The organism is Pseudomonas sp. Nvir (assembly GCF_963778085.1).
GTDB classification, from domain to species: Bacteria; Pseudomonadota; Gammaproteobacteria; order Pseudomonadales; family Pseudomonadaceae; genus Aquipseudomonas; species Aquipseudomonas juntendi.
Window position 1 is genome coordinate 4,324,222 of the sequence record NZ_OY970405.1, and the last position, 112,761, is coordinate 4,436,982.

The 112,761-nt window shown below is 58.5% G+C and carries 119 protein-coding genes, 1 tRNA gene and 7 pseudogenes (1 of these 127 only partly in view); 97 read left to right on the forward strand and 30 right to left on the reverse strand.

Going from position 1 to position 112,761, the window contains the following annotated elements; all coding sequences use genetic code 11:
• The first annotated feature begins 248 nt into the window (after positions 1–248).
• Entirely contained in the window at positions 249–947 is a 699-nt protein-coding gene (locus AACG97_RS20805) for a CatB-related O-acetyltransferase (RefSeq protein WP_009684076.1), read from the forward strand.
• A gap of 53 nt (positions 948–1,000) precedes the next feature.
• Here the strand turns inward: AACG97_RS20805 and AACG97_RS20810 are convergent, their stop codons facing one another.
• Positions 1,001–2,278 (reverse strand): DUF2254 domain-containing protein, encoded by a 1,278-nt coding sequence (locus AACG97_RS20810; protein WP_009684075.1) that lies wholly within the window; start codon positions 2,276–2,278, stop codon positions 1,001–1,003.
• A 53-nt stretch (positions 2,279–2,331) separates the two neighbouring features.
• Positions 2,332–2,511, reverse strand: a complete 180-nt coding sequence (locus AACG97_RS28135; RefSeq protein ID WP_047149756.1) for a helix-turn-helix domain-containing protein — start codon at positions 2,509–2,511, stop codon at positions 2,332–2,334.
• A gap of 150 nt (positions 2,512–2,661) precedes the next feature.
• On the opposite strand from AACG97_RS28135, the pseudogene AACG97_RS20815 reads away from it, so the two are divergent.
• From AACG97_RS20815 to AACG97_RS20835, 5 genes and pseudogenes are all read left to right on the forward strand, one after another.
• Positions 2,662–3,078: pseudogene (locus tag AACG97_RS20815) on the forward strand (TonB-dependent receptor domain-containing protein); the annotation flags it as partial.
• Positions 3,066–3,206, forward strand: coding sequence for a hypothetical protein (locus tag AACG97_RS20820; protein ID WP_155273755.1), 141 nt, complete (start codon positions 3,066–3,068; stop codon positions 3,204–3,206). The pseudogene AACG97_RS20815 and the gene AACG97_RS20820, both read left to right, overlap by 13 nt.
• Before the next feature lie 330 nt (positions 3,207–3,536).
• Positions 3,537–3,704 carry a methylated-DNA--[protein]-cysteine S-methyltransferase gene (locus AACG97_RS28140; RefSeq protein WP_009684073.1) on the forward strand — a complete coding sequence of 56 codons (168 nt, stop codon included), beginning with the start codon at positions 3,537–3,539 and terminating at the stop codon, positions 3,702–3,704.
• 77 nt (positions 3,705–3,781) lie between these two features.
• Positions 3,782–4,708 carry a hypothetical protein gene (locus AACG97_RS20830; protein WP_220465812.1) on the forward strand — a complete coding sequence of 309 codons (927 nt, stop codon included), beginning with the start codon at positions 3,782–3,784 and terminating at the stop codon, positions 4,706–4,708.
• Positions 4,705–5,070, forward strand: a complete 366-nt coding sequence (locus tag AACG97_RS20835; RefSeq protein WP_054881227.1) for a hypothetical protein — start codon at positions 4,705–4,707, stop codon at positions 5,068–5,070. Before AACG97_RS20830 ends, AACG97_RS20835 begins: the two co-directional genes overlap by 4 nt.
• Before the next feature lie 302 nt (positions 5,071–5,372).
• On the opposite strand, the pseudogene AACG97_RS20840 reads toward AACG97_RS20835, so the two are convergent.
• Positions 5,373–5,519 (reverse strand): annotated as a pseudogene (locus AACG97_RS20840) (DNA-binding response regulator); the annotation flags it as partial.
• 353 nt (positions 5,520–5,872) lie between these two features.
• Between AACG97_RS20840 and AACG97_RS20845 the strand changes: the two are divergent.
• The 4 genes and pseudogenes from AACG97_RS20845 to AACG97_RS20860 form a co-directional block, all read left to right on the forward strand.
• Positions 5,873–7,609 carry a copper resistance system multicopper oxidase gene (locus AACG97_RS20845; RefSeq protein ID WP_009684070.1) on the forward strand — a complete coding sequence of 579 codons (1,737 nt, stop codon included), beginning with the start codon at positions 5,873–5,875 and terminating at the stop codon, positions 7,607–7,609.
• A 14-nt stretch (positions 7,610–7,623) separates the two neighbouring features.
• Entirely contained in the window at positions 7,624–7,884 is a 261-nt protein-coding gene (locus tag AACG97_RS20850) for a hypothetical protein (protein ID WP_009684069.1), read from the forward strand.
• Positions 7,874–8,989, forward strand: coding sequence for a copper resistance protein B (locus tag AACG97_RS20855; protein WP_225786108.1), 1,116 nt, complete (start codon positions 7,874–7,876; stop codon positions 8,987–8,989). Before AACG97_RS20850 ends, AACG97_RS20855 begins: the two co-directional genes overlap by 11 nt.
• A 9-nt stretch (positions 8,990–8,998) precedes the next feature.
• A pseudogene (locus AACG97_RS20860) lies at positions 8,999–9,412 on the forward strand (c-type cytochrome); the annotation flags it as partial.
• 67 nt (positions 9,413–9,479) lie between these two features.
• Here the strand turns inward: AACG97_RS20860 and AACG97_RS20865 are convergent.
• The 5 genes from AACG97_RS20865 to AACG97_RS20885 form a co-directional block, all read right to left on the reverse strand.
• A complete protein-coding gene (locus AACG97_RS20865; protein ID WP_047149755.1) occupies positions 9,480–10,943 on the reverse strand; it encodes an amidase in 1,464 nt (487 codons plus the stop codon).
• A gap of 61 nt (positions 10,944–11,004) precedes the next feature.
• The gene (locus AACG97_RS20870) at positions 11,005–12,051 is read right to left on the reverse strand and encodes an ABC transporter substrate-binding protein (RefSeq protein ID WP_009684066.1); all 1,047 of its coding nucleotides are present in this window, start codon (positions 12,049–12,051) and stop codon (positions 11,005–11,007) included.
• A 27-nt stretch (positions 12,052–12,078) separates the two neighbouring features.
• On the reverse strand, positions 12,079–12,885 hold the full coding sequence (locus AACG97_RS20875) for an ABC transporter permease (protein WP_009684065.1): 807 nt from the start codon (positions 12,883–12,885) through the stop codon (positions 12,079–12,081).
• Complete coding sequence (locus tag AACG97_RS20880) at positions 12,885–13,805, reverse strand: ABC transporter permease (RefSeq protein WP_009684064.1); 921 nt, start codon at positions 13,803–13,805, stop codon at positions 12,885–12,887. Before AACG97_RS20880 ends, AACG97_RS20875 begins: the two co-directional genes overlap by 1 nt.
• A gap of 15 nt (positions 13,806–13,820) precedes the next feature.
• Entirely contained in the window at positions 13,821–14,939 is a 1,119-nt protein-coding gene (locus tag AACG97_RS20885) for an ABC transporter ATP-binding protein (RefSeq protein ID WP_009684063.1), read from the reverse strand.
• Positions 14,940–15,160: 221 nt separating this feature from the next.
• Here AACG97_RS20885 and AACG97_RS20890 point away from each other — a divergent pair, with 221 nt between their 5' ends.
• The 22 genes from AACG97_RS20890 to AACG97_RS20995 all read left to right on the forward strand — a co-directional run bounded on the left by AACG97_RS20890 (position 15,161) and on the right by AACG97_RS20995 (position 35,279).
• Entirely contained in the window at positions 15,161–16,051 is an 891-nt protein-coding gene (locus AACG97_RS20890; RefSeq protein WP_009684062.1) for a LysR substrate-binding domain-containing protein, read from the forward strand.
• 457 nt (positions 16,052–16,508) lie between these two features.
• Positions 16,509–17,396, forward strand: a complete 888-nt coding sequence (locus tag AACG97_RS20895) for a ParA family protein (RefSeq protein WP_055985452.1) — start codon at positions 16,509–16,511, stop codon at positions 17,394–17,396.
• Positions 17,389–18,141, forward strand: coding sequence for a hypothetical protein (locus AACG97_RS20900; RefSeq protein WP_023660690.1), 753 nt, complete (start codon positions 17,389–17,391; stop codon positions 18,139–18,141). Before AACG97_RS20895 ends, AACG97_RS20900 begins: the two co-directional genes overlap by 8 nt.
• Positions 18,138–18,380: a hypothetical protein gene (locus tag AACG97_RS20905; protein WP_023660691.1), complete on the forward strand. Its 243-nt coding sequence runs from the start codon at positions 18,138–18,140 to the stop codon at positions 18,378–18,380. Before AACG97_RS20900 ends, AACG97_RS20905 begins: the two co-directional genes overlap by 4 nt.
• Entirely contained in the window at positions 18,380–19,078 is a 699-nt protein-coding gene (locus tag AACG97_RS20910; protein ID WP_031324260.1) for a DUF2786 domain-containing protein, read from the forward strand. Before AACG97_RS20905 ends, AACG97_RS20910 begins: the two co-directional genes overlap by 1 nt.
• The gene (gene dnaB / locus AACG97_RS20915) at positions 19,075–20,421 is read left to right on the forward strand and encodes a replicative DNA helicase (protein WP_023660693.1); all 1,347 of its coding nucleotides are present in this window, start codon (positions 19,075–19,077) and stop codon (positions 20,419–20,421) included. The genes AACG97_RS20910 and dnaB overlap by 4 nt, the downstream gene beginning before the upstream one ends.
• Before the next feature lie 174 nt (positions 20,422–20,595).
• Positions 20,596–21,123: a hypothetical protein gene (locus AACG97_RS20920; protein WP_023660694.1), complete on the forward strand. Its 528-nt coding sequence runs from the start codon at positions 20,596–20,598 to the stop codon at positions 21,121–21,123.
• The gene (locus AACG97_RS20925) at positions 21,116–21,349 is read left to right on the forward strand and encodes a hypothetical protein (RefSeq protein ID WP_023660695.1); all 234 of its coding nucleotides are present in this window, start codon (positions 21,116–21,118) and stop codon (positions 21,347–21,349) included. The genes AACG97_RS20920 and AACG97_RS20925 overlap by 8 nt, the downstream gene beginning before the upstream one ends.
• Positions 21,349–22,353: a nucleoid-associated protein YejK gene (gene yejK / locus AACG97_RS20930; RefSeq protein ID WP_023660696.1), complete on the forward strand. Its 1,005-nt coding sequence runs from the start codon at positions 21,349–21,351 to the stop codon at positions 22,351–22,353. The genes AACG97_RS20925 and yejK overlap by 1 nt, the downstream gene beginning before the upstream one ends.
• 10 nt (positions 22,354–22,363) lie before the next feature.
• Complete coding sequence (locus AACG97_RS20935; protein WP_023660697.1) at positions 22,364–22,708, forward strand: Arc family DNA-binding protein; 345 nt, start codon at positions 22,364–22,366, stop codon at positions 22,706–22,708.
• Position 22,709: 1 nt separating this feature from the next.
• Positions 22,710–24,416, forward strand: a complete 1,707-nt coding sequence (locus AACG97_RS20940) for a ParB family protein (RefSeq protein ID WP_023660698.1) — start codon at positions 22,710–22,712, stop codon at positions 24,414–24,416.
• Between the two features lie 32 nt (positions 24,417–24,448).
• On the forward strand, positions 24,449–25,144 hold the full coding sequence (locus tag AACG97_RS20945; RefSeq protein WP_023660699.1) for a DUF2857 domain-containing protein: 696 nt from the start codon (positions 24,449–24,451) through the stop codon (positions 25,142–25,144).
• The gene (locus tag AACG97_RS20950; protein ID WP_023660700.1) at positions 25,141–26,442 is read left to right on the forward strand and encodes an STY4528 family pathogenicity island replication protein; all 1,302 of its coding nucleotides are present in this window, start codon (positions 25,141–25,143) and stop codon (positions 26,440–26,442) included. Before AACG97_RS20945 ends, AACG97_RS20950 begins: the two co-directional genes overlap by 4 nt.
• A complete protein-coding gene (locus AACG97_RS20955; RefSeq protein WP_055985449.1) occupies positions 26,435–27,157 on the forward strand; it encodes a prepilin peptidase in 723 nt (240 codons plus the stop codon). Before AACG97_RS20950 ends, AACG97_RS20955 begins: the two co-directional genes overlap by 8 nt.
• 692 nt (positions 27,158–27,849) lie before the next feature.
• Positions 27,850–28,575 (forward strand): PFL_4669 family integrating conjugative element protein, encoded by a 726-nt coding sequence (locus AACG97_RS20960; protein ID WP_023660701.1) that lies wholly within the window; start codon positions 27,850–27,852, stop codon positions 28,573–28,575.
• A 26-nt stretch (positions 28,576–28,601) separates the two neighbouring features.
• A complete protein-coding gene (locus AACG97_RS20965; RefSeq protein WP_370691251.1) occupies positions 28,602–29,117 on the forward strand; it encodes a DUF3158 family protein in 516 nt (171 codons plus the stop codon).
• Between the two features lie 14 nt (positions 29,118–29,131).
• Positions 29,132–29,644 carry a single-stranded DNA-binding protein gene (locus AACG97_RS20970; RefSeq protein WP_103463304.1) on the forward strand — a complete coding sequence of 171 codons (513 nt, stop codon included), beginning with the start codon at positions 29,132–29,134 and terminating at the stop codon, positions 29,642–29,644.
• A 198-nt stretch (positions 29,645–29,842) separates the two neighbouring features.
• Positions 29,843–30,229, forward strand: a complete 387-nt coding sequence (locus AACG97_RS20975; RefSeq protein WP_103463305.1) for a hypothetical protein — start codon at positions 29,843–29,845, stop codon at positions 30,227–30,229.
• A 417-nt stretch (positions 30,230–30,646) separates the two neighbouring features.
• Positions 30,647–30,844 carry a CrpP family ICE-associated protein gene (locus AACG97_RS20980; protein ID WP_023660706.1) on the forward strand — a complete coding sequence of 66 codons (198 nt, stop codon included), beginning with the start codon at positions 30,647–30,649 and terminating at the stop codon, positions 30,842–30,844.
• A gap of 120 nt (positions 30,845–30,964) precedes the next feature.
• Complete coding sequence (locus AACG97_RS20985) at positions 30,965–32,875, forward strand: DNA topoisomerase (protein WP_103463306.1); 1,911 nt, start codon at positions 30,965–30,967, stop codon at positions 32,873–32,875.
• Between the two features lie 137 nt (positions 32,876–33,012).
• Positions 33,013–33,315 carry a hypothetical protein gene (locus AACG97_RS20990; RefSeq protein WP_232555043.1) on the forward strand — a complete coding sequence of 101 codons (303 nt, stop codon included), beginning with the start codon at positions 33,013–33,015 and terminating at the stop codon, positions 33,313–33,315.
• Positions 33,312–35,279 (forward strand): DEAD/DEAH box helicase, encoded by a 1,968-nt coding sequence (locus AACG97_RS20995; RefSeq protein ID WP_103463308.1) that lies wholly within the window; start codon positions 33,312–33,314, stop codon positions 35,277–35,279. The genes AACG97_RS20990 and AACG97_RS20995 overlap by 4 nt, the downstream gene beginning before the upstream one ends.
• Here the strand turns inward: AACG97_RS20995 and AACG97_RS21000 are convergent.
• Positions 35,269–36,021 (reverse strand): DUF6710 family protein, encoded by a 753-nt coding sequence (locus tag AACG97_RS21000; RefSeq protein WP_103463309.1) that lies wholly within the window; start codon positions 36,019–36,021, stop codon positions 35,269–35,271. The genes AACG97_RS20995 and AACG97_RS21000 overlap by 11 nt on opposite strands.
• Before the next feature lie 98 nt (positions 36,022–36,119).
• Between AACG97_RS21000 and pilL2 the strand changes: the two genes are divergently transcribed.
• From pilL2 to AACG97_RS21125, 25 genes are all read left to right on the forward strand, one after another.
• Positions 36,120–37,253, forward strand: a complete 1,134-nt coding sequence (gene pilL2 / locus AACG97_RS21005; protein ID WP_031324267.1) for a PFGI-1 class ICE element type IV pilus protein PilL2 — start codon at positions 36,120–36,122, stop codon at positions 37,251–37,253.
• Positions 37,250–39,070, forward strand: a complete 1,821-nt coding sequence (gene pilN / locus AACG97_RS21010; protein WP_023660712.1) for a PilN family type IVB pilus formation outer membrane protein — start codon at positions 37,250–37,252, stop codon at positions 39,068–39,070. The genes pilL2 and pilN overlap by 4 nt, the downstream gene beginning before the upstream one ends.
• A 10-nt stretch (positions 39,071–39,080) precedes the next feature.
• On the forward strand, positions 39,081–40,409 hold the full coding sequence (pilO2, locus tag AACG97_RS21015; protein WP_031324269.1) for a type 4b pilus protein PilO2: 1,329 nt from the start codon (positions 39,081–39,083) through the stop codon (positions 40,407–40,409).
• Positions 40,410–40,413: 4 nt separating this feature from the next.
• Positions 40,414–40,956 (forward strand): type IV pilus biogenesis protein PilP, encoded by a 543-nt coding sequence (gene pilP, locus AACG97_RS21020; protein ID WP_232895061.1) that lies wholly within the window; start codon positions 40,414–40,416, stop codon positions 40,954–40,956.
• Between the two features lie 47 nt (positions 40,957–41,003).
• Positions 41,004–42,521: a GspE/PulE family protein gene (locus AACG97_RS21025; protein WP_371264250.1), complete on the forward strand. Its 1,518-nt coding sequence runs from the start codon at positions 41,004–41,006 to the stop codon at positions 42,519–42,521.
• Complete coding sequence (locus tag AACG97_RS21030; RefSeq protein WP_023660716.1) at positions 42,514–43,680, forward strand: type II secretion system F family protein; 1,167 nt, start codon at positions 42,514–42,516, stop codon at positions 43,678–43,680. The genes AACG97_RS21025 and AACG97_RS21030 overlap by 8 nt, the downstream gene beginning before the upstream one ends.
• A gap of 23 nt (positions 43,681–43,703) precedes the next feature.
• Positions 43,704–44,219 carry a type 4 pilus major pilin gene (locus tag AACG97_RS21035; RefSeq protein WP_023660717.1) on the forward strand — a complete coding sequence of 172 codons (516 nt, stop codon included), beginning with the start codon at positions 43,704–43,706 and terminating at the stop codon, positions 44,217–44,219.
• An 11-nt stretch (positions 44,220–44,230) separates the two neighbouring features.
• The gene (locus AACG97_RS21040; protein WP_023660718.1) at positions 44,231–45,172 is read left to right on the forward strand and encodes an ATPase, T2SS/T4P/T4SS family; all 942 of its coding nucleotides are present in this window, start codon (positions 44,231–44,233) and stop codon (positions 45,170–45,172) included.
• Positions 45,162–46,448: a shufflon system plasmid conjugative transfer pilus tip adhesin PilV gene (gene pilV / locus AACG97_RS21045; protein WP_055985445.1), complete on the forward strand. Its 1,287-nt coding sequence runs from the start codon at positions 45,162–45,164 to the stop codon at positions 46,446–46,448. Before AACG97_RS21040 ends, pilV begins: the two co-directional genes overlap by 11 nt.
• Before the next feature lie 128 nt (positions 46,449–46,576).
• On the forward strand, positions 46,577–47,230 hold the full coding sequence (locus AACG97_RS21050; protein WP_023660720.1) for a hypothetical protein: 654 nt from the start codon (positions 46,577–46,579) through the stop codon (positions 47,228–47,230).
• A 98-nt stretch (positions 47,231–47,328) separates the two neighbouring features.
• Positions 47,329–47,769, forward strand: coding sequence for a type IV pilus biogenesis protein PilM (pilM, locus tag AACG97_RS21055; protein WP_023660721.1), 441 nt, complete (start codon positions 47,329–47,331; stop codon positions 47,767–47,769).
• 888 nt (positions 47,770–48,657) lie between these two features.
• A complete protein-coding gene (locus tag AACG97_RS21060; RefSeq protein ID WP_103463310.1) occupies positions 48,658–49,014 on the forward strand; it encodes a hypothetical protein in 357 nt (118 codons plus the stop codon).
• A 106-nt stretch (positions 49,015–49,120) separates the two neighbouring features.
• Complete coding sequence (locus tag AACG97_RS21065) at positions 49,121–49,471, forward strand: hypothetical protein (RefSeq protein WP_181005341.1); 351 nt, start codon at positions 49,121–49,123, stop codon at positions 49,469–49,471.
• Between the two features lie 71 nt (positions 49,472–49,542).
• Entirely contained in the window at positions 49,543–49,719 is a 177-nt protein-coding gene (locus AACG97_RS21070) for a hypothetical protein (RefSeq protein WP_009399113.1), read from the forward strand.
• A 451-nt stretch (positions 49,720–50,170) separates the two neighbouring features.
• On the forward strand, positions 50,171–50,743 hold the full coding sequence (locus AACG97_RS21075; protein WP_103463311.1) for an STY4534 family ICE replication protein: 573 nt from the start codon (positions 50,171–50,173) through the stop codon (positions 50,741–50,743).
• 53 nt (positions 50,744–50,796) lie between these two features.
• A complete protein-coding gene (locus tag AACG97_RS21080; protein WP_181005342.1) occupies positions 50,797–50,955 on the forward strand; it encodes a hypothetical protein in 159 nt (52 codons plus the stop codon).
• 77 nt (positions 50,956–51,032) lie between these two features.
• A complete protein-coding gene (locus tag AACG97_RS21085; protein WP_103463312.1) occupies positions 51,033–51,458 on the forward strand; it encodes a hypothetical protein in 426 nt (141 codons plus the stop codon).
• 76 nt (positions 51,459–51,534) lie between these two features.
• A complete protein-coding gene (locus AACG97_RS21090) occupies positions 51,535–51,885 on the forward strand; it encodes a hypothetical protein (RefSeq protein WP_103463313.1) in 351 nt (116 codons plus the stop codon).
• A gap of 309 nt (positions 51,886–52,194) precedes the next feature.
• Complete coding sequence (locus tag AACG97_RS21095; RefSeq protein WP_103463314.1) at positions 52,195–52,515, forward strand: hypothetical protein; 321 nt, start codon at positions 52,195–52,197, stop codon at positions 52,513–52,515.
• A 68-nt stretch (positions 52,516–52,583) separates the two neighbouring features.
• Positions 52,584–52,994: a DUF5983 family protein gene (locus tag AACG97_RS21100; RefSeq protein WP_103463315.1), complete on the forward strand. Its 411-nt coding sequence runs from the start codon at positions 52,584–52,586 to the stop codon at positions 52,992–52,994.
• 62 nt (positions 52,995–53,056) lie between these two features.
• Positions 53,057–53,662 (forward strand): DUF3275 family protein, encoded by a 606-nt coding sequence (locus AACG97_RS21105; protein WP_103463316.1) that lies wholly within the window; start codon positions 53,057–53,059, stop codon positions 53,660–53,662.
• Between the two features lie 92 nt (positions 53,663–53,754).
• Entirely contained in the window at positions 53,755–54,009 is a 255-nt protein-coding gene (locus tag AACG97_RS21110; protein ID WP_023660733.1) for a hypothetical protein, read from the forward strand.
• A 65-nt stretch (positions 54,010–54,074) separates the two neighbouring features.
• Positions 54,075–54,677, forward strand: a complete 603-nt coding sequence (locus AACG97_RS21115; protein ID WP_269805902.1) for a hypothetical protein — start codon at positions 54,075–54,077, stop codon at positions 54,675–54,677.
• Positions 54,678–54,705: 28 nt separating this feature from the next.
• Positions 54,706–56,145, forward strand: a complete 1,440-nt coding sequence (locus AACG97_RS21120) for a DUF6094 domain-containing protein (protein ID WP_103463317.1) — start codon at positions 54,706–54,708, stop codon at positions 56,143–56,145.
• Positions 56,146–56,242: 97 nt separating this feature from the next.
• Positions 56,243–58,492: a DEAD/DEAH box helicase gene (locus AACG97_RS21125; RefSeq protein WP_103463318.1), complete on the forward strand. Its 2,250-nt coding sequence runs from the start codon at positions 56,243–56,245 to the stop codon at positions 58,490–58,492.
• 322 nt (positions 58,493–58,814) lie between these two features.
• On the opposite strand, the gene AACG97_RS21130 is transcribed toward AACG97_RS21125, so the two are convergent.
• The 7 genes from AACG97_RS21130 to phnC all read right to left on the reverse strand — a co-directional run bounded on the left by AACG97_RS21130 (position 58,815) and on the right by phnC (position 64,985).
• Positions 58,815–59,270, reverse strand: a complete 456-nt coding sequence (locus AACG97_RS21130) for a glyoxalase superfamily protein (RefSeq protein WP_023660738.1) — start codon at positions 59,268–59,270, stop codon at positions 58,815–58,817.
• Positions 59,271–59,491: 221 nt separating this feature from the next.
• Positions 59,492–60,472: an IS5-like element IS1384 family transposase gene (locus AACG97_RS21135; RefSeq protein ID WP_010466230.1), complete on the reverse strand. Its 981-nt coding sequence runs from the start codon at positions 60,470–60,472 to the stop codon at positions 59,492–59,494.
• A 107-nt stretch (positions 60,473–60,579) separates the two neighbouring features.
• Entirely contained in the window at positions 60,580–61,449 is an 870-nt protein-coding gene (locus AACG97_RS21140) for a LysR family transcriptional regulator (protein WP_010466239.1), read from the reverse strand.
• Positions 61,443–62,453 carry a phosphonate dehydrogenase PtxD gene (ptxD, locus tag AACG97_RS21145; protein ID WP_003127732.1) on the reverse strand — a complete coding sequence of 337 codons (1,011 nt, stop codon included), beginning with the start codon at positions 62,451–62,453 and terminating at the stop codon, positions 61,443–61,445. Before ptxD ends, AACG97_RS21140 begins: the two co-directional genes overlap by 7 nt.
• Before the next feature lie 8 nt (positions 62,454–62,461).
• A complete protein-coding gene (phnE, locus tag AACG97_RS21150; RefSeq protein WP_010466252.1) occupies positions 62,462–63,289 on the reverse strand; it encodes a phosphonate ABC transporter, permease protein PhnE in 828 nt (275 codons plus the stop codon).
• 8 nt (positions 63,290–63,297) lie between these two features.
• Positions 63,298–64,161, reverse strand: coding sequence for a phosphate/phosphite/phosphonate ABC transporter substrate-binding protein (gene phnD, locus AACG97_RS21155; RefSeq protein WP_010562501.1), 864 nt, complete (start codon positions 64,159–64,161; stop codon positions 63,298–63,300).
• Positions 64,158–64,985: a phosphonate ABC transporter ATP-binding protein gene (phnC, locus tag AACG97_RS21160; protein ID WP_003118432.1), complete on the reverse strand. Its 828-nt coding sequence runs from the start codon at positions 64,983–64,985 to the stop codon at positions 64,158–64,160. The genes phnD and phnC overlap by 4 nt, the downstream gene beginning before the upstream one ends.
• Positions 64,986–65,446: 461 nt before the next feature.
• On the opposite strand from phnC, the pseudogene AACG97_RS21165 reads away from it, so the two are divergent.
• The 17 genes and pseudogenes from AACG97_RS21165 to AACG97_RS21245 all read left to right on the forward strand — a co-directional run.
• Positions 65,447–65,959 (forward strand): annotated as a pseudogene (locus AACG97_RS21165) (IS5-like element ISPre1 family transposase); the annotation flags it as partial.
• A gap of 519 nt (positions 65,960–66,478) precedes the next feature.
• Complete coding sequence (gene ltrA, locus AACG97_RS21170; protein ID WP_010466266.1) at positions 66,479–67,747, forward strand: group II intron reverse transcriptase/maturase; 1,269 nt, start codon at positions 66,479–66,481, stop codon at positions 67,745–67,747.
• A gap of 59 nt (positions 67,748–67,806) precedes the next feature.
• Positions 67,807–68,277 (forward strand): annotated as a pseudogene (locus tag AACG97_RS21175) (IS5 family transposase); the annotation flags it as partial.
• 328 nt (positions 68,278–68,605) lie between these two features.
• Positions 68,606–68,830, forward strand: a pseudogene (locus AACG97_RS21180) (DUF4113 domain-containing protein); the annotation flags it as partial.
• A gap of 936 nt (positions 68,831–69,766) precedes the next feature.
• Positions 69,767–70,465 carry a hypothetical protein gene (locus AACG97_RS21185; protein WP_031324277.1) on the forward strand — a complete coding sequence of 233 codons (699 nt, stop codon included), beginning with the start codon at positions 69,767–69,769 and terminating at the stop codon, positions 70,463–70,465.
• A 10-nt stretch (positions 70,466–70,475) separates the two neighbouring features.
• On the forward strand, positions 70,476–71,234 hold the full coding sequence (locus AACG97_RS21190; protein WP_055985437.1) for a TIGR03759 family integrating conjugative element protein: 759 nt from the start codon (positions 70,476–70,478) through the stop codon (positions 71,232–71,234).
• Positions 71,219–71,779 carry a lytic transglycosylase gene (locus AACG97_RS21195; protein WP_031324278.1) on the forward strand — a complete coding sequence of 187 codons (561 nt, stop codon included), beginning with the start codon at positions 71,219–71,221 and terminating at the stop codon, positions 71,777–71,779. The genes AACG97_RS21190 and AACG97_RS21195 overlap by 16 nt, the downstream gene beginning before the upstream one ends.
• A gap of 50 nt (positions 71,780–71,829) precedes the next feature.
• A complete protein-coding gene (locus AACG97_RS21200; RefSeq protein ID WP_031324279.1) occupies positions 71,830–72,306 on the forward strand; it encodes an integrating conjugative element protein in 477 nt (158 codons plus the stop codon).
• A gap of 8 nt (positions 72,307–72,314) precedes the next feature.
• On the forward strand, positions 72,315–72,563 hold the full coding sequence (locus tag AACG97_RS21205; RefSeq protein WP_060500124.1) for a hypothetical protein: 249 nt from the start codon (positions 72,315–72,317) through the stop codon (positions 72,561–72,563).
• 1 nt (position 72,564) lies between these two features.
• Entirely contained in the window at positions 72,565–74,781 is a 2,217-nt protein-coding gene (traD, locus tag AACG97_RS21210; protein WP_023660741.1) for a type IV conjugative transfer system coupling protein TraD, read from the forward strand.
• 10 nt (positions 74,782–74,791) lie between these two features.
• Complete coding sequence (locus AACG97_RS21215) at positions 74,792–75,541, forward strand: TIGR03747 family integrating conjugative element membrane protein (RefSeq protein WP_023660742.1); 750 nt, start codon at positions 74,792–74,794, stop codon at positions 75,539–75,541.
• 11 nt (positions 75,542–75,552) lie between these two features.
• Positions 75,553–77,022 (forward strand): UvrD-helicase domain-containing protein, encoded by a 1,470-nt coding sequence (locus tag AACG97_RS21220; protein ID WP_232555191.1) that lies wholly within the window; start codon positions 75,553–75,555, stop codon positions 77,020–77,022.
• Positions 77,023–77,040: 18 nt separating this feature from the next.
• The gene (locus AACG97_RS21225) at positions 77,041–77,364 is read left to right on the forward strand and encodes a hypothetical protein (RefSeq protein WP_023660744.1); all 324 of its coding nucleotides are present in this window, start codon (positions 77,041–77,043) and stop codon (positions 77,362–77,364) included.
• 570 nt (positions 77,365–77,934) lie between these two features.
• The gene (locus AACG97_RS21230; protein WP_021018595.1) at positions 77,935–79,413 is read left to right on the forward strand and encodes a benzaldehyde dehydrogenase; all 1,479 of its coding nucleotides are present in this window, start codon (positions 77,935–77,937) and stop codon (positions 79,411–79,413) included.
• Positions 79,414–79,433: 20 nt separating this feature from the next.
• Positions 79,434–80,558, forward strand: coding sequence for an NAD(P)-dependent alcohol dehydrogenase (locus AACG97_RS21235; RefSeq protein WP_232555190.1), 1,125 nt, complete (start codon positions 79,434–79,436; stop codon positions 80,556–80,558).
• Positions 80,559–80,625: 67 nt separating this feature from the next.
• Positions 80,626–81,516 (forward strand): transporter, encoded by an 891-nt coding sequence (locus AACG97_RS21240; RefSeq protein ID WP_021018597.1) that lies wholly within the window; start codon positions 80,626–80,628, stop codon positions 81,514–81,516.
• Positions 81,517–81,612: 96 nt separating this feature from the next.
• Complete coding sequence (locus tag AACG97_RS21245; RefSeq protein WP_021018598.1) at positions 81,613–83,442, forward strand: sigma-54-dependent Fis family transcriptional regulator; 1,830 nt, start codon at positions 81,613–81,615, stop codon at positions 83,440–83,442.
• Between the two features lie 18 nt (positions 83,443–83,460).
• On the opposite strand, the gene AACG97_RS21250 is transcribed toward AACG97_RS21245, so the two are convergent.
• From AACG97_RS21250 to AACG97_RS21255, 3 genes are all read right to left on the reverse strand, one after another.
• Positions 83,461–83,661 (reverse strand): aminotransferase class I/II-fold pyridoxal phosphate-dependent enzyme, encoded by a 201-nt coding sequence (locus AACG97_RS21250; RefSeq protein WP_038405178.1) that lies wholly within the window; start codon positions 83,659–83,661, stop codon positions 83,461–83,463.
• A gap of 195 nt (positions 83,662–83,856) precedes the next feature.
• The gene (locus AACG97_RS28145; protein WP_079386422.1) at positions 83,857–84,072 is read right to left on the reverse strand and encodes a transposase; all 216 of its coding nucleotides are present in this window, start codon (positions 84,070–84,072) and stop codon (positions 83,857–83,859) included.
• A complete protein-coding gene (locus AACG97_RS21255) occupies positions 84,021–84,263 on the reverse strand; it encodes a transposase (protein ID WP_079386423.1) in 243 nt (80 codons plus the stop codon). Before AACG97_RS21255 ends, AACG97_RS28145 begins: the two co-directional genes overlap by 52 nt.
• Positions 84,264–84,396: 133 nt before the next feature.
• On the opposite strand from AACG97_RS21255, the pseudogene AACG97_RS21260 reads away from it, so the two are divergent.
• The 13 genes and pseudogenes from AACG97_RS21260 to AACG97_RS21320 form a co-directional block, all read left to right on the forward strand.
• Positions 84,397–85,017: pseudogene (locus tag AACG97_RS21260) on the forward strand (Tn3 family transposase); the annotation flags it as partial.
• Positions 85,018–85,541: 524 nt separating this feature from the next.
• On the forward strand, positions 85,542–85,859 hold the full coding sequence (locus tag AACG97_RS21265; RefSeq protein ID WP_028690570.1) for an integrative conjugative element protein, RAQPRD family: 318 nt from the start codon (positions 85,542–85,544) through the stop codon (positions 85,857–85,859).
• Between the two features lie 2 nt (positions 85,860–85,861).
• On the forward strand, positions 85,862–86,095 hold the full coding sequence (locus tag AACG97_RS21270) for a TIGR03758 family integrating conjugative element protein (protein WP_023660746.1): 234 nt from the start codon (positions 85,862–85,864) through the stop codon (positions 86,093–86,095).
• 60 nt (positions 86,096–86,155) lie between these two features.
• A complete protein-coding gene (locus AACG97_RS21275; protein ID WP_225624753.1) occupies positions 86,156–86,461 on the forward strand; it encodes a TIGR03745 family integrating conjugative element membrane protein in 306 nt (101 codons plus the stop codon).
• A 13-nt stretch (positions 86,462–86,474) separates the two neighbouring features.
• A complete protein-coding gene (locus tag AACG97_RS21280) occupies positions 86,475–86,858 on the forward strand; it encodes a TIGR03750 family conjugal transfer protein (RefSeq protein ID WP_023660748.1) in 384 nt (127 codons plus the stop codon).
• Positions 86,859–86,866: 8 nt separating this feature from the next.
• Positions 86,867–87,517 carry a PFL_4703 family integrating conjugative element protein gene (locus AACG97_RS21285; protein WP_023660749.1) on the forward strand — a complete coding sequence of 217 codons (651 nt, stop codon included), beginning with the start codon at positions 86,867–86,869 and terminating at the stop codon, positions 87,515–87,517.
• Complete coding sequence (locus tag AACG97_RS21290; RefSeq protein ID WP_023660750.1) at positions 87,514–88,407, forward strand: TIGR03749 family integrating conjugative element protein; 894 nt, start codon at positions 87,514–87,516, stop codon at positions 88,405–88,407. The genes AACG97_RS21285 and AACG97_RS21290 overlap by 4 nt, the downstream gene beginning before the upstream one ends.
• Positions 88,388–89,887, forward strand: a complete 1,500-nt coding sequence (locus AACG97_RS21295) for a TIGR03752 family integrating conjugative element protein (RefSeq protein ID WP_103463344.1) — start codon at positions 88,388–88,390, stop codon at positions 89,885–89,887. Before AACG97_RS21290 ends, AACG97_RS21295 begins: the two co-directional genes overlap by 20 nt.
• A complete protein-coding gene (locus tag AACG97_RS21300; protein ID WP_023660752.1) occupies positions 89,865–90,314 on the forward strand; it encodes a TIGR03751 family conjugal transfer lipoprotein in 450 nt (149 codons plus the stop codon). The genes AACG97_RS21295 and AACG97_RS21300 overlap by 23 nt, the downstream gene beginning before the upstream one ends.
• A complete protein-coding gene (locus tag AACG97_RS21305) occupies positions 90,314–93,307 on the forward strand; it encodes a conjugative transfer ATPase (protein WP_232555189.1) in 2,994 nt (997 codons plus the stop codon). The genes AACG97_RS21300 and AACG97_RS21305 overlap by 1 nt, the downstream gene beginning before the upstream one ends.
• On the forward strand, positions 93,304–93,609 hold the full coding sequence (locus AACG97_RS21310; protein ID WP_103463345.1) for a hypothetical protein: 306 nt from the start codon (positions 93,304–93,306) through the stop codon (positions 93,607–93,609). Before AACG97_RS21305 ends, AACG97_RS21310 begins: the two co-directional genes overlap by 4 nt.
• Complete coding sequence (locus AACG97_RS21315) at positions 93,602–94,246, forward strand: DsbA family protein (protein ID WP_103463346.1); 645 nt, start codon at positions 93,602–93,604, stop codon at positions 94,244–94,246. Before AACG97_RS21310 ends, AACG97_RS21315 begins: the two co-directional genes overlap by 8 nt.
• Positions 94,247–94,254: 8 nt before the next feature.
• A complete protein-coding gene (locus tag AACG97_RS21320) occupies positions 94,255–94,590 on the forward strand; it encodes a hypothetical protein (RefSeq protein WP_103463347.1) in 336 nt (111 codons plus the stop codon).
• Positions 94,591–94,906: 316 nt separating this feature from the next.
• Here AACG97_RS21320 and AACG97_RS21325 read toward each other — a convergent pair whose 3' ends face one another.
• The gene (locus AACG97_RS21325) at positions 94,907–95,128 is read right to left on the reverse strand and encodes a hypothetical protein (RefSeq protein ID WP_060495291.1); all 222 of its coding nucleotides are present in this window, start codon (positions 95,126–95,128) and stop codon (positions 94,907–94,909) included.
• 546 nt (positions 95,129–95,674) lie between these two features.
• Between AACG97_RS21325 and AACG97_RS21330 the strand changes: the two genes are divergently transcribed.
• The 5 genes from AACG97_RS21330 to AACG97_RS21350 are packed head-to-tail and all read left to right on the forward strand — an operon-like array spanning position 95,675 to position 100,292.
• Entirely contained in the window at positions 95,675–96,094 is a 420-nt protein-coding gene (locus AACG97_RS21330) for a TIGR03757 family integrating conjugative element protein (RefSeq protein WP_181005345.1), read from the forward strand.
• Positions 96,094–97,029 (forward strand): TIGR03756 family integrating conjugative element protein, encoded by a 936-nt coding sequence (locus AACG97_RS21335; RefSeq protein WP_023662956.1) that lies wholly within the window; start codon positions 96,094–96,096, stop codon positions 97,027–97,029. Before AACG97_RS21330 ends, AACG97_RS21335 begins: the two co-directional genes overlap by 1 nt.
• A 19-nt stretch (positions 97,030–97,048) precedes the next feature.
• The gene (locus AACG97_RS21340) at positions 97,049–98,410 is read left to right on the forward strand and encodes an integrating conjugative element protein (RefSeq protein WP_023662955.1); all 1,362 of its coding nucleotides are present in this window, start codon (positions 97,049–97,051) and stop codon (positions 98,408–98,410) included.
• A gap of 2 nt (positions 98,411–98,412) precedes the next feature.
• Positions 98,413–98,769, forward strand: a complete 357-nt coding sequence (locus AACG97_RS21345; RefSeq protein WP_103463348.1) for a hypothetical protein — start codon at positions 98,413–98,415, stop codon at positions 98,767–98,769.
• On the forward strand, positions 98,766–100,292 hold the full coding sequence (locus AACG97_RS21350) for a conjugal transfer protein TraG N-terminal domain-containing protein (RefSeq protein ID WP_103463349.1): 1,527 nt from the start codon (positions 98,766–98,768) through the stop codon (positions 100,290–100,292). Before AACG97_RS21345 ends, AACG97_RS21350 begins: the two co-directional genes overlap by 4 nt.
• Positions 100,293–100,332: 40 nt before the next feature.
• Here the strand turns inward: AACG97_RS21350 and AACG97_RS21355 are convergent, their stop codons facing one another.
• The gene (locus AACG97_RS21355) at positions 100,333–100,686 is read right to left on the reverse strand and encodes a hypothetical protein (protein WP_103463350.1); all 354 of its coding nucleotides are present in this window, start codon (positions 100,684–100,686) and stop codon (positions 100,333–100,335) included.
• A gap of 112 nt (positions 100,687–100,798) precedes the next feature.
• On the opposite strand from AACG97_RS21355, the gene AACG97_RS21360 reads away from it, so the two are divergent.
• The 3 genes from AACG97_RS21360 (at position 100,799) to AACG97_RS21370 (ending at position 102,337) form a co-directional block, all read left to right on the forward strand.
• Positions 100,799–101,077 carry a type II toxin-antitoxin system ParD family antitoxin gene (locus AACG97_RS21360; RefSeq protein ID WP_009402065.1) on the forward strand — a complete coding sequence of 93 codons (279 nt, stop codon included), beginning with the start codon at positions 100,799–100,801 and terminating at the stop codon, positions 101,075–101,077.
• An 8-nt stretch (positions 101,078–101,085) separates the two neighbouring features.
• Positions 101,086–101,439: a type II toxin-antitoxin system RelE/ParE family toxin gene (locus tag AACG97_RS21365; protein ID WP_103463351.1), complete on the forward strand. Its 354-nt coding sequence runs from the start codon at positions 101,086–101,088 to the stop codon at positions 101,437–101,439.
• Between the two features lie 118 nt (positions 101,440–101,557).
• The gene (locus tag AACG97_RS21370; protein WP_338464045.1) at positions 101,558–102,337 is read left to right on the forward strand and encodes a hypothetical protein; all 780 of its coding nucleotides are present in this window, start codon (positions 101,558–101,560) and stop codon (positions 102,335–102,337) included.
• On the opposite strand, the gene istB is transcribed toward AACG97_RS21370, so the two are convergent.
• On the reverse strand, positions 102,276–103,031 hold the full coding sequence (istB, locus tag AACG97_RS21375) for an IS21-like element ISPpu23 family helper ATPase IstB (RefSeq protein WP_046622600.1): 756 nt from the start codon (positions 103,029–103,031) through the stop codon (positions 102,276–102,278). The genes AACG97_RS21370 and istB overlap by 62 nt on opposite strands.
• 17 nt (positions 103,032–103,048) lie before the next feature.
• Positions 103,049–104,563, reverse strand: coding sequence for an IS21-like element ISPpu23 family transposase (istA, locus tag AACG97_RS21380; protein ID WP_058167704.1), 1,515 nt, complete (start codon positions 104,561–104,563; stop codon positions 103,049–103,051).
• A 335-nt stretch (positions 104,564–104,898) separates the two neighbouring features.
• Here istA and mobH point away from each other — a divergent pair, with 335 nt between their 5' ends.
• Complete coding sequence (gene mobH / locus AACG97_RS21385) at positions 104,899–106,782, forward strand: MobH family relaxase (protein WP_232555120.1); 1,884 nt, start codon at positions 104,899–104,901, stop codon at positions 106,780–106,782.
• Positions 106,779–108,032 carry a site-specific integrase gene (locus tag AACG97_RS21390; RefSeq protein WP_103463353.1) on the forward strand — a complete coding sequence of 418 codons (1,254 nt, stop codon included), beginning with the start codon at positions 106,779–106,781 and terminating at the stop codon, positions 108,030–108,032. The genes mobH and AACG97_RS21390 overlap by 4 nt, the downstream gene beginning before the upstream one ends.
• A gap of 338 nt (positions 108,033–108,370) precedes the next feature.
• Here the strand turns inward: AACG97_RS21390 and AACG97_RS21395 are convergent.
• From AACG97_RS21395 to tolA, 7 genes are all read right to left on the reverse strand, one after another.
• Positions 108,371–108,446 (reverse strand) — tRNA-Lys (locus AACG97_RS21395).
• A 57-nt stretch (positions 108,447–108,503) separates the two neighbouring features.
• On the reverse strand, positions 108,504–109,178 hold the full coding sequence (queC, locus tag AACG97_RS21400; protein ID WP_009684061.1) for a 7-cyano-7-deazaguanine synthase QueC: 675 nt from the start codon (positions 109,176–109,178) through the stop codon (positions 108,504–108,506).
• A 17-nt stretch (positions 109,179–109,195) separates the two neighbouring features.
• The gene (gene queE / locus AACG97_RS21405) at positions 109,196–109,843 is read right to left on the reverse strand and encodes a 7-carboxy-7-deazaguanine synthase QueE (RefSeq protein ID WP_009684060.1); all 648 of its coding nucleotides are present in this window, start codon (positions 109,841–109,843) and stop codon (positions 109,196–109,198) included.
• A 168-nt stretch (positions 109,844–110,011) separates the two neighbouring features.
• Positions 110,012–110,815 carry a tol-pal system protein YbgF gene (gene ybgF, locus AACG97_RS21410; RefSeq protein ID WP_029887417.1) on the reverse strand — a complete coding sequence of 268 codons (804 nt, stop codon included), beginning with the start codon at positions 110,813–110,815 and terminating at the stop codon, positions 110,012–110,014.
• A 6-nt stretch (positions 110,816–110,821) separates the two neighbouring features.
• Entirely contained in the window at positions 110,822–111,322 is a 501-nt protein-coding gene (pal, locus tag AACG97_RS21415) for a peptidoglycan-associated lipoprotein Pal (RefSeq protein WP_029887416.1), read from the reverse strand.
• A 54-nt stretch (positions 111,323–111,376) separates the two neighbouring features.
• Entirely contained in the window at positions 111,377–112,678 is a 1,302-nt protein-coding gene (tolB, locus tag AACG97_RS21420) for a Tol-Pal system beta propeller repeat protein TolB (RefSeq protein WP_009684057.1), read from the reverse strand.
• Positions 112,675–112,761: the 3' portion of a cell envelope integrity protein TolA gene (gene tolA / locus AACG97_RS21425; protein WP_047149754.1), read on the reverse strand. Its footprint extends 1,023 nt past the window's final position; only the last 87 of its 1,110 coding nucleotides appear in the window; its start codon lies off the right edge, out of view; its stop codon occupies positions 112,675–112,677. Before tolA ends, tolB begins: the two co-directional genes overlap by 4 nt.

Consider the following 112,761-nt stretch of genomic DNA (forward strand, 5'->3'; position numbering starts at 1 on the left):
TCATGCCGACCTGGCTGACTGGCCTCTTCATGGATTCCCCACTCCCAGAATCAACGCCTCGATAAATACAGGCGAAACTGGCTAATCTTATGAGGCACCCTAAAGGGCTACAAGCAGAGGGCTGCAGAGATGCGTTCTAATTAATAGAGCGCGGCGGGCAAATCGGCAGTCGGTCCCGGGCGAAGCCTTTTTTGATCGGAGGGTGCTTGCTACCATCCACGCTCAACAGTCGTGGTGCGATCGGAAAGATGCTCAGAATCCTCAGAGAACAACAATTCAAGAAAGCGTTCCGAAAACTGGGCGGCAAAGTCGCCGGAGGTTCTGGTTCCTTCAGCGCCCGTGCCTGCGCAACCATTGAGCAAGGTGTAAGCCTTGGACACGTCAGGGTAGAGTCGCCATCGGTAACCATCGGAGCCCACACCTACATCAGGAGTGGCAGCACGTTATCCGTGATTTCTGCGATCGGCCGTTTTTGCTCGATCGGATCCGACTGCACACTGGGCCAGGAAAAGCATACCCACCCTACCGATTGGGTAAGCACGCACCCCTTCCAGTATGAAACGGGAGGCTTGTCCTATTCTCCAGCGCTTTCCTGGGTCACCATGGGACACGATGTCTGGGTCGGGCATGGCGCGACCATTTTGGAAGGTGTAGAGGTTGGCACGGGGGCAATCATTGCCACACGGGCAGTAGTGACAAAAAACGTGCCCCCCTATGCGATCGTTGGCGGAAACCCAGCCAAGTTCATCAAGTACCGGCATAGCCCTGAAATCATTGAGCGGCTGCTTGCAAGCCAATGGTGGAACCTGGATGTCGAGTACCTCAAACGCTTGCCCATGAACGACGCCGAGGCATTTCTCAAGGCGATTGAAAATGGTGCACCCGCCGCCCCAGTACACTACTCGAAACTCTCCATCGCCAAGCGTAGGGTGCAAGAAGCGCCGTAGTGGGTTCAGCTTTATCAAACTTTGTCGATGGCCTTTGCGTTTGCGCCTCGAAGCTACTGACCAAGCAACGGCGCGGCTACATCCCGGAGCCGCTGCTTTTCTTCATCCAGGTGCAACGATGTCTGCGCACGTTTGACCAGTAAAGCGGCATGGTGTCGGCAATGCTTGCCATACCGCTGTGGATCGAGTTCAGCCAGACTGATCAATGCCTTGATCAGCCGGATATCGATTTCCAACAGCCCTGCCCCGTCCCGTGCGATCAATGTAAAGAAGTCATCGAATAAATCGTGCACTTCGATGCACCGAACATGAACGCGCAGACACTTCTCATCGACGTCATCAGAGGCCGGGGATTGCATCGACCACTTGGAAAAACACCTGACTCCACGGCCGATCACATCGATCACGGTCCCGGAATCATTGGTCGCCGGAGACAAGGCGCGCGAGGCGATTTCGGTTAGAACCGCAAGGCCGAAGCGTGGATCCTGGTCAAATGAGCGGCGTACACCCACCGTGACCGCGCGCAGGATTTCAGCCGCCAGCGCCGAGCCCTGTGGAGGGGGCGAAGCTGTGGGTAGCAGCCGCGCTATGGGCGCGCCAATGTGAACAAAGGTGCCTGGCAGTACTTCCAGGTAGATCTTGAGCTGGTGCTTCTCGGCCACTGCCGCCAGGCCGCTGATATCGATGTGCTGCACGTAGCCGGTGTCGGTACTGGCAATCGTGAGCGCGCTAGAGGGCAGCACGAAGGATTCGGGGTAAGGGGCACCACCCAGATAGGGCCAGCGGGCGCGATGCTCCAGGGCAGCCAGTGTCGCGGCCTCGACCCGATCAATTGTCTCGCCGACTCTTCCAAGCGTGGATAGGTGACCGATCCAGCGCAACAGCGTGTACACGATCAGGACGATCATCAACAGGGTCACTGCAAAAAGCACCACCCGCCCCTGAGCCCCATAAGCACCGGTACTCAGCGCGATGATGCCGACCAGGCTGAACAGAAACGAGCCAATGAACGTGGCCAGTGCATTCTGCGTTGTCGAATCTTCCATCACCAAGGTGGTCGCCCTGGGTGTCACGCCATTACTGGCAGCACCGTAGGCAGAAACGATGATACTCAAGGAAAACGTGGTCACCGCCAGCATGCTGGAGGCGATGATGCCGAGTATCTTGTCGACCGAGTCTGCACCGATCTTCGCAGGCAGCGATGGCGGTACGAAGTCGCGCAAGGCGATGGCGAGCAAGGCCGTGACAACGCCAGCAAGCGAAAACAGCGTTGTCCGAAACCACAGGCGTTTTGTCACTTGACGCAGGACCCAGCTCAACCGAGTGATCATTGTTTCTATCCTTATGGTGGTCAACGCTTCCCGGGCCGAATGCTGTGCCCGAACTAACGATTCACGCGAGGCCGCTTTCGATACGACAACGGCGTCTCACCCGTCCATCGCTTGAAGGCTTTGATGAAACTGGTCGGATCAATGTACCCAAGGCGGGCAGAAATCTGTTCCACCGATAGCACATATTCGCGCAAGAACTCCCTGGCCAGCGCATATCGCACCTCATCGCGCATAGCGATCCAGCATGGCCCGGCACTGATTTTCCGCTGCTTTCAATGTCAGTTCATTGGCCTGTGCGAGCGGTTCCATGAGCGCTTGCGTATTCAGGATGGCCAGATGGGACGGTGCATTGAATTGCGCCCGCACGCGACAGAATCCCTCGTACCACTACCAAAGGCGCTGAGTTCACCCTGGACGGAGAGCTGGCAGAAGGCTGGCAGGCATCTGCCGGTTATGCCTATGCGGTCAGCACCGATGCTGACAACCAGCGTATCGTTACCAACCTGCCTCGTCACAGTCTCAAGACCTTCACCAGCTATTGCCTGCCGGGGATTCTGGACAAGCTCACCGTTGGCGGCGGTGTGAACTGGCAGAGCAAAACCGGTGCCGACCTGCACACCTTCACCCAAAGTAGCTATGCCGTCACCAACCTCCTGGCTCGCTACGACTTCAACCAGCATCTGAGTGCGTCAGTCAATCTAAACAACGTGTTCGACCGTGAATACCTGAGCTATGCCGGCGACCACGGTATGTACAGCGCTCCAAGAAATATCATGACGGGGTTCAAGTGCAACGTCTGACGCTCGCGCACTTCGTGCTGATCCCGCGCTATCGGTTTCAATCCAGTATTGACGCCCGCAAATCCAAGGGCAATCGGCTCTGCTGGGAATCGGTGGCTCGGGAGCGCGCCTCTGTGGCGCTCGACTAATGGTTTCTCGGCGGTTTGATCCAGACAGAGGGGGCGATTATGCAGCTACCGATCGACAGCTATTGGTCAATAGCTCTCGTGGTGAAGGACCACCTATCAACTGCCGAACGAGCGTGAACGCTGGAAAGTTGGCCTCGGAGCTATCATCCAAAAGTTGCTTGAGTACCTCGGCGGGGCCCGTCGTGATTTCTCGCTAAACCTGGCACCTCGTGGCAGCCACTTTCTCGAGCAGGCATGGGCAATGCTTGCCATGGTTCGCTACGGCACCGTCACCAGCTACGGTCAACTGGCCAAGAGCATGGGCAAACTGACGCTGCCAGAGCCATCGGCATGGCCAATGCGGTCAACCCGATTTCGATCATCGTGCCCTGCCACCGCGTGATCGCCGCCAACGGAAAGCTAAGCGGCTACAGCGGCGGTTTGGACAAGAAACGGGACCTGCTGCCCCTCGAAGCCGAGCATACCCGCGTGGACCTTCTTCAGGCCGCATTTAGCTGAGGCGCTTTCCGGGAGACCTAACTGGCCGCAGCATAGCAGGCAATTTTGCAGGCGCCGCTCGTGGGTCCTACCAGTCTTTGAAAGCCAGCACTCCGCTATCTGGGCACACCCTAGGCAAATTCGATATCCTGAATGCGCACATTGTCAACAGCGTTGTCCTGGGCGGTGAGCTGGTGATCGTGGGCGATTCCAACACACCCTCATGTACCAGCCACGAAGCGTCTCTGATGGCCCAGGCTGCTCAGATCCACGCTGGACTACTTACCAGTGGGGTGGATGCGGATGATTTCTTCCTGGAACACTTCGACTTACTGCAAAGTGTGCTTGCCAGCGCTTCAATGGGAGTTGGTGCAGTCGGTGACGGCTGGAGCAGGCATCTGCAAAATATCAAGGACACACTTGAGGAGATCGAAAAACTCCATCGCGATTACCTCGGCTCTGGCACCTTGAGTGCCCGCGACGCGTTTTATGCCAAGCGCACCGCTTTGTTCATGAAGCTCGAAAAGCATTTGGGGAGCCTGGCCGCGTACGGTTCAGGGTTACGTAATCAGGGAAAGATCAAACAAGCATTAAATATCTCGACCCGCAGCTATCTCCACACAGGTGAGATTGCCGGCTATGCCGATAAGGTATCTGGCGTTGCCACAGCCTCCAACCTAGTTAAGAAAGGCACGTACATCGGCACTGCGCTGGATGTGGCCGCCACAGGCTTGTCGATTCATAAAGCCTGCACAATGGGCCGGGAAGAGCAGTGCCGCCGCGCCAAATATGTTGAAAGCTCGGCGTTGATAGGTGGCCTGGGAGGCGGCAGCATCGGGGGGGCTGCGGGAGGTATGGTAGGAACTGGTGCTTGTGTAGTCGTTCTGGGGGTTAGTACAGGCGGCCCAGGAGCGCTGGCTTGTGCTGTAATAGGCGGTGCAGTAGGCGGTAAAATCGCCGGTGACTTCGGGAGCGATAGAGGCGAAAAGGTAGGTGAATTTTTATATCGTGAGGTATCGGAGTGAATGCAGTAGACCCTGGATTGATTGCGCTGTTTATCCTTGCACCCATAATTCTGTTTATGATCGTGCTGTGTTACATCGCACATAAGTACACTGAGTACTTTGAGTCGTTTCTTCCGAACTGTACGTACGTGACCGGCAATAAAAAAACATTCCAGCATGCAGGCTTACTTGGCAAAGTCATGCGCACGGGATCGATCGCTCTGGTGCTGGCGATACCGACAATCTTTTTGCGCAGAGGCTTAATTGACTTAAATGAAGTTAAACGTTTCCCGCCCAAAATGAAACGATTATTGGTGAGCATGTTAGCCATCCAAATCGTGCTGGTCATTGCGCTTACCATTTCCCATTATGCAGATCGCTGAAAATAATTGACTGGCATTACCGGGACGATGGCCAGATAGATGGCCTCGTCCCAGCTGGCCAACTCCAATCATTTTCAGTCCTAGTTAGAAGCGTAAAAATTCCTTTTAGATGAGCTGTCTACACTTTTAAGGCATCGCTCGTGATACCTCTGGTGGTAAGGACTGAGCTTCGCCGCCATCTCACCTGCCCCTCCCATCTGTCTAGTGTCCACACAAACAACCGGCAAAAATTGCCGCGCGCTTCTTGGAGCTCCTTGACTACTAAAATCAAGGCTCCTGTTAGCTATGGTTCGGGACGCGGTGATCATCAGGTCATATGCCTTGCTCAGCGCGTGCTGCAAGGCATCGCTCCCAGTGACCACACGATGGACTGTAAAGCCTGCCTCTGTCAGCCCTTGCTGCAGGTATGCCCCGTTTTTTGGCCTATCTTCGGCCGCGAGTAACTTCATCAGTTGCGCCCCCTCGGATGCCCTTCGTCTACAGCAAAAGCGGCACCCAACTCGAAGCTGACGGGAAAGTAATCTCGGGCTCAGCTTGCTGACAGTCCGGGTGGCTAGCTTTAGCACTGTGAAAGGCCGGTTGCCGCCCAAAGCGCAAAGCACCCCGGCCATGAGAGCTGCTGAGCTGAGCTTACAGAACTGTAATCACCCCGGAATCTGAACTGTGGCAGCTTGCGGGTATGTCCTCCCTCAATTCTGGTGCTTTGTCGAAAGCTGCGAAGTTTGGGAGAGCTCAATTCATCAGATGGTTGCGGATCTCGCAGCTTGGATATCAGCGATCTACCTGACTGGAACGCAACGGCATGCAAAGCAAAACCACTCGACGTTCATTCGTCAAAGGCCTGGCTGCTACCGGACTACTGGGTGGGATAGGTATGTGGCGCGCGCCGGTCTGGGCCGTAACTAGCCCTGGCCAGCCTAACATAGTGACCGGCACCGACTTCGATCTCTACATCGGGGAGCTCCCGGTGAACATTACCGGTGCAGCTCGAACGGCAATGGCTATCAACGGGTCGCTACCCGGACCGGTACTCCGTTGGCGAGAAGGCGACACAGTCACGCTGCGGGTGCGTAATCGCTTGAAGCAAGATACGTCTATCCACTGGCACGGCATCATTCTACCGGCAAACATGGACGGCGTGCCGGGCTTGAGCTTCCATGGCATCGCACCGGACGGCATGTACGAGTACAAGTTCAAGGTCCATCAGAACGGCACCTACTGGTACCACAGCCATTCGGGCTTCCAAGAGCAGGTTGGTGTTTACGGTGCCCTGATAATCGATGCGATGGATCCCGAGCCTTTCACCTACGACCGTGACTATGTCGTCATGCTGAGTGACTGGACTGACGAAGACCCGGCACGGGTTATGTCCAAGCTAAAAAAGCAGTCGGATTACTACAACTTTCACAAGCGTACCGTTGGCGACTTCGTCGACGACGTGAGCGAAAAAGGTTGGTCTGCCACCTTAGCCGATCGAAAGATATGGGCTGAGATGAAGATGAGCCCAACCGACCTCGCTGATGTGAGCGGGTACACCTATCTCATGAATGGCCAAGCGCCAGACGGAAACTGGACGGGCCTCTTTAAACCAGGCGAGAAAATCCGGCTTCGCTTTATCAACGGCTCGGCGATGACGTATTTCGATGTGCGAATTCCCGGTTTGAAGATGACCGTTGTCGCAGCGGACGGACAGTACGTACAGCCTGTGTCGATCGATGAATTCCGGATTGCCGTTGCCGAAACCTACGATGTCATTGTCGAGCCTGAAAACGAGCAGGCTTACACCATCTTTGCTCAGTCCATGGATCGCACCGGCTATTCAAGGGGTACTTTGGCTGTCCGTGAGGGCCTGCAGGCCCCGGTACCGACGGTAGACCCACGTCCCCTGATCTCCATGGGCGACATGGGGATGGATCATGGCAGCATGGGCGGCATGGACCACGGCAGCATGGCCGGAATGGACCATGGCAAGATGGCTGGTATGGACCACGCCAATAGGGCCGCTAGCGGTGCCATGCAAAGCCATCCCGCCTCCGAATCAAACAACCCCCTGGTCGATATGCAGACCATGACGCCAACGCCGAAGCTGAACGATCCGGGAATCGGGCTTCGCAATAACGGGCGTCGGGTTCTCACGTATTTGGATTTGCGTAGCACCTTCATTGATCCTGACGGCCGTGAACCGGGCCGGACCATCGAGCTGCACCTTACCGGCCATATGGAGAAGTTCGCTTGGTCTTTCGATGGCATCAAGTTCTCTGACGCAGAACCGCTGCGGCTCAAGTATGGGGAGCGTCTGCGAATTACCTTGGTGAATGACACCATGATGACTCACCCCATCCACCTGCACGGAATGTGGAGTGACTTGGAGGATAAAGAAGGCAACTTCATGGTCCGAAAGCATACGATCGATATGCCGCCTGGCTCGAAACGAAGCTATCGCGTTACTGCAGATGCGCTCGGGCGCTGGGCCTATCACTGCCACCTCATGTACCACATGGAGATGGGCATGTTCCGAGAAGTCCGCGTGGACGAATGAACTGGAGATACGAGATGAGCAAACCAATGAAACGAAGCGCCTTTTTCCTGTCTACTGCGATGGTTGGCCTGCTGGCAGCCTACGCCCCGGCTTCCTGGGCCAATGAAAACCATGACCAGCACTCTCAAAAGTCGTCCGACGCAACACAATCGCACGGTTCGAAGAGCAAGCAAGCTCAGGGCATGGACCATGACTCCATGGAAGGCATGGATCACGGCAAAATGATGGAAGCGCATGGCAGCGAAAAAGCTGAGGCAGGAAAAAATGGCCAATAGCGTTCCACGACCATCGCTGCTGGTATTGGCCGCTTCGCTAGGCGTGCTGGGCGTTTCGCCCAGCTTCGCCGCTGAAATGAATCATTCTGGGATAGATCACTCGGCAATGGAGCACGGTGCGATGCAGATGGACGACGTCTCATCACAAAATACCCTGCCAGGCATGGACCACAGCCAGATGGACGCGAGCAAGCAACCTACGCAGCCCGCCTCCGCTGATCACAGCAAAATGGGCCATGCGCAGCCCAAAACGAATGCGGCCTCGATGATTCACGGCAACATGGACCATGGAAGCATGAACGGCATGGACCACGGGTCCATGAAAGGCATGGATCATGGCGCGATGGATCATTCCAAGATGGGACACGGCAAGGTTGATTCACCGAGCACAACCAGCCGTACGCCAATCCCGGTACTCACTGATGCCGACCGCCAGGCTGCCTTCCCCCCGCTTGAGGGGCACAAAATGGATGACAGCGGTACCAACAGCTTTTTCTTGGTTGACCAGCTGGAATACCAGGATGCTGACGCCGGTAGCACGCTTGCCTGGGACGCATCCGGTTGGGTGGGCGGTGACATCAACAGGCTCTGGATTCGCTCGGAGGGCGAGCGTACCAATGGGGTTACTGAAGATGCCGAGCTACAGCTCCTCTATGGCCGCTCCATAAGCCCTTGGTGGGATGTTGTCACCGGCGTCCGACAGGACTTCAAACCGGAAGATCCCCAGACCTGGGCCGCGTTCGGTATTCAGGGTATGGCGCTGTATGACTTCGAAGCGCAAGTCACGGCGTTTATCGGTGAGAACGGTCAAACCGCTGCCCGCCTGGAAGGTGAGTACGACATCCTGCTGACTAATCGTTTGATCCTTCAGCCAACCGCTGAGGCCAATTTCTATGGCAAGAACGATCCGGAACGCGGCTTCGGCTCTGGCCTGGCAAATACGGAAGTTGGGCTACGGTTGCGGTACGAAATTGTCCGCCAGTTCGCACCGTACATAGGCGTCACCTGGAGCCGTTCCTACGGCAAAACCGCCGACTTCATCCGGGATGAAGGTGGGGATGTGGACGAAGCTCGGTTTGTTGCCGGTATTCGGATGTGGTTTTGAGAACTCACTATGAAAAGGACAATTACAACACGGGTGACGGCGGATGCTGTAGGTAGCGCTGCAATGCTTGGCGCTGCTTGCTTCGGTCTCGTGAACGTTGGTGCGGATGTCCCGCGCGTCCCCCGCTGTACAAGCGTTTTTGGCCATGGCGCGTGATCGCTCATTTGAAGTCCGTGCACGCGACATAGACGTCCCAGATCTTGAAGGCCCTACTCATATCCAAGCAGGGGCAGGCAATAACAACGCCATGTGTATCGGATGCCACCTCGCTCCTGGGGTGCAGAAAACAGAACTCAGCCAAGCCCTCTACCCCTCTCCACCAAACCTCACCGAGATCGGCGTAAATGGCGATCCTGCAGCTGCATTCTGGACCATCAAGCGCGGTATCGAAGCCACAGGATGACTGCTTGGGGCAACAGCATGGCAGCTCGCAGTCAGCGTCCGGCGAACTCACCTTCCGAACACCAGCATCAAGGGCGATGGGTCTGAATCAACGCTGAACATCCTGAAGCAATGGAGAAGGATGACGCTTGTACCAATCGCTAGCCCGCTCATAAGCGTGTGCGAGTTGCAGGACCGAAAGGTCGGCCTGATACCGGCCGATAATTTGCAGGCCCATTGGAAGCCCGCTTTCACTGAAACCTGCTTGTACATTTGCTACCGGGCAGCCAGACAATGTGCCAGGGATGACGACCTCCATCCAGCGATGATAGGTGTCCATGGTGATGTCGTTGATAGCCGTCGGCCATGGCAGCGTTTTGTCAAACGGGAAAACCTGGGCACTGGGTAATAGCAAGTAGTCGTACTGCTCGAAAAGCCGCGAGATGGACCGATACCAGTCGCTGCGCGCTACCGATGCGGCGAACACTTCACTGGCTGACAGTTTCAGGCCATTTTCTACCTCCCAGCAGGCTTCCGGCTTGAGCTGAGCGCGCTTTTGCGGGTCGGCATAGGCCGCGCCCAACGAGCCGGCCACCATCCAGTGGCGCAACGTGCGCCAACTGCCCCAAAGCTTCTGGGGGGCGAAGTCTGGTTGTACGGCTTCGATATGGCAGCCTAAACCTTCAAAGTCAGCAAAGGTTTTCTCGCACAGCTCAAGAATGCCCCGTTCCATCGGCAGGTAACCGTTGAAGTCGCCAAGCCAGCCAATGCGCGTACCTTTGAATTCGCGCTCTAGAGGCATGGCGAAGACTGTACCGGATTCGCTGATCGACAACGGTGCTCGCGCATCCCCACCGGCCTGCACCGATAGCAGCAACGCCGCATCCTTCACACTGCGCGCCATCGGGCCTTCGTAACCAAGCTGGTCGAAAAACAGATCCGCACTGTCATCGAACGGCACACGCCCCTGGGAAGGTCTGAACCCGAAGATGTTATTGAACGCCGCCGGGTTACGCAGCGAACCCATCATATCGCTGCCATCGGCCACGGGTACCAGATGCATCGCCAGTGCTGCCGCCGCGCCGCCGCTGCTGCCTCCCGCCGTTTTGCTCAGGTCATACGCGCAAGCGGTAGGGCCGAACAACGGGTTATAGCTTTGCGAACCAAGCCCGAACTCCGGGGTGTTGGTTTTGCCAATTATGATCGCGCCAGCAGCCTTGATCCGCTCGACCATGATGCCGTCGCGCTCGGGCAGGTAATCCTTGAACAACGGTGAACCGAAGGTGGTACGTATCCCTTGCGTCAGTGACAAGTCCTTGATCGCATGAGGCAGGCCATGCATCCAGCCGCGGTATGCACCACGGGCCAGTTCGGCGTCGCGCGCATCGGCTTGAGCCAACAGGCTTTCAGGTGATTGCAGGCTGATCAGCGCATTCACCAGTGGGTTGAAACGTTCGATATGGGCGAGGTAAGTCTGCATGACTTCTCGGCAAGACACCTGGCGCAGGCGAATACGTTCGGCGAGCTCATGGGCCTGCAGCAGGACCAGTTCGCTGATGTGATTGGAATTCATGACTACGGCGCCTTTCAGACGGCTGGAGAAACACCCCGGCCTCGTGCCGGGGCGGCAGTGATCAACGCATCAGGCTGGTCCAGAGACGATCGGCCAGACGGATCGCGCCCTCGCCACAGGTCTTGCTGAACACCACGTGGGTGCCCTCGGGAATGTGCAATTCCGGTGCTTCCTTAAGCGACGCATCGAGAAACGGTTCAACGCCTTTGATCGGGCTTTGGTGCTTGAGGAAACGCTGCGTCATCGCCGAGTTTTCCGGCTGGCTGAGGAAAGCGATGAATGCCTTGGCATTCTCCGGGTGCTTGGCACCGGCGGGGATGACCATATTGTCGACCCATGCCAGTACGCCTTCTTTCGGGTAGAGATACTTCAGCGTCGGCTTCATCTCCCGCGCACGCATGGATGAGCCCCCCCAGAACATCGACATATCGATTTCACCCGAGGCAAGGTTTTCACGAATCGACCCCGCCTTTGAACTGTACGTCTTCACGAACGGCTTTTGTGCCTTGAGCAAGCTCAGAACCTGCTGCATCTGCTTCGAGTCTTCGCTGCACAACGGAATGTTCAGGTACAGGCTGGCCATGTCGACCATGTCACTGACCGAATCGAACATGTTGATCCGCCCCTGCAACTCGGCGGGCGGCTCATATAGAACCTTGTAGCTGTCGGCAGGGCCTTTATAACGTGCGGTGTCCAGCACGATGCTGGTAGTGCCCCAGATGAACGGCATCGAATATGCACCGTCCGGGTCCCAACCCGGATTTTTCAGGTTATCCACTACGCTGGCGTAATAGGGCTGTTTCACCGGGTCGAAGCGCTCCAGCAGGTTTTCCTTGATCAAGATCGGGATGAACTGGTGCGACGGAATCGCCACGTCATACCCCGCACCGCCTTGCTTCAACTTTGCCAGCAGGGTTTCGTTGGAGTCATAGGAATCGACCGTGACCTCAATCCCAGTCTGCTTCTGGAATTTGGCGAGAATCTCTGGCGAGAAATAACCGCTCCAGCTGACCACGTTGAGTTTTTCCGCGGCCTGCACACTGCCGGCCATGACCAGCGGCACACTAACGAACAAATAAGTACCAACGCTTTTTATCCACTTGTTCATGCTATTTCCCCACAGCTCCTAAAAAGTTCAGACGTTCTTTTTGCCCAGCAGGTAAGAGAGGCAGACAAACAGCACCGAGACCCCCAGGATCAGGGTCGACACGGCATTGACGTCGGGTGTCACGCCCATGCGCAACAGGCCGAAGATGAAAATCGGCAAGGTGGTCGTGCCCGCCTGCGAGACCATCATCGAGATCACGAAGTTATCGAGCGAGACGATGAAGGCCAGCATCAGCCCGGAGAAAATCCCCGGCATCAGCAGCGGTAAGGTGACCTTGCGGAAGGTTCGCCACGGCCCGGCGTAGAGGTCCCCGGCAGCCTGTTCCAGGGACAGGTCCATGTCGTTGAGCCGCGCACGAATGGGCAGGTAGGCGAAAGGAATGCAGAACACCGTATGGGCGATGATCAAGTTGCCGTAGCCGAGCGACAGGCCGATGGTGGAAAACAGCGCCAGCGTTGCCACCCCCACGACAATTTCCGGAAGTACCAACGGCAGCATGATCGCGCCCATCGACAGTTGCAGCCCTTTGAACTTGGCGCCCCGTGAAGTACCAAGGGCGGCAAGGGTGGCAAGCGCCGTGGCGATCATGCTCGCGCACACGGCGATCAGCAAACTGTTGCCGGCAGCCTGGCGCAAGGCCTGGTTGGCGAAAGCAGCGCGATACCAGTCAAGGCTGAAACCGGTCCAGACAGTCGCCGACTGATTAGCGTTGAACGAGAACACCACAAGCACCACGATCGGTGCATAAAGGTACAGGTAGAACAGGAGACTGAAGCCACCAAACCCGGGAAAGTCTCGTATGCACAACCCTTGGCGATTGAACAGAGCAAGCATTACGCACCTCCTTTGGCGATGCGCTGGCGCTCGGCGCGCAGGGCATAGATGGTCAGTACCAGCATCACGGCAGCCATCAACACCAGCGAGAGTGCGGCGCCAAACGGCCAGTTACGCGCATCACTGAATTGCCGGAATATCAAGTTGCCGAGCATCATCCGCGTACCACCGCCGAGCAGTTCCGGGGCGATCATCGCACCTAGGCAAGGCACGAAAGTAAGGATGGCCCCAGCGAGAATGCCCGGTTTGGCGATTGGCAAAACCACTTTGCGCAGGGTGCGTACGCGCCCTGCGTACAGGTCTTGAGCAGCTTCGAGCAAGCGAACATCCATCTTTTCCAGCGTCGCGTAGATCGGCAACACCACGAACGGTGCATAGGTGTAGACCAGCCCCAGCAGCACGGCACCGTCGGTGTACAGCAACTGCAACGGCTCATGGATAACGCCCATTCCCATCAAACTGTTATTCACCACCCCGGTGTTGCGCAGCAGCAGAATCCACGCATACGTGCGAATCAACAGGTTGGCCCAGAACGGTACGGTGATCAGGAAGATCAGCAGGCCACGCCGATGGGCCGGCTGCATAGCCAGCCACACCGCCACCGGAAAACCGATCAATAGCGTGATGACCGTGGTCAGGCCGGCGATGCCGACCGAGCGCAGGGCAATGACCAGGTAGGAGTCGGCGAAGACCAGGCTGTCGTCCATTTGCCGTTCAAACAGCAGCGAAATGTAAGCATCGACGCTGAATGCCTTGTTCACCCCGCCGTAGGGGTTGGCTTCCATCAGGGAATAGCCGACGACGATCAGAATCGGCACGATCAGAAACAGGCCGATGGCGAGCAGTGCCGGGCTGACCCCGAGTAAACTGTGCAAACGCTTGCGGCGTTCCAGCGTGTTGGCAATCGGTAAGGCGTGCATGACAACTCCTCGGGCTCAATCGTGCAGGACGCTGGCGCTTCCCTGATCGAACAGCAGACCGGCCTGACTGCCGACGACAAAGCGCAGGCTCTGGTCGACGCTGTTGGGGGTGCGTACGGTGAGGCGCGCCCCGTCGCTGAGGCTGACCTGATATTGCAGGTCGGTACCCAGATAAATCTGCGCTTCGATCCGGCACGGCAGTGCCGCTTCAGTATCGGCAGGCACCAGGTGGAGCCGCTCAGGGCGCACCGAGAGGGTCACCCGGGCCCCGACGGTTACGTCTGCGCACGCTTGCGCCGGTAACGGATGACCGGCTGGGCCGGTAAACCATGCCTGGCCCGCCTGTGCATGGGTGACAGTGCCTTCGATGAAGTTGGTTTCACCAATGAAGTCGGCGACAAAGCGATTGCGCGGCCGCTCGTAGATGTCCTCCGGTCTGCCAACCTGCTGGACTTCGCCTTCGGACAATACGGCGATACGGTCGGACATGGTCAGCGCCTCCTCTTGGTCGTGCGTGACGAAGATGAAGGTGATACCGGTCTTGGCCTGAATGCTTTTAAGCTCTTCGCGCATGGCTTGGCGCAGCTTTAGGTCGAGTGCCGACAGCGGCTCATCGAGCAGCAGAACTTTTGGATGCGGTGCCAGTGCACGGGCCAGCGCCACACGTTGCTGCTGACCGCCAGACAACTGAGCAGGCTTGCGATTGGCAAAGCGTTGCATCTGCACCAGCGCGAGCATCTCGTCAACCCGGTCGGCGACCTGTGCTTTATTGAACATTTTGCCCATGGGGTGTGATTCAAGGCCGAACGCCAGGTTCTCGGCGATGGTCATGTGCGGGAACAGTGCATAATGCTGGAACACTGTGTTGACCGGGCGCTGGAACGGCGGAAGATCGGCGATGTTCTCGCCGTAAAGCATGATCTGGCCTTCGGTAGGGAACTCGAAGCCAGCGATCATCCGCAGCAGGGTGGTTTTGCCGCAGCCAGAAGGGCCGAGCAGGGTAAAGAATTCGTTATCGTGAATGTCCAACTCGACGTTTTTCAATGCCACCGGGCCGGTGTTCGGATCACCGTAGACCTTGCGGACCGAGCGGATCGACACCGCCAGCGTTTGCAGCGAATGCAGGGCATTCATGCGTAACCTCCGATTCCCCCATCGCCTACGGTTGCGCTGCGGATCAGGCAATCAGTCGGGCCATGGATGTTATTTTTTTGGCAGGATCGAAAATGCGAACGGGGTGAAAACAGTTTTTTTGTTCTGCTGTGGCTCGATTATCAGTTAGGGCTTGCGCGGGGCGATACTTCAATTTAAACATGGCGGCTGTTAGTTAATTTAATAGCAAAGGTGCCAGTAACATGTCAGCCCACCGCCTGCCGCCGCTCAATGCGGTGCGTGCATTTGATGCAGCCGCCCGTCTGGGCAGTTATGTGGAGGCCTCCAAAGCTCTGCACGTGACCCAGCCGGCGATTGGCCGACACGTAAAGTTGCTTGAAGACTGGCTAGGCATTCAACTGTTTGAGCGTACCTCTCGCGGTGTCAACCTTACCCCGGCTGGGGAGAAGTACCACCGCAAGATCGCTGCCGCCCTGCAGTTGATCATGGAAGCCGGCAAGGAAGCGCAACCCAAAGAGGCCGAACGCTGGCTGCGGATCATGGTGGTACCGGGGTTTGCCAAGCGCTGGCTGATGCCTCGTATTGAACGCATGCGCCAGTTACGGCCGGGTTTGAAGTTCGCAATTGAACCCAATTCGACATTCACCGAGGTAGACAAAAAAACGACCGACCTTGGTATTGTCTATGGCATGGAGAACGAGTATGCGAACTGCCGCGCCACCCTGGTCTGCCCGAGGGTTTTCCCAATCTGCACCCCGGCCTACCTCGCCAGTGTCGGGCCTCTTTCAGCGCCAGTGGACCTTGTGAAACATAACCTTATCCACGTCGATAACGGTGAGTGGTGGAATCTCTGGTTTACCGCTCACGGTTTAGAGTTTCACCTCGATTCAGATATTCTCTACGTCAACAATGACCATGCCTTATCCGTGGCTGAAAGCGGTCAGGGTATTGCGCTGGCTAACGAAGTACTGGTGAGAAACGAGCTCGATGCAGGCAGGCTGGTAAAGGCGGTGAATACTGAAGTGAGGCTCGAGAGTTACAGGGTACTGACGCCATCTGGCGAGCTTTCCGAGGACGCCAACTGGTTCATAGACTGGCTCCAGACGGAACTGAACAATGAATTTGGAAGCTAGGTGAATTCAGCCTGGCGAGCGTACGTTTGGGCAATACGTGATATGCCTGGGCGAAAAACCATGATCTGCCTCCGCTAAGAGCCTGTCTTACATGATTTTTCTTTGAGCACTGGGTGCAGGTTGGTCAGGCGTGAAGGCAGGTACTTACGCTGAATGAACCAAAGAAAAAGCCCGCGAACCTGTGCAGGCTGCGGGCTAATTCATATTGATGTCACACTGAAGCGCCTCGAGGTTCGCTCCAGACGGCTGCAAGACTAGAAACTGGCTGGCAAGCCCCCTCTCAAGCACTCACGAACCGCTGTGAATATGGTGGGTCGTGTAGGATTCGAACCTACGACCAATTGGTTAAAAGACAATTGGGATCTAGGCCGAAATTTCCACCTAGGGAGGGGTTTTAAGCACCATTCCAGCGCCTAGCTAAGCAGCCTCTAATGAAATCCACATTAGAGGCATGGCAATGACACATCCGAAGAAAGCAAGACGAGCAGGTAAGGTTTCCACCAAAGGCGGCACCGGTAAATCCACTGGATCCACCAATCTGGGGGCATTCACTGCAGACGCCGGGCTGCGCACCCTCCTCATCGATCTGGACCCCGTCCAGCCTTCCGCATCCTCCTATTTCCCCCTGGAGTACACCGCCCCGGGCGGCATTTTCGAGCTGCTGTCGTACAACGAGACCGACCCGGCCAAGATCATCTCCCGCACGTCGATCAAGAATCTCGACGTCATCATCTCGAACGACGCCAACAACCAGCTCAACAACCTCATACTGCAGGCGCCTGATGGCAGACTGCGACTAGCCAACCTGATGTCGGCTTTCGATGCCAATTACGACCTCATCCTCTTTGATACCCAGGGCGCCCGCTCTGCGATGTTGGAGATGGTCGTTCTTGCATCCGACATCATCCTCTCCCCCCTCCCCCCGAACATGTTGGCCGCGCGCGAATTCAGCCGTGGGACCATCCATATGATGGATGGCTTGCGCAGTTACGCACGCCTCGGCCTCACCATTCCCCACATCAACATCATCATCAACGGCCTGGATGAAACTGCTGACGCACGCGAGATCCACCGTACCGTCCGTGAAATTTTCGACGGGAACCCTGACTACACCGTCCTGCAATCGATCATCCCAGATGCCGTCATCTTCAAGAAAGCCGCGAGCCAAGGCGTGCCAGCGCATCGGCTTGAATATCGTCAACCGTCGAACCGTAAGTCGCCGTCGGCGCTGAACGTCATCCGCAACCTGGCTATCGAGGCGTTCCCAGAATGGAAAGACCGCTTCGAGGCAATGACCGAAGAGCGTGTTGCCGAGATCGCCAAGGAGGCCCGCCGCGATGAGTAAGCACGCGATAACCGAGGCTGCCGGGATCACGGCCGATGAAGTCCTCAGGATTGGGAAACTCTACAGCTCCAATGAGTTACGCGGCATCCAGAAAAAGCTGACATCCGCGTCTGGAGACCTGCACAAGCTAGCCAACGGTTGGAAGATGGGTGCCGGCTTGCTCGGATCGCTCGGTGACCTTCTGAGCATTGAACAGCGCGATCTACTGCGTAGTGCCGCACAACTCGTTGATTCGATCGGTCACAACGTGACCCATGCGAAGGAAAAGCGCGTTCGTTCCGAGAAAGAAACGAAACGCCGGCAAGATGCGCGTGATGCTCAGTCGAAACAGCTGGTAGCCCGTACGTTCCCCTTGCCTACCGAAACTCACGAAGAACTGCTGGAGACGATCAAAGCCGCACTCATTCTGAATCGTGCACGGCAGTTAAACACCTCCTACAACCCTTCTGAATTCAACGTTTACATCAGAAACGAGCTGAAGACACCTGCTCGGCTCCATGGGCATTCAGTGGAGCAACACCGAGCAGGTAATGTCAGATCACTCCGCTACTTCATGATCAGCGACCTGACCAGCCACCTTGCTTATGACGATGGTTCATCGGTTGAGGAACGCCTGCGGCTCCTGCAGGAGAAAGTGGCCGAAGCTGTAGGCTTGGCTGCCTTGACAGCAGACGAACGCGAGACCCTTCGCCTCTGGCAAGAGGCCTTGGTGCCTGCAGCGGACAGGCAGGAGGGCCAAGCATGAGCTTTGCCCTCATATCTCAATTCGCGGGCTCGCTTTGCCTGTATCTCATGAACTGCTCTGTGGCACTGGCCACTGCCTATGGCTTGGGCTCGATCTTCAAAGCCCCCCATGTCGAGCTCGCGTTGCAGGGAGCGGTCTACTCAGCCTATGCGCTCTGTGTCTTCGGCGTACTGAACTCCCTGGCCTTGATCGCATCCGCGCTGCGCAGCCGACCTCGCCGCGCCGGGGAGAGTTCATGATGGACAAGCAGAAGATCCTCGACAAGGTCACCAAGCTGATGTCCTTGGCCAATAGTCCGGGGGCAAACACGAACGAGGCCGCAACCGCATTGCGCCAGGCCCGCTCGCTCATGGCCAAGTACAACATCGAGTCCGACGAACTTCGAGCCAGCCAGGTTCTAGAAACAAGCGTCCCCACTGGCACTCGCCGCTCCCCCGCTGATTGGCTGCACTCCCTGGCCGCAACGTGCGCAGCCGCTTTCGACTGCAGCCACCTCTCCTACTACCACCCATTGAAAGGGTACTGCTTCAAGTTCCTGGGCAAGGGTATCGGCCCGGATCTGGCTGCTTATGCCTACAGCAGCCTCGTCCTGCAACTGCAGAAAGCACGTCGCGAGCATGTCTCGCAGCAGAAACGGTGTCAGCTGAAGACCAAACGACGTCGCGGCCAACTCTTTGCTGAGGGCTGGATCGGGGCAGTGGCCTACAAAGTTCGAGAATTCGCTGGTGACCTAGCCCCAGATATCCAGGCTGATATCAGTGCCTACTTGACCTTACATCACCCTGAGTTGAAGCGCTTCGACATCACGCCAAGCGAAGCCAAGGGCCACGATCGTAGCTCGCTGTACGAAGGAATTAAGCAGGGTCAGCGTGCTCAGCTCCACCGGGGAGTAGGCCGCAGTGAACAGCCAGGAATTGCCCAGGGAGGTGCCAGATGACCGATCTGATCCTTTCCCCTCCTCATTCCGTCGAGGCTGAACAAGGCGTTCTGGGCGGGCTGATGCTGGACAACGAAGCCTGGGATCTGGTCGGTGATCTACTGCAGGCCGACGACTTTTTTCTATCCCAACACAGGCTGATCTTCACTGCCATCCAGGAGCTGTCAGAGAAAAACAGCCCATTCGATATAGTGACGATTTTTGAGGCGATGGCCATCCCTGAGGAGGTTGGAGGCCTCTCCTACCTGGCAGAGCTGGCCAAGAACACTCCGTCTGTAGCGAATATCCGGTCGTATGCTGAGATCGTGCGCAACCGCGCCCATCTCCGCCGCATCATGTCCCTGTGTTTTCAGGGGACTCGGGACGCTGCTGAACTCGCCGCTGACGCGGCTGAGGTCCAGGACACGCTAGAGCAGAAGCTGTTTAAGCTGGGCGAAGGTCGTGTGGTTAGCGAATTCACCGACATGAATGAGGCATTGCTCTCTGTCGTCGACAAGATCGACGCCAATTTCAATGGCCATGTGACCGTGACCGGTGTGCCGACCGGGATCACCGATCTTGACGAGATGACCCGTGGTTTGCAGCCAGCCGATCTGATCATCGTAGGCGCGCGCCCCTCCATGGGCAAAACCTCGTTCTGCTTGAGCACCGTCGATGCTGCGCTGACCAATTCGCCTGACAAGATCGTGCTGGTTTTCAGCATGGAGATGCCTACCGAGGCCCTGATTTATCGAATGCTGGCCATTCTGGGCCACATCGATCTGAGCAGGCTACTTTCGGGTCAGCTGCAGGATGAGGACTGGCCCAAACTATCAGCCGCCGTCCATCGCATGAACGCCTATGGCAACCGACTGGTCATCGATGACAGCGCGAACCTGACCCCTGCCGCTATGCGAGCCAAGGTTCGACGTGCTAGCCGGCGTTTCGGGAAGCCTTGCTTGATCATGGCGGACTACCTGCAGCTCATGCGGAGTCCTGGTCAAGAAAACAGGGTCAACGAAATCAGCGAAATATCCCGATCACTGAAGGGGATCGCCAAGGAATTCAACTGCCCGTTCATGGCCCTCTCCCAGCTCAATCGGGACCTCGAGCGCCGTCCCAATAAGCGCCCTGTGAATGCTGATCTACGGGACAGCGGGGCTATCGAGCAGGACGCGGACCTCATCCTCTTTGTCTATCGGGACGAGGTGTACAACGAGGACACCGAACTCAAAGGCGTTGCCGAACTGATCATTGGTAAACACCGCAATGGCCCCGTCGGCTATGTCCGGGCTGCCTTCATCGCCAACCAAACCCGATTCGCAAACCTCACTGCCGATCATTGGCAAGGAGCTGCCGCATGACGTCCATGCAACCCCATCCGATTACGCATGCCTGCCATAGCTGTGGCCGGCACTTCGCACTGCATCAAGTACGGCAGGTGCATCCCGCCGAGCACACCCCTGAAGGTGAGGCAGAGGTCCTGGTATGCCCGGTCTGCGGCAGCTACGACCTCAATCCTCTTTCGGAGGTGCCCAATGCAAGTTGAGCAGATCTACCCTTCGATCCCTGCGATCGCAAACACCGACCAGTCGGCCTTGGCCTTTGCGCACCACTCTGGCGTCAACGCGGTTTGGCTGGATGCTCTCGGCCAGGTTATCTCACGGCTCACCCAGTTCGGTGAAACCACGGTGCCTGTTGAGCTGAATGAGGCTATGCAAGAGCTTGCCCGGCTGCAGTACATCGAGCTGGAAAGCCATGATGCTGGAACGCTGGCAGCGACCCTTCTTGGCCAACCAGCCCTGCTGACCAACTATTTCTGGTCCGTATGGGTACCAAGACATCTCCTGAGCTGCGGTCTGAAGGTGGCAGTAACCCCCTATCTGACCAGCTCCGATGACGAGGCTCATCATTGCACCGTGGTCTTCCGCATTCCTGGATCGCGCGAAACAGCACGTGAGTTCCTCACCGACCTGGCCACTCAATACCCCGGCTGCACTCCGGAAATCGTGGCCATCCAAGCCGGTGATGCGCTTTGCCAGAAGGAGGCCGGATCCAATGCGTAACCTCCTTCGCGGCGCGCACGACAGTGTTCGCCGGCTTGCCGAATTCGCCCTCTCCGAAGGCTGGACTCTCTCCCGCTCCAACAGCGGGCATCTGAAATTCAGCAAGTCCGGCTTTACACCGATCTTCACGTCTTGCACGCCCAGCGACCGCCGTACCGAGCGCAATACTCGAGCGCTGCTCCGCCGTGCCGAGGCCCAAAACAACATGTCCCGGGGGATTCAATAATGCCAATCCGACATGCAATCGTTCACCAGCTCGATAAGCAGCCCGACGGCAACCCGGCCGTACTTCACGCTCGTGACACAGAGCTACCGGCTACGGATGCCGTCGAGAACCTCCAGGCCGACCTGAACGACAGCTACAACGCCAAGCAAGGCAAAGCGTGGGGCTTCTTCCATGGGGAGTCGGGTGCGTACCCATTCAGCGGTTGGCTGAAACAGTACCTGGAGGAGCAGCAAGACTTCACCAGCTTCAGCCGTGTGTCTGTCGAACACCTGCAGAAATTGATTGAAGAGGTCAACCTGTCTACCGGCGGCCACGTGCTCTTCAGCCATTACCAACAAGGCCTGACTGAATACCTGATGATCGCTGTCCTCCAGCAGGTCGAAACCGTCGGCCTCGACGGTGATCTTAATGTTGTCGCCTCTCGCTACCTGGACACCAGCAACTTCTCCTGCGCGGCCCGGATCAACCTGAGCGAGTGGCGCAACAACCCAAACTCGAAGCAGTACATTTCTTTCGTTAAAGGCAAAAACGGCAGGAAGAGTTCGGACTACTTCCGCGACTTCATCGGGTGCCAAGAAGGCGTCGACGGGCCAGGTGAAACCCGCACGCTTCTCAAAGCATTCACCGATTACGTCGAGAAAGAAGATCTCCCAGAAGAAAGCGCCCGGGAGAAAACCCACGCGCTGCTCGACTATGCCACCACCCAAACGAAGCTGGGGCAGCCCCTCTCTCTTCAAGAGCTGTCCCAGACCCTCGATGAAGACCGCCCTCAGGCGTTTTATGACCACATCCGCAATAGCGACTACGGCCTATCCCCGGAGATCCCGGCCGATAAGCGCACTCTCAACCAGTTCCGCCGTTTCACCGGCCGCGCCGAAGGTCTGTCGATCAGCTTTGAGGCGCACCTACTCGGTTCCAACGTCACCTACGACGCCGACACCGGCTCGCTGACGATCAAGAACCTGCCCACTCAGCTCACCGACCAACTCAAGCGCCGCCAGTAAGGAGAACACCATGAACGCAACCAATTCCCGCACCGCTGACAAATTTGTGGTTCGCCTGCCTGATGGCATGCGTGAACGTGTCGCTCAAGTCGCCCGCGACAACCATCGCTCTATGAACAGCGAGATTATTGAGCGTCTTGAGCAATCGCTGCTCAATGACCAACACAATACTGCTCAGGTCCAGGCCGGTTCAGCAGACGACAATCTCAAGTCAGAGCTGGTTCGCGCTTACAAGATCATCGATCGCCTGCTGCAAAACGCCGTTCCTACACAGGCCGACATCCAGGAGGTGTTGCACCTGGTCCGCAAGCAAACTCCACTGGGTCTGTCCCACATTGCTGCGGTAGGAGCTTGATATGGCCGCTACAGACCTCAAAGCCAAGCTCCTGGCTCCAGGCTTCAGCCCTACAGGCTCCACCGCCGCCATGAGCGACCCTATCGCTGATACCCCACTCGTGCTGAGCATCGACGAGGTCCTCCCTTGGGAGGACAACCCTCGTACCACCCGTAACCCTCGGTACGATGAACTCAAGGAGTCGATACGCAACCGCGGCCTCGACACCCCCCCGCCTGTAACTCGCCGGCCAGGGGAAGAGAAGTACCGTATTCGCAACGGTGGCAATACTCGCATCTCGATCTTGAAGGAGCTGTTCCAAGAGACCAACGACCCGCTGTACCAGCGCCTCCACGTGCTGTTCCGCCCTTGGGACCAAGCCCGCGGTGAGATCATCATGCTCACCGGCCACTTAGCTGAGGATCTCAAGGGTGAACTCAAGTTCATCGAGCGCGCCGTGGGTGTGGGGAACGCAAAAGCGCTGTATGAATCCGAGAGTGGGGAGGTGATTGGGATTCGAGAACTCTCTCGCCGTCTGACGAAGGACGGATACCCAATCTCTCCTTCTCATATCAGCAGGATGCTAGACACGGTTCAGCACCTGCTCCCTGCCGTACCTGCTCTCCTCTACAATGGTCTCGGCAAGCCACAGATCGAGAAAATACTGTCGTTAAGGAAGTCAGCACTGGCCTGCTGGGACAAGCACTACAGCAATGAAGGCGTCGACTTCGAGATGTTGTTCCAGGACGTCCTTGCCCAGTTCGAAGGCGAGGCAGAAGAGTTCCTGTTCCAGCGTTTCCAGGACGAGCTCATCGGCACGATGAAAAAATCGCTGCTGTTGGGCTATGAGGACATCTTGCTGGAGATCACTCAACAGCAGGACAAGCTTCGTCGCTCGACGCCGGTGGTTGAATTGCCGATCACCAGTTCGACGTCCACTCCACCCGCGCCTGCGCCAGGCACTGGGGCAGGCCCTACCCTTCCGCCATCGCAACAACCATCTGAAGGTACTGGTCGCTCGCAGCGGTCTCCGCATACACCACCCCAGCCAGCAGCCCCAGCGCCGGGAGCCTTGCTCACACCAGAGGAGCAGCAGGAGCGAGTTGCAGGGCACATTGCGTCCCCAGCGAATCTCAGCCAGCGAGTGATCGAGACCAAAGCGAAGGTTGCCGCCCTCAGTGGGGAAACCCTACCCGATTTCAACGCGAACTGTCTGGTCGCCATTCCCGTACAGGCCGGGGGACTGCACCCCATCACAGACCTTTGGTACATCGAGCGGCAGATTGACCAAGCTGCAGAATTGCGCAACCAGGTAGCCCAGCTGGCAGTTGAGATTCTCGAGTCCGTCAACGGCCCAGGCGATATCCAGGCAATCGATGGCGGGATCGGTTTCAAATACAAACAGCCCGACACCGATGTCGAAATCACTGCAACAGCTCAACATACCGTGACGCTGCTTCAGTCATTGAGCGGAGCCATGGCTATCGCTCTGAAAATGCTGAACGAGCAACCAGATCCTGCCAGCGCATTAGGTGAGTTTGAATTTGCAGCCGGGTTAGGACAACTGCTGCTGGGCCAGCCCTTGAGTACTGAACAGTCTCCAGGAGACGACGGCCGTTTGAGCGACGGCGCGCTGGTCAAACTGTTCCGCATCATTCGACTGGCTCGCCGGTTGATCGACTTGGAAATCGAAGAGTTCAAACGGTCCTCGGAAGCCCAGGGCATCTGAACACTCGATGAGATGAATGGGAGGGAGTCTCAATGTCCAAGTCAACACTTAACGAAGCAGTTCTGTCGCAGCTTCTTGACCTGATGCGCAATGGCCAACTCCAGCGCTGTGTGGAGATGGGGGTTGAACCCGAGGTGCTGGGCCAGATCCAGCATCCAACAGTACTCAGCCTGCTCCGCAACACACCGGTCAGTTGGGTCAACGTGTCTATCAACAGCTCGATGATCCTCAAGCTTCTGACCGGGGCTGCTCGCTCAGAAGAGGAAACCCGCCTTATTGAGCGGGCAATCCGCTTGGGTGCCACTACAAGCTTGCTCAACAAGTTCTTCGGGCTCACACCTCAGGAGATCGCCCTTCAGCGTACCGTCATTGGGGTTCGAGCCCCGCGCGGACGTTGGCCCGAGCTTTCCGAGGATCAAGATCATCATATTTGGCACCGCTGGACCAAGTTGATGGGTGAAAACCGAGTGGAGCTCGAGGACAGCCTGGCCATGCTCGACGTTGCCATGCTGGTTGCAGAAGAACTGAGCACAGATGGCTTAACGCTTGCGCAGATCTGGTCTCGTATCACTCAGTGGATCGAACAAGGCCTGTATCCCAGCAGCAAGGAAAAGTCCCGAGTATCTGAACGTCGACAACTCACTCTGCTGGACGAGGGTGGCATACGCCGTGTCGAGGACTGCTGCCCCGCCTCCGCTCACTTTGGAGAAGGCGAACATAGAAAATGAAGCTCGCACGGTTCCCGATTTCCACGCTCCTAGATTCGGCCTCGGGGCAACTCGAGGCCCATGTACAGAAGAAGAGAGCTGAGGACACCGCCCCTACTGCTGCACCTGCTACCCCCTACTCCGGGATCATATTCAGCGGTAATCCGCATGAAACGGTCCCGCGTAAGCTCCTGCTCGACAATCGGCTCACCCCCTTGGAACGTAATTGTTGGCAAGTATTCCGATTACTTGTCAACGAAGATGGCATCACTGCCTTCCCCACCTATGACCAGCTACGGCCATACTTGGGCATGAACCCAGGGAAACATGCCTCTCGAGAAACCGTGGCAAAGGCCCTCACCGTGCTCCGTCTAACTCGTTGGTTGAGCTTGGGTAGGACCGTCCGCAATGAGATCAACGGACAGGTTCAGGGGAATGTCTATCTGCTCCACGACGAGCCAGTAACACCGGCAGAGGCCCTGGAGTTCGACAAGGACTACATGACCTTGCTGATGCAATCCATGGAGCATCAGAACAAAGCGATCAAGGACATCGCAGCGATCACCTGGCGCGAATTCACCAGCGATCCCGACGTGGGCCGACGCCTTCCCTCGCGCATTGACACGATTAGCGATCGGCTGAATGCCCAGACTTGGGCTGTAGAGACCAAGCATAACGCGCTGCCCGCACCTGAGTTCGGAATCCGAACTCAGCAAGATTTAGCCCCGGAAGGACTGAGTTCGGAATCCGAACTCAGTGAGAACTCAGCGAAACAGGGAGATCTTCCCCTCAGTTCGGAATCCGAACTCAGCCTAAAACCGCTGAGTACACCCTCAGTTCGGAATCCGAACTCTGACAGTACGTATACAAATACAGACAAGTCTGTATCTAAAAGCTTTGTACAACCGCGCGAGAGTGCAGGTGTGAATTGGTTGCTTGCCCTGGATCTTCTCAAGCCAGAGGACCGTGTGAAAGCACGAGAGATTATGGGACCTGTACCGGAGCATGTCCGAGAGGCGGTGATCAACCAGTGGAAACATCGATGCACAACTGGGAGCGTGGCCAAGCCACTTGCATACCTGACGACCCTTGCTGGCAAGGCCATCCGGGGCGACTTCAACGCTGAGTGGAATCCTTCAGCGCCCGCCGCAACTCCGACGCCAACGCCTCCACCGGCACGGACGGTTGCACGCCCTGCCCAGTCCCCCGCCCAAAAGCCGGCACCGACAGCAACCTCGATGCAGACAGCGAACTCCGCCCTGACTTCGCTCCAAGCCCTGCTTGACCCACGTCGCCGCGAGGAGTCCACCGATGAGTGAGTGGATGGGGCTTGAGATCACCCTAGGGCTTGGCTCCATCGTTTTGGGCATGCTGGCCGGTCGCCTCAGTACTTGGGTTGCCTGCTGGTTGCCTGCTTTCCTCGAGCAACAATGGCAGCGGGATGCTCGGGAACTACTCGGGCTGGATCTCGATAATCCTTGCGAGCTTCAAACGACCGGATCTCCGGTGCGTGGAACCTGGGCCGCGCAAATCGGCTGCGCTGTCTTGTCGTTAGTGGTGACGGTGCATTATGGGCCAACCATGCAGGCATTCTTTGCCCTGGTGTTCACTTGGTGTCTTCTGGCTTTGAGCTTGATCGACAGTGAACACCATATGCTGCCGGATGCGCTGGTAATACCCATCCTCTGGATCGGTCTCGCACTCAACTCCTTTGGAGTTTTCACGACACTGCACGAGGCACTTTGGGGCTGTGCCATGGGCTATTTGAGCCTTTGGTCAGTTTTCCACCTGGTCAAATTCATTACCGGCATAGAAAGCCTGGGCGCTGGCGACTTCAAGATGCTGGCCCTAATTGGGGCATGGACTGGCTGGCAGGCACTTCCCTGGACAGCAGGTTGTACCCTAGTACTTGCAGCCCTGGCATGTGGATACCTCAAGCTGCAAAAAGCTCTGTCCAGCACCTCAAGAATTCCTTTGGGTCCGTTCCTGGCGATGGCTGGCTGGGCAGGCATGCTGCTGCCACATCAATGGTAGGGCGTGTTGCCACTGGCAACACCATCCACCGATGCCGCCCATCTGAGCGGTGCTCCCGCGGGAAAACAGCCCGCCACTCATCGGCCCGAACAACTTCTCCACTGTTGCCACTGGCAACACTACGCACAGCCAACCAGACACACGGTCTTCACCCGCGTCGACAGTGACCGGCTGTTGCCACTGGCAACACTATGCACAGTCCAACCAACACACGGTCTTCACCGGGGGGGCGACGGTGGCCGACTGTTGCCACTGGCAACACCAAGCAGCGCCGACTGCCAGGCGGTCTTCACCGGCGCCGACGGTTTGCCCACTGTTGCCACTGGCAACACTATGCACAGTCCAACCAACACACGGTCTTCACCGGGGGGGCGACGGTGGCCGACTGTTGCCACTGGCAACACCAAGCAGCGCCGACTGCCAGGCGGTCTTCACCGGCGCCGACGGCTTACCCACTGTTGCCACTGGCAACACTACGCACAGCCCAACCAACACACGGTCTTCTCCCGGGGGCGACGGTGACCGGCTGTTGCCACTGGCAACACCTCATAGTGGTGCAGGCCACATCTCCAAGGCACCGTTAAACCAATGACAAATCCAGCACACCGGGTTCTTCATTTATTACTGCGCCACAAACGGCCCGACAGCAGCATGGACATCGTTCACCCACCTTATATAAGGAAACCATGTCCATGGCTGACAACTATCAGCTCAACATCGGCTCCCTCAGGAGCCAGGTCCAGCTGACTCTCCACACTCACCATGCCGCCCGAATCTGGCTGGGTCGCCAGAAGACCGACGACAAACACAGCATTCTTGGGCTGGCTGGCTTCTGCCTCAAGATCAACCAGATCGATCGCGCCGCAGCGCAAGACGACCCGTACTCCGACTGGTGGATGATCAGGATCGAGGAGAAAATCCAGGAGGTAGATGATGCCCTCAAGGCCATCGACAGCCGCCTTGATGGAGTGATGGCCCAACTCCCCAAAGCACTCGAAATCGGCGAGAACCTCTCCATCCAGCCGCTGAAGCTGCCGCTCTTCATCTCCAACCCGCTGGGCTTCAAGGGCGTCCATCTACTGACTCAGTACGACGAAGTCGTCCGCCGCATCCTGCTGGCTCAGCACGTCGCCATGATCGGTCGCCGCGATGGCGAGATCTGGATCGATGAAGGTGCTCACCTGCTGCGCAGTCTTTTTGGGCTGGCCCAGCTCCATCGCTTCTCCGGCGCATCGCGTGACGACTTCGCCGCCAACAATGCCCGGGCTGAAAACGCGCGCGAAATGTACAAGCGCTACGGCGATATCCCCCAGGACATCCTGGAAGGCACCCGCCGCTCGAACTTCGCCCCGCCCATCCGCCGTGGCTCCGCAGGCCCGGTCGAGGATGTGGATGACGAATTCGAAGGCGAGGCATGACGCTCATGCGATCGGACACCCGACCAATGGAGGCACTGCAACAGAGTGCCTTCAAACCGCTGCAACAGGGTGCCTATCAGGGGCTGCAACAGAGTGCCTCACTAAAAGGCCTTTTAAAGCCCTTTAAAGGTAAGGGGGAGCTGGTCCAGTTGGCGGAGCAGTGCGCATCGCTGGAGGCGGGGCTGCGCACCCTTACCCAGGAAGTACTGGCCCAGGTTCGCCAACATCCATTCGCTCTGCTGCCCGTCAGGCTCATCGAGCAAAACACAGCAGCTGGCACAACCTTTCTTCGCTGGCAAAGCGTGCAAGAGCGGCGCATGGGTGTCGGCGTATGGGCTCAGATGGTTCACGCCCCCAAAACACCAATCCACTTGCTGCAGGACCTGTTTGCCCTGGAGCAACACCGAATCACCCTGAACATGCAGATCAGCCTCATCCACTCCATCGGCAAACAGGCCGCCGAATGCGCAGAAAAGATGGGGCAGGCCGAAGCCGAATATCAGGCTCGACTGCAGCAGGTCATGAACCCACCTCAACACTGAACGGGAGATACACCATGGGTACACCAGTAGTTTGGGAAGGCAACGTTGGTAACGCCGCTGAGCACCGGTCGTTTGCCAACGGCAACAAAGATCCGCGGCACATGCTGCGACTCAATGTGATGTTCGACAACTCGATCCCTGATGGCCAGGGTGGCTACAAGGATCGTGGGGGGTTCTGGTGCAACGTTGAGTGGTGGCATCAGGATGCCGAGCGCTTTGCTGAACTGTTCCAGAAAGGTATGCGGGTCTTGGTCATTGGCCGGGCGATCATGGACACCTGGAAAGACAAGCAAACGGGTGAAGACGTTTCGGCGCTGAAGGTCGAGGCAAGCCGCATCGCGATCCTCCCGCATCGTATCGAACAGATCACCCTGGCATCGAACGGCAATGGTCAGCGTCCGGCCAATCACCAGCAAGGTCAGGGGCGCAGTCAGACCAGCGGCGGCCACGCTCAAAACGTTCCTCAGCCGAGCCCCGACGACATGCGCCACTACAGCGATGGCTTTGACGACGACATCCCCCTGTAGCCCCCCCTTAATTTGGCGCGCCACATCGCGAAGCTCCTGGTGACAAGGACGTCACTTCGAGTTTCCCCTCCCTTCGATGGGGTATCTCCACGGCATTCTAGCCACAGCCTGGCAGGCGATTTTTCAGGCGCCTCTCGTGAAGTCACTGGGGGCAAGGACGGATCGTCGCCACCTCATTCCGCTTCGAGGTATCGCCCCATGCACCACGACTACCCGGAATATCCATCCGTCAAAGCGACTGTAGACCCCTCGCGCTACATGGATGCCGTTCGAGCTCTCAATGGCGTCCGCCAGGTCTTTTGCGACGGCGAATCCATCATGCTGCCGGAGGCCGAAGTGGAGGCCATCGAAATGCTTCGCCTCCGGTTCAATGCCACCTTTGAGTATGGGCAGGCCGAGGAGTATGAGTTTGCGACCAAAGCCCGGGATGCAGGGGTGAAAGCTGAGCTCCTTCGACTTGGGCAGGCAGTTTGCGACATCACAGGTCAACACGCTGAGGTGATGGTTCGTGCCGCACTGGAGGACCCCAGCGCTACGCTGCTGGCATGGTCGGCGCTCTACCGCTCAAGCATGATTCCCCACTAGCTGTGGCACACGGGCATTGGCGTGAGAGCTATTTTCAGGCGCGCCACTCGTGAAGTTTCCGGAGACAAGGACGGATCGTCGCTGTCCCTTCCTCTGAACCTGGCGTCTGATGCTTCACATTACCGGCGACAAGGACCTTCTGTTGCGGCCGCAGCTCGTGAAGCTCCTTCGACGAGGACGCGAACTCGTAGCCGAAGGGGCGCTGCAGGCAGCGCTTGCCCAGGTCAGGGGGAATTTGAAATGCCAGCGCTGGCAAATTACCATTGCCTGAAGGTATCTCCGCTCTACGGCTGCTAACTTGTATCGAAGTGAGCCACGGGGTCGTAAAAAACGCCCTTGTCGGGGAGTTGCTGGTGGCCAGGTCGTTTGAGGCGTGACTCGCCCGGCGTGAACAGTGGCGCTGATGAGGAACAATCGATGCAGAACGAAGATGCGCAGGAGCGAAAAGCGGACAGGCGCCAGTTCAATAACCCCCATCCTGCGGTGGAGGCTGCTGGGGTTGAAGCCGCCGAGAAAGGGCTGCCCATATATGCCTGCCCCTACAAGCACCCTGCCATGCTTGCCTCCTGGCTGAAAGGGTACAAGCGCGCCCAGCAGCTCACCCTCAATTTTTGACCCTTCCTCCGTGGGCCTGAGCCCTACCGAATTCCCTCCCTTCCAGTTGACCATTTCGCGTTGTGCCCTCCCCGGTCGGCGGCAAGAGTGCTCCCTGATTTATCTGTGCAGGGACACCCTATGAAACTCATGATCATCGAGGCACCGGGCAAGCTGAAGAAGCTTGGGCCCATGATGAAGAAGATCCGCCCTGGCGAGCACTGGGTGGTGGTGGCATCTGGTGGCCACATCCGTGATCTCCCCCAATCGGGTCAGGACCACACGATGATCACAACCGGCGTCTTGAAGACCCTTCGTCCGGTCTACGAGATCCTGCCCAAGAGTGCCCGCAACGTCAGCACCATTCGCAAAGCGCTCAAGGACGCCACGGAGGTGTACATCGCCACCGACCCGGACCGGGAGGGGGAAAGTATCGCCTGGCACATACAGCAGACGCTGGGGATCCGCGAGTACAAGCGAGTCACGTTCAATGAGATCACCCAAGCCAGAGTACGGGAGGGCCTGGCCAATGCACGGAGAATCGATGGGCAACTCGTTGCCTCACAAGAGTGCCGGCGAGTGCTGGACCGCCTGGTGGGATACCTGGTCACGCAGGAGCTTCGCAGAGTCCTGGGCCAACCTACCTCCGCTGGTCGAGTTCAATCACCTGCCCTCTACCTGGTGGTGTTGCGCGAGCGTGAAATCAGGAACTTCAAGGTGGTCCACCACTTCGGGGTAGAGCTGACCTTCAAGGACGAAACCACCGGTATGGACTGGACTGCCGTATGGCAACCGATCCCCGACTTCGCGAGCAAAGAAAACCCCTATATTCAAGACGGCACACTCGCGGCAAGAGTTGCCGCAACACGCGCGGTAATTGTCGAGTCATGTGAAGACGGAAAGAAGCGGCGCCCGCCACCCCCACCGTTCATTTCATCCACCCTGCAGCAGGCAGCCAGCGTAGCGCTGAAATGGGACCCGGACAAAACCATGCAGATCGCGCAGCGCCTGTACGAACAGGGCGTGATCACCTATCACCGGACGGATAACCCCAACTTGGCCGATGAAGCCATGCCAGATATCCAGGCAGCGGCTCGCAGACAAGGCCTCGACGTTGTTGACGAGCGCCGGACGTTCAAGGCTGCGGATAGCGCCCAGGAAGGTCACCCCGCAATTGCGCCAACCGCCTGGGAGGATGAAGTTGCAGGCGAGTCTGCTGATGAGCAAGCGCTGTACAAGCTCATCCGGGTCAGGGCGCTGGCCAGCCAGCTCGCAGACGCCATCTACGACGTGCGCATGGCCAAACTGCTGGCCAGGGGACCGGATCAGAGGCCTCTGCGCTTCGCCGCGACTGGCAGCACTGTCGCCTATCTCGGCTGGATGAAGCTTTTGCAGAAGGACGAGACGGATGAAGAGTCGACCGACATCCCCAAGAATCCGGTGCCGGTGCTCGAACCCAAACAGATCCTCAGCGTGCTTCAGGGTGAGGTGCTCAACCAGAAGACGAAGGCGCCGGCACGCTTCACCAAGGCAAGCCTGATCAAGGAGCTGGAGCGACTGGGGATCGGACGCCCCAGCACGTTTGCATCGATCATCAAGAACATCACCGGCAAAGGCCTGGTCGTTGAGGAGAAGCGCAAATTGGTCCCTGGCCCGTTAGGGGTGAGCACCATCGACCAGTTGGAGGGCCGCTTCAGCTTCGTCGAACTGGCGTTCACCAGTACGCTGGAGAAGGACCTGGACCGAATCGCACGGGGGGATGAGCAGTACGGCTCGGTGGTTGCCAAGTTCTTTCAACATCTCCAGACGGAGCTCGCAGCCCTCCGCCAGGCGCCCACAGTGGCGATGAAGGCGCGTTCGCCTGAAGCTTCATCAGACACCCAGGGCGGCCATTCCTGCGGCAAGTGCGGGATGCCACTGGCGCGCCGCCAGAAGCGCGGTGATGGGGGTTACGACTTCTGGGGATGCACCGGGTACAAGGTGAACAACTGCCGTGTGAGCTACCCCTCGGTGAGCGGCAAGCCGGATATGTCCAAGCCCAGGGGCATGTAGCCGAAATGCTTCGGGGGCGGTAATCCATTTCTCCTGTAGCCGCTCTCCCCCAGCTGCCAATCTGCTCGCTCTTACGGGTGCGGGCAGGCGCACCTTGAATGATGACGTGTTGACTACTCATCCTCCCGGAGGTGCTTGTGGCTCGTTCCAAGAAAGTCATTGATCGGCTGAAGGCCGAGCAGGCGAACAATCCGAAGATCCCCCATTATGAGTCCCGGCCAGGTGAGTCATGCTGGCCGCTACAACCTGACGACATCAAGACCGCCGGGTACTGGAAGCAGGAACGCAGACGTGTGCCGAAGGGAGCAGAACCAGCTGCGTATGTAATCAGTGGCCAGGGAGGATCACTCCACGGCTCAGTGCTCTTAACCCGTTGGGGCGCGGCCTACCACCACGACCAAACGGTGCCGATGAAGCCCAAGGGCGAGGACGCCAATTGAAACGACCACGCCTCCTCAACAGCCAGCCAGTGTTGCTCGAAGCCGCCGTGTTCGACGGCTACGACATGGGCATCCTCATGCCGTACATTGAGGGCGCAAACAAGGTCATGTTCGCCCGTAGCGGGTTCTTCATTCGCCGCGGCGATCACCCACTCTGCCGTTATTGGCGCGTGCCCAAGGCCAAGTTCATCGACGAGCTGGACCTGGTGTACCACCAACTGATCGAGCTGGCCGGTGGCAAGGTCACTGAATCATGGCAGGCATTCCGCCAGAAGATCGAGAGCGCACTGGCCAACCCACGCCGAGACGCTTTCATCTCCGGAATGCTGCTGCGAATTGCTCCGCTAGCCGACGGCGGTGTGCTGCTGTCCGGAGATTATCATCCTGGAGTCGTTGCAGTGGCCCGCCGGATGCGGGGAGTGTTCCTGGGCAAATCCAGCTCGTGGCGAGTCAACGCCACCGCCGAGATCCTGCGCAGCAACCTGGTCCTGGAGCTCGGTCTTGTAGAGGATCAGTTCGAGATCCTGGACGTTGTACAGGAGCTCCTGAGCGATGGCTCTGTGACTCCAGCAGCAGACATTCCGCGCATCAGCCTGGGCGGTACTCCTCAGGAACCCTCGACAGCCGCCAGCGGTGAGGAGAGCTCCAACGACATCTACCTCGCTGCCGTCTCGCCGATCGAACGCACCGAGTTCTCAGATGCCACGATCGCCCAGGCCCTGGTCGGCTATTCCCTGCTCGATCACCAGCCTGCTGGCATCGCTCACCTGCTCCAGCGCACCAGCGCACTGCTGGCTGATGATATGGGCCTCGGCAAGACGCGCCAGGCCATCATCGCGGCGCATATCAGTGCAGCCGGTCGCCCGATCCTGGTGGTGACCCTTTCCTCGTTGCTGATCAACTGGCAGCGCGAAATCCTGGCGGTCTACCCCGACGCGACAGTCGCTGTGCAGAAGCACGACCCGCTGGTCCAATGGATGCTGATCAACTACGAGCGTCTCGGCGACTACGTGCTGCTGGCTGAGCATTACCACGTTCTAGTGGTCGACGAGGCGCACCAATTGAAGGAGCCGACTGCCGAGCGTACACGCCATGGCTTCGATATCGCAGCCAAGGTGCCGAATCGCTATCTGCTGACAGGAACGCCTGTCCTCAATCGCGAGACGGAGCTGCACACCCTGCTACGTCTATCGGGGCACCCGGTCGGCCAGTTGCCCCTCAGCGATTTCTGCGAACGCTTCGCCGGCAGCCCAGAGTTCCGGCAAAACCTCCGGGCAGAACTGGGCGACTGGATGCTTCGCCGGCGCAAAGACGTTCTGCCCGGGCTCAAGGGTAAGCACCGGCAGTTGCTGCCCGTGGCGATGGGGGTGGAGGAGCGGAAAAAGTACGACAGCATTCGCCTCGAGGACAGGCCCATCTTTGCCAGGCTCGGCGCGCTTCGCCATTACCTGGAACAGGTGAAGGTCAGAGTCGCTATGGACCTGCTGGGCGAGCTGGACCCCGAAGACAAGGTTATCCTGTTCTGCGAGTTCAAACCCACCGTCGCGCACCTCAAGGAGCTGTGCGATGCAGCCGGTATCGGGAACGTCACCCTGGTCGGCAGTGACACACTCACCAAACGACAGAAGGCGATCGACAAGTTCCAGGGCGCCCCCGACTGCAGGGCTTTCATCTGCACCACCCAAGCCGCCGGTACCGGCAACAACCTCACGGCCGCCAACTACGTCTTCTTCCTGGGTCTGCCCTGGACACCCGGACAACAGGATCAGGCCGAGGACCGGGCGTACCGGAATGGTCAGCTCAGGACGGTGATCGTGAAGATCCCCCTCGTGGAGAACAGCATCGATCAGCAGCTCTGGCAGATGCTCTTAGCGAAGCGCCAAGTCAGCTTGGAGCTCATTGAACCGGAAGAGCAGCAGGACGCCTTGGCCAAGGCTATGCTCGCCGCGACCATCAGCCAGTAGATCCGCGTGGGAGGTCGATCAGCAAGCGTGCGATCTCCCAGGCCCATCCAAACTCAACGTAGATTGGTGAACCATATTTGTCGCCGGTCTTCCGACAGACCCAGCATTCGCCATCAAAACGCACTCCCCTGATGATCTCGGTAACGTCATAAACATCATCAGGTAAGAGCACCCCTTCCCCGCCCAGAATGCCTTGGGCGATCGAATGGTTACCGCCGTTGACCCAAGCTATGTTCAATGGCTGCATCAGGGTCACGCTATGGTTTGGATCCTGCACGAACGCGCCGAGCTCACGCCCCTCCCCGATCATGCCGAGGCTGTTGAGTATGCTGCTTTCCGACCACAGAGTCGGGATTACCATGTCACTGGCCAACCGGATACTTGAGCTCTGATCCACTGGCCGACGGCAATTCTTCAGCAGAAATGCAGCCCAAGTGCCGTTATCGGCGTAACCATCCCACAGCCCACCAAGTGAGCTCATCCAGTGCAGCGACTGAGGGCCCGCATGCCGAGGTCGAAGCAGTGCGTCTCGTAAGTGGATGGCCTGAACGGGCCTGAGCACAATTTTTATGAGGTCTTCCAGGCCGCGCCGATTGTGTTCAGCGCTGAGACTGTTCGCCCAGTCCATCAGGTGTTCGAAAGCGGCAATTCGACTGTCGAGCATTATCACCTCCGTTGATCTTTTCCAGTTCGAGGTCAGGCCAACCTCGGCGCCCAAAGCGGCAACTTGCTTGCGTTCCATCAAGCGCGCCGGAAATTCTAACTCTGTGTGATATTGATTTCCTGCTGCATGAGAATCTGCTGGCTGTCACCGTGCCCTCAATGACTACAGGGGGCCTCATGATCAGGCAGTTGACCACTCTCTCGCTCGCCGCACTCGTTGCTGGTTGTGCGATTCAGAAGGCTGAGCAGCCGCCGAAGCCGGCGTTCGATAGCAGCCGTAATCCCGAATGGCTGTCTCCGGACATCTACCCGAACGGTGCAAGTCCGGAGAAGGAACCGGTCGTTCGGTATGGCCGCTACACCTTGGTGAGCACCCAACCCGATGCGAGCCAGCGCGACCTGATGGCACAGATCATCGACGTAACCATCCCGTCCAGCATGAACCCAAGCGTTAGGGATGCCATGCTCTACGTGGTCGACCGGTCAGGGTACGCCCTCTGCCCGCCCAGTTCGCAGCACGTCAACATCCTGTACACCCGACCTCTGCCGGCAGCCCAGTACAAACTTGGCCCGATGACGCTGCGTAATACCCTCCAGGTCCTCGCCGGCCCAGCCTGGCAGGTGAAGATCGATGAAGTGAACCGTCAGGTGTGCTTCGTGCTTCGCCCCGGTTACCAATTGCCAACCCCGTCGACGCCGGCAGGCGAGCTCTACGCCGACAAAGCGCGGACTCCTGAAACCAGCTCCGCCACACCGGGCTCGACGCCGGGCGTAGTCGTCGCCGCAGTGCCTAGTCCCCCTCCCATCTCCACCACTACGCCCGCTGTCGCATCCCCAGCGCCAGTGGCTCCCGCGCTCCCCCCAGTGGCACCCGCCAAGGATGGCTCTATCCCGGCTGCGACCGTAACCGCCGCGGCTAAACCTTCGACGCCTGCGTTCCCAGCACCGACAGTGCCGAACAAACAGGCAGCTTCCAAGCCAGCGGTTGCGGTCTCTAGTACCGCAGTCGGCGCCCCGCCCATCGAGGTCAAACCCGCTCCCCGGCCGCTGCCACAGGTATGGACGGCCGCAGTTGGATCAACGTTGCGCGAGACCGTTGAGGAATGGGCCAAAAAAGCCAACTGGCGAGTGATCTGGGCACAGGAGGACCTCAACTACCCCATTGAGGCCCCGCTGCGTTTCGAAGGGTCTTTCCAGGAAGCCATCAAGCAGCTGTTCCCACTTTACGACAACGCCCCTCGCCCCTTCGTGGTCGACGGCAGCGAGGGGGCGCAGAGCGTCCTGCACGTAGCTGAGAGGAAAAAGAAATGACCAAGTCCGCTTGGGCACGCTGGGCCCTGACGCCGATCGCCATGGCAATGTTGACCAGCTGCGCGCTGCAGCGCGTGAACGAGTCATTTGACCGCTCGGAGTATGAAGGGCGAACTGCAGGGCAATACAGCAAGTACCTCCAGAATCAGCAGCCTCAACAGGCGCGTGAAACCGTGGTGTTTAGCAACAAGCCGTGGGTGTCGACGCAGCCGCTGGTGAGCAAGCGTGGGCTGCCCTTCGCGCTCGATGCCGACATCGCGTATCGCCCGGCAGGGGCTGTCTCGATTTCGCAGCTGGCCCAGTACATCACCAAGGAAACAGGCCTGCCGGTAATCGTGGCACCTGATGCAATCAACCCGGCAATTCTGTCGTCTGGGAAGTCGGACAAAACGGCCCAGCCAAAGCCTCCTGTAGCAAACCCCGATAGCTTGGCCGGCCTCCTGCCAAGCTCAGTGATGGGTGGCTATGGTGATACGAGCACCTTCGACCTCGGCATTGGCTCCAGCAGCTTGATTTCGGGCCTCAAGTACTCAGGGAAAGTATCCGGTCTGCTCAACCAGGCGACCTCTCAGCTCGGCCTGTCCTGGCACTTTGACCAGGAACTACGAGGCGTGCGGATCACCTACTTTGACACGCGCACCTTCGATGTGTGGACCTTCGGCGATGTCCTGGAAATCGAGAGTACGGTGAAGTCCGGCCTGCTGACCTCGACAGGCAGCGGAGATACCGGCTCGTCCAGCTCTTCGGGCGCCACAGGGGAGTCTGGGAGCAACCAGAGCACCAAGTCGACCTATAAGACATCGTTGATGACCGACATCGAGAACGATGTGCGGGCAATGCTAAGCGTACAACCGCCCGGGCGCCTGTCGCTTTCCCGCTCCACCGGTTCGCTCACCGTCAGCGATCGCCCTGACGTACTGAACCGTATCGCGGCCTACCTCAAGGACACCAATCGCAGTATCACGCGGCAGGTACTTTTCAACGTCAAGGTCTATGAGGTGAACTTTACCGACAGCGATCAGACAGCCATCAACTGGAGCGCCGTCTACAAGTCGATATCAGGCAAATGGGGCTTTGGACTCAGCAACACCGTTGCCGGCATTAGCTCAGAGGCAATCTCTGCAACCGGTAGCATTCTGGACACGTCCAGCTCGCCGTGGGCTGGCTCGAAAGCCGTCCTCCAAGCTCTGTCGGAGCAAGGCCGGGTGTCGGAGGTCCGCTCGCCTTCGGTCACTACACTCAACTTGCAACCCGCGCCCATCCAGATCGGTAACGTTCAGAGCTACGTCGCCTCGAGCTCGACCACCACCACTGCCTCGGTAGGTTCAAGCACTGCCCTGACGCCGGCAACCATCACCAGTGGCTTCAACATGATGCTGCTGCCGAAGCTCCTGGACAAAGAAAACATGCTGCTGATGATCACGCTGAGCATCAGCAGCAAGCCCACCTTCAAGGACTTCGAAAGCAATGAATCGAAGATCCAGACCACAGACTATGACACCAAGAACGTTGCCCCCAAGGTACGCCTGCGGAGCGGTGAAACACTCGTCCTGACCGGGTTCGATGAGAACAGTGAAAACGCCGACAAGAGTGGTGTAGGGAGTGCAAGCTTCTTTGGCCTGGGCGGCGGTCGCAAGCGCGCTACCACCCACAGTTCCCTGGTCGTTCTGGTAACGCCGATCGTTCTACCCGACAGCCTGTCCAGCAGCTGGAGCATTCCTTACCCCCTCAGCAGCCATCAGTTCAGCTTGAACGGAACCGCTCCTGCCTCCCGCACCCACTGCAGGCCGCCACTCAGCGTCTGCCAGGTTCTTTGAGATGCCGACAATGAGCACTGAAACTCAGTCGCCACGCATCTCTCGGGTGCAGATTCTGCACCACCGAGGCCGAGCGTTCGTCACCGGATTGCGATGGCACCCGCTGGGCAGCGTGACTGGCCACATGAAGGAAGCTCGCCAGTTCGGTAAGGAGAACAAGCTCGATATCGTCACGATTCGACGTAACCCGCGAATTATCCAGGCCGGCTTCGTTGCTCGTACCGATGGTGTGACCAAAGGGATGTACTCCCTGGCCTCGACCCTGGCAGGCCAGCTCGGTGAGTCCTGGATCGCCGCGTGGCGAGTGAGCCCGGACGAGGATCGATACGCGCTTGTCGCTGTTTACAAGGGCGGCATCATCCCTGGCTGTGACGTCATTGGCTCGGAAGTCGAAATCCGCCGGCGAGTGGCGCAACAGCGCAGCCGCGGGATTGAGTTTGAAGAGTGGTATTTGCCCACCGAATTCGACATGGGGGGCAAACCACTCGATGTCGATGAGCTGCTCCAGCCGTCGAAGCTCAAGCGCGAGTATCGACTACGCCCATTGGTGTTCGGGCTATCCAGAGCAGAGCTGTCCCAGCTAGCAATCGCAGGCATCGTTGTTACAGCAGGGCTGATCGGTTGGTCGCAGTGGAGCGCCTACCAGGACCAGGTTGAGCTGGAGAAACGCTTGGCGGCCGAGCAGAAGCGGCTCGAAGAACTCGCCAGGCTGGAGCGGGAGAGTGGCAGCACTCAGCCTGCACAAGCCTTGGAGCACCCTTGGGCAAAACGTCCCTCAGTCGGAGACTTTGTGGACGGTTGCAGCAAGGTCATTTACTGGCTGCCCCCCAGCATCGATGGCTGGCTTTATGCCGACGCTGTGTGCGACGGCTCCCAGGTTCTGACCACCTACAACCGCACAGGCAACAGCACGGCAGCTGACCTCATATCCGCCACGAACGGCGTCTTTTCGGGTCCCCCTGCATTCTTCAACCAGGGTAATTCCGCGACGCTGCCTTACGCGATATCTCTGCCTGCAGCAGGTGACGAGCCACTGCTGAACGTAGCCGAAGCAACTGCCAATTTGACGTCGTCGCTTCATCGTTTTTCTCAAGAACCGACGCTCACTGAAGTGCCTGTTGCTGTTCCCCAAGAGCCCGCCCTGCCAGGACAACCCGCTCCTCCACCGCCTCCGCCCCCTGAGTGGAGGCAGTTTGAATTGAAGTACAGCACGGGTGTGCTACCGCACGACTCGCTCACGGACGCACCCGTCCAGGGGCTGAGGCTGCGCGAAATCAAGGCTGAGTATCAGGCCAACCATTTGATGTGGACTGTGACAGGTGATCTGTATGCGAAATAACGCCGTGGGCCTCTTGATCGTCGCGGCGTTCGCTACGAATGCCTTTGCGACCCCTTCGGAATTGTCTGGCATCAGCATTGGCGAACTGGGGAAGGTACAGAGCGAGACGATTCTGTTGAAGGCCAAGGCCGAACGAGCCAAGGCCGAGCGAGAAATGAAGGGCGAACCCACGCCATCGGTCCAACCGGTAAGCACTGGGATGAGTAATCCCTTCCCTGCGCCTCAGCCTATGCAGTACCTGCCCTCTGAAAGCAAAGCAGCCGCCAAGTCAGACCTCCCAGTGGTCAAGGCCGTCACGGGTTCAGCTCGCAGGATGCAGGCGACCCTGCTCTACAGCAGCGGTATCGAGGTTGATGCCCTGATTGGCCGCGAGCTGCCTGGTGGCTACCGCGTTGCTCAGATCACCCTGGACGGCGTAACGCTCGAGCGTAAGGGCAAGCGATTCCCGTTGGGGTTTTCTGACCAGGCCCCATCGGTAGCCATCCAGCCCCCTGCGCTCACCCAGCCAGCCAACGCCTTGCCCGGCATGTTCCAAACCAAGCCCTGAGGTAGCGCCCAGTGACCGTCCTTACAGCTCCAAACCCTGCCGATAGTCTGTCGGCAGATGCCGGCACAGCAGCTCTGTTCTCCCCTGCCTGTACCGTCTTGACGGCCCCAGGGGGCAGATTCGAGGTAAAGCCCGAGTTGCGTCTTTACTGCGCGCTAACCGAAGACGGCACACTTCATGTGTCGACCCAGCACCAGACTGATCCTTGGGTGATGGCTTTCATGGATCAGCTCGACCACGCAGGGTTCGACTACACGATCTCGACGTGCTCGATGACAGACATCAAGGCGCTTTACCAAACCTCCGCCCAGGCCGGCGTGGGTCTCGCGCAAGTCGATACCGACCGTCAGGCCCATGCCCTGCAGATACTGGGTGATGCCCATCGACGCGGGGCCAGTGACGTACACATCGTTGTTGGCCACGACATTTCCAAGATCTTCTACCGCCTACATGGACTGCTCTGGGAGGCACGCCAGGAGTCAAGCCTGGTCGGTCTGGAGCTGTGTTCAGCGCTCTACAACAGCATGTGTGACGTCACCAAAGATCACTACCAACCGCAGATCGCGCAAGACGCGCGCGTTGGTCGGGAATTCGTGCAACAGCTTGGGTTGTTCGGTGCCAGGGTAGCTACGCGCCCTCTCGTGGACGGTCCGCTGATGGTCATGCGGCTTCTTTACGACGATCAAAAAAAGATGACGCTCGAACACTTGGGCTTCTTGCCGGCGCAAATCGAACAGTTCGCGCGCCTTCGGAGTCTGCCGTATGGGGTGAACTTGATCACCGGTCCGACTGGCTCCGGAAAGTCAAAATCGCTGCAGGTGAACCTGAACTTACTCCACGACGAGACGCAGGGTACGAAGCACCTTCTGACTCTCGAGGATCCACCCGAGTATCCGCTAAAAGCCAATCAATCCCCATTGAGTAGCGGTGAGACTTGGAATCACGGCATCAAAAACTCAGTCCGCCTGGATCCTGACATTTTGATGTACGGAGAACTGCGGGACGTTGAGTCGGCCCAGGCCGCTTACAGCGGAGGGATGACAGGTCACCAGGTTTGGTCGACGTTGCACACGAATAACGCTGTCGCTTCCCTTCAGCGCCTGATCGACATGGGGGTACCCAAGTACCTGGTGACGGATCCTGCCCTCACCACCGGCATCATCAACCAGTCCCTGCTTCCAGTTCTCTGCCCTTCATGTCGCGTTCCATTGTCTAGGAACCTCGGGACGATCACTCCCGGCCTACTTTCTCGCCTTGAAAAACTGAGGATCGTCGACCAGGTCAATCTGCGCGGCGAAGGCTGCTCATGCTGTAGAAATCTCGGTGTCGTCGATCGAACCGTAGTAGGTGAGGTGTTGCTCACCGACATGCAGTTCATGGGTGTCTTCTCAGAGAGAGGTGCCAGCGCTGCGCGTAGGCATTGGGTTAAGGAGATGGGGGGCATTACCAAGATCGCTCATGCCATTACAAAGATCGAAATGGGAAGTATCGATCCTCGGCACGCAGAGACCATTATTGGTCCGCTCGATTTTGACCGCCAGTTAGTCGAGCTCTCCCATGTTTGATGCGCTCCAAGACTTCCGAGCTGGTTTGAAAGAGGCGTCCCGAGGTTGGGTCGAGACCTTCTATGCCAAGCAATTCGGGAAGAAGGAGCGCGTCCAATTCTACGAGAGCCTCATGGGCGTGCTCGAGGACGGGATCCCGATCGAGGTTGCTCTGGAGACGGTTGAAAAAGCCTTCAGCAACAACGGCAAGGAGCTGCATCCGGTATCGATAATCTGCGGCGAGATCGCAATGACAGTACGTGGGGGGAAGTCCCTGGCGCACTCCTGCAGGGCTCACGTTCCTTACGATGAAGCGTCACTGATCGAGACGGGAGAAGAAACCGGGAACCTGGTGCAGGCGTTTCGTGATTGCGTGCGGATCATCGAGATCCGCCAGCGCATTGGCCGGCTGGTCCGATCAGTAGTTGCGCTTCCATCGCTGACCTGGAGCCTGATGTGGGCGCTCTTGTATGTGATCGCCCTATGGATGGTCCCTTCAATGACAAGGCGATCGGACCCAGAATCCTGGACAGGTATTCCGGCGCTGCTTTACCACCTGTCCAACCTCGTCACCCATTACGGTTTGGCAATACTGATCGGCCTGCTGGCGGTGATCGCCATTGCTGTAACCACGCTACCCGTATTTTGCGGGCTCAAGATCAAACCTGACAGCCCGACCTGGCAGGTACAGGTGAGCAGGGTTCTGCAAGTCGCGCGCCTTCGCGTTGAGTCGTTCCCACCTTGGTCTCTGTACAAGGTTCTGCACGGCTCAATTTTCCTGTTGAACATGTCGGTGATGTTGCGCACCGGCATCAACCAGCTGGATGCCTTAGCCATCCTCAACAGGAGCGCTCCACCTTGGCTCAGCGAAAGGCTCGACGCGATTCACTACGGCGTGAGCTCAGGCAAAAACTTCGGCGAAGCGCTGAAGCTCGCCGGACACCAATTTCCCGATGCGATGGCCATCCACTATCTGGAGGTCCTGGCGACCCGCAAGGGATTCGCGGAGTCCATGGAGCGCTTTGCCAATCGCTGGCTAGAGCAAACCCTTCTTCGCGTTGATGCGACTTCCAAATTCCTGATCGCCATGTCCTCGGTGTGCATGGGCGTCCTGATGATCCTCGTGGTCATCGGGATCTTCCAGATGGCCGGAAGCGTAATGGACTCAACCAGCTTTTAAACAGTAACCAAGGAGTAACAAGCATGGTAACTCGTGCAAAACGTACACAAGCCGGCTTCCTGTCGATTGACGGTGTTTTCTGGCTGATGCTGATCGCGGTTGCGATCGGTTTCATCGTCTGGATGAGCTGGAGAATGATCGGCAACTCCGATGTCGCGATCGAACAGAGCAACATCAGCACCCTGATCGCAAACACCAAAAAGCTTAAAGGCTCCACTGGCTACGGGACGTCCGGGCAGAGCCTGGTAACGTCCCTGATCAACATCGAAGGCACCGGCTCGATGGGGATTTCCGGCACCACCCTGGTGAACCAGTGGAATGGTGCCGTGACGGTCGTCAGCAACGGTATGACCTTCACTATCTCCGAAGCCAACGTTCCGAAAAGCGCCTGTATCACTTTGGCAACCAAGGTGGCCAAAGACAAGCAGACCACTACCGCAATCAATGGCGGCACGGCGACCACGGGTGAAGTACTAGCGACTGCAGCAACCACCAGCTGCTCGAACAACGCCAACACCATGACCTGGACCACCTACTGAAGGAGCTTGGTGTGAGCGCCATCTCCGAAGCAAACTTCGTCGACCTCTACCTCGGCGACGGTTTCGCGGACGTGAAGGGGCTGCCTGGGCAGCCCACTCGTGTTCCTGCCCCTCAGGAATGGGGAGTCGAAATTGATCAACTGCGCGAGCGCTGCCAAGAGCACTTCAACAAAACGCAGGAACCTGAGTTCTCGCTGATTTTCGATGGTGCCGTTTACCGGGTTACCCAGCTCCAGGATCTCCACGCACAATCGCTCTTCGTACTGAGCAGGTCGGTGGTTCGGATTCTCCCGCTGGACGATCTCGGGCTGCCTGATGAACTCCATCGGAGCCTGTTCGACCCTGGCATACGAGGGTTGATATTCATCTGCGGTGAGATGGGCTCCGGCAAGACCTCAAGTGCGGCCTCGATGGTTGCGGCAAGGCTTGAGGAGCTTGGGGGAATGGGACTGACCGTCGAGGATCCACCCGAACCTCTGCTGCATGGCGAGCATGGACTTGGGCGCTGTATCCAGATCCCAGTCTCCCGTCGCCAGGGTGGATATGAGGAGGCGTTGATCCGGGCGCTGAGAACGCGCGCGGAGATCCTGATGGTGGGCGAAGTACGCGACACACCGACAGCCGCCCAAGTAGTCCAGGCCTCGATCAATGGTCATTTCATCATCTGCACCGGGCATGCCGGCAGCGCCACCAAAGGCATTGAGCGCTTGGCTTCGCTGGCACAGCCACTGATCCCGAATGCGAAAGACCTGCTGGCTCAAGGACTCATTGCCGTCATCCACCAGGTCCTGATCCCTGACGCATCTGGCTTCAAGCGGCTGAAACTTCAATGCCTGTCTCTGGTTGGAACCGACGCACCTGGTATCCGCGAAAAGATCCGTGCCGGCCAACTGCAGATGCTCGAGCAAGACATCGCCAACCAGTCCTCTAGGAGCCTCTGGAATGATCAATAAACGCAACCAGGCGGGGATGCTCGGCGTGGACGCCGTCATGGCATTGCTCGTGCTCTCTGTGCTCATCACCCTGGGCTCGGTGTGGATCATCAAGCAGATGGACGCCCAGGACTTCAGGATCGCTGCAGACAAGCAGAAGGCGGTCGCTGACGCGGTCAGCAAGTACCTCAAAGACAACTTCAGTACTGTGCTGGCGAGCGCCACCGCTACGAATCCGGTACAGATCACAGTACCGATGCTTCGCAACACGAACTTCCTGCCGGCCGGGTTCACGGACACCAATGGGTTTGGCCAGACGATCGTCGGGCTGGCTCGCAAGCCGAATGCCAACCAGTTGGAAGCTGTCGTCCTCACCACCGGTGGCCAGGCCATATCGGAGCTGGGCATTCGAACAATTGCAGAAAACCTCGGCGGCCCGGGCGGCTTCATTTCTTCGAGCAACACCAATGTGATTCAGGGCGTACGCGGTGGCTGGCAAGTGACCCTGAGCAACTACGCCATCAACCCCGGCGCCGGCCATACCGCAAGCGCACTGTTCCTGATGGATGGCCAACTCGCCAACGACTACCTGTATCGCAACGCGGTGCCGGGCCACCCCGAGCTGAACAGCATGAACACCGACCTCAGCATCGGGGGGCACAATATCAACAACGCAGCAGCCATCACTGCGTCTGGCAATGTGACAACCAGTGCGGACCTCAATGCTCGGAACGTGACGGCGACAAATACGGTGACTGCAGCAACCGCCAACATCACAGGGGAGACCTATACGGGCGGCTGGTTCAGATCGCGCGGTGATACTGGCTGGTACAACGAAAAATGGGGCGGCGGCATCTACCAGTCGGATCCGGACTGGGTGCGCATCTACAACAACAAAGGCCTCGCTACGGGTGGTGCCGTCGTCGCCGGTCAGGTCCAGTCCTACGGCAGCATCAGCGCGTCTGGGCGACTTACGACGGGGGAGTATCTCTCGATCGGTGGCCAGGCTGCTGAGGGTGCTGCCTGCAGCGACAACAGCCTGATCGCCAAAAACGCTGCCGGCCAAACCCTTTCCTGCCAATCAGGGGTATGGCGCTCCGCATCCAGTACAGCCCCCAAGTGCGCGGCTTACACCATCCCCGGGTACGCCGCGAACGACGTGACCACATACGCCTGCCCCGCGGGCTACACCAAGATCGGGTGGGACACCTACGGCCAGGGTTGGCGCTCGAGCACGACGCCCGGAATCATCATCGGCTCCAACGATTACTCGACCATTTTCTGCTGCCAGTTCTGACCCAGCGCCGCCGTGCCGGCGGCTCCAACTGCTCGATAAGCAATGATGGCTTTGTGACACACCCTCTAGCGGGTATCATGGCTTACCGCCTTACCGAGCTTCCAAGCAGCACTTACAAGGATTGAGAAGTGAGCAGTATCCATTTTGATGTAGATGCAGTGTATTGCATCTCTTTAGACACTCGCGAAGATCGCCGCCAGCTCTTCAGAGAAAGCATCGGCGAAGTAATCGATAACCCTGTCAACTTCCACATCGTTCAAAAACATCACGATCCCAAACAAGGTTGTTACGAGTCTCATCAGCAGCTGGCTCGCCTTGCCCTGGATCAGGGACTTGAGCGCATTCTTGTGTTTGAAGATGATGTGAAGCCTTATGAACTCAAAGCCTCACGCATTCAATGGATCAACCGGTTCATGCGTCGGCACCGATTCGAGGCGCTACACCTGGGCTACTCCATGGGCCGAACATGGCTGACGTGGTTTCCATTTATCGCTCGTGGACGCGTCGTAGCGCTGCATGCCTACGTGCTTTCGCGAGAAGGCTGCCAGATCCTGGCAAACACCCAATATGACGGCACACCTGTCGACGTCGTTTTCAAAAACACTATCCGCCAGCACTGCGTTTTCCCGATGATGTTCCGGCAGCACGCTGCCTGCGTAACTGGGAGCGACCTGGAGCAAGTGGTTAAAAATGAAGATGATTGGTGGGAGCGCAACTGGCGCAAGCATTGGCGGTCGCCGCTCAAGAACATGTGGAAAACGTTGCTGCGTTGGAATTTCTAACACGCTCATGATGCGGCTGGGGCGATCTCAGGAACTATTGGTCTTGACAAAGCCCCACAGGGCTGAACTTCACCCTCTGCACTCCAGGAGGCCAGGCAATGTCTTTCAACTGGATCGTCATAACCATACTTCTGATTGCCGTGGGGATAGTTTCCCTGCAGGAGGAACAGTCTCTCCAGCTCTCGGACTACGCCACGGTTGATTCGGTCAGCCGTAACTTCCTCGTTTACCGATCAGCTGCAGCGCAGTATGCCGCTGCGAACCCATCCTACACTGGCACGCCTGCAGATGCCGCCTTGTCGCTTCCCTCCTGGTTTTCCAAACCATCGGGCTTGGCCGCCTATGTGACGGCGGGACAGAGCTACACCTACTTCACCGGTGCCGTACCAGCGGGGCTACCTGCTGCCCTAGTGGAAAGAACCCAATCGATGTCCGTTGGGGTCAAGCGTTCCGGACTGCTGTACTCGCCAGTTGCTGGCGTGACGAACGTCACTATTCCTCCGCTTGTACCCGAAGGCGCGGTCGTAGCGCTCAACTAAAGAATTCAGGCTGCAAGGGCGTATCGGCTTGCATCTGTACGGTGCCGACAACATAATGCCATCAGCAATGGTTCAACCCCGCTGGCTACTGACGGTCATCAGTAGCGCCCAGGTGTTGTGGTTCGCCTCAACGCCAAACCGTAAGCACGCTATAGCTCCGGGAAGGGCGTGCGGATCTGGTTGAAAGCTCTCCCTGTGTCTCCCTGCTCTCTCTAGTCGCGCAGCCGTCTAACTCGTGATGATCGAGTTCAAAGGCACATAGAGTTTCAAGAGGTTCGGTGCTTCTTTGATCCAAGGGCCACATTGGTAATGTGGCCCCTCCTCTTTTCTTCCCTTTGGGTAGCCTGATGGACTTGTCGAAGGTCCATCAGGCTACCCAATGGGTACTCTCCCCCCTGCCGGTGGCCCGCCGGCGATAAGCCGGGCTCCTTTTGTGCGCGGATGCGTGCCTCACGTTTGCTGGCCAAAGCCACGAGAATGGCCAGGTGATGAGAATCGAGACGATCAATGCCCAGGGATCGACGATTCCGACACAGGTGGCTCCTTCAACTTTTTTTCAATTCACGGCTGGGTCACCTTTCGAGGTCTGATCCAGCCGGCCTTCTCCCTCCCCCTCTCGCCCTTCCCATCCCCTCCCGCTTGACACAACCCCTCCCCACTCCGATTATTAAGCCGTGATCTGCTGACGTCGTCAGCAACATGCCCCATGCAGCTCGGATCCGTAATGCTGCAGCACGTCAATCGTGTGATCCTCCCCAAGGTCGTTCAGCTTCTGGTAGCACGACCGATCGACATCCGTCGATAGAAGCTCCTTCCGCAAACCCAGTGGGGAATCACTTCCCTGCAGGGCAAAGTGTTTCTCTGCAATTCTCTACGCAGGAAACACTCATGACCCAACATTCTGAACTTGATCTTGAAGAAGGCGCGCCTGTTTACCAAGGCACAGCCTCATCGGAAGCTATTGAAGACTCCGTCGGCAAGCTGTACGGCGAGGCGGTTCAACGCTATCCAACTTATGAGGCAGTAGTTCGCTCGCACTTTTGCAAAAGGATGCGAGAAACCTTCGGCAACGAAGAAAACCTCAATGCTGAGGTCCAGTATGCGTTCGCTTTTGCCAGGCATGCATACGACTATGTTTCTGAGGCTGAGCTGCTCGAGATTGAAGCCGCAGACCGTGACAACGGTATCTGCGCCCACGGTCTCACTTGGCTGACCTGTCCTTGTGGCTGCTTTGAGGTCGACTGAAGGCGCCCTCGATTAACCCAGTGTTCCACACGCAGTAAACCCAACGGGGAAACCACTCCCCCTGGGGTCAGTGTTTCTCCGCATTCCAAACCGCAGGAGAACCATCATGACCGCAGTATCCGTACCATCGACCAGCTTCCGTTTTGGCTACGCGCTCGGCACCCTCACCCGTGAGTTCGTGCGCTCCATGAAACGGACAACTCCAGCTATCCCAACCCAGGCCCAGCCTGTTGCTCATCTCACGAGCATAACGCCCACCCGAAACGACTGGGATGAGCTCTGCCGCATTCCGACCCTCGCACGCCGCGGCGTTGACCTGAACCAGTGGTTCGATGCCAACACCAAAGCGGTACCACCGACCAAGCGCCGCACCCGCCAGCGCAAGCCGAGCAAAGCCAAAGCTCCAGAGCTGCGTATGGGCCCGCTGGACGATCTCATAACTCCAGTTGCGATCTAACTTTCTCCCACCTCACCCAGTGCCAGGCACCCCACCTGGCAAGGTGAGGGCCTGGCGATCAAAGGAACGCCATGGCATCAAAAAAACGCGCAGCTGTAGCAGACGACCTTCGCAAGATCGGTACGACTGCCGTCGCCGCCGCCCTTGTGGGTATCTTCCTCAGCACTAGCCGACTGCTTACCGCTTTCGCCCTCGTGGTGGGTGTTGTAATCTGGATCACAGGCATCTACCTCACCCCGGAGGAATGATATGAGCCACACTACATTCGGTATCCTCATGTTCACCGCCCTGCTCTTCATCTGCATCGGCATGGCAGTGTGGGCTGATTGGCCTAACATCAAACGGCGGTGCCAGAAGATTCTTCGGGCACATTGAACGTCGATTTCCCCCTCTTAACCCTCCATCTGGAGGGTTTTTTTCTTTCAGGGCTTGACAATGTGTTTCTCCGTTTCCATCCTTGTGACCGTGAGCTGCTGACGTCGTCAGTAACCCAAGCCCGAGCAGTCATGATCTGAAAGACTGCTACACCCATTGCGGTGTTGATCGCCCCAAAATCGCCAAGCTTCCGGAAGCGCGATTGATCAATCTCTCGATTGATGGAAGCCTACCCAACTTGCTACATCCCAACCCACGCGGGGAATACTTTCCCCCATGGGCGAAGTGTTTCTCCGCTTTCACTATTGAAACTGGAGAATCACCATGACCAACCAATCCAACGAAGCCAAATTCTTCGACCTGCACACCACTGGCATCGGCTACCTCAACCGTATCCGTGAAGTCAGTCCTCGCAAGGGCAAACCCTTCACCTGTGTCACCGTTGCAGCATTGCACGGTGCAACTGATAAAGCCGAGTACTCCTACATCGACTGCAACGTTGTCGGTGCCGAGGCAGAATCGCTGGTTAAACGCTGCCAACAGGCCGTTGAAGCCAAAAAGAAGGTGCTCGTCTCCTTCCGAATCGGCGACATCTGGGCTGATGCTTTCACCTATGATAAAGGCGAGAAGAAAGGTCAGGCCGGCGCAAGCCTCAAAGGCCGCCTGCTCTTCATCGGCTGGATCAAAGTTGACGGCAAGCTGGTGTACGAAGCGAAGCCGAAAAACGCCACCCCGCCCGCTGACAATCAGGGACAACCTGGTGTGGATCAAGCGTTGAATCAGGATCAACCTGAGCAACCCGTGAATCAAGGACAGCCAGTCGCCGACCAGTTCGGTGAACAGCTCGAACCTGACCTCGGTAATGATCTTCCTCAGGAGCCCAACCAGGCTGCATAACCCCTATCAAGGCGCTGATTTCAGCGCCTTCACTTTCTGCCAAGGAGGCAGTCATGAAAATTCTGTTCGCGTTGAACCTTCTTATCCTGGTCGCCGCCGTCATCCTCGGCGACATTGTTTTCGGTGCGTGCGCTTTTATCGGGCTGAGTGGTTTCGTTATCGATGCCCTCAACCGCAAAGCCAGCTCAGTTGCGACCATGCTGACCCACTGATCACACCAACTTGCTTCCTACCCTGCAGGGGACGCCAATCCCCTGCGGGAGGCGTTTTCCTCACCGAGGACTTCGCCATGCCTTACTACATCACTGTTGCTGGAGATATTCAGCAGTGCTTCCCTGACTTCGGCACCGCGCACTCAGATATTCTGGAGCTACGGGATCAGGATCAAAAACCTAGGTTGTACTACTCGACTTCGTTCGCCTCTCTGGGCTGCGAGATCGATGACCACGGGGCGCGTATTCAAGACTACACGTACATGTCCTGGTCCGATTTCATCTCGTTGCTTCCTCACCTCGACTCGTCCTGGTCGGTAACGGATGACGAACTGTCGAATGACAGATATCGCCTTGTAGATGTCTATTCGCAGCTCTGCGGCCGCACCCACCACCTAGCTGACATGGCCTACGCCCGAGACAAGGTCACTCCCAAGGATCTTCGGGTCAACACACGCATTCTCAGGGTCACCCAGGGCCTCATGGACCCGAACGACCTGTAAGACCACCAACTCCAGCACTTGAACCTTTCGGGTACATCACCCGAGCGGGCTGGTGACCCCTCATCGGAGCATCACCATGTCCCAAGCCACCCAAGTCTTCAATGGCGTCATGTTCATCACCAACCCCTTCGAGAAACGAGTTGCCGGGGCTTTCATCCGTGTAGACGTGCTTGAGCGGCGGTTCGCGGACTCGATCAAAGCAAGCTCGAAACTCGCCCTGGATCGCTGTGGCCAATACTTCGAACTGTACGAGATGAGCCTGCTCACTACGCTGCGCGATCAATATGCAGCTCTCACCTTTCCTCACGACCAGTTGTTCAAACGTGAGGCAGAACGGCAAGGCTTCCAGCTCGATGATGAGCACTACCGCGCTGTACAGGAAGCTAGTTCCAACCTCTGGGAAGACATCTACGAAGACATGATCTGACCCACCCTGTATCACCAGTCCTCCACCCCGAAGGGTACCCCTTCGGGGGGACTTTCAAAGCAGTCACCGGGCAACTGTGAGGCCTCTGCCTACAGCCCGGACAACGAATTCCGTATTGGTTCACTGTCGTTGACAGTGCCTCCCGGAGCCAGGGTTTAAGGCTCCAGCGCATTGCGCCAACCCACCCAAGATCGCCTAGCACTCGGCAGCGCGATCACATCACTCAGTGATGGAGTGCCTTCTACTTTACCTACCCGCGGGGATCTCATCCCTCGCGGACTGAGGCCTCGCTCATTCTGGAGACCTCTGATGTCCATACCCTCCGCCTCGTCCGAGGCATACCTCACCCTTCCGGTTGTCCTGGACAACGCTGCGTGGATGCGTGCGGTCTATCTCGAAAACCCTGACCGGGTAGCCGAAATGAGCCAACGCCTCGCCACCGTCGTACAAACGGCGTGGCAAGAACTCAAGCAGCAACCTCTGGCCAAGGCTTTCACCTTCGGCGTGTACACAAAGCGCCATACTGGCCGCCAACGTGACTGGGTTGCCCTCGCTTTGCGAGTCGTCACCCCCGAGAACGAGCCTGCCTACATCCAGATCCAGCTGCAGCCCACTGCAGCCCCCGCCTGACACAGCCAGTTAATCACCCAGAGGGGTCACCCTCTGGGGTGGCTTCCTCTCAACCAGGAGCACGCCACATGGCACAATCACTCAACCCCTTCAACATCGCTACCGGCGAACAATCTGTACCTCATCCCTGCTGCAGCCAAGCGTTCGAGATCGCCTCTGCACACTTGCCCGAGGAGGACTGGGAGGAGCTGCAGGTACTCGTTGAAACTGCTGATACAGCTCAGCTTCAGTTCGAGTGCTTCACCCTGCCAGACAGTGACGCCATCGGCTTCAAACTTCTCAGTACGCCCTGGACCGACCAACATCTGGGACAGTACTGGGGGTACGAACTGTCGACACTTCAAGCTCTGCAAGCCGCCGAGGGCTTCAGCGAGGAGACCATCCGGGTGCTCACTCTTGCCGCTCAGGCTGAAGTGAGGTTCCTGGTCATCGACCCCAACAGCAACGTTCTCGACGGTCTGCCGCTGTTCGACTGCTGACCACCTTCCACCCTCGCGGGGAACGCCCGCTGGGAGTTCCCCATGCTTTACGGGGAGCGCACATGATCTCAATCACCGGCCAGTTGGCCATCCGCACCATCTCCGGCCGACTCGGGCTATTCAACGTCGGCCGCCTCAGTACCTCGATCGGTGAGTTCACCATCAAGGATGCTCTTCTGGATCAGTACCAGGAAGGTAAATACCGAGGTGACTTCGCGATCAAGCAGATTCGCCCATCGTATTACTCACACGGCGGTCGACTCGTTGTTGAGATCAGGGCTGAACTCGAGGGCATGACCCTGGAGGATGTCACAGGTCTCAGTCGCGAAGACGAAGAACATCTGCCAACCAACGTCCCTGACCCTCTTGAAGAGGACGGGCCACCACCCACACCGATACCGTCACGTCGGATTCCAAACACGCCGACGCCACAGCCCCAAACTGATGCCCTCGCCTCGGATGAGCCCTTCGGGATGAGTCCGGCGGCGCCACCGAGCACGAACGACATCGATGCCGAGCTATTTGGCACGGTGTGGCCATTGAGCGAAACCGTGAGGCTCGACACCAGCGTAGACCGGCAGCGGCTGCGCGCCCAGTGCACGCGGCTGGACCAGCTCGGTTTTACCATGGACTTCAAAACTCAAACCTGGACCAGGGCTTCGCCTTAAAGCGCCCTGCCAGACCACTGCCGCAGTCAACCTGAACCACACACCCTGAGGGGCCTCCTCGGGGGCTCCATTTATCTACCTGGAGCACCACCATGAACGCCATGTTCAGCCACTTGAGCAAACAAACCCTCGCCAACATTGAGGACCAGCTGTCCAACAACGAGGTGTCGACTGACGAGGAGCTCGTCGACTTTTTCATCGAAGAGTTGGACCTCACACTGGACCAGGCTGAGGCTGCTATACGTCTCCGCGACCAGTACCGGATCCAAATATTCCTCGAGGGTCACGGCCCGCTGCACCAACAAGACAGTGTGGCTTTCGATCCGCTCACCAGGACCTTCAATTAACCATCAGACCACCCCGGGGGGCGTTTCCGCCCTCTGGGACGGACGCCTCCACAATGGAGGCCATCATGCACCCATCCCCCTTGTTCCAGATCGAGGAATGCCCGGACCTGTACGTCGACGCCTGTGTGTGCGACGAACAGCGCAACCTGGTGTTCATGTCGGCCTGGGGTCGTGACACCGCACTGCAGGAGTTTCTGGCCAGGCTCACACTTGGCCGGGAAGAGAATGGCCTTGAGCAGTTTCACATTCTCGTCGACGGGCGGAGTATTCCCGTCTTTCCTAATCACGACCTGCTGGAAAAGCGCACCACACGGCAATTCCGCGGCACCCTATTTGGCAGCATGTTGCACCTTTGGCTGTTTGATCGACGCGCCTCGGTGCCCGACCAGGCCAATCACTTCGCCTTCGCCCTCCTAGAGCGCAATGAAGCCCCACACCAACGGCTCTGGCCGCTGGTGATCGAGACCTGCCCGCTTCCCCTTCTCCCCCACTGGCGCGAGCCCGTGATGGAAGTCCTCATCCAGCACCAGATGCTGATCGGTCTCCCTGGAGCGATCGGCAATGTCTGCGCCTGGCGACTCGCCATGAAGCTCGAGGTACTCGAGCCTGCTCTCGGAGAGCTGATTCGCCAGGGCGTACTCACCACTGAAATTCAGGCGTCTGCCTGAGCTCATCCACCAACTCAAAGGACGCCCTATGGCCCTCATGTTTCCGCGCCTGGCGCGCAACTTTGCCCGCAACGGCTACTACCCCACCGATGAAATCACTCTTGAACGCACGCTGCAGGCACTCACTCCCGCCACTTCGGGCAGGATGAGGATCTGCGACCCTTGTGCCGGCGAGGGTGTTGCCCTTGCTGAAGCGGCTCACTTCCTGGGCCGCGACCAGGTCCAAGCGTTCGCCGTCGAGTACGATCGCGAACGCGCGGATCACGCGCGTGGCCTGCTCGATCGGGTGCTGCACAGCGACCTCTTCGACACCCTGATCAGCCGCCAGTCGTTCGGCTTGCTCTGGCTCAACCCACCCTACGGCGACCTGGTCGCGGATCACTCCGGTGCATCCCAGTACCAAGGCAGCGGCCGCCGGCGCCTAGAGAAGGCCTTTTATCAACGCTGCCTCCCGCTTCTGCAGTACGGGGGCGTGATGGTGCTCATCGTTCCTCACTACGTGTTGGACGACGAGTTGACTGGATGGCTGAGCAACCACTTCGCCGATCTACGCATATACGGTGCTGCAGACCCCACCTTCAAACAGGTGGTGATCTTCGGCATCCGCGTGCGCCGGCAAGACCTGGCTCGGGCCAGCACCAACCAGGTAAGGTCTCGCCTGCAGGCGATCGGCGCCGGGCAGGAACAGGCCGAGGAGATCCCGGCCATCTGGCCATGGGAGCCGTACCTCGTCCCGTCAGTTGCCAGCGAGCTGGAGCACTTCTACCGCATTACCCTGGAGCCCGAGCAATTCGCCGCCGAGGTTCTGCGGTTGCGAGGTCTCTGGCCCGACTTCAACCTTCACTTCGGGCAAGCCGGCCTCCAACCCCGAGCTCCTGTCCGCGAGCTTTCCCGCTGGCACCTCGCACTAGCACTGGCCGCCGGCGCAATCTCCGGTGTTGTGCGTTCGAAGTCGGGGCGGATCTTGGTCGTGAAGGGTGATACCTACAAGGACAAGGTGCGCAAGACCGAATTCACCGAGGACGAGAAAGGCAACGTCTCAGAAGTCAGGATCCTCACCGACCGGTTCATTCCGATCATCCGCGCTTGGGAAATGACACCTTCCTCGGTGAACCACGGCCAGGTGCTGATCATCAGTTCCTCACCGGCGAGCAACGACGAGGCGCCTGCAACTGTTGAGTCAGTTGCAACGCCGCTGTTCAACCCGGGGCAGATCATGATGACCGCCGCTGTCAGCCATCTGGTCGAAACCGGGCAGCTCAACCCTACCCCTTCGCTGAAACGCCATCTTGCTGGCGACTGGGGTGAGCTATGCGATGACGATCGAGCCTCCAATCAGCTTGCGCTTACCCACGGAGACCGTTTGTTCTCAGGCTACGACATCGACGCCGGCGACGAGTCCAGGCTCTGGATCATCACCGAAGCCGACCGCAGCTCCACCACCCTGCTGCTTCCCAGCGACTACTGACCAGCGCCGCAACGGCGACAACCCCACACCGACCCACAGGGTATGCCCATACCCGTCGGGGTTTGTGCATGCCCTGCTTTCCCTGCAGGAGATGCACATGAACGCACTGACCCAAGTAGCCGCCTCGGCCAACTCACCACTGAACATCAACCTGACCGATTTCATCGACGAGTTCGGCGACGAGCTCCTGGAGTCGCTCAACCGCTCCAACCCTCCGGTTTATACCGGCAGCATTAACGAACAGCGCCAGGCCGTGATGGCAAGTCTCAAGCGCACGCCATTCGTGGCGCAAGCTGAGGTTGTCCAAGCCATCACGGCGCTTCTGCTCGATCGCAACGAGCAAGCTGCGATCATCAACGCCGAGATGGGTACCGGGAAGACGATGATGGCCATCGCAGTCGCTGCCGTGCTCCACGCGGCAGGCTACCGTCGAACCCTCGTCATCTCACCACCCCACCTTGTCTACAAGTGGCGGCGCGAGATCCTGGAGACCACACCAGGCGCCCGCGTCTGGGTGCTCAACGGCCCGGACACGTTGGTCAAACTGCTTAAGCTGCGTGACCAGGCGGGGCAAACCTATGACGGCCGGCCGGAGTTCTTCATCCTCGGCCGCGTCAGGATGCGGATGGGTTTCCACTGGCGACTCGCCTGCTGGAAGCGGCGCACTGCAGGTGGCCAGCGGCTGGCGGCATGTCCAGATTGCGGCCAGGTCCTCGAGGACCTGGAAGGCAACCTGGTCACCGTGGAAGAGTTCGAGCGCGGTGATCGCCGTCGCAACTGCAGTGCCTGCAACGCTGCCCTCTGGACGCTTATGCGCCCAGGCAAAGCTGATGGTGGGGACCGACGCTCGACAATCCTGAAGTCGATGTGCCGGATACCAACGATCGGCCCGGTCCGGGCGGAACGGCTGCTGAACGACTTCGGCGAGGACTTCCTGGCCTCGATGCTGGTCGACAACGTCTCAGAGTTCATCAACTTGATGGACGCGAAAGGCAACTTCGTCTTCAGCGACCGTCAGGCCAAGCGCATGGAGCGGGCGATGGCCAACATCGAGTTTGGATTCGGCGAAGGCGGATACCAGCCGACAGAGTTCATCAAGCGCTACCTACCCGATGGTTTCTTCGACCTGCTGGTTGTCGACGAAGGGCATGAATACAAGAACAGCGGTTCGGCCCAGGGCCAGGCCATGGGGGTGTTGGCCGCGAAGGCGCGTAAAACCGTGCTTCTCACCGGGACCTTGATGGGCGGCTACGCCGACGACCTGTTCTACCTCCTGTTCCGCATTCTCACCCAGCGCATGATCGAGGACGGCTACCGACCCAACGCACGCGGCAGTATGGCTCCTGCAGCCATGTCGTTCATGCGCGATCACGGAGTCCTCAAGGACATCTACACCGAGCGCGATGGCGATTCGCACAAGACTGCCAAGGGCAAGAAGCTGTCGGTACGCACCGTGAAGGCCCCAGGCTTCGGCCCTAAAGGCATCCACCGGTTCGTGCTGCCATTCACCGTGTTCCTGAAGCTCAAGGATATCGGTGGCAACGTGCTGCCCAGCTACCAGGAGGAGTTCATCGACGTGCCCATGGCGCCGGAGCAGGCCTCGGCCTACCAGCGCTTGGCGGCCACGTTGACCGCTGAGCTCCGCCAGGCCCTGGCCCGGAGAGACACCACTCTTCTGGGAGTGGTGCTCAACGTGCTACTGGCCTGGCCGGACTGCTGCTTCCGATCGGAGATGGTCAAACATCCGCGCACTCGAGACACGCTGGCCTTTGTGCCGGCGCTCTTCGGCGACCATGAACTGATGCCCAAGGAGCAGGCGCTGCTGAACCTTTGCCTCGAGGAGAAAGCGAAAGGCCGCAAGGTCCTTGCATATACCGTCTACAGCGGGACGCGCGACACCACGTCCAGGCTGAAGAAGGTCCTCGAGCAGGCAGGCCTTCGCGTTGCGGTACTGCGGGCCACGGTTGAAACGGCTCGGCGCGAGGACTGGATCCTCGACCAGGTTGACCGTGGTGTCGACGTGCTGCTCACCAACCCGGAGCTGGTTAAGACCGGGCTGGACCTGCTGGACTTCCCAACCATCGCGTTCCTGCAGACCGGGTACAACGTGTACACCCTACAGCAGGCCGCGCGGCGGTCGTGGAGGATCGGGCAGAAACACCCGGTCCGCGTAGTGTTCTTCGGCTACGCCGGCAGCTCGCAGATCACCTGCCTGCAGTTGATGGCCAAGAAGATCGCAGTGGCCCAGAGCACTTCGGGCGATGTGCCGGAATCCGGACTCGACTCGTTAAACCAAGATGGAGATTCGGTAGAGATGGCTCTCGCACGACAACTGATTGCTGCATAACTTAAGGCCACCTTCAGGTGGCCTCTTTTAATCTAGTTCCCTCAAACCTTCTTGTAGCTGCTAAATGGTGGCAGCTGGACCTTCTGACCGGACGCCGGATCAATCCATACAGGCTCCATATATCCCTCAAAACCTTTAAAGAGAAGGACAATGACCTGTCCATCTGGGAGCGCGAACTGATATTTGTTACCTTCTGTGAAGCTTGCCATGAAAGACCCTTATAATAATTGGTGAAGGTTTTAGTATGAGGAAGAACACTCAGCCCCCGCTAATTAGAGGCCACGCATGCCTTTACTTCCGCTTCAAAACACTTAGATAGCATCTAATCTTCTGCGTTCGCAGCCACAAAGGCGGGCGCGATGATCATACGGTCCAGAGGCTTATCATGTCTCCACTCCTTACCCGCCCCCTCGATCCAGCCCTTCAACATGGCAGCCGTAATCGGCGCGGGCCCTCGCATCGCATGCATGATCACAGCAGCACAGTGATGGTAGCCGCGCCTGTAAGTGCCTTCCCTCTGCACTTCGGCTGGCCCAAGGTCTGCACCAGGCTGCATGCCTCCATTCAAAATGGCTTCTAATGACAAATTAAGATGTTGGGGATCTTTCAGGAGCGCGGAATGTTCTTTTTCGGCCGCTGAAGCCGTGTTCCAATCTCGATGTCCATGCATGACAGCAACCGCTTCGAGAACCTGGCTATGGCTGAGAGGAACGTTATTTGCTGCTAGGTGGGTGCGCAGGCGCTTGGCCTGTGACTTCAGCGCTTCAATCTTGGTCATGATGTGTTCTCAATATACCGGCTCGCATCGCGTGTCGGACCCTCCTTTGCGACCTGCCGGTGAGAATCACCATTAGGGATGGTCTGAAGTAGCCATGTATTTCCCCGGCATACCACCTAGCGCAACTTTTAAACTCGCCAAATGATCAAAAAACAATCAATTCGACGAGTATTTCTTACGTTTTCGCCACCCGGACCCCACTCCGGTGGCCATTTCCCGCATTACAGGCGCACCTCTCCTGCATTCGTCAGTAAATGTCGGCGCGCCATCCACAGGTTCGACAGAGCGAACAGTGTCACCAGTTGCGCCGTGTTTTTGGCCAAGCCGCGAAAGCGCACCTTGGTGTAACCGAACTGGCGCTTGATTACCCGGAACGGATGCTCGACCTTGGCGCGCACCTGAGCCTTGGCCTTTTCAATCTTGCGCTTGGCTTTGTACAGCACGCTGCGCTTATCGAGTTTTTTGTAGGTGCTGCGGCGTGCCGCCACCTGCCAGATAACTTCACGTCCTTCATGCTCGGGCCGCTTTTCGACACCGGTGTAGCCTGCATCGGCGCAGACCACGTTTTCGTCGCCATGCAGCAATTTGTCCACCTGGGTGACATCCGCCACATTGGCCGCCGTGCCCACTACGCTGTGCACCAGACCCGATTCGTCATCGGCGCCGATGTGGGCCTTCATGCCAAAATAATACTGGTTTCCCTTCTTGGTCTGGTGCATTTCCGGGTCGCGCTTGCCGTCCTTGTTCTTGGTCGAACTGGGCGCATTGATCAGCGTTGCATCGACGATGGTGCCCTGGCGCAGCGACAGGCCGCGGTCGCCCAGATAGCCATTGATGACAGCGAGGATGCCGGCCGCCAGCTCGTGTTTCTCCAGCAAGCGGCGGAAGTTGAGAATGGTGGTTTCGTCGGGGATGCGCTCCAGGTTCAGCCCGGCAAACTGGCGCAGGATCGTGGTTTCGTACAGCGCTTCCTCCATCGCTGGATCGCTGTAGCCGAACCAGTTCTGCAGCAGATGCACACGCAGCATCGCCATCAACGGGTAGGCCGGACGGCCACCTTCACCTTTCGGATAATGTGGCTCGATCAAAGCAATCAAGCCCTTCCACGGCACCACCCGATCCATCTCGATCAGGAACAACTCCTTGCGGGTTTGCTTGCGCTTGCCAGCGTACTCGGCGTCGGCGAAGGTCATCTGCTTCATCGGGAAACTCGGTGGGTGGGGTCGCGGTATTTTGCCAAATCAGAAAGTCTTTTTCAGAGTTTCCCTAGGCTGACAAGCCAAGCGCTGGATCGCAACCATCCATCACCTTATCCAGCTAGATCTGCCTCCTCCAATAAGTGCCGCACAAATCCCGGCGGGTGCAGATTTCCGGGAGGTTTGCGCCAGATCAGTTGGAGACGCTTTTCAAGCCCCGGGATGGGAAGAGCTACCAGCGCGCCACTGCGAACTTCGTCTTGTACTGCGGAAGCCATCACCAACGACACGCCGAGTCCCGCCCTCACTGCTTGTTTGACTGCCTCGGTGCTGCCTAGCTGCATACCGCTGCGAGGCACGCCCAGTTCGCCAAAGTATTCGGTCAGAAGCCGTCCGGTACCGCTACCCGGTTCACCTCCCAGCATCGGCAGGTCCACCAGACGATCACGTTCTATGCACCCTGCTTCAGCCAGCGCATGGTCGGGGCTGACGATAAGCACCAGCGGCTCGACCCGCCAGAGGCGGTGTTCGAAGTCGGGGTGAGGTAGCCACCATTCCATGATCGCGGCGTCGAGCTGGCCCGCCAGTAGCTGGTCGGCCACATCCGGGTTGGCGGCGATGCGCAGATCCACCTCGCCCCTCTCATTTGCGGTCGTCAGATAGTTGCGCACGAATGGCTGGAGAAGGTAGGTGCCGATGTTGGAGCTGGCCCCGACGCGCTCACGATTGCCATGCAGGGCTTCTAGCGCCCGGGCGTGCATGTCGAGCAAGGCGGTCGCATGCGGCATGAAGGCCAGCGCCCGTGTGGTAGGCTGGCAGCCGCTACGACTGCGCTGCACCAGCGTTACGCCGACCTGCTCTTCAAGCTTCTGCAAGTGCTGCGACACCGTCGGCTGGGCCAGCCCCAACGCCCTCGCCGCGCTCTGAAAACTGCCTGTTTGAACGATCGCTACCAGGCTCTTCAGCCAGACCGGATTCAACATGCGGCAGGCTCGGCCTTGGGCAGACGGTTCGCAGCGTTGATTGGGCGCGCACCTGCCAATGCCTGGATGATGTTCTGCGCTGCACAACGTTCAATCTCCAGGCGCACCGCGCGCACTGCCGACCCTATGTGCGGAGTGAACAGCGTATTCGGATGCGCGAGCAGCGCAGGATCGATCAGCCGCGGCCGGTCCGCGCGAGCCCAGTCTTCCATTTCGAATACATCCGCCGCATACCCGCCGAGCTGGCCTCGCTCAAGCGCCGCGAGCACGGCGGCTTCATCCACTACCGAACCACGACAGGGGTTTACAAGCAGAGCGCCCGGCCGTACGAGGGCAAGCAGCTCGGCGTTGACCAGATGCTGGGTATCGGCATTCAAGGGAAGCGCCAGCAGGATGAAGTCCGAGCTGGCGAAGAGTTCGCTGCACGCCACCCGGCGCAGGCCGAGCCGTTGCTCGGTTTGTGTATCCAGAGCCTTCGCCTCGTGGTACTGCAGGGTCGCGCCCCATCCCTGCAAGCGATCAGCCATGGCCAGTCCGATGGCGCCCATGCCAAGGATGCCGACCGTAGCGTTATCCAGCCCCGTGCCGTAGAACTGTGGTTGCCAGCCCTGGAACTTGCCAGAGCGGACGAACGCATCTGCTGCCCGCAGATGCCGCCCCAGCCCCACCGCCAGTCCGATCGCCAGCTCGGCAGTCGGGACCGTCAACAGATCAGGCACGAAGGTCAGCCAGACCCCGCGGGCAGTACAGGCGTCCACATCGAAATTGTCGAAGCCCTTGAGCGCGCAGCCGACTACACGCAGCTCAGGGCAGGCTTGAAGAAAGTCTGCATCGACCCGATCGGGCATGAACGCCATCATCGCCTGAGCATCGCGGCAGCGGCGCAGAATTTCCTCGCGCGGCAGCGTGCTGTCGGTCTGGTTGGTCATCAGCTCGCAATGTGGCGCCAGCAGTTGCAGGATCTCATCGTGTACTCGGTGAGTTATAACGAGTTTCGGCAGCATGGTTTGTCCTATTTGAAACGTTTGCGCAGCACGCCACTGAAGGCGTCTACTAGCGTGACCATGGCCAGGATGACCAGCAGGATTGCTGCAACCTCCTGGTACTGCATGATGCGCAGCGAGCCCATGAGTTCGAAGCCGATACCGCCGGCGCCAACCATGCCCATCACGGTGGAGGCGCGAAAGTTGTATTCCCAGCGGTAGATCGCCACGTCGGCGAACTGCGGCGTCACCTGTGGCAAAACCGCGTGCAGCAGCACTTGCATCGGCGTAGCCCCCGCCGCCCGAGCGGCTTCCACCGGCGCTTCGTCGACGTGCTCGATGGCCTCGGCGAAGAACTTGCCGACCATGCCGACCGAATGCAGACCCAGGGCAAGCACGCCCGGCAAGGCGCCGAACCCTACGGCTGCAACGAAGATGATGCCCATGATCAGCTCCGGCACCGACCGCAGGGCATTGAGCAGCACCCGGGCAACACCGAACACAAGGGGGTGCGGCGCCGTATTGCGCGCTGCAACGAAGGCCACCACCAGCGAGAACACCACTGCGATGGCCGTACCGGCGATGCTCATCGCCAAGGTGTCGATCAAGGGGCGAATCCAGCTTCGATAGCCCGAAAAGTCTGGCGGCATGGCCTCGCCTGCCAGGGTCGCGATGGAGGGCAGCCCGTTCAGCAGCGTGGTGGCATCGAGCAGCCCCACGTACCAGCAGGCCAACAGCACCACTCCGAATACAATCGCCACCTGCCCCAGCTGGCGCCACCAACCGAGGCCGAAGCCTCGAAGGATGTGCTCGCGTTGCTCTGCAGGCAGCGCCTGCACGTCGTAATGAGTAGACATATCGGTGCTCACATCGTGGCGAAGTCGAGGCCGAGCAGCGATCCCATGTTGCGGATCACATCGTAGTCGGCGTCGGTGATTGGCGCGAAGGCCTCGGCCTTGAAGTTGCGCAGCACTTCGGGATCGTCGATACCGACGAATACATCCCGCACCTTGGTTTTCAGCTCGGGGCTCAGGTTCGAGCGCATCGCCCAGGGGTACTGGGGGTATTCGCCGCTGTAACCAAGTACTTTCACCTTGCTCGGATCGATTAGGCCACGTTCGACTGCGTGATTGAAAATTACCTCCGACAGCCCACCCGCATCGGCGTTGCCGTTCGCCACGTTGACGGCAACGGCGTCATGCGTGCCCACAAAATGTTGTTCGTAGTCCTGCCCACCCGTCAAACCGGCCGTCTCAAGAAGCACGGCTTTGGGAATCAAATGGCTGGACGTCGATGCCCGGTCACCATAGGCCATCTTCTTGCCCTTAAGGTCGGCATACTCATTCACGCCTGACGCCACATTGGCGATAATCACCGAGCGATAGGTCGGCTTGCCGTCGATGACCATGGCAGCGAAGGGCTCGATGTCGCTTTTGCTTTTGGCCATGACGTAGGACAGCGGACCGAAATACGCCAGGTCGATACGGCCAAAGCGCATCGCCTCAATCATCGAGGAATAGTCGGTGGTTACGATCAGCTGCACCTTCTTGTCCAGATGCTCTTCCAGATAATCCTTCAGCGGCTGGTTACGCTTGATCAGCTCGGAGGCGTTTTCGTCCGGCAGCAGGGCAACCTTTAGCACATCCGGATCGGCATCGGCCGCTAGGGCGGACAAACTTGAAACAGCGGACAGCAAGCAAGTCAATAAGAGCGCGGATAAGCGTTTCATCGGGACATCTCCAGTGAAGGTTCGAGCATGACAGGTGGTTCAGCCGGAGCATTCGCTGGCTGAGTCGTAGAGCGGCCTGCATAGATGCGCTCAAGCTGCGCATCGGTGAGTTCCGAGGGCGCGGCATCGAAAACGATCTGAGAATCGGCCAGCCCGACGACGCGATCGGCGAAGCGGCGGGCATATTCGAGTTGATGCAGCGAAACGATGGCGGTGATGCCGTCTTCCTTGCAGATGTCGCGCAGCAATCCGAGAACACGGACCGAAGTGGCCGGGTCGAGACTGGCTACCGGCTCATCGGCCAGAATGATCGCCGGCTGTTGCGCTAGCGCACGCGCGATGCCTACCCGCTGCTGCTGGCCACCGGACAGTTTGTCCACCCGGCTTAGCGCCTTGTCTGCCAGACCGACCCGAGCGAGGCAACTGAGCGCAATCTCCTGATCGGCACGCGGCAGAGGAAACAGCGAGCGGAGCGTGTTGTGAAAGGCCAGCCGACCGGTAAGCACATTAGCCAGTGCGCTTTGACGTTCGATTAGCTGGTGGTGCTGAAAGATCATGGCGGTACGCCGACGATGCTGACGCAAGGCCGAGCCGCTGCCGAGTTCACCGAGTTCGCTGGTGACACTGCCGCCAGTGGGCGTGACGAGTCGATTGAGACTACGGAGCAAGGTCGACTTGCCTGCGCCCGAGAGACCAAGCAGCACGGTGAACTCACCACGCCGAAATGCAATCGAGGTATCGCGTAGGGCTGTCACGCCGCCTGGATAGACGACGCTCAACCGGTCGACCCGCAGCACGGCGTCCTGTATCGGATGGGGCGTCATTTGATCACCTTTCGCAATATTGCTGGCCGCACAATTGCGGTTCGCGATGCAAAGGGTAGAAATTCCTTGTTACCGCACTGCTTCTAAAGGATGACATTTCGATGAATACTTCGAATCTGCCGTAGCGGGGCGGCAAGCGAAGCCGTGGAAGAACGGGCGCAACGTAGCGTCTTTCTTCACGCGGGATACAGGAGGCTTTGATTGATACTGCTGCGGATTCGCTACAGTAACGTTGGGCCAGAACGTAATGCCATCCAAGCAAGAGAGCGCACACTAGCGGACTATAGGAGACATTCTATTCTTGCCCGTCGATTGACCTAGGCCGTTATGTGGCTGGTCGAAACCTTCAGGTGCCGCCCAACTAGACGTCTGTTGTCGCGCCCAGCTTAATGCTAGGGAAACTCTGAAGAAGACTTCCAGATTTTGGCAAAATACCCGGATTCCACCCACCGAGTTTCCCGATGAAGCAGATGACCTTCGCCGACGCCGAGTACGCCGGTAAGCGCAAACAAACCCGCAAAGAGTTGTTCCTGATCGAGATGGATCGGGTGGTGCCGTGGAAGGGTTTGATTGCCTTGATCGAGCCGCATTATCCCAAGGGTGAAGGCGGTCGTCCGGCCTATCCGCTGATGGCGATGCTGCGCGTGCACCTGATGCAAAACTGGTTCGGTTACAGCGATCCAGCGATGGAAGAGGCGCTGTACGAGACCACCATCCTGCGCCAGTTCGCGGGGCTGAGCTTGGAGCGTATCCCCGATGAAACCACCATCCTCAACTTCCGTCGTTTGCTGGAGAAGCACGAACTAGCCGCCGGCATCTTGGCTGTCATCAATGGCTATCTGGGCGACCGAGGGCTGTCGCTGCGCCAAGGCACGATCGTCGATGCCACGCTGATCAATGCGCCGAGTTCGACCAAGAACAAGGACGGTAAGCGCGACCCGGAAATGCATCAGACCAAGAAGGGTAACCAGTACTGTGTGTCACGAACACAGGTCAGATGACCTGTGCTGCTGTGCCGAAGATGGAAGTAGGCCTTCTGAAGTCGGCTTGCAGGAGCGGACTTCAAACCACCCGGTGCTGCTGCATCCAAAAGGTGTGGTGGTGAGCGACCGAGGAAAAGTCATCCCTGAGGATGGCAGGTGAGTATGGAGAAGATGAGCGAAAGCAAACCGTCCGATGACGCATCGTTATGCCCAAGGTGCTGCCGAAACTGAGGTGGAGTACTGGCTTCAGGACAAGTCGGGGCGTTACCTGCTTACGGACCCGATGGCAGCCGGTGTATAGGCGGCATGATCTTCATACAGGCTTTGGTACGGAACGTGAGAACCTTGTTCCAGATGCGAAGGAAAATGACAAATGGCCAACACCATGAGGAAGAATACCGATGCTGGAACGAGGGGCGGAGCCTCCCGTAGTAGCGATGAAGCCTCTGTAATGGAGGTGGAGCGAAGGGGCGGCGTTATCCGGCCGACGAGCGTTGCCAACCTCCGGGGATGAGTGGCGTGAGCTCGGCGAAACCTTATGACATAGCGAAACGCACGGTATGGGACGCCTACCAGCAGGTCAGGGCCAACCGCGGTGCTGCCGGCATCGACGATGAAACCATCGCCGATTTCGAGCGGGATCTGTCTAAGAATCTCTACAAGCTGTGGAATCGGATGTCGTCGGGGTCGTACTTCCCGCCTCCGGTCAAGCAAGTAGAAATTCCCAAGGCATCGGGAGGCACGCGCAAGCTGGGAGTGCCCACGGTTGGTGATCGTGTCGCGCAAACCGTGGTCAAGCTTCTCATCGAGCCGGAGCTGGACTCGATCTTCCACTCGGACTCCTATGGGTACCGGCCGGGACGATCAGCGAAGCAGGCGGTGGCGATCACGCGTGAGCGCTGCTGGCGATACGACTGGGTGGTGGAGTTTGATATCAAGGCAGCCTTCGATCAGATCAATCATGGGTTGCTGATGAAGGCGGTGCGCCTGCACATCAAGGAGGACTGGATACTTCTGTACATCGAGCGGTGGCTGGTTGCGCCGTTCGAAACGGATCACGGTATGCGCGTCCGACGCGAACGCGGCACCCCGCAAGGTGGAGTGATCAGTCCCCTCCTGATGAATCTGTTCATGCACTATGCCTTCGACACCTGGATGCAACGTACCAGCCCCAACTGCCCGTTTGCCCGCTACGCCGATGATGCGGTGGTGCACTGCCGCAGTCGAAAGCAAGCGGAGTACGTGATGCGCTCCATTGCTTCACGGCTGGCTGCCTGTGGCTTGACGATGCACCCCGAGAAATCGAAGGTCGTGTACTGCAAGGACAGTAACCGTCGCGCAGGTTATCCGCATGTGAGCTTTACCTTCCTCGGCTTCACCTTTAGGCCGAGGAAGGCGCTCAGCAAACAAGACCAGCTCTTCACGAGCTTCCTTCCGGGAGCGAGTGCGGATGCCTTAAAGCGGATGCGGCAAGCGGTACGCAGGTGGCGACTCAATCGCCAAACCCACGTGACGCTGGTCGACGTGGCTCGGCTCTACAATCCAGTGATACAGGGGTGGTCGCAATACTATGGCTCGTTCTATCGGACAGCCATGCTTGGCATCTTCCAGCACATTGACCGCGCGCTTGAACGCTGGGCCCGACGAAAATACAAGGCTCTTCATAGGCGCAAGCGGCGCATTAGCCAATGGCTGGACAAGATGCGGACTGTGGTACCCCGGCTGTTTCATCACTGGCGAGTGACCGGGCAGCAAGGTTGGATAACGGGAGCCGTATGACGCGAGAGTGTCACGTACGGTTCTGCGAGCGGCTGCGGGGGCAGTTCCCGCGGCCGACTCACCACTTCGGCATGAAGGCGCACATCGGTGTCGATGATGAGTCGGGCTTGGTGCACAGCGTGGTGGGCACGGCGGCCAACGTGGCCGATGTCACCCAGGTCGATAAGCTGCTGCACGGCGATGAGAACATGGTCGGTGCCGACGCGGGTTACACCGGCGTCGAGAAACGCCCTGAACATGAAGGCCGGGGGGTCATCTGGCAGATCGCCGCCCGCCGTAGTACTTACAAGAAGCTTGATAAGCGCAGTGCTTTGTACAAAGCCAAGCGCAAGATTGAGAAGGCCAAGGCTCAGGTACGAGCCAAGGTCGAGCATCCGTTCCGGGTGATCAAGCGCCAGTTCGGTTATGTGAAGGTGCGCTTCCGTGGTCTGGCGAAGAACACGGCGCAACTGATGACGCTGTTCGCGCTGTCGAACCTGTGGATGGCGCGCCGACATTTACTGGCGAATGCAGGAGAGGTGCGCCTGTAATGTGGAAAATGGCTGCCGCGAGGTGCTCGCGGCGGCTAAAAACACAGAAATAAGCGGGTGATCTGAGCGTTTTTGATCGATTTGCCGCTTTTAAAATCGGCAGGGGCTGAAGTCAGCCAGAAATACACAACTACTTCAGACCATCCTTAGGGGGTAAAACCTTGCTTTCACCATGCCAATTCGGCGGAGGGGGCAGGCAGCAAGTGGCCCGGTCCTAAGCCTATTTCAGCCACAATTGATTATCAAGTCTTATAACGGGCTAAGGCTTATCCCTCTACTTCGGCGGAGAGCGAGGGCTGGGCTTGGGCATTACCGCGATATCTCCTTGCTACGGCAACCGGGTGAGTTCACTGACGATCTCTTCGCGGCAACGCAACCAGTTGCCTGCGATCGCCTGATGTCGGTAATGGATGGCATAAACCAGCGGTACGGCAAAGGCACACTGAGATCTGCCAACGTTCCAAGAAGCCCTGAGTGGGGTATGCGTCGGGAACTGCTGAGTCAGTCGTTTACGACCCGGTTAGATCAGCTATGGCGGGTTTACTGCAGATGAGGGTGGCGCGCCAGGCATTGGCCATGCTCTGTCTTAATGCAAAAAGCCCCGCCCTGGCGAACCAGAACGGGGCTTCCCCATTAATTAGAACCAGTCTTCATAATGGTCCCGCAGGAACTCGTACAGCTTGAAAGCTCTGTAACCATTCCAAACGAGGTCCCACAAACGTCCAAATTTAGACATTTCGGCCTCCTAAGTAGGTAAGGCCGAACCTCCAGCGCTTTTTCCAGAACACATAGCGCCTTCGAGTTACCGTTGATGGTCCCTGTGAGGTGGCCGGTTGAGAACCCCCGGATGGTCATCTGGCGCGGGTTCCTACGCCGCGTCTGGGGGATGAAACTGTTGCGTAACTGGCCACCTGCTTCGGGCAACGTGAGTGCAGGCAGCGCCATAATAGCTGCAAATCTGGCATTGTGCGATCATGGGCGGAAGCAGTCAGCTTTCAGCCAAGCCGAAAAGCGGATCGGTTTTCAGGCCACCGAAAACGGTCGGTACGTTCGTCGCATGCCAAAACGCAATCCCAATCGGACCACCACCATTTGCAAATCGTAATTTACGAACGTAAACTGAACGCACGTTGATGGTCCCTGTGAGGACTCGCAATTCAGCCCCCTAATCTGGATTGCACAAAAACCGCCTTCCCTAAAGGCGGTTTTTTTTTGCCTGCTGGAAAGTGAATCCAGTGTAACCCCCAGATGGCTGGTTCTAAACATTCGTGGCAATCGTTCACTGGCCGTCAGCCGAGAAAACCGTTTGTCCAGCACGCTCGTCCTGAGCGACCTGGGCTGCAAAGGTGGGTTTGCAGTCGCGGCGCTCGCCAGCAGATGGCGGGCCCTTTGGCATCGATCAATAAATTCCACACGGTCGGGCTAAGTATTTTCTGCTGAAACAGCATCATGGATGCGCGAGGGTGTACTCGGCTTCGAGAGGACACCCATGAAACTGCCGATCCGAAAATATCTGCCCATCGCCGCAGGACTGCTCATCCTGGGCGGCATCATCGCGTTCCAGCAATACCAGCTGTCGACCCTGTCTCGCGCTGTGAACGGAGCAGCAGAGAAAATTTCCATCGACGCACTCCAGAGCAGGGTGAGCGCGATCGACGATCGTCTCGACACTGTGTCAGGCAAACCCCTGGTCACGATGGAAGACTTCCGTGTTAGCCAGCAAACACTCTCGAGCCGGATCGATGCTGTGCAAGCCACGGCAAAGCAGGCCCACGAAGCTGCAGTTGAAGCCACTCGCTCATCCGCGACTGCGGGCGATCTCCTGGTACTGAAAGCCGACCTTGAGTCACTTGACGGCAAAGTGCAGAAAATGAGCAGGCCACAGGCCCAGGCAACTGCACCAGCTCCTAAAGCCTCCACTTCCAAACCGAAGGCGAAGCCCGCACCGGTTAAAGCCACGCCCATCCCGCAAGAGCCTCCACCATTTCAGATGGTCGGTCTCGAATACCGGGGCGGCGAGCGCTTTCTATCTGTTGCCCCCACCGGTAGCACGCGACTGAGCCAGATCTACCTGCTTCGGCCAGGCGAAGTGGTCAGTGGCAGCACCTGGCGACTCAAGGCTGTAGATGAACGAACTGCAACCTTCGACGCCGGCGGCACAACCCGAACCCTGAGCATCCAGCCATGAGAAAAGCATCATGAATCTACCAATCGTTCGAGCCATCGCCTGCGCCTGCGCATTTACTGCTGCGGGCATTGAGGCCGCGCCGCTTCCTTCCGCTGTAGGAGGAGGCGCCCCCAGTGTTCAACAGCTCACCAGCGAAAGCATCCTGTCGCAGGACAAGCTTCATGATAAAGCAGCGCAGGAGTGGGGCCTGACCTCCAAGGAATACGAGCGATATCAAGAAGTGATGCAAGGGCCTCGGGGGGTGTATTCGCCGGGGCTTGACCCGCTCACTGCACTCGGAATCGAAGCTCGATCGGATAGTGAGCGGCGCCGGTTTGCCGAGCTCCAGGTTCAGGCAGAGCGTCAACGAGTCGACAGGGAGCTCGCCTACCAGCGAGCCTACGATGAGGCGTACCAGCGTCTGTTCCCGGGCATCAATGCCATTGAGATTTCGGCCTCCCCTTCGACCCGGGCCGGGTCCGGGAGCGGCCCAGCTCTGGAAGGTAACGGGCGAATGGCACTCTTCGTCAAAGACGACTGCCTGCCCTGCATCGACCAGGTCAAACGCCTGCAGGCGTCCCAGACACCGTTTGACCTCTATTTCGTCGGCAGCCAGAACGACGATGAACGAATTCGCCGCTGGGCAATCCTCGCGGGTGTTGACCCGTCCAGTGTTAAAAGCCGACTGATCACACTCAATCATGACCAGGGCCGTTGGATTCGCCTCGGTCTCGGCGGCTCGCTGCCAGCGGCCGTGACGCAGGTGAACGGATCATGGCGCCGTCAATGAGTTGGTGGCAGCTCTGCCTGCTGCCGGTGCTACTGTTCGCCGGCAATGCGTGGGGCGTGGAAGATCCGCCACCAGCTTACAAGGCGATCGCCATCAGGCACGGGGTTCCACCGGTCGTGCTCTATTCAGTGGCGCTGCAGGAGAGCGGCACCCGCCTTCGGGGTCAGCTTGTGCCCTGGCCGTGGACGTTGAATGTCGCGGGCACCGGCTATCGCTTCGCCACCCGCGCAGATGCTTGCCGAGCGCTGTTGGTCGCAATTGCGACCGCTGGGCCCGCTCGAGTCGACGTGGGACTGGGGCAAACCAATATTCGCTCGAACGGGCATCGCTACAGCTTTCCCTGCGAAGGCCTGGACCCCTACAAGAACTTGGCGGTGACCGCCCAGATCCTGGCTGAGCAAAAGGCCAAGGGCGGAACCTGGATCGATGCTGCCGGGCGGTATCACCGCCCGGCCGGCGGCGCGCCGGCGGCAAAGTACCGAGGCTACTTCGCGAAACATCTCAGCCGGGTCACCGGCATCAATTTCGAGGTACGGACCCCATGACATATCCCCACGCCTGGCGGTCACACGTCTTGCAAGCCCTAGCCTTCGCGATGGTGACCAGCCTGGCCCTACCCACCAATGCTGACCAGCAAGCGGTGCTCACAGTAGTAGAGGACCGCGGCGGAGCATCCGCATTGCTCTACTACCAGGACATTGAGCCCGAGCCTGCGCACGCTCCCCCAGTTGTGACTGGTGTCAGGGCTGGAGGGGCTTTCCCGGTGTTGACTCCAGAACTGAGCCCGGGCCCAGTACAGGGACGGGTCATCAATGCAGCTGGTCTGCAGCCGATGTTCATCGTCGGGGATGATCCAATGTCGCAGGCCTGGCTCAAGCAGAAACTGCCGGCACTTCAAGGCCTGCAGGCAGTGGGACTCGCCGTGAATGTTGGCAACGCGGCACGACTGCAAGAGATCCGCCGCTGGGCTCCCGGGTTGCAAGTGATGCCCGTTCCTGCCAGCGATATTGCTGGTCGCTTGGGGCTGCAGCACTACCCGGTGCTGATCACAGCCACAACCCTTCAGCAGTGAGACCCGGTATGCGCCCAACACGACCTGTATCGCCGGTGTTCACGCTGATCATCAGCCATCCCCTGCACCGACCCGGCCGCGAGCAAATGATCGAGCAGGTCCGCCACGTGAGCGAGCTCTACGGTGCGCGCTTAACCGGGATCTCCGAGTTCAACGAACACGCATTCGCCCAGCGCCTGGCCGAACGGCTGACTCCGGACCAGGTCGAGGCAGCACGCGCTGAAGCCGACGCCCTGACCTACACCTCGAGGACGTGAGATGGCGACATATACCCTTGAATCTCTGCTCCGCCCCCCGGTAGAACTATTCACCACTGCCGTCTGCTATGTAGCGGCTGCACTCTGCATTGGCGCACCCTGGGCTTTTGCCCTGACACCGCTGTTCGGGATTGTCGCCGCCCTGGGCTTTATCTACCTGGGCACCATTCGGCTCCTGCAGGCGCGGAGGGTCCTACGCTACCAGGCGAATTTACGGCGGCTTCCCCACTACACCATGACCAGCGCTGAAATGCCGATCAGCAATGAGCGCCTGTTCATCGGTCGTGGATTCCGGTGGACACAGAAGCACACGCAACGCCTGGCCGACACCTACCTTCCCCAGTTCGCGGCCTACGTCGAGCCGACGAACCTCTATATACGTGCGCGCTGGCTGGAAGAACGTCTGGAGTTCGCCCCCTTTCCACTGAAGCTCATCACCAAGGTCACTGGCTGGGACTCCAACTGGAACCCCGCCAGGCCGCTGCCACCCGTGGGTGGCCTGCCCAGGCTGCATGGAATCGAGCCTGATGAGCAGAACGTTAGCCTGCCTCTCGGTGAGCGCGTGGGCCACACATTGGTGCTGGGAACCACACGGGTAGGCAAGACTCGCCTGGCTGAGGTCTTCATCACGCAGGACATTCGCCGAACGCATCGACGCGGGCCGCGAGTCCGTATGGGGCGCCGGAGCCAAACTTCCCATCGCTGGAGCCGGCGCCGGCGTGCAGACGCACAGGCCGACCACGAGGTTGTGATCGTCTTCGACCCGAAAGGTGATGCGGATCTGCTCAAGCGCATGTACATCGAATGCAAGCGCGCCGGACGCCTCGACGAGTTTTATGTGTTCCACCTGGGCTGGCCGGACATTTCCGCGCGCTACAACGCCATCGGCCGCTTTGGTCGGATCAGCGAGGTCGCCACCCGTATCGCTGGCCAGCTCTCCGGCGAGGGCAACTCTGCTGCGTTCCGGGAGTTCGCCTGGCGATTCGTCAACATCATCGCGCAGTCGTTGGTCGCCCTCGGCCGCCGTCCTGACTACGAACAGATCCGCCGGCACGTCATCAACATCGACGAGCTATTCATCGAATACGCCCAGAAGTACTTCGCAGAACATGATCCGAAGGCCTGGCAAGCCATCGTTGAAGTTGAAGGCAAGATCGATCGGAAGAACCTGTCATTCGCCATGAAGGACCGTCCGCTGCGCGTCGTGGCGATCGACATGTACTTGACCCAGAAACGCATCAACGACTCCGTCATGGATGGCCTGCGAAGTGCCGTGCGCTACGACAAGACCTACTTCGACAAGATCGTCGCATCCCTGCTGCCGCTCCTGGAGAAACTCACCACTGGTCGTATCGCTGAGCTACTCGCGCCCGACTACCTGGATCTCGCTGACCAGCGACCGATTTTCGACTGGATGCAAGTGATTCGGAAACGCGCGGTCGTATACATCGGCCTCGATGCGCTGTCCGACACTGAGGTCGCTGCGGCGGTGGGCAACTCGATGTTCAGCGACCTGGTCTCCGTCGCCGGCCACATTTACAAGCATGGCATCGATGATGGTCTGCCGGGCCATATGGCCGGTGGCAAGGTTCGCATCAACCTCCACGCTGACGAGTTCAACGAACTGATCGGGGACGAGTTCATCCCCATGGTGAACAAAGCCGGCGGCGCGGGCATGCAGGTCACCGCCTACACCCAGACCATGAGCGACATCGAGGCGAAGATTGGCTCGAAAGCCAAGGCCGGCCAGGTGATCGGTAACTTCAACAACCTGTTCATGTTGCGCGTCCGTGAAACCGCAACCGCCGAGCTGCTGACCAACCAGCTGCCCAAGGTGCAGATTTACAACAGCACCCCGGCGAGCAGTGCGAACGACTCGGTCAACGGGAAAACAGCATTCACCTCGAGCTCACATGACCAAGTGCAACTGGCGAGCGTGCCGATGATTGAGCCCGCCCACGTGGTCGGGCTTCCCAAGGGGCAGGCCTTCGCGCTCATTGAGGGTGGAAACCTCTGGAAGGTCCGCATGCCGCTTCCCGCGAACGACCCCGACGAGGTCATGCCCGGCAATCTGCAGGACCTGGCCGCAGGCATGCGACGTTCGGCGGCGTCCTCAAGCGACTGGTGGGAAGCCCCGGGCTATCAGGAACTGAAATCTGCGTTACCCGAAGACCTGGTTGAAGATTTCCGTCAGGTGGCCACCGATGACGCAGCTTGAGGTGTAGGCCATGGCAGACGACGTTTCAAAGAAGGCCGAACAGCAGCAGGAGCGACAGGAATCGCTGTTCAGCAAGATCTTCTGGTTCCCGTTCAACTTTCTCGGAGTGATGTTCGGCTCGCTGCTCGTCGCCATCTTGGTCGACTGGGTATGCCTGTACTTCTTCTGGCCAGAAGCTGGATGGCGACACGGTCAGCAAATGCTGGTCAGCGAGGTCAGCTGGTTATCCAAAGGCTTGGTCCACAGTGCCATCGTCCAAGAGCCGGGACGCACTGCGACATGGCTGGTCACCGAAGCTTATGACTGGCTGATCGTGAAGACCGGGATGCTCAGCTGGGTCCAGGGTATGGAGTCGATAGCCCACGCCGGGCCCCGCAACGAGATGGACATGCGCTACTGGGCCGCGCAAAGCGTCACAACGGTCCAGAACTATGTGCTTGCCGCTCTCTTCACCGTTCTGGTGTTTTGCGTCCGCTTGGTCGTGCTGCTGATGACCATACCGCTGTTCGCCATGGCGGCACTGACGGGTCTGGTCGACGGCCTGGTGCGCCGAGATCTGCGCAAATTCGGCGCTGGCCGCGAATCCAGTTACCTCTATCACAAGGCCCGCGCAACGATCATGCCGTTGGCTATTTTCCCCTGGACCTTCTACTTGGCACTCCCGATCAGCATCAGTCCCATGCTGGTACTGCTCCCCTGCGCCGCCCTGCTCGGTGTGTCCGTGAGCATCACGGCCGCGAGCTTCAAGAAGTATTTGTGAGGAAGAGCACGATGCAATGGACCCACGAACAGTCGCCGATCATCCAGTCGGAGGCTCCGAAACTCCTCATCCAGGCCGGCGCCGGCAGTGGAAAGACCACCACGCTGGTGGGATACGCTCAACATCACTCCCGACTGCGGATTCTCTATCTCTGCTACAACAAGTCGGTGGAGATCGCCGCACGGGGACGCTTCCCGCGCAACGTGGTGAACAAAACCGCACACGGCCTGGCCTACGCCGTCTATGGCACACAGTTCAGCCATAAGCAGACCAACAACTTGCGACTGACCGACATCGCCCGAGCGATCGATACGCAGGACTGGGAGTTGGTTAGAGACGTGCTGACCACCCTCAACAACTACATGGCCAGCGCCGACGATCTTATCGAACGCTGCCACTTTCCGCGGCTCCGTGACCGGCCGATGCTTACGTCCGCCCAGGAGCGCTACCTGAAGCAAGCGCTCGCAGCAGCGATGGGCATCTGGAAGCGAATGACTGACCTGCAGGACACAGCGGTGCAGATCACTCATGACGGTTACCTGAAGCTGTACCAGTTGAGCAAACCCGATCTGAGCCAGCGCTTCGACTGTGTTCTGCTCGATGAGGGGCAGGACGTAAACCCCGTGATCGCAGACATTGTGCGCATTCAGAACATTCGCAAGGTGGCAGTGGGTGATCGTCATCAGCAGATCTATCGCTTTCGAGGCGCGGAAGATGCTCTCAACGCCAGCTGGATGGCCGGGGCTGAGAAGCACTACCTGACCCAGAGCTTCAGGTTTGGGCCGGCAGTCGCCCATGTCGCCAACATCATCCTGTCCTACAAGGGAGAAACCAGGAAGCTGCAGGGACTGGGCGAGAAGACATTGGTGAAGAAAGCGCTGCCGGCTGGACTGCCGCACAGGACGTACATTCATCGAACCGTCATTGGGGTGATTGAAAACGCTCTGTGCCTGGTCACCGAGAAGCCCAAGATCTACTGGGTTGGCGGCATCGACAGCTACTCAGTGCGCGACCTCGAGGACCTGTTCTATTTCAGTCGACAGCAGCGCGACCTGGTCCAGAACAAAAAACTGCTCCGTGACTACCGGGACTATGCCCAGTACGTAGAAATCGCCGAGGTGAGCCAGGACAGCGAGATGATCCGCTCGATCAAGATCATCAACATGTATCCGGATCTGCCCCAGCGAATCTTGGCTCTACGCTCATGCACGGTGGATAAGGAGCTTGACGCAACTATTACGTTGACCTCTGCCCACAAGTCGAAAGGCCTGGAGTGGGATTTTGTCGGGCTCTTCGACGACTTCACGTCAGACCCGCTCTCACCGGATATCGATCCAGGCCGACGAGATGATGAGCTGAACCTTCTGTATGTGGCCGTCACCCGAGCGATGAAGATCTTGGCGATCAACAGTCTGGTGCTGTCCATTATGGAACGCTACGTCGACGCGCTCGCCCCCGGGGCACGTCAAGCGCGCGGCTGATTAAGTAAAGGAGGAACCATGAGCAAGAAATTCGAACACCGCGCTGAGTTTGTCGCTATCCCATTCAAGAACACGACTAGCGGCGCATGGATCTTCAAGAGCACTGAGCAGACGTTGGAACCCGATGTTGTGTCTCTCTTGTCCGAAGACGAGCCGCTGCAGACGAAGATGCTCGAGCTCGGCGCCGATGGCTGGGAACTCGTCAGCACGCAGCCAGTGTGCCGAGGGGAGATCAAGATGGGCAATCAAAATGCCCAGGCCTGGTCCTACGGATTTCCCATGCCGGTCGGATATCTGCTCTTTTTCAAGCGCGAGGCCGGGAACAGCGAGTTACCAGCCTGACCCATCCGTTGCCTAGCCTTCATGATCGTAACCAGGGGCGAATAGAGAAAACGGAAATTTTTGTACGCTAAGCGCTCTGTCAGGTTATCCAGACTTTGTTTTCGGCAACGGCGACTCTAACTAAGCCTTACGTTGGTTGGTTCCGTTGCTCCCCAAACCCCATCATCTAGCTTTATCTTGGGGATTGCAGGAGGGGCTTGGGTTGAAGGTGCAAGCGACGCTTCCCTATCAGACCCGCCACTAACGAAATGAACAGAAAGGAACCCCCACGACATGACCAATACCGAGCCCCCCCCGAGCAGCTTCAAGCGCGCATCGCCGAGCTGGAAGCGCAGGGGGTCATGACTGCGTCTCCGTCTCTTGCATCACAATGTCCAGATACTGACCACCGTCCACCCCACGCATTGTCCAGTAACTGAACAACTCCACTTCGAACACAGCGAAGAACACTGTAAATACCACTGTCTGTAGCTACCAGAAAGCTGGCACGACCTCTGCTATATGTTTTTCATCGCAGCCAATGACGGCTGGCCCCCAAATCACAAGATCAAAAAAAGAGGGATATACCCGATGAGTAGCACGTCCTTGCCTGCCATTTTTTTACCTGCCGAACTCTGGAACGATCGCCTGTTCACCGGGACTTGGGAGGCTGGCCCCATCGCAGCCACGCAAGTACTCGAACCCGCCACCGGCAACCTCTTGGGCTACGTCGCCAATGCCGATGCCGCGCGAGTGGCTGCTTCGGCCAAAACCGCCAGCGCCGCACAGACCTCTTGGCACCAGCAGCCTTACGACGAGCGCGCGGCGTTGTTCCGTAAAGCCGCGAAAATCGCCGAACAACACTTCGAGGCCATCGTCGACTGGCTGGTGCGTGAAAGCGGTTCGACCCGTGCCAAGGCCGCATTCGAAACCAGTATCAGCATCAAAGTCCTGCACGAAAGCGCTGGTCTGCCCTCGCGTAGTCAAGGTGAAGTGTTGCCTTCGGTACCTGGCCGTCTGAGCCTTGCTCGCCGCCGTCCACTGGGTGTGGTGGGAGTGATCTCGCCCTTCAACTTCCCGCTGTATCTGGCCATTCGGGCGGTTGCTCCGGCGCTGGCAACAGGTAACGCCGTCGTACTCAAACCAGATCCACGCACGGCGGTATGTGGCGGTTTCGTGATTGCCCGGTTGTTCGAACTGGCGGGGTTGCCTGCTGGCTTGCTGCACGTTTTGCCTGGCGGTGTCGATGCGGGTGCTGCGCTGACCAGTGATCCGCATGTGGCGATGATCCAGTTCACCGGTTCGACCGGTGCCGGGCGCAAGGTTGGTGAAGCTGCAGGTCGTCATTTGAAAAAAGTTTCGTTGGAACTGGGCGGTAAAAACTCATTGATCGTGCTTGATGACGCCGATCTCGACTTGGCCCTGGCCAACGCCACGTGGGGCGTTTACCTGCACCAGGGACAAATTTGCATGTCCACAGGTCGCCTGCTGGTACAACGTGCAATCTATGACCGCTTCCTTGAGCGCCTAGTGGCCAAGGCCAAGAGCCTGACGGTCGGCGACCCAGCCACCAGCGAAGTACACCTGGGCCCGCTGATCAACGCCCAGCAGCGTGATCACGCTCACCGCGTAGTGCAAGCCGCGCAACAAGCCGGTGCGACGCTGGAAGCAGGTGGTGGTTATGAAGGGCTGTTTTTCGAACCGACCGTGCTCGGAGGCGTTACCCGCGACAATCCGGCCTTCAACGAAGAAATTTTTGGCCCTGTGGCCGTAGTTGTGCCTTTCGATACCGACGAAGAGGCCGTTGCTCTGGCCAACGATACGGCATACGGCTTGTCTGCTGCCGTACTGTCCCGGGATGTTGGTCGCGCACTCAAGCTCGGTGAGCAACTGCGTGTAGGCCTGCTGCACATCAATGACCAGACGGTTAACGACGAGGTCATCAATCCGTTCGGCGGTGTGGGCGCATCAGGCAATGGCACCAGCATCGGCGGCGCTGCCAACTGGGAAGAATTCACGCAATGGCAATGGCTCACCGTCAAGGGTGAAGCACCGGCCTACCCACTGTAAAAACCTGGAGAAAAATAATAATGAACACACCTGTCTACCGCCCGATCACTGCTGCTGTCACTCGTGGCAAAGGCGCACCTTTTGCACTGGAAGCCGCGCAGATCCGCAATCCCCGGGGCGATGAAGTGTTGGTGCGCATCGTCGCCACCGGCATGTGCCACACCGACATGATCGTCCGAGATCAGTATTACCCAGTGCCGCTGCCTGCAGTGCTGGGCCATGAGGGCGCGGGAGTAGTGGAAGCCATTGGCCCACTGGTCAAAGGGCTTCAAGTGGGCGATCACGTAGTAATGAGTTACGGTTATTGCGGGCATTGCCTGTCCTGTGGAAGTGGCCACACCGCATATTGCCAGGACTTTTTCGGGCGTAATTTCAGTGGGGCAGACCCACAGGGTGAAAGTGCCCTGCAGGACAAGGACGGCGCGCGTCTGAACGATCACTTCTTTGCCCAGTCCTCCTTTGCCACGCTGGCACTGAGTCGGGAGAACAACGCAGTGAAGGTGAGCCGCGAAGCACCGCTGGAGTTACTGGGGCCACTGGGCTGCGGTATCCAGACGGGGGCAGGAGCAGTGATCAACTCACTCAAGGTTACTCCCGGTAGCAGCTTTGCCGCCTTCGGCGGTGGCGCGGTGGGGCTGAGTGCCGTGCTGGCGGCCCGGGTGGCGGGTGCCACCACGATCATTGTGGTCGATGTCGTCCCTTCGCGTCTGGCGCTGGCTACCGAGTTAGGCGCGACTCACGTGGTCAACAGCAAGGACGCCGATCCGGTGGCATTCATACGCGAAATCACCGGTGGTGGCGTCAATTTCGCCCTTGAATCCACGGGTCGCCCAGCGGTATTACGCCAAGCCGTCGATGCACTGGGTAGCCGCGGCAGTCTGGGGGTCGTCGGCGCACCGGCGCTAGGTACCACAGCGGAGTTTGACGTCAATGACCTGCTCTTGGGAGGCAAGACTATTCGAGGCATTATTGAAGGTGACAGTGTGCCGCAGAAGTTCATTCCCGAGCTCGTCTCCCTTTACCTGCAAGGGCGTTTCCCCTTCGACAAGCTGGTGAAGTTCTATAGCTTCGAGGACATCAACCAGGCAGCCGAAGACAGCGAAAAAGGCATCACTCTCAAACCGATCATTCGCATTGGCGGCTGAGTGACATACCCGGAGCGCATAGCGCTCCGGTGCTTCTCTAATAACAAAAAAAAGCAGGAATCCCTTCGTGCATATCATTTCCCGAAATTCCTTGGGCTTACTGGCGTTCGCGCTGAGTTCAACAAAAGCTCTGGCCGTCGACGTCAATGCTGGCGACTACACCGCCCTGCCCGCCGGTACCAATGTCGCCGCCTGGTATCAGCAATATAGCCATGCTGATCGCTTCAACGCTGATGGTGCGCCCGATAACCGGCGGGATACCAGTCTAAAATCGAATATCAGCATCCTGCGATTGATCCACTTCATGGACATCGGCGGTATGACCGTCGACCCGCAAATACTCCTGCCCTTCGGCCATGTGTACGACGCGCGTATCGCAGGCCAGTCGTTGGGTAGCGCCAGTGGTCTGGCCGACCCGATCATCGGCGCTACCTTCTGGCTGGTCAATCAGCCTGCCGCCGGGGCCAGTGGCCGCTACTTCGGAATTACCCCTCTGCTATACCTGCCGTGGGGCAGCTATGACAAACACGACACACTGAACCTTGGCGAGAACCGTTTTAAGGGCGATTTGCAGTTGGGCTGGGTTGAGCCACTGTGGGGTAAGGTATCCATGGAGCTGTACGGTGATGCCGTGGTGTATGGACATAATGATGATGCTGGCACCGGCAACCAGACGCTCAAACAAGACGCGACCTATCAGCTACAAGGCAACTTGCGCTATGACTTCAATCCGGCCCAACGCGTGGCTCTGGGCTACAGCACCAGCACGGGTGGCAAACAGTATCTAGATGGTAATTACACCGGGCAAAAAACCGAGGTGCAGCAAGTGCGCGCTGAATTCCAGCAAATGGTCGGTCGTACTGTGCAGCTCAGTGCGCAGCTAACCCATGATATCCATGTGGTAGGTGGTTTTCAGGAGGACATAGGCGTCAACCTAAGGGCGCTGCTGCTGTTTTGATCTTGACGTTGGTTTAACGAAGGTATACATCAAAGCGTGTCGTGACCAGCCTATAGCGGTCAACGGCACGACTCCAACCAATAAAAAGGTGTCTCGATGGATGCCCACACCCTGCACGATCAGCAACGTCTGGTAATTGCCCGCCAGCGTTTCGTCGAAGGTGTCGCCCTGCCCTCCAATCTTCTGCCGAGCACCATCGCTCACTCCTGGGCGCGATCACGTGAAGCCGGCCTGTTGCCCTGGCAATCCTGGCTGGCAGAACAGGACGACAGTCTGCTGCCGCTTGATGAGTCAGACCAGCAACTTGCAGAGTGTGTACGACCAGAAATCGACCGACTCTGGCAGCAAATCGGCGGTGCTTCATGGACAATTTTCTGCGTCAATACGCGGGGGGTCATCGTCCACGCGCGCCAAGCACGCACGCTCGACGGGCCACTGCTGCCGTTGCAAATTGGACGTCGCATTCAGGAATCCGACATTGGCACCACAGCACCCAGCTGCACCTTGGCCGAAGGTGTTCCGATGGTACTGATCGGCAACCAGCATTACCTCAGTGACTTCGAGCATTTCTTTTGCGTGAGTGTGCCCATCCGGGGCCTGCATGGTGAAGTGATTGGCGTGCTGGACATCACGGGGATCGGTGACCGTCAGGCTGGTGCTGTATTGGAACAATTGAGTCACGCGGCGATGGCGGCCGAAAATCGCTTTTTTACCACGCTGGGCGATTGCCGGATCCTGTCGCTGCAGCATGACCCACGACTGTTGGGTACGCCATTGCAGGGCCTCTTGGCAGTTGACCAGACAGGACGCATTCAAAATGCCAATCGCGCTGCCCAGCGATTGTTGGGACTTGAACAATTTCGCCCCATAGGCAAACGCCTGGATCAACTGTTCGAAGAAAGCAGCGCTATCGATCTGCACCGAGCACAGCAACAATTGACCCTCAGCGACGGTTCCCGGTTGTATGCACAGGTGATTGAGCAACGTCGAGAATCAACTGCGCTGCACGTCTGCTCCCCGCTCCTTTGCGTGTCCATACTGGGCGCCGACCCTCAGCTCAATCGCCAGTTGGACAACGCCCGCAAGGCCTTCGCTGCAGGCGTCCCCATTTTGCTGCAGGGCGAAACGGGCACCGGTAAAGAGGTATTCGCCCGAGCCTTACATGATCAATGGAACGCCCAAGCTCCCTTCGTTGCGATCAACTGCTCGGCGATCCCGGAAAGCCTGATCGAGGCTGAGCTTTTCGGTTATGTGGAAGGCACTTTCACCGGTGCGCGCAAAGGCGGGGCCAGCGGGCAACTGGAAGCTGCACATGGCGGAACCCTGTTATTAGACGAAATTGGTGATATGCCGGCGGCGCTGCAAACCCGGTTATTGCGGGTGCTCCAAGAGCGCGAGATCACTCGTCTGGGTAGCACGACACGGCGAGCCCTGGATGTACGGGTGATCAGTGCCACCCATTGCGATCTGCAGCAACGCATGCTTGATAAAAGTTTTCGTGAAGACCTTTATTACCGCCTCAATGGCCTGAAAATCCGCTTGCCGGCCTTGCGTGAACGTCAGGATCTGAACACCTTGATCGACCTCCTGCGCCAACGCTACGGCGCTCCACCGCTGGAGCACCAGGCATTAATGGCTCTGCACCGCCAGGTCTGGCCAGGCAACATTCGCCAACTGGAACAGACACTGCGCCTTGCGGCGGCGCTGGCCAGTGACCAACCGATGATACTGCTGGAGCACCTTCCAGCAGATATGCGAGCTGAAAGTGAGCAGGAGAGAGGGAGCGATTTGCAGGACGCCGTGCGCCGTACTGTCGAATCAGCGCTGCAGGCCAACGCTGGAAACATTTCTGCCACCGCCAGCCAGCTCGGTATCTCCAGGACCACGTTGTACAAAAAGCTGGGGCGGATTACCAAGTCTGAGTAATCAGCATCACAATAGGCTTCACGCCTTCCAGACCTCGATCAACGCATGAGCAACGCAAGGCAAGTTCGTCCCGTTGAGCCCAGCCATACACATGCGACCGCTGCCAAAGAGATAAACACCAAACTCATCGCGCAACCGTTCCACTTGCGAATGGGAGAGGCCAGTAAAGCTGAACATGCCCTTCTGCTGAACAAAAAAATCGAAGTTCCGTTCGGGCAATGCTTCTCTCAGGAGTGCTGCCTACATCTGCCGCATACTTGCAATCCGCAGACGTATTGCTTCTACCTCTTGTAACCACAACGCAAAAAGCATGGGATCGCTCAGCACCTGGGCGACAATTTCGGCACCGAAACGCGGGGGCTGGAGGAATTGCGTCTTACGGTCGCTTTCAGCTGGCCTAGGTGGTGTTCTCAATCAGGCCAGCCATATGACGGCTGACACTAGGCTCAACATCGACTGATAGTTTCTTGCCAGTCGTTCATACCTTGTTGCGATCCGGCGAAACTGCTTCAGCTTCTGGAAAAAGCGCTCCACCAAGTTGCGCGCCTTGTAGAGATGCCGATCCAGCTGGCGAGGTTTCAGGCGATTTCTTTTCGAGGGGATGACCGCTTCCGCGCCCCTGCGCTGGATAGCCCAATGAAGGCGTCAGAGTCATAGCCTTTGTCAGCCAATACCGCCTCGGGGGTAAAACCCTCGATCAGCGCTTCGGCTTGTCTGTATTTCGAGGCTTGACCAGGCGTCAGTAGCAGACGCACCGGATTGCCCATGGCATCTACGGCTGCGTAAATCTTGGTGCTCAGTCCCCCTCGGGATTTGCCCATGGCTTCGACGTCCTGATCGGTTTTTTTGCCGCGCCATGCTGATGAACGCGCACGATGCTGCCATCCACCATCAGATGCTCCAGATCAGCGTCAGCCGCGAGTGACGCCATGATTCGCAACCAAACGCCCTTGCGAAACCAAGCTGTATGTACCACAGAGTGTCCAGGACTACCCGACACTGTGGCCAATGATCGGAGGCACCCCACCATCAAGCACATCCGCGCTCACTGGGACGAGATTCTGCGTCTGGCAGCATCGATCAAGCAGGGCACCGTCACCGCCTCGCTGATGTTGCGTAAGCTGGGCAGCTATCCGCGCCAGAATGGCTTGGCCGTGGCCCTGCGGAAGCTGGGCCGGATTGAACGCACGCTGTTTATCCTGGACTGGCTGCAAAGTGTCGAGTTGCGTCGTCGTGTGCATGCCGGGTTGAACAAGGGCGAGGCGCGCAACTCCCTGGCCAGTGCGGTGTTCTTCGACCGCCTCAGTGAAATCAGGGATCGGAGCTTCGAGCAGCAGCGCTACCGGGCCAGCGGCCTCAACCTGATCACCGCCGCTATTGTGCTGTGGAGTCTACCTGGAGCGGGCAACCCAGGGGCTGACTGACGCCGGAAAGCCGGTGAACACCGACCTGTTGCAATACCTTTCGCCGCTGGGCTGGGAGCACATTAACCTGACCGGCGATTACGTCTGGCGGCAGAGCCGCAAGCTGGAAGACGGTAAATTCAGGCCGCTACGGCAGGTCGGAAAACCTTAGCGTACGATTTTTTCCGAATTCTGCGGGCTCCCCAACCAGGGAGAAGGGCCAACATGGCATTGGCTCTTCTGACCATCTCGATCAACTCGGACGAGCTAACTGCCCGACTGTGCTGCAACATCTCAGCGGCCAGGACCGCTTTATCGTAGCAACCCTCATCTCGGAAATGCACACCGAGAAAGTCCGAGACCCAAGTATCAAACGCCGGCGAATAAGTTTTTTGCTGCGGCATACGACTCCCCACAGATCAGTATTCCAGTACACCAACTCCCTGGCTTGACTCCGGCTCATCGTAATCGATGCAGTGGGCTCAGGCCGAACTGGGCTGATCAACTGCCTTATCGAGACAGGTTAATTGTACGGTTTCAAACCCTGATTGGCCTCGAGAAAAAATTCTACGGCCCCCAGATAAGTATTTCTTGAGGCGCCCCCCCACCTGGTCTCGGCATTCTGACATCCACAGTCAGTCGTCCCAGAGCCCAGCCGTGAACAAGCCATCCCTCCTCCTTGTATCTCCTCGCCGAATCCTGCTTGGCGCGCTGATCAGCGTCAGCGGCGGCTTTTCACTAATACCAAGCGCTCAGGCGGCCGGTGCATCAGAACAGGCCAACATCGAGGTGATGATCCGCCAGCTGAACGCGCTGGAGGACTCAGCGCGCCGCAGCGCCACGATCGCCAGCGAACCTGGCCAGCGCTACTACTTCGACTATGAACGTCTGGCCGGCGATATCCAGCGCGTTCGCCAGGGCCTGCAAGAGTACCTGACCCCAAGTCGCGCACAGCCGCGGGATCCGGCAGAGCTGGCGGGAAAATACACCCTCACCGGCGGGCGGATGCCATGAGCATGAGCGGCACTCAAGTCGCAGCTTTCAACGCTGCCAGCGGCATCACACCGCAGGCCAGCACCGTGCTGTTCGTAGGCACCGTCATCGCACTGTCGACCCTTTGGGGTGCCTGGGCGCTGTACAGCATCTACCGGGGCTGGGCGACCCAGAACATCGACAGAAACATTGCAGCCGCGTCGACCGTCAAGGTCATCGTCCTCCTGCTGATCCTATCCACACTCGTTCTCAGCTAGCCAAGGAGCTAACCGATGTCTATCCGCACCATCACCAAGTCACTCACCGGCGCCGCCGCAATGATCATGGGTCTGCACCCAGTCATTGCCGCTGCCGCCTTACCAGGAGCACAAGCCCCCACACGCGGCGAGGGAACGAGCTGGCTGCAAACCATCCAGAACTACGGTTACGACGGTTTCATGCTTATCGGGCTGTTTCTGCTCGGAGGCATGATGGTGGGGGTCGCCTCCCATGCCTACGGCGTTTACCACGATATCCATGAGGGCAAGAAAAAGTGGCGAGACCTGGGGCTCACCGCCGTTGTCGGGATCTGTCTGATCGGCGTTGGCATCTTCATGGTCACCAAAGCTACCGGCGTCCTCTAACTGGTGATGCGACATGGCTGAGACCACTTACCTGAAGGATGGAACGCTCGACTTCCTCCCCCACAACCTGAATAGGCAGCCCATCGTCATGGGCGGCCTCACTGCTGATGAAATGTGGGGAACGGTCGGTGTTTGTGGGGGGGTCGGAGTGATTCTGGGCATCCCTGTGTCGTTCTTGTTCGGCAACCCAGCTCTTTTCATCGCTTGCGCTCTTGTAGGTGGAGCTCTGGGCTTGACCGTGGCAAGCCGAATCCTCCGGAAGATGAAGCGCGGCCGGCCGGACACATGGTTTTACCGCCAGCTCCAGTTCTATAAGGCTCAACACCTCCCCTTCCTCGGTGGCCCCCAGTTGGTCACCCGGAAGGGTGCGTGGACATGCCGTCGTACAGGAAAGTAGGGATCTTCATGAGTTTTCGAAAACGAGTGGATGCTCAGCAGGCACACATCCTTAGCTTGCGAATCGCGGTCATTGTGCTGGGCGCAGTCAGTCTTTTTGCGTTCTACGGCTGGCACAAAGCCCCCGAAGACCTGACCGTGCATGTGCCGCCGGACCTCCGCTCCGGCAGCACTCGCAAATGGTGGGAAGTGCCGCCTGAGAACGTGTACGCCTTCGGGTTCTATATCTTCCAGCAGATGCAGCGCTGGGAGAAGAATGGGGACGACGACTACCAGGACAACATCGAACGCCTGGCCTCCTACGTTACCCCTGGTTGCAAGGAATACTTGAAGAAAGACTACGAGATGCGCCGTAACGCCGGTGAGCTGCGTCGCCGTGAGCGGAACGTCTCAGAAATCCCGGGTCACGGGCTGACCGACCCTGGCGTGCTGCGCGTAGAAGAAATCGGGATCAACGATTGGACAGTCAACCTGGATCTGCTCGCTGACGAGTCGGTGAACGGGGAGCGGGTCAAGCGCGCCATGACCCGCTACCCATTGTCCATTGTCCGTGCCGACGTCAACCCAGAGAAAAATCCATTCGGGTTGATGTGGAACTGCTACGCATCCAACCCACAACGCATCGAGGTCGATCTGCAAGCCACCGGGGTGAAGCCATGAATCTGCGCGCCTGGCTTCTTGCTCTGGGCCTCTTCGCAGTTGCCGATGTGAAAGCGGTAGAGCTACTGCAGTGGGACCGTATCCCCATGGCAATCCCGCTGATTGTAGGGCAAGAGCGCATTGTGTTCGTCGACCAAAACGTGCGCGTTGGGATGCCTCCCCAGCTTGTCGGCATGCTGCGCATCCAGAGCACCGGTGGCGCGGTCTACCTCTTGGCCAGCCAAGAAATTCCACCGACTCGGCTCCAGCTGCAGAACGTGGCCACCGGCGAGATCATGCTGGTGGATATTGCCGCAACACCGGCGGCAGAGGGCCAAGCCAAGCTCGAGCCCGCCAAGATCGTCGCCGGTGCGGCCCCTTCCACCTACTACGGCGATACCACCTCAGCACGAACTTCGACAAAGCGATCCGCGACGTCGGAGGAAGAAGAGGATGTTCCACCGCCCCCCCGCCATGAGACTCCAGCGCCGGTGGCCCTGACCCGCTATGCGGCACAAATGCTGTACGCCCCACTTCGCACCGTTGAGCCTGTCGCCGGCATCAGCCAGGTGCGTGTTGACCGGGCCCTGGATCTGAGCACTTTGTTGCCGGTATTGCCCGTGGAGGCATCAATCCTGGGGGCTTGGCGCCTCGACAACAGTTACGTCACTGCGGTCAAGCTGAGGAACCTGAGCGCCCAGCAGCTGACGATGAATGCCACAGAGCTGATGGGTAACTTCACCACAGCGACATTCCAGCACCCGTACCTTGGGGCTCGCGGAAACGCCAGCGATACCACCACGCTTTACCTGGTCACCCAGAGCAAAGGGCTGAAAGAGGCTCTGCTGCCGTCCTCGGTCAGCCAAATTGATCCGAAAGCAGGAGGGCGCCGTGGGCAGTCTGAAAAGTAATCCACTCCTCAAGTACCTGCTCATTCCGGTGCTGATCGTCGTGCTCATCATCCTGTTCAAGGGCGGGAGTAAAAAAGAAGAGGTGAAGGCTCCTGAAGATGAGCCGATCATCATCGGCGGCGACACCGCGCGCAAGCTAGGGGTGGACGGGGATACCCCGGCCGACACTCTCCGCACAGTGGTCGCTGAAAGTCGGGAGGTGAAAGACCAGATCGCGAAGGTGCTGACCGACAACAAAGAACTCAAGGACCAGAACGCAGAGCTCCAGCTCCGGCTTTCGCGCATAGATCAGAATGTCGACAGCAAGCTGAATGATGCGAAGGGCGAGCTGCAGGAGCAGGTTAAAAACCAGAGCCTGGGCCTACAGGACCAGTTCCAGCGTCAGTTGGATAACCTGTCGCAGAACCCCAATGCCGCTGGGCAAGACCTGCCTATCGGGCTTGGCGTGCAACCTGGTGACGGCGCAGGCTTCGACAAGGGTACGAAGTCCAATGGCCTCGTGTGGGTCGAGCCGACCGACGCCACTGCAGTGGACGCCAGCGGTAAGCCACTTCAGCCCGGCTCCCCCCAGGCAGCCAGCGGCTTCAATTTTCCCACCAGCTTTGGCAGCACCCTGGACAAAGGCCAGACCGTTCTCAACGCAACGGCGCAGAACGTCGGTGCTGAGATGTCTCCCCAGGATGCCCGCAAGCAAGTGCGCAAAGCCTATACCCTGCCTCAGAACTCGACCCTGATGGGGTCGGTAGCCATGTCGGCGCTCATTGGCCGCGTCCCGATCGATGGAACAGTCAATGACCCCTTCCCATTTAAGGTTTTGATCGGTCCGGACAACCTAACCGCCAACGGCATTGATCTCCCTGACGTCGTCGGCGCCGTCGCCAGTGGGACCGCATCGGGCGACTGGACATTGTCCTGCGTGCGCGGACAAGTACGGAGCCTGACCTTCGTGTTCGCCGACGGCACGGTTCGATCGTTCCCTGCCCCGGCCGAGGAAGCAAATGGCAGCCAGAACAACAATCAGAACAGCAGCAACGGGAATGGGCAGCCTGCGATCCAGGGCGGGCTCGGCTGGATTAGCGATTCCTACGGCATCCCCTGCATCTCGGGCGACCGCCGATCAAACGCTAAGGAGTATTTGACCAACCAATCCCTGGTGACGGCCGCGGGCGCCGGCATCGCCAAACTGTTGAAGGCCGATGAGCAAAATAGCTCAACATCCTTCAGCAGCGGAGGAACGTCATTCGGGACCACGGGCTCCTCGGGGAACTCAGCCATGGGCGCGATTCTCACCGGCGGCGTCAGCGACATCCGCTCCTGGATGAACAAGCTCTACGGCGAAGCCTTCGCCGCCGTGTACGTCCAGCCCGGGGCGAAGGTCGCCGTCCACTTGGACCAGCAGCTCGCCATCGACTACGAGATCAAAGGCCGCAAGGTCGATTACAACTCCGGAGCCAACCATGTATCTGCAAACTTGGACTAAGCCCCACCTGCAGGCCGGGGCCTGGCTCGTGCTCACCCTCCTTCTAGGCGGATGCACGACTGACAAAGACGAGCTGCTCCCCCACGGGGAAGCCAACATGATGGACGTGTGGCAACACGGAACGTCTGGAGGAAGCTCTGGCAGCTCCAACAGCAGAATGCTGCTGGATGCTCGCCAGGAACTTCGCCGGCCGCTTGATGAGGCGCAGGTGGTTCGCCAACAGACAGGTGCTGACGCCTTCACTCGCACGCCCCAGAACGAGATTTACAGCCAGTTCAAGCGCCTGCCGAATCCTGACCTGGTGATGTACGTGTTCCCGCACCTGGCTGGTACGGATCCGGTTCCAGTCCCGGGTTACACCACGGTGTTCCCGATGTATCAACGCGTGCAGTACGCCATGCCAGGCGAGCGTACGGAGGAGTACTGATGCAGTTCATCAGCAAATTGCTGGGCAAAGGCTCTGCAATGCCCATCGAGCCCGTGCTCGGCCAGACAGCGACCGAACACGAGCCAATCGACGACCGTCCCACAACGGTTAGTACAGCCATCAACGAGGAGCACCGCCTAGCTGCGAATGACCGGTACATCGCCCGCCTGGAGTCGATGGGCATCCCTTCCCCTATCGACTGGCAAAACCCTAAACGTCGGCCGGCTACGAAAGCTGACGTGTCGCGCATGTACGAGGTCAACCCGTCGTTCGTGGACATGCTGCCATGGGCCGAATATCTGCCCGAGGAAGAAGCCATGCTCCTCGAGGATGGCATTTCCAGGGCGGCGTTTTTCGAGTTGGTCCCGATTGGGACCGAGGGGCGCTCCGACGACTGGCTTCAACAAGCTCGCGATGCGTTGCAAGGCGTCCTACAAGACAGTTTTGACGAGCTGGAGAGCTCGCACTGGGTCGTTCAGCTTTACGCCCAGGACGAGACGGACTGGGGTGACTACCTGCAGAAACTCCAGGCCTACGTTCAGCCCCGGGCTGACAACACAGACTTCACCAGGTTATATCTCGCGCTGTTCCGCCACCACCTTGAATCCATCTCCAAGCCCGGTGGGCTGTTCGTCGACACGGCCGTCAGCAACCTTCCGTGGCGTGGGCAGACCCGGAAAGTCCGCCTGGTGGTGTACCGCCGGGTAAAGAAACAGGACCTCGTGGTTCGCGGTCAGGAGCCTGCCGCATACCTCAAAGCAATCTGCGATCGCCTCAAGGGATCCCTGGCCAACGCCGGCGTTACAACCAAACGCATGGATGGCCACGCTATCAAGCGCTGGCTCGTGGGTTGGTTCAATCCACACCCAGATCATCTGGGCACGACCGATAGCGATATCCGTCGATTCTACGACACGGTCTGCCAACCACCACGCGAGCTCGACGAGGGTGAACTGCCGGTGGCCAGCGGTACCGACTTTTCGGAGAATTTGTTCTTCCGAGAACCGCGCTCGGATGTCGACAGCGGCCTTTGGTCGTTCGACGGCATGCCGCACCGAGTTGTGATCCTCGATCGCCTGAAAAATGCCCCCCTTACCGGGCACCTGACCGGTGAGACCAAGCAGTCAGACTCATTGAACTCGCTGTTCGACCGCCTGCCTGAGGATACCGTGCTGTGTATCACCATGGTGCCGACCCCGCAGGATCTGCTGGAAGGGCATCTTGAACAACTCTCCAGGAAGGCCATCGGCGACACCCAGGCATCCAGCCACACCCGGGATGACGTTCAAACGGCACGGTCCATCCTCGGGCGTAAGCACAAGCTCTACAGGGGCAGTGTTGCTTTCTTCCTCCGAGGTCAGAATAAAGCCGTGCTCGAGGAGCGTACGACCAGCTTGTGCAACGTCCTCCTCGGCGCCGGCATGCAGCCAGTCCAGCCACAGGACGAAGTAGCTCCTCTGAACAGCTACCTGCGGTGGTTACCGTGCAATTTCGACCCGAATGAAAATCGTGCCTTGGATTGGTACACCCAGTTGATGTTCACCCAGCACATCGCGAATCTGGCCCCAGTATGGGGGCGCTCCACTGGAACAGGTAACCCAGGCTTCACGCTGTCCAACAGGGGAGGAGCGACGCTGACCTTCGACCCATTGAACAAGCTCGATCGCCAGATGAACGCCCACTTGTTCTTGTTTGGACCCACCGGCGCGGGTAAGTCTGCAACGGCCAACTACTTGATCATGCAAGCCATTGCACTCTATCGCCCAAGGTTCTTCATCATCGAGGCCGGCAACAGCTTCGGTCTGCTCGGCGATTTCGCCAAGCGGCTCGGCCTGACCGTAAACCGAGTGCGGCTCGCCCCGGGCAGCGGCGTGAGCCTCGCCCCGTTCGTCGACGCGGTGCAACTCGTCAAAAACAAGGACCAGGTCAAGGTTCTGAATGCGGCGGACGTGGATGCTTCGGACCAACACCTGGCCGATGCCCTGGCGGGGATGGAGGACGAGCAGCGGGATATCTTGGGCGAGCTTGAGATCACTGCCCGATTGATGATCACAGGCGGCGAGTCCAAGGAAGACGCTCGACTCACTCGGGCTGACCGCAGTGCCATCCGCCAGTGCATCCTCAACGCGGCTGAACTGTGTGTCAGCGAGAGCCGTCCAGTGCTCACTGAAGACATCAGCGCAGCGCTGCAAGCGATGGCCAGCGACGACAAACTCCCTGAAAGCCGGCGCAACCGATTCATGGAGATGGCCGAGGCCATGGGGATGTTCACCATGGGTACAGAAGCCGAGATGTTCAACCGTCCTGGTACCGCCTGGCCGGAAGCTGACATCACGATCGTTGACCTGGCTACCTACGCGCGTGAGGGCTATCAGGCCCAGATGGCCATTGCCTACATCTCACTGCTGAACACCATCAACAACATCGCGGAGCGGGACCAGTTCAAAGGTCGACCACTGATTGCCTTCACCGACGAAGGCCACATCCCATTGAAAGTTCCACTGCTCTCCCCGTACTCGGTGAAGATCACCAAGATGTGGCGAAAATTGGGCGCCTGGTACTGGATGGCAACCCAGAACGTCGACGACATCCCCCCAGAAGCATCCGCGCTGCTCAACATGATCGAGTGGTGGATCTGCTTGAACATGCCGCCCGACGAGGTGGAGAAGATCGCGCGCTTCCGTGAGCTCACGCCGGCCCAGAAGACGATGATGCTCTCGGCAAGGAAGGAAAACGGCAAGTTCACCGAGGGCATCGTCCTGGCCAAACGGATCGAGATGCTGTTCCGGGTAGTGCCCCCCAGCTTGTGCCTCGCCTTGGCCATGACCGAGCCTGAAGAAAAGCGGCAACGTTATGAAACCATGCAAGCCCTCGGCTGCGATGAATTACACGCCGCGCTGCAGGTGGCCGCGGACCTGGACCGCAAACGCGGTATCACCCCCTTCCCCATCACCTTTCCCGAACAAAAGAAGGCCGTGGAGCGCGTGGCATGAGAGTCATGAATACCCTGACCCAGAACATCATTGATAACCTGACCCAGCTGCTCAAAGACCCCGGGCACGACACACTCCAGTCGCTGTCGGTTTGCGCACCAGTGCTCATTGACGAGCTGCAACAGATCAAAAATAACGCCCTCGATCGCCGAGACATCATGCCTCTGATCCAGGGAGTCTTGGATGAGTGGCTGAAACAGCACCCCCAACCGGAAGGGGCCATACACGACCTCCAAGCCGCTCTGCAGCGCCTCGGCCCGCCCATCGTCGGTCCTAGCGATCAGGGGAACAAGCATGCGTAAACGTAGGTTAAGCCTCATCTTGCTCTGCACCATTGTGATCGTAGGTCTCGGCGCTGGGTGGTATTTGGCAAAGACCGGTAACGCGAGAAGCCCCGATGAGACCTGGTACTTCGGGCCCTCGAATGCGAGGTGGGTAATCACTGAGTACGCCGACCTCGAATGCCCTTATTGCAGGGTATACACCCCGCAATTGAAGCAATGGGTGAGTGAGCAAGATAACGTGAAGCTCGCTTGGCATCACTTCCCCCTCGATACCCATGGTGCTGCAGCAGTATCGGAGGCACATCTCGTTCAATGCGCGGGTACCTTAGGGGGGGCTTCGGCGTTCTGGCAAGCGATCGACCAGGTCCTGCTACGCACGCGCAGCAATGGCCAGGGCCTCGCAGGTGAATTGGAGCTACCCGACATCTCCGCTGAGGATCTCTCCCATTGTGCTAGGACAAAAGTTGATATCCGCGCAGCGGTTGATCAACAGCTGGCTCAGGCAAAAAGCCGCGGCATTGCCGCTACCCCCACGATTGAGGTCACTGACAGTCTGACGGGGCACAGCATTCGCCTGGAGGGCCCGGTGGACAGCGCCGCGCTGTTGTCGGTCATCGATGCCCTCGCCGCCCAGGCCCCACTGCGCAAGGACTAGTCCAGGTAATGATCAAACTCACGGTATTGCGCAACGACAACAATGAAGAAGAAAGCAACCTGCCAAGCAGGTTCTTTCCCAGCGCAGGCTCTGGCCATGGATGGTTTCAGCTTGAGCCGGCTGGGGCTGGGGAAGAGTCACCCTCACACTCTGAGCTAAGCTGGGCTCTCCAGGAGTGGAATGACGACTGCGTACTCATGGAGTACGACGCTGCCGCAGGCAAAGGACGCTTCGTGATCGTCGACTGGTATGCGCCGGCGCCGGGGACAGTGCTCGAGCTGAACCTGCAGCGCGAAATGACTTTGGAGGAGCAGGATCCAGACGACGCGGAATGGTTCTACTAGTTCACATTTTAGAGGTCGCCCAACATCCGGAGGGAACGGATATCCCTTCACCCAGTCACACGCAGGGATGATGTCGAGGTGAGGTGGATGATGAAACTACAAGGATTCGCAAGCCGACACAGCTACTTGAGCGTCCAACTTGAAAAGCTCTACCAGCAACTGTCCGGCCCTCCCAATATCGTGGGCTTTTCGGCGTCAGTCACGCAACTCAACGACGACATTTGCGAATTGCAGCGGGATGTCATGGAATCAGTATTACTCCGTTCCAGATCGCCGGCTCCGGGGACCAGGTCCTCACCGACCGAACGACCACAACTCACTCAGGCTCTCGGCGATCAAGAGGATCTCGAGGAGGTGTGACGGTCAGGGTGAAACTCCCGGTGAGGCTTTGTCGCAGCTCCTGAGGCATCCAGTAGGCAAACTGCACTAGCCACGCGCCATCCTTCAGCCGATGGGTTTCCTGGCGAAACTCTTCAACAGATGCTTCATCTATGCCGAGAAGGGCCGCCACTTCTGGGTTGGTGGGTATGCGGTCCATCACTAACCTGCCTCCCTGCGCCTTACCAATGTTGCAAAATACTCCAGCGCAATTGAACTAACACCAACCGTCTATCGGTCGGAGAGCTTGCCCGTTGTCATCCAGGAATAAGCGCGCTGAAGCGCCCATGTCATTGCCGTAGTCATCGTCTGATCTTTGCAGTCCAAATAGCCCTCCTCGAGCAGCAACTCACCATCTTGGGCATAAATCCCGAGAAACAGCTGAGTTTGGTTCGCCTTTGAGACCCTTACCTGGATGTTAATGAGGGAGCCATCCGCCATCCTCTCATCGAAGTTTCTGAAGTGCAGATCTGGGTCTGCCCACTCCCAGAAAATTTGACCTCTGTTGCGCATGTCCCGTCCCAGGGTAAGTGAGAATCCAGGCAGTATGAGCCATATCCACAAGCCTGCCACGGCAAAAACGCTCCGTCTGTTCCACCCGACCTAACTCCCCGATAAATCCAAGCACCCTCAGATATCTATTTCCTACTGCGCCTGGTGGGCCGATCCGTTTTCCTGTATCGGTCCCCACTTCAGGTGCAGTCCCATGTTCAATCCCCTCCCGCCCTCATGGCGAGCAGTCCCCTTGCTCGTTGTCGCGTTGGCCACCGGCACCGCCCATGCCGAGACCTGGGCCATAACAGACTCAGCGCACCCACTGACTTCCGTACCAGCAGATGTGCGTGTCATCAAGCTCGATGACCAACAGCGCATCGAAGAGCAGTTGTCCCGAGAGCTGCCACCTAACCCTCACCAGGCCGCTCTCGCCGCACGACGGCTGATGAGCACTCCGGCAGGGGCCGCACTGATGCAACAGCTGGCCACCGCCCAGCAGGGAAATGCTGATGCCTGGAGTGTCGGTGTTTCGAAGGTGCCGGCGGTGGTCGTCGATCGCCGGTATGTGGTGTACGGCCAACCCGACGTGGCAACAGCCATGCAGACCATCAACCGTGCAAGGGGGCAATGATGAGGCGAATATCCAGACTGACCCTGACCGGTCTTCTTACAGCATCACTCCCGCTCTCAGCATCAGCGGCCATCAGTTCAGCGGCGATTATCGCCTCCACCAGTTCGCCTACCTGCCTTGAGTACAAAGTGGTCGGAATCTGTTACTGGCTGCTCTGCACCCCTGTTGGCTGCACGGTCAAAACCTCCACCAAAGTCCGGCATTACATCCCGGACGCGGTGGTATCTGCCTACGCCAATACCGGGGAAAACCCTTGGACAGAGGTGAGCCCCATGGGAGCGCCGAATGCGGCAGCGCAAGCCGGTAATGATGGAACAACCAACCACAACGCCGAGAACAACATCGCCAAGTTCAAGGAGGCAGACGTTATTGGCCATCCTGGAGCTGCGGTGTTCAGCCGGTTCGCCAGTTCCTTTGGCTATTCCTGCCACGGCGCGACCACGCCTTACGTTCCATACATGCTCAGCACGCTGGACACCCTTGCATGGCGGTACGGAGTACCCGAGTCCGTTTACCCGGAGGCCCTGATTCCGGGCATGCGTGAAGTCGGCGGCCTTCTATCGGCAGACATGTGGGGAAGCGTTTACCCACGCAGCGGCTTCATCCACCAGGTCGACGATTTTAAAGCCGGTGCTGTCATCGCCCAGCGCGCCGGCGACGTCACCACCCGTGTCGGTCAACCCCACGTGTACCTGCCAATGCGCGGTCTTGCAGAACCAGGCTACTGGCCTGCCGGCGAGCTGAAAGAAGGCGATGCCACCACAGGAAAGTGGCAGCAACTCACGCCAACCATGAGCCCCACCTGCGCCGTATTCCCCTCCCCCGGCCCTAATGCCGACGCTGTCGACGAAGCCTATGCGTGGGCCCTGTGGCGGCCCTACTCATGCTGCCAGCGTAAGGGCCAAACCTTCCTGGGAAGCACTGACTTCCAATGAGATATGACTGGAGAGCTCAATGAATAAATTATCCATCGCGATCATTCTCGCAGCTGGCATGACCAGCACCTGGTGCATGGCCGAGGCCGCCGACCCGATCAAGGTCGAATCCCAGGGCAGCGTGATCGGAGACGACGTGCTCTACAGCATCGGTGGTGGCAGTGCTGTCCAGATGGGCAGCGCTGGCCAGATGGAGAGCATCACCGTCGGTGCCGGCTGGCAGAACAACCTGGTCTGCGGAAACATGGACCTCAGCAACACGCTGCAGAACCAGCTGAACGGCGCAACGCAGGGTTTCCAGCAGATCATGGGCAGCGTCATCCAGAACGCGACCGGCGCAGTCACGTCACTGCCGGCGATGATCCTGCAGCGGGCCAATCCCGCCCTCTATAACCTGCTGACGAACGGAATCCTGCAGGCGCGCCTCGACTACGACCGATCGAAGGGAACCTGCAGGGCGATGGCCGAACGAATGGCCGACATTGCGGGTGGCCAGATGGGGTGGGGCAAGGTTGCAGAGGGGCAGAAGATGGGGCAAGCCCTGGCATCCAGCAACGACGCCGTAGCAGTGGTCGACAAGGTCGAGGAAGCGCCTGGAACCAACGGCGTGACCTGGGTAGGCGGAAAGCAGGCCGGCGGCAACGGGCAACAGCCTATCAAAGTGGTCGGGGACGTCGCGAAGGCAGGCTATAACCTTCTCAACAACCGTGCAGCTCAGGACACCTCGAGCATTCCGCAGGCCAGCTGCTCCAATGGACTGGTGTGCGGCAGTTGGGAATCACCAGCCGAAGCCGCCCAGTTCGCAAACCGGGTCCTGGGTGAGCAGCAGATCCAAACCTGTGAAGGCTGCGCCACCACCTCGACTCCGGGAGTGGGCCTGACGCCGCTGATCCAGGAAACATACGACAAGAAGCTCGCGGCGCTGCAGGAGCTCTTGAAGCCGGGAACACAGATCACCTCCGAGAAGCTGCGTGAGGCCAGCAGCGACTCACTGCCCATCACCCGCGGCGTCGTAACCGCACTTCGTGACGAGCGTGACCAAGCTGTACTTACGTCCCGCCTTGCCTCGGAGGTGGCACTTGCAGACGTTCTGGAGAAAGCGCTTCTGATGCAACGCATGCTGATTACAGGCAGCAGGGAGCCGAATGTGAGCATGAACAAGATTGCCGTAGAAGCGACCCTCGGCCAGGTGGACAACCTCCAATTGCTAATCACGAATCTGAAGACCGAGCTCGATATGCGACAGCAGCTCGCGAACAACTCTCCGATGAAAATCATCGAACGCGGCAAGGCACGCTCCGAAAGTTCTCGCTCGATTTACAACGCGGCGCCTGAACAGGATCGCATGATTCAGCTGCAGAAGCCTGCCGGCAAGGAGTGACCATGTCCGAAGATGTCGAGAAAAAAGTCCATCCCCTGAAAGTCCTGCTCGGGGGCGTAGCTTTGAGCGTAGTGATGCTGCTGCTGAGCGTGTTGCTCGGCATCATCGCGGTCAATCACCTGGGGGTTTTCGACACTTGGCTGAAGTGGCGTGAGGGCAATTACCTGCCACTGCTGCTCTGGCGACTTGCCCTCTACGGTAGCATCGTCTTCGCCTGGTTGAAGCTCAAGGCGCGCCTGCCCGGAACGGGGGATGGCCAACCATCTAAAGGCGCTCAGCGGGTCGAGTTCTTGGTGCTCCTGCTGTTCGTGATCATCGAAATCTCGAAGGCGCCAATCACCTGGTCGGAGGTGCTATGACGCTCTATACAAACGACTACCTGGAGTATTACCTCACTCTGGTAGGGTGGATCATCAACAACGGGATCTGGGACATGATCTCCGACACGGGGCTGTTCGCTCTGCCGTTCATCATCATCGTGGCCCGTGAGTGGATCAAGGTACGAGGAGAAGGTGCCGACGAAGGCAACAAAGGTGTGCTGTCCCTGGCTCGCATTGAAACCCAGCTGTACGTCGGATACGTGGTCGTTTCACTGTGTGCTGTGCCAGCCATCTCCGTGGGGTTTGACACTCTGCAGTTCGATCAGGCGCGAGGGAAGCAGTGCCAAGTGCTGACGCCGGCGCCCTCGGAGACAGGCTGGAACACTACCTTCAGCTCGTTGGCCGGCAAGAGCGCGAAGGTGCCGGTGTGGTGGGCGCTCGTACACGCGCTGTCCAAGGGCTTGAATAGCGGTGCTGTTGCAGCAATCCCCTGCGGTACGGATCTCAGGCAAATGCGCATGGAGGTCGACGCGATGAGGATCGGCAATCCCCTGCTCGCGCAAGAGGTGGCAGACTTCACCCACGATTGCTTCGGTCCTTCCCGCGCGCGCCTGTTCATGCGTCAGCCCGACATTGGGTCGATCGCCAAAGACCAGAAGGCCCTGCAGGACCTGAACTGGATCGGGTCCCACTACTTGCTGAATACCGCTGGTTACTACGACACGGACTACTCCAGAACACCACGTACATCCTGGCCGTATGACACGAAACGAGATGATGGCATGCCTCAGGTGACCGGGGGTGGTGGGTACCCCACCTGCAAGCAGTGGTGGTCAGATGGGAGCATCGGCCTACGGGACCGACTGAAAGCCCAGGTCGATCCAAGCCTGCTGAACCAGTTCCTCGGATGGGCAAAGTGGCTGTCCCAGGAGGAAGTAACCGACTCGATGATTCGCCAGCTCGTGTCGCCATCCAGCCAGGTCAACGGCGACGTCTACACCGACTATGGCGGACAGATCGACGGAACCGTCTGGAATGGCCTTGCTCGTGCAGGGGGAACACTGGGGGTCGCCGTAGGCTCGCTGGCCTTCTTCCCGGCTATGGATATGGTGCGCCAAGCCTTACCGATGGTAGTGGCCTTCCTCAAGATGGCCATGGTAATCAGCATTCCACTGGTACTGATAATCGGCGCGTATCAATTGAAAGTTGCCATGACCATGTCAGTAACAATGTTTGCTTTAATATTTGTAGACTTCTGGTTTCAACTGGCAAGATGGGTCGACAGCACAATCATCGACGTTTTGTATGGTTCGGGCTCGCCGCACTTATCCTTTGACCCAGTGATGGGCTTAAACACCACAACTCAAGACGCGATTCTTAACTTCGTAATGGGTTCGATGTTCATCATTCTCCCAACGTTCTGGGTAGTTGCTCTCGGCTGGGCAGGAGTTCAAACGGGGAACATTATCGGAGGACTTACCAACGGAACGAAAGACATTCAACAGGCTGGGGGGCAAGGGGCAAGTGTTGCTAAGGACGCTATAAAATCTGCCTCAACATAGATGGATATGGCCAGAAACCTGGCCATAACCTATGACTACATTAGTCCTTAAAGTGCATGTTGTAATCAGGGTGCTCGTGCTCACCATAGAAAGGTGCTCTGTACGAATCATCGTCGGATCCGCGAACATGAGCGTCCTCCTTCAACATGCCTGAAAGCAAGCTGGACTTCCCGGTTGACAAAGCCCAGAGCAACAGTCCAATACAACCAAAGGTCAATAGCGAACCAATAATGGCGCTCAACGAGTTCGTTAAGATGAGAGCCAGTGTGCCGAAAACCACCAGTCTTTTGCCCCAACGAATGAGAGTGTTCTTGTCGAAGAGGCAGAAGCGTGCCACTGCACCAAAGGCCCGGCCCAAGCGGAAGGCAATCGATCGTTTGGCTGCTGAGGTCATGTTCCATCTCCTTGCTCTGTGAGAGCACCTTGCCATCAGATATACGACACCTTTGGCATTTCCGCAAGAGGTATGGCATAAAACGCCATCACCACTCATCAGGTTCACATCCATGGCCACCCACAATGTCGTCGTTCCAAAGCCGATGGAGCAGTCCATTGATGATCTAGTCAACACTGGTCGGTACCAGAACTTCAGCGAAGTCGTGCGTGCAGGCATCCGGATGCTGCTTGAGCATGAAGCAGCTGAGGCAGCCAGGCTCGAAGCACTGCGGAACGCAACATCAGTAGGCATCATGCAGGTCGAAGCAGGCCAGTACGATGAAATCGATCCGTCCAATCTGGCAGCCTACCTGGACAATCTTGGAAGACTAGCGGGCGATAAAGCATGAGTAGGGTCATGGTTCGCATGTCACCCCAGGCATGCATCGACATCGCCGATACACTTCGCTTCACTGAGGTGAGGCTCGGTCAGTCCGTCAGGAATCGGTATCAAGACTTGCTGCAGGAGACGCTCCTCGCCCTAGCTGAACAGCCGACGCCGGTAGACAGCAAAATGCGTGATGAGCTTTCCCCGGGCCTTCGCAGCCTGCATCTGTCATTCAACGTGCTGCAGATGACTGACGGCCGTGTGATTAGACCTCGACATATCGTGTTCTACCGAACTGGGACAGATCAAATCGTTGAGATACTACGAGTCCTCCACGATGCTATGGAGGTCGCGCAGAATTTGAAGCACCTGCATCAGCAGTAAAGGGTAAATGGCTCAACAGCAAATGGGCTTGAATGGATAATGGAATGGATCACAAGGGTAAAAGCCCTACCCGAAAGGGCGGACGTAGTCCGATAAAAGGAAACGCTAGGAGCTTAATATGCAAGCAACTTGGTGGGAAAAAACAGTCGAGTACGGTTTCATCCTTAGACTCAACGCAGCCGGCCGATTAGATTTCGCAGCGCCGATTGCAGGCCGACATGAGCGTTCATCAGGCGATGGCATTTTCGGAAAAGATAAAAAACTGGTACTTGTAGAGTTCAAGAGAGACAAATCAGAGATCGCAGCAGAGAAAACAATCTTCACGGACTACGACGCAGCTGCAAACCAGTTGAACCATTACAACCATCATTGGATTGTATATGGAGGCCTAACCAATGAGCAAAAATTAGGACTCGGGAACCAGAAATATTTTGACCCGAATGCTCGGTCCGCCGACCTGGCTGATATTCTTTCCATGGGCATAACTCACCCTGAGTTTATGAACTACCTTGAACAACTACAATATTACAGGAGTGCAGATGGGCGCGGCGGAGGTGGTCACGTCTCACCCGAAAGCATGTTAACGGTTCTAGGTGTTTCGCCGTCGGGAAAACTTGTTGGCAGCCTCAGCCTTGAACAATATAAGCATGAACTGAAACCTGCTCCACCTGCTCCACGTAACTCCCCTAACTCAAGTCCATCATTGAGTGCGGATTCCACGCCATCCGGCCACCCAGTCCGCTCTCATCTGGCCAGGCATTCCACGGCCATCTGGCCACCTGTTCCACGGCCATCCGGCCGGGCAGTCGGAGCGCAGCGACGCAGGGGGGGCATTGTTAGTCTGAGGTGCCCGGTGTCGTCAATTTCTTCGTCTGTTTGCGCATCGACTCACCCTTGAGGTTGATCCGATAAGCGTTGTGCACCAGGCGGTCGAGGATGGCGTCGGCCAGAGTCGGATCACCGATCAGTTCGTGCCAGTTGTCCACTGGCATTTGGCTGGTCACGATGGTCGAGCGCTGGCCGTAGCGGTCGTCCAGTAGCTCCAGCATGTCGCGGCGCTGTTCCGCGTTGAACGGGGCCAGACCCCAGTCATCAAGGATCAGCAGGTCGGTCTTGGCATAGCCGCTCATCAGCTTGGCGAAGCGCCCGTCGCCGTGGGCTAGGCCCAACTCTTCCAACAGGCGCGGCAAGCGCAGGTAACGCACGCTGTAACCCTCTCGGCAGGCCTGGTGGGCCAGGGCGCAGGCCAGCCAGGTCTTACCGACGCCAGTCGGGCCGTTGATAATCAGGTTGAGTCCGTCGCGTAACCACTGACCGCTGCTCAGCTGGAGGATCAGCGCCTTGTCGAGTCCGCGCGGGCTGCGGTAGTCGATGTCTTCGAGGCAGGCGTTGTGCTTGAGCCGGGCCTGACGCAGGCGGCTGCTGAGGCGCTTGTCGTCGCGCTCGGTCAGTTCGCGGTCGACCAACAGGCCGAGGCGTTCCACGAAGCTCAGGCTGTCGATGTCGGGGGTTTTCAGTTGCTCGGCGAGTGCCTTGAGCATGCCGGTCAGGCGCAGGGTCTGGAGCTTGTCCAAGGTCGGATGGGGCAGCATGGTGGGATTCCTTGTGTTCAGTGGTAGTAGCCGGGGCCGCGCAGGTTGGCGTGGTCGTCCGGCAGCAGGGGCAGGTGCTGCTGGGCCAGCGGCAGGTTTTCCAGCCCCTGGCGCAGGATCGATTCGAGGCTCTTGTAGCTGCACGCGCCGAGGCTGAGGGCGCGTCGGCAGGCCAGCTCCAAGCGCACTTCGCCATGGGTCTTGCCCAGGCGCAGGATGCCCAGGCAGGCCCGGTAGCCTTGGGTTGGGTGGATGCGCCGTTCGAGGATGTGGCTGATCACGCCGGCGGTGTGCGGCCCGGTCTGCTCGGCCCAGCGGATCAACCGTTGCGGCGTCCACTCGGCATGCTCGCGATGGCTCTTGGGCATGTGCTCGGTCTGTGTGCTATGCCGGCCCTTGTGTGGCGAGCGCAGGTGGCTGGCCACCCGCTGGTTGGCGTGGAAGCACTCGACGGTGCGCGCCGTCAGCCGTACTTCCAGCTGTTTCTTCACCAACTGGTAGGGCACTGAGTAGTAATGCCCATCGACCTCGACGTGATAGTCGATATGCACGCGCGCCTTCTTCCACTCGGCATAGACGTAGGGCTGCTCCGGCAGTGGGCTCAGCGCTGGACGATCCAGGGCTTCGAAGGCCGAGTGCCGGGAGCCCGGCAGCTTGCGAAACGGTCGTCGGTTGAGCCGCTCCAGCAATAAGGCGATGGCGCTGTTGAGTTCGTCCAGGGAGAAGAACTGGCGGTTCCTCAGCGCGGCGAGGATCCAGCGCTCGACCACCTGCACGCCGACCTCAGCCTTAGCCTTGTCGCGCGGCTTACGCGCCCGCGCCGGCACCACCGCCACGCCATAGTGCTCGGCCAGATCGCGGTAGCTCGGGTTGATGTCCGGCTCGTAGCGATGGCTCTTACTCACCGCGCTTCGCAGGTTGTCCGGCACCACGATTTCCGGCACGCCGCCGAGAAAGGCGAAGCAGCGGACATGGGAGCCCAGCCAGTCCGGTAACTGCTGCGACCAAGTGGCTTCGGCGAAGGTGTAGCTGGACGCGCCAAGCACCGCGACGAACACCTGCGCCTGGCGGATCTCGCCGCTGTGGCGGTCGATCACCGGCACCGTCTGCCCGGCGTAGTCGACAAACAGCTTCTCACCGACGCGATGCTCCTGGCGCATCACCACGTCCAGCTTGCCCTGCCAGGCTCGGTAGTGCTCGCAGAACCAGCTGTACTGAAAGCCTTTCGGCTGGCTCAGGCGATACTCCTGCCAGAGCAGCGCCAAGGTCACGCCCGGCCGGCGTAGCTCGGCATGCACCCAAGACCAATCGGGCAATGGCCGTTGCTCGCTGGGCACCGCAGGGGGCGGTGGGAACAGTTGCTGCTCCAGCTCGGAATCGGACAACGAACAGGGCCAGGCTAGACCGCTGGCGGCAAAGCGGTTGAGGTAATCGCCGACAGTGACACGACCGATCTGCACGCTGACGGCAATCTGGCGAGCCGATAGCCCGACCTCGAACTTGAGACGAAGTACTTCGCGAATCTTACGCATGGATAAACGCTCCACGACGACCTCTCTGCTTCGAAAAAGAGGTCGATGGTAGTGAAGAAATCCTGCGTTACTGCCTGCCCGGTTGAGTGGCCGGATGACCGTGGAATCAGTGGTCGGATACGCGTGGAATGGGTGGCCGGATCACCGTGGAATCGGTGGTCAGATGCTTATGGAATGGGTGGCCAGATGACCGTGGAATCCGCACATTGAGACCACGCGGCATGTAGTGATGGCGCATTGCCACGAATTCTAGAACCTCTCAGATACCCTTTTCCGTTGATGCCATCTTGGCATTAGGAGAAAAGCCCGCTCCATGCACACCCATGGAGCACCCTATGCACCTCCTATCATGGTTAGGCCGCCGTTCGGCCAAACCAACGCCAGAAGCCTCACCGCATGGCTTCCATCTGCCGGCGAAGGCTACTGCTCTGCTGCAGAGCCCCCTCCGCCAGCAGCTCCTGGAGAATATCTGGCGTCGGGCTTCGCTCTCACGAGCTCAGTTCAACACCCTCTACCTCAAGCCGCTCGAGCGCTACGCAGAGCTGGTGCAGCTGCTCCCTGCCTCTGAAAACCATCACCATGCCCACCTTGGGGGCCTCCTGGACCATGGCCTGGAGATCATGGCTTACGCCCTCAAGATCCGTCAGACACACCTTCTGCCGATCGGAGCACCACCGGAATCGCAGTCGGCCCAAGCTGAGGCATGGACCGCAGCCGCAGCGTACGGCGCGTTGCTGCACGACTTGGGAAAGATCGCTGTTGACCTCCGCGTGGAGCTCGAGGATGGCAGAACGTGGCACCCCTGGCATGGACCGATCAGCCGTCCCTACCGGTTCAAGTACGTCAAAGGCAGGGAGTACCAACTACACGGTGCTGCTTCAGCCCTGGTGTATATGCAGGTCCTGGACAGCGGGATTCTCGACTGGCTCAGTGGTTTTCCTGAACTATGGAGGCAGCTGATCTACCTCCTCGCAGGTCAATACGAGCACGCCGGCATCCTCGGCGAAATTGTGGTCCAGGCAGACAAAGCTTCCGTTGCCCAGCAACTGGGAGGAAATCCAGAGCGAGCGCTGACAGCCCCCAAACAATCACTGCAGCGGCAACTCGCCGACGGCCTGCGTTTCCTGGTGCGGGAGAAACTCAAGCTCAATCACCAGGACGGACCTGCAGATGGCTGGCTGACACAGGATGCGCTTTGGCTGGTGAGTAAGCCTGCAGCAGATCAACTCCGGGCATACATGCTGACCCAGGGTATTGAGGGAGTGCCAACCTCCAATGCCCCGTTCTTCAACATGCTGCAGGACCAGGCAATCATCCAGACCAACGCGCAGGATAAAGCGATCTGGAAAGCCACCATCGATAATGGCCGCGGCTGGAAGAATAGCTTCACCTTCTTGAAGATCTCGCCGGCACTCGTATGGCCCAATCCAGACGATCGCCCTCCCCAGTACGCCGGCACCCTCACCCTGGAGCAGGAACCGGAAGCAGTCACGCAGCCGAGTACGAGTGAAGAAACAGTTTGCGCGGTACCGGAACAACCCATCGACACCAGTGACGACACACCTCAACCGCCGGCGCGGCCCCGAGCGCTGGTACAGCCAGCTCCAAGCCAAGGAATCCAATCATCTGAGCGTGAAGAACTACTGTCACTGTATAGTAATATCACTGCGCCATCAGAAGAGCTAAGTGCTAGCCAAGGCTCAGCAGCCGCCACCCCTCCCCATCAAGGACTAGAGGAGGTAGGGCGGGCTGACGATTCTCTAGCAGCCATAGCAAGGAATGCTGCACAAAAAGATGTAACCACAATGCCTACGAGTAGTTCGTTGGGAGGGGCTTTCATCGCTTGGGTAAAAGCAGGTGCCGCCTCCCATAAATTGATCATCAATGACACCAAGGCCCTGATTCACACCGTCGACGACACAGCCATGCTCGTCACGCCAGGGATCTTCAAGCGATATGTGCTGGAGCACCCGGAGCTTGAGAAGATCGTCGGTAAACCTGGAACAGCGGCCTGGCAGCATGTTCAACGCGCCTTTGAGAAAGAGAAGAGCCACCAGAAGACCAGCAAGCAGCTGAACATCTGGACCTACGATGTAATAGGTCCAAGGAAGACCACGCAGTTGAGGGGCTACCTGCTTCTTGATCCGAAGCTGATATTCCCCGAGCAGCCCATGAATAACCCAAGCTTGAGACGGGTGACGGAAGGGGCCGCCGAATGACGCCCGAGAATCTGCTCCGGGAATATCTAGTCGATCACGACCTCCGGCCGGCCAGTGCGAAAATCTACGGCGCGGCAATGAAGAAGCTGGAAAAGAACTTCGGCAAAGCTGTCGATGTGGAGTCTATCGATCGACGTGGCGTTCTCGCGTTGAGGAACAAGCTGATTGACGAAGGTCTATCGAAGCGCAGTTGGAACACCTACTCCAATCACCTCCGAACCATATGGGGGTATGGCATCGAGTACGGGATTCTTCCCAACACCGATGTGAACCCATTCAAGAAGACGACGGTAATTGCACCGAAGCGGCCGAGCAAAATCATTGACGGCGAAGCGATCCTCCGTGCGCGGCGCTGGCTCAGAAGCCTGGCTGACCAAGAGGAATCGACTGGCAGCCGCGCCAGGATCACGCCAGGGTGGTTCTGGCTCGCTACGTTCGAAATCTTCTACTACACGGGCATCCGGCTGAACGCACTGCTGTGCATTCGGCTTCGGGATGTCGACTGGGACCGCCAACTCATCCTAGTACGAGGCGAAACAGAGAAGACCCACCGGGAATTCCGGATCCCGATTATGGATGGTCTTGCGCCTCATATGCGTCGGTTGTTGGATGAAGCCGCTCGAGCTGGCTTCGCCGCCGAAGACCAACTCTTCAACGTCAATCGCTTCTCCCGCTATTACAAGCGGCATGAAATGAACTCCGACCAAGTCGAGGCGATGTACAAGAAGTTGATCGTCAAGCTCGGGGTTCGGATGACTCCGCACCGGTTCAGGCACACGCTTGCAACCGATCTGATGAAGCAGCCAGAAAGAAACATCCACCTCACCAAGAACCTGCTGAACCATTCGAACATCGCCACCACGATGAGCTACATCGAGGCCGACTATGACCACATGCGAGACGTGTTGCACGAGCGGAGCATGCAGCAGGGAGCATTACGTCTTGTACGGCGGGTGGATGACAGTGCTGCACCAAACTCGCGACCAGGTGAAGGCGAACAACGCATAGAGCCTGGCCGACGAAGAGCGATCGAACAAGATCATCAAGGAGGTGGCGACCCTGCACCAGGACATCTGCTGATTGAGTTCAAGCAGATCTGTGCCAGTGCTTTGCTACCGCCCGAAGATCTCTTTCAACCCAGCCTTCTATTCAGCCTGATGGCATCGACGACAGGGTCTACACCCTTTGCTCGATCTCATTCGGCTGACGCAGGCACGGTCTACAACGCACGTGCCTCCCCGAAGCTATGAGTCGACGAATGGCAATCAGCCACTACATCGATAGCTGATCAAGGGCAGATAGGGCAGAACTGTCCCAGGTCTCTGGTGCTAGGAAACTGGCGCCATGCCTTTGGCTGCGCGGGTTTTGGGGGCCACTCGAGGCGAGTTTTCGCGGAGCTGAGTAGCCCGCGAATCCGCTAAGTCATTGAGTTTTTTGGGCCAGAAACGAAAAAGCCCGCCATAAGCGGCGGGCTATTCCATATTGACATCACGCCGAAGCGAGCCTAAGGTTCGCTCCAGACGGCTGCAAGACTAGAAACTGGCTGGCAAGCCCCCCTTCCTAGTACATCACGAACCGCTGTGAATAGTGGTGGGTCGTGTAGGATTCGAACCTACGACCAATTGGTTAAAAGCCAACTGCTCTACCAACTGAGCTAACGACCCGTTGGATGGCGCGTATAATACTGATTTCTAACGGGAAATCAATACCCTCTGATCAGTTCAAGCGTAGCGCGTCGGGTCGTCGACACCGGCAGCCCTGAAGCCATCGGCACGCAGGCGGCAACTGTCGCACTTGCCGCAGGCACGCCCTTCATCGTCGGCCTGGTAGCAGGAAACAGTCAGGCTATAGTCCACGCCGCGGGCCATACCGGCCTGCACGATTTGCGCCTTGCTCATGTTCTGCAGCGGCGCCTGGATCCGGAAGCCCTGCCCTTCGACCCCGGCCTTGGTCGCCAGGTTGGCCATGCGCTCGAACGCTTCGACGAACTCAGGGCGGCAATCCGGGTAGCCGGAGTAGTCCACGGCGTTCACGCCAATGAAGATATCACGCGCCTCCAGCACTTCAGCCCAACCCAGCGCCAGCGACAGGAACACGGTATTGCGCGCTGGCACATAGGTCACCGGAATACCTTCACCGGGGGTTTCCGGCACGTCGATGCTGCTGTCGGTCAAGGCCGAACCACCAATACCGTCCAGGTTCAAGCCAATGACCTTGTGCTCGACCACGCCCAAGTCGCGGGCCACGCGGGCGGCGGCGTTCAGCTCGGCGCGATGGCGCTGGCCGTAATCGAAGCTCATGGTATAGCAGCTGTAGCCGTCGGCCTTGGCCATGGCGACCACCGTGGCCGAGTCCAGGCCACCGGACAACAGGATGACTGCGCGTTTTTCTGTCATGTGTATTTACTCCTCAATCAACGCCCGGGTTCGTCGTTCCACAGCAGCTTGTGCAACTGCAGCTGGAAGCGCACGGGCAGGTTGTCGGCGACGATCCAGTCTGCCAGGTCGCTGGCGCTCACCTGATGATGGCTGGGTGAAAACAGCACTTCACCGGCACGCTCGGCCAGGTTGTATTGGATCAGCTTGGAAACTGCCCAGTCGTAATCCTCGCGGGAACAGATGACGAACTTGACCTGGTCGTTGCGGGTCAGCTGGTCGATGTTCGAATAGAGGTTACGATGCGACTCTTCGGAACCTGGGGTCTTCAGGTCTACCACACGACTGACCCGGGTGTCGGTGCCGGCGATATCCAACGCGCCACTGGTCTCCAGCGACACCTCGTAGCCCGCATCGCACAGCCGCTGCAGCAGCGGCAGCGCATTCGGTTGGGCCAGCGGTTCGCCACCGGTGACACACACGTAGCGCGGCCTGAAGCCGGCCACTTGCTCAAGGATCGAATCGAGGGTACGAACGGTACCGCCACTGAATGCGTAGGCACTGTCGCAGTACTGGCAGCGCAGGGGGCAACCGGTGAGCCGCACGAATACCGTGGGCAGCCCAGCCGTTCGTGTTTCACCCTGCAAAGAGTAAAAGACTTCGGTGATGCGTAATGTGTCTTGCATGCTCGCCACGGGCGTGACAGCTAAACAGGCTGCCCGCCTCCGTCAGGCACTGCCGCGGACTCGACATCGCGTTATCCGCAGCAGCGTGTTTACGAAAAAAGGGCCGTGATTCTAACGAAAAAACCCGCGACTGGCGCGGGTTTATTTCAAACGCTACTGCAAAGGGCCTTAGAGCTTTTGCAGGTCACGCTGTGCCAGTTGCGCGGCAGAGGTGCCGGGATACTGGGTGATGACCTGTTGCAGGATGCTCTTGACCTTGTCGGTGTGGCCCATGCGGCGCTCGACGTCGGCCAGTTTGTAAAGCGAGTCTGGCACCTTGCTGTGCTTGGGGTACTTTTGGCTGACCTGGGCAAACGCCTGGCTGGCGCCTTGCAAGTCACCCTTGGCCAGGTTCACCTCACCCAACCAGTACTGGGCATTGCCGGCGTACTGGCTGTTCGGGTATTTGCGCAGGAAGGCGGTGAACGCCTGGCTGGCCTTGTCGAAGTCTTTTTGCTTGATCAGGTCGAAAGCTGCATCGTAGTAGAGCTTCTCTTTCGCCGGATCACCGGGCTCGCTACTGGCGGCCGGTTGTTGCGCAGCAGCACCGGCTGCTGCACCGGAGGCGGCATTGGATGCACCACCGGAGGAATTGTCAGGGGTTGCGGCAGGTGCAGCACCACTGTTGATGCGACGGTCCAAATCCTGGTACCGCTCCAGGTTTTCCTGCTTCATGCGCGACACATCGTTTTGCAGCTCTTCGATGATGCCTTGCTGGCGGGAAAGCTGGTCCTGCATCTGTTGCAGCTGCATGAACAGCTGGCCCTGTGCAGAGGCAGGGGCCGAAGCCCCCGACCCGGCATAGGCGCCGCTCGTGCCATAACCCGCGGGCGGATAACTGCCTGCGTTGTCATCTACTACAGGGACCTCAGCCCAGGCCGCGAGCGGCAGGCTGAGTGCGAGGACGGTTACTACACGGCGGCACATACGCATAAGAACTTACTTACGCAGTTCTACGCGACGGTTCTGAGCCCAGGACTGCTCGTCGTTGCCGGTAGCAACTGGACGCTCTTCGCCGTAGGAAACCACTTCCAGCTGAGCAGGGGAAACACCCTGCAGAACCAGGTAGCGCTGAACGGCTTTCGCACGACGCTCACCCAGAGCCATGTTGTACTCGCGGGTGCCGCGCTCGTCGGTGTTACCTTCCAGAACAACGCGGTTGCCGTTGGCTTTCAGGTCCTTGGCGTGAACGTCCAGAGCGCGCATGGCTTCTGGCTTCAGGTCCGAGCTGTCGTATTCGAAGTAGAAGGTGGTGATTGCGCGCAGGGCGGCTTCTTCGCTCAGGGAGCCGTCGACAGCGCCAGTGTTGGCACCGTAGCCAGCGTTAGGATCTACAGCAGCGCCTTCGCCTGCGTTGTCACCGCCCTTCGAGGAGCAACCTACAGCTACGGCCATGGCCAGAGCCAGCGCAGCAAATTTACCAAACTTCAGCATTTCCATCGTGAAACTCCTAATGAAACCCCAGTGTGTTAAGCAAAACGTATTACGCCGCAATCAGTTCAGGTAAGGGGACCAGGACGGTTCTCTGACTTCGCCTTGAGCGGTAGGAAGTGGGAGCCTCACGCGGCCATTAAGCGACACGAGCATCAAGACTCCCCGGCCCTGCTGGCGGGTGGCGTAGATTAGCATGGTGCCGTTTGGCGCAACAGTGGGAGACTCATCAAGACTTGTTTCCGAGAGAATCTTTACACTTCCGCGCTGCAAGTCCTGTGCCGCCACTTTGAAGTTGGTAAAGCCCTGTTGGCGATGAATCATCACCAGGGTTTTCTCGTCTGCCGAAAGTTTCGGGTTGGCGTTGTAGTTACCCACGAAGGTTACGCGCTCGGCACCACCCCCACTGACCGACTGTTTATAGATCTGCGGTTTGCCGCCCCGGTCGGAGGTGAAGTAAATGGTGTTGCCGTCTTTACCCCAGAACGGCTCGGTGTTGATACCAGGGCCGGCGGTTACGCGGCTGATCTGGCGAGAGGCCATGTTCATCACGTAGATGTCCGGGTTGCCGTCCTTGGACAGCACGAAGGCCAGGCGCGAACCGTCAGGCGACCAGGCTGGCGCGCCGTTCAGGCCCTCGAAGTTGGTCACCTGTTCGCGGCGGCCGGTATCGATGTTCTGCACGAAGATGCGCGGGCGCTTCTGTTCGAACGATACGTAGGCAATACGCTTGCCATCCGGTGCGAACCGCGGCGACAGGATAGGCTCGCGCGATTGCAGCAGGGTGACCGCACGTGCACCGTCGTAGTCCGAGCGCTGCAGGGTGTAGCGGGTATTGTTGGTGGAGAAGCGCTCGGCAGTCACGTACAGCATGCGGGTCGAGAACGCACCCTTGATGCCGGTGAGCTTCTCGAACGACTGGTCTGCAATGTAGTGCGCCATGTCGCGCAACTGGTCGGTGCTGCCCGCCACGCTACCGGTCAGCACTTGCTGCTCGGTGGCGACGTTGAACAGCGCGTACTGCACCTGCAGGCGACCACCCGACGGCACGATGCTACCGACCATCACATACTGGGCGCCCAGGGCTTTCCAGTCACGGAAAATCACTTCGCTGGCCTGCGACGGCTGGCTGATCATGTTCTGCCGCGGAATCGGTGAATAGTAGCCAGAGTTGCGCAGGTCGTTGCCGATGATGTCGGCAATGTCTTCAGGCAACACGCTACCGCCCTGCATACCGAACGGTACTACCGCGATGGGCGTGGCCCGGTCGCTGCCGCTGGTGACCAGGATGTTCTTTTCCTCTGCCACCGCCAAGCCTGCCACGCAGCAGAGCAAGACCAGCAGTCCTCTCAGACGTTTAATCACAACGCTAGATCCTCAGGTGTAAATGTCATCTTGAACGAACGATAACGGTTGAAATCGCTCGGCTTCATACCCTGCATCTCGGT

Excerpts from the sequence above, each read along its gene's own strand:
- AACG97_RS20805 (WP_009684076.1), top strand. The coding sequence starts at position 249 with ATGCTCAGAATCCTCAGAGAACAACAATTCAAGAAAGCGTTCCGAAAA.
- AACG97_RS20810 (WP_009684075.1), bottom strand. The coding sequence starts at position 2,278 with ATGATCACTCGGTTGAGCTGGGTCCTGCGTCAAGTGACAAAACGCCTG.
- AACG97_RS28135 (WP_047149756.1), bottom strand. The coding sequence starts at position 2,511 with ATGCGCGATGAGGTGCGATATGCGCTGGCCAGGGAGTTCTTGCGCGAA.
- AACG97_RS28140 (WP_009684073.1), top strand. The coding sequence starts at position 3,537 with ATGGCCAATGCGGTCAACCCGATTTCGATCATCGTGCCCTGCCACCGC.
- AACG97_RS20845 (WP_009684070.1), top strand. The coding sequence starts at position 5,873 with ATGCAAAGCAAAACCACTCGACGTTCATTCGTCAAAGGCCTGGCTGCT.
- AACG97_RS20850 (WP_009684069.1), top strand. The coding sequence starts at position 7,624 with ATGAGCAAACCAATGAAACGAAGCGCCTTTTTCCTGTCTACTGCGATG.
- AACG97_RS20855 (WP_225786108.1), top strand. The coding sequence starts at position 7,874 with ATGGCCAATAGCGTTCCACGACCATCGCTGCTGGTATTGGCCGCTTCG.
- AACG97_RS20865 (WP_047149755.1), bottom strand. The coding sequence starts at position 10,943 with ATGAATTCCAATCACATCAGCGAACTGGTCCTGCTGCAGGCCCATGAG.
- AACG97_RS20870 (WP_009684066.1), bottom strand. The coding sequence starts at position 12,051 with ATGAACAAGTGGATAAAAAGCGTTGGTACTTATTTGTTCGTTAGTGTG.
- AACG97_RS20875 (WP_009684065.1), bottom strand. The coding sequence starts at position 12,885 with ATGCTTGCTCTGTTCAATCGCCAAGGGTTGTGCATACGAGACTTTCCC.
- AACG97_RS20880 (WP_009684064.1), bottom strand. The coding sequence starts at position 13,805 with ATGCACGCCTTACCGATTGCCAACACGCTGGAACGCCGCAAGCGTTTG.
- AACG97_RS20885 (WP_009684063.1), bottom strand. The coding sequence starts at position 14,939 with ATGAATGCCCTGCATTCGCTGCAAACGCTGGCGGTGTCGATCCGCTCG.
- AACG97_RS20890 (WP_009684062.1), top strand. The coding sequence starts at position 15,161 with ATGTCAGCCCACCGCCTGCCGCCGCTCAATGCGGTGCGTGCATTTGAT.
- AACG97_RS20895 (WP_055985452.1), top strand. The coding sequence starts at position 16,509 with ATGACACATCCGAAGAAAGCAAGACGAGCAGGTAAGGTTTCCACCAAA.
- AACG97_RS20900 (WP_023660690.1), top strand. The coding sequence starts at position 17,389 with ATGAGTAAGCACGCGATAACCGAGGCTGCCGGGATCACGGCCGATGAA.
- AACG97_RS20905 (WP_023660691.1), top strand. The coding sequence starts at position 18,138 with ATGAGCTTTGCCCTCATATCTCAATTCGCGGGCTCGCTTTGCCTGTAT.
- AACG97_RS20910 (WP_031324260.1), top strand. The coding sequence starts at position 18,380 with ATGGACAAGCAGAAGATCCTCGACAAGGTCACCAAGCTGATGTCCTTG.
- dnaB (WP_023660693.1), top strand. The coding sequence starts at position 19,075 with ATGACCGATCTGATCCTTTCCCCTCCTCATTCCGTCGAGGCTGAACAA.
- AACG97_RS20920 (WP_023660694.1), top strand. The coding sequence starts at position 20,596 with ATGCAAGTTGAGCAGATCTACCCTTCGATCCCTGCGATCGCAAACACC.
- AACG97_RS20925 (WP_023660695.1), top strand. The coding sequence starts at position 21,116 with ATGCGTAACCTCCTTCGCGGCGCGCACGACAGTGTTCGCCGGCTTGCC.
- yejK (WP_023660696.1), top strand. The coding sequence starts at position 21,349 with ATGCCAATCCGACATGCAATCGTTCACCAGCTCGATAAGCAGCCCGAC.
- AACG97_RS20935 (WP_023660697.1), top strand. The coding sequence starts at position 22,364 with ATGAACGCAACCAATTCCCGCACCGCTGACAAATTTGTGGTTCGCCTG.
- AACG97_RS20940 (WP_023660698.1), top strand. The coding sequence starts at position 22,710 with ATGGCCGCTACAGACCTCAAAGCCAAGCTCCTGGCTCCAGGCTTCAGC.
- AACG97_RS20945 (WP_023660699.1), top strand. The coding sequence starts at position 24,449 with ATGTCCAAGTCAACACTTAACGAAGCAGTTCTGTCGCAGCTTCTTGAC.
- AACG97_RS20950 (WP_023660700.1), top strand. The coding sequence starts at position 25,141 with ATGAAGCTCGCACGGTTCCCGATTTCCACGCTCCTAGATTCGGCCTCG.
- AACG97_RS20955 (WP_055985449.1), top strand. The coding sequence starts at position 26,435 with ATGAGTGAGTGGATGGGGCTTGAGATCACCCTAGGGCTTGGCTCCATC.
- AACG97_RS20960 (WP_023660701.1), top strand. The coding sequence starts at position 27,850 with ATGGCTGACAACTATCAGCTCAACATCGGCTCCCTCAGGAGCCAGGTC.
- AACG97_RS20965 (WP_370691251.1), top strand. The coding sequence starts at position 28,602 with ATGGAGGCACTGCAACAGAGTGCCTTCAAACCGCTGCAACAGGGTGCC.
- AACG97_RS20970 (WP_103463304.1), top strand. The coding sequence starts at position 29,132 with ATGGGTACACCAGTAGTTTGGGAAGGCAACGTTGGTAACGCCGCTGAG.
- AACG97_RS20975 (WP_103463305.1), top strand. The coding sequence starts at position 29,843 with ATGCACCACGACTACCCGGAATATCCATCCGTCAAAGCGACTGTAGAC.
- AACG97_RS20980 (WP_023660706.1), top strand. The coding sequence starts at position 30,647 with ATGCAGAACGAAGATGCGCAGGAGCGAAAAGCGGACAGGCGCCAGTTC.
- AACG97_RS20985 (WP_103463306.1), top strand. The coding sequence starts at position 30,965 with ATGAAACTCATGATCATCGAGGCACCGGGCAAGCTGAAGAAGCTTGGG.
- AACG97_RS21000 (WP_103463309.1), bottom strand. The coding sequence starts at position 36,021 with ATGGAACGCAAGCAAGTTGCCGCTTTGGGCGCCGAGGTTGGCCTGACC.
- pilL2 (WP_031324267.1), top strand. The coding sequence starts at position 36,120 with ATGATCAGGCAGTTGACCACTCTCTCGCTCGCCGCACTCGTTGCTGGT.
- pilN (WP_023660712.1), top strand. The coding sequence starts at position 37,250 with ATGACCAAGTCCGCTTGGGCACGCTGGGCCCTGACGCCGATCGCCATG.
- pilO2 (WP_031324269.1), top strand. The coding sequence starts at position 39,081 with ATGAGCACTGAAACTCAGTCGCCACGCATCTCTCGGGTGCAGATTCTG.
- AACG97_RS21030 (WP_023660716.1), top strand. The coding sequence starts at position 42,514 with ATGTTTGATGCGCTCCAAGACTTCCGAGCTGGTTTGAAAGAGGCGTCC.
- AACG97_RS21035 (WP_023660717.1), top strand. The coding sequence starts at position 43,704 with ATGGTAACTCGTGCAAAACGTACACAAGCCGGCTTCCTGTCGATTGAC.
- pilV (WP_055985445.1), top strand. The coding sequence starts at position 45,162 with ATGATCAATAAACGCAACCAGGCGGGGATGCTCGGCGTGGACGCCGTC.
- pilM (WP_023660721.1), top strand. The coding sequence starts at position 47,329 with ATGTCTTTCAACTGGATCGTCATAACCATACTTCTGATTGCCGTGGGG.
- AACG97_RS21060 (WP_103463310.1), top strand. The coding sequence starts at position 48,658 with ATGACCCAACATTCTGAACTTGATCTTGAAGAAGGCGCGCCTGTTTAC.
- AACG97_RS21065 (WP_181005341.1), top strand. The coding sequence starts at position 49,121 with ATGACCGCAGTATCCGTACCATCGACCAGCTTCCGTTTTGGCTACGCG.
- AACG97_RS21070 (WP_009399113.1), top strand. The coding sequence starts at position 49,543 with ATGGCATCAAAAAAACGCGCAGCTGTAGCAGACGACCTTCGCAAGATC.
- AACG97_RS21075 (WP_103463311.1), top strand. The coding sequence starts at position 50,171 with ATGACCAACCAATCCAACGAAGCCAAATTCTTCGACCTGCACACCACT.
- AACG97_RS21080 (WP_181005342.1), top strand. The coding sequence starts at position 50,797 with ATGAAAATTCTGTTCGCGTTGAACCTTCTTATCCTGGTCGCCGCCGTC.
- AACG97_RS21085 (WP_103463312.1), top strand. The coding sequence starts at position 51,033 with ATGCCTTACTACATCACTGTTGCTGGAGATATTCAGCAGTGCTTCCCT.
- AACG97_RS21090 (WP_103463313.1), top strand. The coding sequence starts at position 51,535 with ATGTCCCAAGCCACCCAAGTCTTCAATGGCGTCATGTTCATCACCAAC.
- AACG97_RS21095 (WP_103463314.1), top strand. The coding sequence starts at position 52,195 with ATGTCCATACCCTCCGCCTCGTCCGAGGCATACCTCACCCTTCCGGTT.
- AACG97_RS21100 (WP_103463315.1), top strand. The coding sequence starts at position 52,584 with ATGGCACAATCACTCAACCCCTTCAACATCGCTACCGGCGAACAATCT.
- AACG97_RS21105 (WP_103463316.1), top strand. The coding sequence starts at position 53,057 with ATGATCTCAATCACCGGCCAGTTGGCCATCCGCACCATCTCCGGCCGA.
- AACG97_RS21110 (WP_023660733.1), top strand. The coding sequence starts at position 53,755 with ATGAACGCCATGTTCAGCCACTTGAGCAAACAAACCCTCGCCAACATT.
- AACG97_RS21115 (WP_269805902.1), top strand. The coding sequence starts at position 54,075 with ATGCACCCATCCCCCTTGTTCCAGATCGAGGAATGCCCGGACCTGTAC.
- AACG97_RS21120 (WP_103463317.1), top strand. The coding sequence starts at position 54,706 with ATGGCCCTCATGTTTCCGCGCCTGGCGCGCAACTTTGCCCGCAACGGC.
- AACG97_RS21125 (WP_103463318.1), top strand. The coding sequence starts at position 56,243 with ATGAACGCACTGACCCAAGTAGCCGCCTCGGCCAACTCACCACTGAAC.
- AACG97_RS21130 (WP_023660738.1), bottom strand. The coding sequence starts at position 59,270 with ATGACCAAGATTGAAGCGCTGAAGTCACAGGCCAAGCGCCTGCGCACC.
- AACG97_RS21135 (WP_010466230.1), bottom strand. The coding sequence starts at position 60,472 with ATGAAGCAGATGACCTTCGCCGACGCCGAGTACGCTGGCAAGCGCAAG.
- AACG97_RS21140 (WP_010466239.1), bottom strand. The coding sequence starts at position 61,449 with ATGTTGAATCCGGTCTGGCTGAAGAGCCTGGTAGCGATCGTTCAAACA.
- ptxD (WP_003127732.1), bottom strand. The coding sequence starts at position 62,453 with ATGCTGCCGAAACTCGTTATAACTCACCGAGTACACGATGAGATCCTG.
- phnE (WP_010466252.1), bottom strand. The coding sequence starts at position 63,289 with ATGTCTACTCATTACGACGTGCAGGCGCTGCCTGCAGAGCAACGCGAG.
- phnD (WP_010562501.1), bottom strand. The coding sequence starts at position 64,161 with ATGAAACGCTTATCCGCGCTCTTATTGACTTGCTTGCTGTCCGCTGTT.
- phnC (WP_003118432.1), bottom strand. The coding sequence starts at position 64,985 with ATGACGCCCCATCCGATACAGGACGCCGTGCTGCGGGTCGACCGGTTG.
- ltrA (WP_010466266.1), top strand. The coding sequence starts at position 66,479 with ATGAGTGGCGTGAGCTCGGCGAAACCTTATGACATAGCGAAACGCACG.
- AACG97_RS21185 (WP_031324277.1), top strand. The coding sequence starts at position 69,767 with ATGAAACTGCCGATCCGAAAATATCTGCCCATCGCCGCAGGACTGCTC.
- AACG97_RS21190 (WP_055985437.1), top strand. The coding sequence starts at position 70,476 with ATGAATCTACCAATCGTTCGAGCCATCGCCTGCGCCTGCGCATTTACT.
- AACG97_RS21195 (WP_031324278.1), top strand. The coding sequence starts at position 71,219 with ATGGCGCCGTCAATGAGTTGGTGGCAGCTCTGCCTGCTGCCGGTGCTA.
- AACG97_RS21200 (WP_031324279.1), top strand. The coding sequence starts at position 71,830 with ATGGTGACCAGCCTGGCCCTACCCACCAATGCTGACCAGCAAGCGGTG.
- AACG97_RS21205 (WP_060500124.1), top strand. The coding sequence starts at position 72,315 with ATGCGCCCAACACGACCTGTATCGCCGGTGTTCACGCTGATCATCAGC.
- traD (WP_023660741.1), top strand. The coding sequence starts at position 72,565 with ATGGCGACATATACCCTTGAATCTCTGCTCCGCCCCCCGGTAGAACTA.
- AACG97_RS21215 (WP_023660742.1), top strand. The coding sequence starts at position 74,792 with ATGGCAGACGACGTTTCAAAGAAGGCCGAACAGCAGCAGGAGCGACAG.
- AACG97_RS21220 (WP_232555191.1), top strand. The coding sequence starts at position 75,553 with ATGCAATGGACCCACGAACAGTCGCCGATCATCCAGTCGGAGGCTCCG.
- AACG97_RS21225 (WP_023660744.1), top strand. The coding sequence starts at position 77,041 with ATGAGCAAGAAATTCGAACACCGCGCTGAGTTTGTCGCTATCCCATTC.
- AACG97_RS21230 (WP_021018595.1), top strand. The coding sequence starts at position 77,935 with ATGAGTAGCACGTCCTTGCCTGCCATTTTTTTACCTGCCGAACTCTGG.
- AACG97_RS21235 (WP_232555190.1), top strand. The coding sequence starts at position 79,434 with ATGAACACACCTGTCTACCGCCCGATCACTGCTGCTGTCACTCGTGGC.
- AACG97_RS21245 (WP_021018598.1), top strand. The coding sequence starts at position 81,613 with ATGGATGCCCACACCCTGCACGATCAGCAACGTCTGGTAATTGCCCGC.
- AACG97_RS21255 (WP_079386423.1), bottom strand. The coding sequence starts at position 84,263 with ATGGGCAAATCCCGAGGGGGACTGAGCACCAAGATTTACGCAGCCGTA.
- AACG97_RS21270 (WP_023660746.1), top strand. The coding sequence starts at position 85,862 with ATGAGCGGCACTCAAGTCGCAGCTTTCAACGCTGCCAGCGGCATCACA.
- AACG97_RS21275 (WP_225624753.1), top strand. The coding sequence starts at position 86,156 with ATGATCATGGGTCTGCACCCAGTCATTGCCGCTGCCGCCTTACCAGGA.
- AACG97_RS21280 (WP_023660748.1), top strand. The coding sequence starts at position 86,475 with ATGGCTGAGACCACTTACCTGAAGGATGGAACGCTCGACTTCCTCCCC.
- AACG97_RS21285 (WP_023660749.1), top strand. The coding sequence starts at position 86,867 with ATGAGTTTTCGAAAACGAGTGGATGCTCAGCAGGCACACATCCTTAGC.
- AACG97_RS21290 (WP_023660750.1), top strand. The coding sequence starts at position 87,514 with ATGAATCTGCGCGCCTGGCTTCTTGCTCTGGGCCTCTTCGCAGTTGCC.
- AACG97_RS21300 (WP_023660752.1), top strand. The coding sequence starts at position 89,865 with ATGTATCTGCAAACTTGGACTAAGCCCCACCTGCAGGCCGGGGCCTGG.
- AACG97_RS21305 (WP_232555189.1), top strand. The coding sequence starts at position 90,314 with ATGCAGTTCATCAGCAAATTGCTGGGCAAAGGCTCTGCAATGCCCATC.
- AACG97_RS21310 (WP_103463345.1), top strand. The coding sequence starts at position 93,304 with ATGAGAGTCATGAATACCCTGACCCAGAACATCATTGATAACCTGACC.
- AACG97_RS21315 (WP_103463346.1), top strand. The coding sequence starts at position 93,602 with ATGCGTAAACGTAGGTTAAGCCTCATCTTGCTCTGCACCATTGTGATC.
- AACG97_RS21320 (WP_103463347.1), top strand. The coding sequence starts at position 94,255 with ATGATCAAACTCACGGTATTGCGCAACGACAACAATGAAGAAGAAAGC.
- AACG97_RS21325 (WP_060495291.1), bottom strand. The coding sequence starts at position 95,128 with ATGGACCGCATACCCACCAACCCAGAAGTGGCGGCCCTTCTCGGCATA.
- AACG97_RS21330 (WP_181005345.1), top strand. The coding sequence starts at position 95,675 with ATGTTCAATCCCCTCCCGCCCTCATGGCGAGCAGTCCCCTTGCTCGTT.
- AACG97_RS21335 (WP_023662956.1), top strand. The coding sequence starts at position 96,094 with ATGAGGCGAATATCCAGACTGACCCTGACCGGTCTTCTTACAGCATCA.
- AACG97_RS21340 (WP_023662955.1), top strand. The coding sequence starts at position 97,049 with ATGAATAAATTATCCATCGCGATCATTCTCGCAGCTGGCATGACCAGC.
- AACG97_RS21345 (WP_103463348.1), top strand. The coding sequence starts at position 98,413 with ATGTCCGAAGATGTCGAGAAAAAAGTCCATCCCCTGAAAGTCCTGCTC.
- AACG97_RS21350 (WP_103463349.1), top strand. The coding sequence starts at position 98,766 with ATGACGCTCTATACAAACGACTACCTGGAGTATTACCTCACTCTGGTA.
- AACG97_RS21355 (WP_103463350.1), bottom strand. The coding sequence starts at position 100,686 with ATGACCTCAGCAGCCAAACGATCGATTGCCTTCCGCTTGGGCCGGGCC.
- AACG97_RS21360 (WP_009402065.1), top strand. The coding sequence starts at position 100,799 with ATGGCCACCCACAATGTCGTCGTTCCAAAGCCGATGGAGCAGTCCATT.
- AACG97_RS21365 (WP_103463351.1), top strand. The coding sequence starts at position 101,086 with ATGGTTCGCATGTCACCCCAGGCATGCATCGACATCGCCGATACACTT.
- AACG97_RS21370 (WP_338464045.1), top strand. The coding sequence starts at position 101,558 with ATGCAAGCAACTTGGTGGGAAAAAACAGTCGAGTACGGTTTCATCCTT.
- istB (WP_046622600.1), bottom strand. The coding sequence starts at position 103,031 with ATGCTGCCCCATCCGACCTTGGACAAGCTCCAGACCCTGCGCCTGACC.
- istA (WP_058167704.1), bottom strand. The coding sequence starts at position 104,563 with ATGCGTAAGATTCGCGAAGTACTTCGTCTCAAGTTCGAGGTCGGGCTA.
- mobH (WP_232555120.1), top strand. The coding sequence starts at position 104,899 with ATGCACCTCCTATCATGGTTAGGCCGCCGTTCGGCCAAACCAACGCCA.
- AACG97_RS21390 (WP_103463353.1), top strand. The coding sequence starts at position 106,779 with ATGACGCCCGAGAATCTGCTCCGGGAATATCTAGTCGATCACGACCTC.
- queC (WP_009684061.1), bottom strand. The coding sequence starts at position 109,178 with ATGACAGAAAAACGCGCAGTCATCCTGTTGTCCGGTGGCCTGGACTCG.
- queE (WP_009684060.1), bottom strand. The coding sequence starts at position 109,843 with ATGCAAGACACATTACGCATCACCGAAGTCTTTTACTCTTTGCAGGGT.
- ybgF (WP_029887417.1), bottom strand. The coding sequence starts at position 110,815 with ATGCGTATGTGCCGCCGTGTAGTAACCGTCCTCGCACTCAGCCTGCCG.
- pal (WP_029887416.1), bottom strand. The coding sequence starts at position 111,322 with ATGGAAATGCTGAAGTTTGGTAAATTTGCTGCGCTGGCTCTGGCCATG.